The organism is Mameliella sp. LZ-28, assembly GCF_012274245.1.
In the GTDB taxonomy this organism is placed as follows: domain Bacteria; phylum Pseudomonadota; class Alphaproteobacteria; order Rhodobacterales; family Rhodobacteraceae; genus Antarctobacter; species Antarctobacter albus.
In genome coordinates, this window is sequence record NZ_JAANYX010000032.1 from 1 (window position 1) to 114,087 (window position 114,087).

Below are 114,087 nucleotides of genomic sequence, written 5' to 3' on the forward strand. Positions count from 1 at the left end.
AGCTGCCCAACGGGCACCGCATCATCCTGCTGTCCGAGGGCCGTCTGCTGAACCTCGGCAACGCCACGGGTCACCCGTCCTTCGTGATGTCGGCCTCCTTCACCAACCAGGTTCTGGCGCAGATCGAACTCTACAAGAACGGCGACCAGTACGAGAACAAGGTCTACATCCTGCCCAAGCACCTGGACGAAAAGGTCGCCCGGCTGCACCTGGAGCGGATCGGCGTCAAGCTGAGCGAACTGTCCAAGGAGCAGGCCGACTACATCGGCGTGGCGCCCGAAGGCCCGTTCAAGCCCGAGCACTACCGGTACTGAGGAAGCGCGCCATCTGGCGCCCCTGCAACCGCTGGCCGAAAGGCTGGCGGTTGTTTTGCTTCTGGCGCAAATCTGCACGGGCCGCCAAAAGTTTTGGTGAAACCCGAAAAACGGGTTTGAGGATCGCGCCGGTTTGCCGTTTTGATAGACAGTGTAATGGAACGGTACGCTGAACTCGGCCGTTGCCAATCTGCTACCCTCGCAAGAAAGCTGCTGTAATGTTTACCCGACGCCAGTTTGTTGCCACTGCCGCCGCGTTAGCCACGCCGGCAATCGTCCGCCCCGCCTTTGCCGCGCCAGGAGACTGGAGCCAGTGGGACGCCCAGGTGACTCCCCCTGAATTCGATCTGGAAACCTCGAATCCCTGGGGTCTGCATCCCCGCTTCCTGCCGCGGAGGGTCTCGGCCAACCCCGGCCTGAAACCGGGTGATATTCACGTCGATGCGGTTGCGCGCTACCTCTATCACATCCAGGGCGACGGAACCGCGATGCGCTATGGCGTGGCGATCGGGCGTGACGGTCTGTACGGACCGGGTGTCTACACGATCAAGCGCAAGGCGAAATGGCCGCGGTGGACGCCTACCGCAGCCATGATTGCCCGAGAGCCGGAGAAATACGCAGCCTGGGCGGACGGGCAGCCCCCCGGCCCGGACAATGCGCTGGGGTCGCGTGCCCTGTATCTTTATGTCGGCAACCGGGACAGCTATCTGCGCATTCACGGCACGCCCGCGCCGCGCTCTATCGGGACGCGGGCAAGTTCGGGCTGTGTGCGGATGGTGATGCCGCACATCAACTACCTGTACGACCAGGTGTCTACCGGCGTGACCGCCTACCTGTATCCCACCGACGGCAGCCCTCTGTAGGACTGTGTGGGCGGCCCCTGACAGGAGACTGCCTGAGGTCCGCGATCAGGGCCGGGGCCGCGTGCAGATCGGATTGCCTGCGCTGGTGCGCACTGGCAATTCGGTCGTCTCGACGGGGCCTTCATGGGTGTACCAATAACACCCGTCCTCGGACCGCCACCGAACCCTGCTCAGATCCTGGTAGGGGGCGGCGATGGCGGCCACGGCTTCGGGAGCAGTGGACGTGGGGCCAGAGGGTGCACCGCCTCCCGGAACGGGCTCGCAGGCGGCAAGCGCCAGAAGGATGAGAGGGCTGGCGATCAAAAGAGGGCGTGGCATGGCGTAACAATCCGGTACTGAGGTCAACCGGACAGTCGCATTCCGCCCCACCGGCTTCAAGCGGCCACGGACCGGGTCGCGGCTTACTCTGCCAAGCGTGACACGAATCCCTCTCGGATCACCGCCGGGTCATAGGCCTTGCGGGCAAAGACTTCTCGCACCAGCGGTTCGAAATGCTCCAGCGGCAGGGTGTCGTACGCCGGGTCGAAACTCGACTGGTCCCAGCGTTCGCAGAAGGCGGCGCAGCTGTCGTAGCAGGGATGATCCTTGAACCGGTCGCGGGCATTGCGGTCCCAGCCGTAGTGGTGGCCGTAGTAGAAGCTTTGAAAGATGCCGTGGTGTTCCACCACCCAGGCCACGTCCCAGCGGACGAAGGGCCGGATCACCTCGGCGGAAAACCGGTCATGGTTCTGCGGAGCCAGCCCGTCGCCCACATCGTGCAAGAGCGCGCCGACGATCCAGTCGAGGTCGGCGCCATCGCGTTCCGCGCGGGTGGCCGATTGCAGCCCGTGGGTCAGCCGGGTGATGCGATACCCTTCGAGGGTGACCTCTCCCTGGCGGCGCAATTCATCCAGCACCCGGTCGGGGGTCAGCGCCAGGTAGGGTTTCTCCAGCCGTTCGAGAAGCTCATAGTCTTCGCGGGTGCCATCCTTCATCTGGGTAAAGCTGACGGTGCCGGTCTCGGTCATGCGGTGCTTTCCTGTGGTGGGGCGCCGGAACGGCGCCCGCCTGTCCCGATCTGGGCCCAAATTGCCACAGAGCGCAAGGTGACTTCACGGAATGCCCGTCGCACCAGGAACAGGGGGGAAGAGAGGTGCCGCATTTCCCTTGCCAATAACGCGAATGTGCGGTCACCATGCGATGGCATGGCCGCTTTGGCCGCTAAACAGCACGGACAGCGCCCGCGGAACGCGGCGCATGACACGAGGGAGTGAACATGGGACGTCGCGACGAACTGATCGCCAAATACGCCGAGGACCTGAAGAACAAGTGCGGCATGGAACCGGACATGGACCTGCTGACCAAGGTCACCATCGGCTGTGGTCCGGCCATCTATGACGCGGATGCCTCTACCGTTGCCTCATCGCAGGAGAGCGAGCTGGAAACCGTCAAGGACAACTTCCTGGTCAAGAAGCTGGGCCTTGCGGACGGTCCCGAGCTGATGGACGCGATCGGCAAGGTGATCGAAACCTACGGCCAGTCCGAGCGCAACAAGTACCGTGCCGTGGTCTACTACATGCTGACCAAGCATTTCGGCAAGGAATCCGTCTACGGCTGAGCCGTGGCAGCAGGACCAACCTGTTACGGGGCCTCCGCAGCGCGGGGGCCCTTGTCGTATCCAGAGCGGTGATTCCCCGCAATTGATTGAAATTGCCGGTAGTTCCAGATTGCCGGACGGGCGTGGAAACCGTAGGGTCTAGAGGACTGGCCAGAAAGGCCGGAACCGTAGATTTCAAAACACATGTGGTGCGTAGGGAGCATGTGGGGTGGACGGAGGGTTCCGGGTTTTCCGGGGCCCTCCGTTTTTATACGAGCCCGTGTCGACCTCAGAAGAGCGTCAGCACCAGCCCCATCAGACCGCAGGCCAGCGTCGCATAGCCGCCGTCGATCAACGTCAGCGTCAGGGGGCGCATGGAGTTGGCATTGTTGATCGCGATCCAGGGCGCGATGAAGAACAACCCGATCCCAAGGCCCGACACCAGTCCGGCACCAGCCGTCTCGACGCCGCTGGCGGCAAAGACATGGCGCATCATCCCGGCCACGACCACCTGCATGACAAAGGTCAGGATCATGACACCCGCGCTCATGCCGCCCTGCGGATTGCCGTCCGCGTCCAGTTCCACGCCAGAGGCGGTTTTCCACGGTCCGGCCAGGGCCATGTACCAGACGGCGCCAGCCGCGAAGGCCAGGATTGCAGCGGCAAGACTGTTGACGAATTCAAGCATGGTCATTTCTCCGGCGTGACTTTTCCGCGCATAAAATTGCGGGTTTCGAAAAAAGGTTTATCCAGAACCCCTGTTTTCGCGTGGAATATGCTATAGTTTACATTGCGTGATATCTTGAGTCCCCGCAACTTTGACGAGCGCCCACCATACCCGTAGACCTGAAATACTTCCCCGATCTCGACCTGGTGTGGATTCGTCACAACGGACATGTCACGCGTGGAGAATTGCGCGAATTATTCGAACGTTTACATGGGGAAGACTCGCCAGAAGCCCCTGGAAAGAATTTCACTGACCTGGCCGAGGTCGCCGAGGTAGAGTTCGGGTTCCGCGAGCTGCACTGGCATTCCCTTCGCCTGCAGGATCGGCTGCGCTCCCGCAACCAAAGGTTGCTTGACTCGGTTCATGCTCCTGGCGGCGTTTCCTTTGGTCTCGCCCGCATTTACCAGCAGGTCGTCGACCCCGAGGGGCCTTTGCAGGTGCATGTCAACGACGAACGCCGACAGGCTCTTGCGGCGCTCGCCTTGCCGCATATCCCCGACGAACTGCTGTGACGCGGATCAGGCGCTCAGGCCCGCCAGGCCGCAGATGACCTGCCATTCCTCTTCCGAAACCGGCTGAACCGACAGGCGGGAGTTCTTGACCAGCACCATTTCCGCCAGCCGGGGATCCTCTTTGATCTGGTCCAGAGTGACCGGCGTCGCGGCGGATTCCAGCGCCATGATGTCCACGCATTCCCAGCGATCATCATCTGTGGTGCTGTCGGGATGTGCCTCGGCGATCACCTCGACGGTGCCGACAATCGCCTTTTCCTTTTGCGAATGGTAGAAAAAGCCCCGGTCGCCCTTTTCCATCTCCCGCATGAAATTGCGGGCCTGGTAATTCCGGACCCCGTCCCATTCTTCGCCGGCGTTGCCCTTGGCCTGCTGGTCCTGCCAGGACCAGGTCGAGGGTTCGGATTTGAAGAGCCAGTAGCGCATCAGATCACCTTTTTCCAAGCGGTCAGGGTCACGCTCTGGAACAGGCCGGCCCTGGCATAGGGATCGTTTGCCGCCCATTCTTCGGCCGCCGCCTTGTCGGCGACGTCCAGGATCACCAGAGAGCCGATCATGCCGCCCTCGTCGTCCAGCAGCGGCCCCGCCTGAGAGACGACCCCGGTCGATTTGAGGTAGTCCAGGTGGGCGTCGCGCGTGTCCTTGCGGATCTGCAGGGCGCCGGGTTTGTCATGGGCGATCAGGGCAATCAGCATGTCATTCATCCTTGAGTGGTCGGGAAAGCAGGGTGTCCATCGCCTGGCGCACGGTCAACCGCCCCTGGGACAGGTCGGCCACCACGGAACAGACGGGCAGGGGCAGGTCCAGCTGCGTGGACAGGCGGGCGGCGGCGCGGGCGGTGGCCGCGCCTTCGACGGTCACGGAGGGGTCGAAGGCCTCTCCTCGTCCCAGCGCCAGGCCAAAGCGATAGTTGCGCGACCCGTCAGAGGTGCAGGTCAGCGTCAGGTCGCCCAGGCCGGACAGGCCGGTGAGCGTTTCCGGGCGCGCGCCGAGCCGGGCGGACAGGCGCATCATCTCGGCAAAGCCCCGGGTCATCAGGGCCGCGCGGGCGCTGTCGCCCAGGCCGGCACCGATGCAGGCGCCGCAGGCGATGGCGATCACGTTCTTCAGCGCGCCGCCCAGTTCCGCGCCGATCATGTCATCGCTGCGATAGAGCCGAAGGACAGGTGTCGACAGTTGTTCCTGCAGCGCCCGCCCCCTGGGTTCATCACCACAGGCCAAAGTCAGCGCCGTCGGCAGGCCGCGCGCGATGTCGCCGGCAAAGCTGGGGCCGGTCAGAACGGCGGGCACCGCGCCGGGTTGGTGCCGGGCGATCAGGGCCGACGGCCCGACGCCTTCGGCCAAGTCGATCCCCTTGCAGCAGGCGACCAGCGCGTGCCCGTCCAACGGCGTGGCAATCCGGTCCAGCAGGGTCGAGAGCTGTTGCATCGGCACCGACAGCAACAGCGTGTCGCAGGTGGCGGCCTCGTTCAGGTCGCCGGTGACGGTGACGGCATCTGGCAGGGTCACACCGGGCAGGCGCGGGCTTTGCCGTGTGTCATGCAGGCCGGTCACATCCCGCGCCCAAAGCGTCACCGCGCGCTTGCGCCCCAGCGCGACCGCCAGCGCCGTGCCAAAGGCGCCACCCCCGAGGACCGCGATGCTCATGCCTTGGCGCCTTTCTTGCCGGAGCCGACCAGGGGTGCTGCGCTCTTGTCCAGTGGCCAGCGGGGGCGCGCGGACAGGCTCATGTCATGGGTGACACCCGCGGCCAGCAATTCGCCGCCCGCATAGGCGATCATCGCCGCGTTGTCCGTGCACAGCCGCAGCGGCGGGGCGGTGAACCGCACACCTGTCTCGGCGCAAAGCGCCTGCAGCGACCCGCGCAGAGACTGGTTCGCGGCAACCCCCCCGGCAACGGCCAGGGCCGGTTCCGACGGGGCCTCATCGAGGTAGAGCGCGATCGCGCGGCGGGCCTTTTCGGTCAGAACGTCCCGCACCGCCGCCTGGAACCCGGCGCAAAGGTCGGACACGTCCTGCGCATGCAGACCGCCCTGATCGGCGATCAACTGGTCCCGCTGGCGCAAGAGCGCGGTCTTCAGTCCGGAAAAGCTCATGTCGCAGCCGGGACGGTCCAGCAGCGGGCGGGGAAAGCGGAACCGGCGTTCATCGCCCGCGCGGGCCCGGGCCTCGACCGAGGGACCGCCGGGTTGCGACAGGCCCAAAAGGCGGGCGGTTTTGTCAAAGGCCTCTCCGGGCGCGTCGTCAATGGTGCCGCCCAACCGGGAGAAATCCTGCGCGCCGCGTACGATCAAGAACTGGCAATGCCCACCCGACACCAGCAGCATGAGGTATGGAAAGGCCAGCCCGTCGGTCAGCCGTGGCGTCAGCGCATGGCCTGCAAGGTGGTTCACCCCCACCAGTGGCACGCCCAGCCCGGTTGCCAGCCCCTTGGCCAGCATCACCCCCGAGAGGACCCCGCCGATCAATCCCGGTCCGGCGGTCACTGCCACGGCGTCGACCTGTTGCAGCGTCACGCCTGCCTCGGCCAGGGCTTCCTCGACACAGGTATCCAGCCGCTCGGCATGGGCGCGGGCGGCAATTTCCGGAACGACGCCGCCAAACGCCGCGTGCAGCTCGTTCTGGCCCTTCACGACAGAGGCCAGCAACTCGCGCCCGCGCAGCAATGCGGCGGCGCTGTCGTCACAGCTGCTTTCGAGGCCCAAGATCAGGGGAGAGGTCATCCGGCGTTCCCGTTGCGCTTTACGGCGTCTGCAAGTACCACCCGGAAAGGCGCCCCACAATCCCGGAGGCCCATGCCCGACGCCTTGCCCGTTCTCCTGCTGACCCGGCCACAGGCCGCGTCCGAGCGTTTTGCCGCGCGGCTGCGGCAGGACGGCCTGAAATTCCGTGCCGTCATCTCTCCGCTTTTTGCCGTCGAAGTCACCGGGCCGCTGCCGAACGTGTCGCAGGCGCGAGGGCTGATCTTTACCTCGGCCAATGGGGTCATGGCCTGGCAGGTGCTGGGCGGGCGCACCGATCTGCCGGTGTTTGCGGTGGGTCCGGCGACGGCGCGAGCCGCCGAAGCGGCGGGGATGCATGCGCAGGAGGGCGGGGGTTCGGCAGAGGAGCTTATCCGTCATATCATTGCGCAGCGGCCCCCGGCCCCCCTGGTGCATCTACATGGGACCCATGTGCGCGGCGACATCGCCGCCCGGTTGAGTGCGGCGGGCATCGCCTGCACGGGCGCCGCGATCTATGATCAACCGCCTTGCCCCTTGAATACAGAGGCCCGCGCCGCACTTGATGGGCAGGTTCCGGTGGTTGCCCCGGTGTTCTCGCCCCGGACGGGCGAATTGCTGGCGAAGGAATGCGCAAAGGCGCCTCTTCTTGTCGCGGCCATGAGTCAAGCTGTGGTCAACGCGCTCATGCCGCTGCATAAAAGGAACCTGAAAGTGGCTGAGCGGCCCGAGTCGGAGGCAATGAGGGAGGTTGTCTCGGACCTTCTGAACCGGGCGCTGGCCAGAGACTATTGACCCGGTCCATCTGCCTGGACCGACGTGCATTCGAGGGGAAACGATAAAGTGGCGAAGTCTAAGAAGGATACCCCGACGGACAAGGGTAACGCCGCAGACAGCCTGCCCGAGGCGGACACCCTGAAATCCGGCGCTGACGACGCGGCGGAGGACAGTCTTGCCGCCGACGCCGGCGAGGACAGCCTGGCCGGAACGGATCTGCCCGAGACCGAGGGTGATGACACCCTGGCACCGGAAGACGAGAGGCTGACCGCCGATGCGTTGGAAACCGGCGACCCCGCCGACACCGACCCGGATGCAGACCCTGCCCCCACCGAAGAGTCCGTGCCGCACGAAGGCGGGGATGTGGCCGCCGGGGCCTCTGACGATACGCTTTCCGACGACGCCGTGCCATTGGAGGACACGCTGGACACCGCCGCCGCGCCACCGGCGGAGCCGCAGGTTGTCCGCGAAACCGTGGTCGAGCGCAAGGGCGGCTTTGTTCCCATGCTGTTGGGCGGTGTCGTCGCCGCCGGGCTGGGCTATGCCGCCGGCGCCTATCCCGACCTGCCCTTCATCGGGTCGCAATCCGCCGAGGAAGATCCCTTTGTCACCCAGACGCTTGCTGCACTGCGCGACCAGGATGACCGGATCGCGGCGCTGACCAAGCGCGCCAATGCCACGGATGATGCCGTTGCAGGCATCGACCTTGGCCCGCTGGGCACCAGCGTGACCGCGCTGGAAACCGGGCTGGGCGCACTGAGGACCGAGCTGACAGAGACGCAGGATCAGCTGACCGGGCTGGGCACCCTGATCACTGATCTGGACCGCCGCGTGACCGCGCTGGAAAAGCAGCCGCTCAAGGATGCCGTCTCGCCCGAGACCGTGGCCGCCTACGAGCGTGAGCTGGAGGCGCTCAAGGCGCAGGTCACGGCACAACAGGCAGACCTACTGGCGGCGCAGAAGGAACAGCAGGCGGCGATGGATGCCGCGCGCAAGGAAGTCGAGGCGATGGCCGCCCGTGCCCGTGCCTCGGAAGAAAGCGCCGAGACCCGCGCGAAACTGGCTGCCAGCCGCGCCGCGCTGGCCGATCTGACGACCCGGGCCCGCGACGGCCAGCCCTACGCCGAACCGCTGGCGGTGCTGACCGGCAACGGCGTGGATGTGCCAGGGCCGCTTGTCGAAGGTGCCGAAGAGGGGCTGCCCACCGCCTCTGCCCTGATCTCGTCCTTCCCCGATGCCGCCCGCGATGCGCTGGCGGCGGCGCGGGCAGCGGGTGCCGACGGTGCCGAGGCGGGCAGCGTCGCAGGGTTCTTCCGCTCGCAATTGGGCGCGCGCTCGGTCACGCCACGAGAGGGGAACGACCCCGACGCGGTGCTGTCGCGGGCCGAGGCCGCGCTGCGCGGCGGCGACCTGGACACCACGCTTAGCGAAATCGAAAGCCTGCCCGAAACGGCACGCGCTGAAATGTCAGACTGGGTGGCCCAGGCCACGCTGCGGCGCGATGCTCTCGCCGCCGCGGCCGATCTCTCCCAGCAACTGAACCAGGAATAAGGGTCGGCATCATGCTTTGGTCACTCATCAAGATCGTTGTCTTCGTCGCGCTGGTCGGCGCGCTGGCCCTTGGCGCGGGCTACCTGCTCGAAAGCCAGGGCGGGGTGCAGGTTACCGTTGCCGGGATGGAATACACGCTTGGCCCGCTGCAATCGGTCATGGCGGCCATCGTGCTGGTCTTTGCCGTCTGGCTGTTCTTCAAGCTGGCGGGTCTGATTATCGCCACGCTGAAGTTCATCAACGGCGATGACACCGCGCTCAGCCGCTATTTCGACCGCAACCGCGAGCGCAAGGGATACGAGGCACTGTCCGAGGGACTGATGGCGCTGTCCTCCGGCGAGGGTCGTCTTGCCATTGCCAAGGCGAACAAGGCCGAGAAATACCTGCACAAGCCGGAACTGACCGATCTGATCACCGCGCAGGCGGCAGAGATGGTGGGCGACAACCGCAAGGCCGAAGAGGTCTACAAGCGCCTGCTGAAGAACGACACCACGCGTTTTGTCGGCATCCGCGGGATCATGAAGCAGAAGCTGGCCTCGGGCGACACGGACACGGCGCTGCAACTGGCCGAGCGCGCCTTCGCGATCAAGCCCAAGCACGTCGAGATCCAGGACACGCTGCTGCAATTGCAGGCCGAGAAACACGACTGGTCCGGCGCGCGCAAGACCCTGCAGGCCAAGCTGAAACACGGCGCCCTGCCGCGTGATGTCTACAAGCGGCGCGATGCCGTCCTGGCGCTGTCGGCGGCCACCGACATCGACGATGCCGAGGCCAGCGGCAAGGCTGCGGAAACGGCGATCGAGGCCAACCGCGCCTCGCCCGACCTGGTCCCGGCGGCCGCAATGGCCGCCCGCGCCTACATCTCGCAGGGCCGCAAACGCAATGCCATGAAGGTGCTCAAGAAGGCCTGGGAGGCGCATCCGCACCCCGACCTGGCCGCCGCCTTTGCCGAGATCGAACCGGAGGAGACCCCGGATCAGCGCGTGCAGCGCTTTGTCCAGCTGACCCGCATCCAGCCCGACCACCGGGAGACCAAGCTGCTCAAGGCCGAGCTGAACCTCGCCGCCGAACACTTCCCCGAGGCGCGCCGCGCGTTGGGCGATTTGCCGGACAAGGATCCGGATGCCCGGGTTCTGGCGATCATGGCCGCCGTCGAAAAGGGCGAGGGCGCGAAGGACGCGGTGGTGCGTGGCTACCTTGCCAAGGCCCTGACCGCACCCCGTGGTCCGCAGTGGGTCTGCGATAAGTGCAACACGATCCACGCGGAATGGACGCCGATCTGTTCCAACTGTTCGGCCTTCGACACGCTCAGCTGGACGACTCCGCCGCAGTCCGAAGTCGTGCTGCCCGCCGGCGCCGACATGCTGCCGCTGCTCATCGGCGGCGCGCTGGAAGACAAGGCCGAGGATGCCGGCGAAGAGGCCGGGCCCGATGTGATCGACCTGGGCCCCGAGGCCCCTGCCAGCGCCGCCCCGACGGATGCCAAGGCCCCCGATGCCGGACCCGAGGATGCCGAGGTCATCGAGCTCGAAGACCCCAAGAAGGAAGGCGCAAAATAGCCCTTCCCCTCGCGCGGCCCGTTTGCTAATAGGCCGCGCACTGACACCGATCAGTCCTGCTTTGGGCGGTTTTGATCTGTGCAGGGAAGATGGCCGGTGTAGCTCAGCTGGTAGAGCACGTCATTCGTAATGATGGGGTCGGGGGTTCGAGTCCCTTCACCGGCACCACCTTCCCCCGGATCCGGCGCAGGCCCGGTCCTTATCTTTCCGCGACAGAGACGAAGTCCAGACCGATGTCCAGCGTCGGTGCGCTATGCGTGATCCAGCCGAGCGAGATCAGGTCGACGCCGCTGGCCGCGACCGTGGCGGCGGTGTCGGGGGTGATGCCCCCAGAGGCCTCGGTGATCGCGTGACCCGCGACCATCTCCACCGCCTTGCGCAACGTGTCGGGGTCCATGTTGTCCAGCAGAACCGCGTCGGCGCCGATCTCCAGCACCTCGCGCAGCTGGTCCAGCGTGTCGACCTCGATCTCGATCTTGACCATGTGGCCGGTCGCGGCGCGCGCGGCCTCCAGCGCCGGACGGATGCCGCCCGCGATGGCGATGTGGTTGTCCTTGATCAGCACCGCATCGGCCAGCGAATAGCGGTGGTTCATGCCGCCGCCCGCGCGAACGGCGTATTTTTCCAGCGCGCGCAGGCCCGGCGTGGTCTTGCGGGTACAGACGATGTTGGCCTGCGTCCCGGCGACCGCCTGCACCAGGCCCGCGGTGACACTGGCGATTCCCGACAGGTGCCCCATGAAGTTGAGCGCCGTGCGTTCGGCGGTCAGCAGGCTGCGGGATGGGCCTTCGAAGGTGGCGATCCGGGCACCGGGGGTGACGGGGGCGCCGTCCTGCAGGTGGCGCGTGACCTCGATGGCCGGATCGACCAGGGCACAGGCCAGCTCGGCACAGTCCAGCCCGGCGATCACGCCGGGCTTGCGGGCGACGGCGGTGACGATGGAACGGTGCCCGTCCGGGATCACCACCGCCGAGGTGATGTCCCCGGCAAGGCCAAGATCCTCTTCCAGCGCGGTGCGCAGGGCGGGTTCGATCACCGGGCGGGGCAGGGGGACAAGCGTCATGTCAGGCACTCCGGGGCAGGGGATGGGTCGTCTGCTGTTCCGCGACGGCCATGATGTCATCAAGGGTCATCCGGCAGGATGTGCTGCCGGGGAGAGGATCGGGATAGTCGGTGCGCGCATGGGCACCGCGCGATTCCTCGCGCAGCAGGGCAAAGGTCGCGACGGCAAGGCCGATGATGGCCGGGTCGGCAGAGGCGCCGGTGCCTTGGGCGAGGCGCAGCAGAGCGGCCAAGGCCGCGCGCAGGCTTTTGTCGTCGCGGAGCAGACCGAGGTTCTCGGACACGGTCCGGCGCACCGCAGCACTGTCCGCCACCGGGGGCAGGGACACGGGCGACAGGCTGGCACCGCTCAGCCCGGCAGCAGGCTGGCCCGCGATATCCTGGGCGGCGCGTTGCCCCATGACCACCGCTTCCAGCAGAGAGTTGCTGGCCAGCCGGTTCGCCCCGTGCAGGCCGGTGGCGGCGCATTCGCCGATGGCCCAGAGGCCGGGCAGGCTGGTCCGGGCGTGAGTATCCGTATGGATGCCGCCCATGTGGTAATGCGCCGCCGGGCGCACGGGAATGGGTTGTTGCGCAGGGTCGATCCCGGCCGCCTGGCAGAGCCGCGCGATCCCGGGGAACCGCTTGGCAAACCCCGCGCCCAGTGCCGGGCGGGCGTCCAGGAAAACGCGGCTGCCGCGCGCGGTCTGGGCAGCGATGGCACGGGCCACGACATCACGCGGGGCAAGCTCGGCGCCGGGCGTGTCGGCCATGAACCGCGTGCCCTCGGCGTTGATCAGCACCGCGCCTTCGCCCCGGACGGCCTCCGAGACCAGGCCCAACGGCGTGCCCTGTGTATCCAGCGCGGTGGGGTGGAACTGTACGAACTCCATGTCCGACAGCTGGGCCCCGGCGCGGGCGGCGAGCATGACGCCCTGGCCGTAGTTGCCCACGGGGTTGGTGCTGGCATCGTACAGCCCACCCAGCCCGCCGGTTGCCATCACGACGCGGGACGTGGACAGCAGCCGGCCGTCATTCAGCAGGACACCGCGCATAGGCCCGTCGCGCCGGACCAGCCGCACCACCTCGGTCCCGGTCAGGACGGAAATCGACGGGCAGCGGCGGACAGCCTCGGACAGGGCACGGGTGATGCCCGCACCGGTGCCGTCGCCGTCGACGTGCAGGATGCGTTTGCGCGAATGCGCGGCCTCCAGCCCCCGGGCGAAATCGCCCTCCGGCGTGCGATCGAACCGGACGCCATGCGCCTCCAGCGCGGCGATGGCCCCGGGGGCGCCGCTCAGAACGGTTTCTGCCACCTCTGGATCGCAAAGGCCGGCCCCGGCAGCCAGGGTATCCGCCAGGTGCAGCGCCACGCTGTCATCGGTGCCGAGGCAGGCCGCGATGCCGCCCTGCGCCCACTGGCTGGAGCTTTCCTGCCCCAGCCCGGCACGTGTGATCAGCACCACCGGCTGCGGCGCCAGTTCCAACGCGCAGATCATCCCGGCGATGCCGCCGCCGACGACCGTGACCCGGTCGCCGTCCTGGCCAAGCCGGATCATTTTACGGCAAGCATCCGTTCGACAGCCCGCCGTGCGTCCTCGGCGATGGCGGCGTCCACCGTGACCTCGTGGTGGTTCTGTTCCAGCGCCTCGCGGATGTTGCCCAGGCTGATCCGCTTCATGTGCGGGCACAGGTTGCAGGGACGCACGAATTCCACATCCGGGTGATCCACTGCCACGTTGTCGCTCATCGAGCATTCGGTCAGCAGCACCACGCGGCCCGGCTTATTCTCACCGACGTAGCCCGACATGACGGCGGTCGAGCCGGAGAAATCCGCCTCTGCCACCACTTCGGGCGGGCATTCCGGGTGCGCCAGGATGGTGACGCCGGGATAGGCTTCGCGCATGCCGCGCACGTCGTCGGCGGTGAACAGTTCGTGCACTTCGCAATGGCCGTTCCAGGCGATGATCTCGACATCGGTTTCGCGGGCCACGTTCCGGGCCAGGTATTCGTCCGGGATCATCAGGACCTTGGGCACACCCAGCGATTCGACCACTTCCTTGGCATTGCCCGAGGTGCAGCAGATGTCCGAGGCGGCCTTCACCGCGGCGGAGGTGTTCACATAGGTGATGACCGGCACGCCGGGATGCGCCTGTCGCAGCAGGGCGATGTCCTCGGGGGTGATCGAATCGGCCAGCGAGCAACCGGCGCCCATGTCGGGGATCAGCACGGTCTTTTCCGGGTTCAAGAGCTTGGCCGTCTCGGCCATGAAATGCACGCCCGCCAGCACGATCACGTCGGCCTCGACCTCGATCGCCTTGCGCGCCAGCGCCAGGCTGTCGCCCACGATGTCGGCAACACCGTGAAAGATTTCCGGCGTCTGGTAGTTGTGCGCCAGGATCACCGCGTTCTTTTCCCGTTTCAGGTCAAGGATGGCGGCAATGTCGTCCTCGTAGCGGATCCAGTCCGGTTCCGGGACGATCTTGCTGACCCGGTCATAAAGTTCGGGAAGGCGAAGGTAGGTCATGACGGCTCCTTATACTCTGGATGAGTACATCTGGAGGCGCTTGATATTCTCAACTAGAGTTTATGTCAATGGCGTGACACGGGCAGTCTTGGGCCTGCCAGGGCCTGGGCCTGCAGGACCGTCGGTCGATAGCGGTACAGCTTGGCCGGACGGCCCCCCGTCCCGCTGGACATCTCGCCGGTTTCCTCGACCAGTTCCTGCTGGTCGATCTGGCGGCGAAAGTTCGGTTTGTGCAGGCGCAGGCCCGATAGCGCCTCGACCGTGCGTTGCAGGTGCAGCAGGGTAAAGCTGTCCGGCATCAGTTCGAAAACCACCGGGTGATACTTGATCTTGGCGCGCAGCCGCGCGATCCCGGTCGCCAGGATACGCCGGTGATCCCCTGTCATGGGCCGCCCGAAACCCTCGATCGCCGGGCGCGAGGGGCTTTCGGCCAGACCGGCCTCGTACATCAATTCATAGCGTTGCAGGGCCAGGTCCTCGTTCCAGGGCAAGCCATTCTGCCCGAACAGGAAATCGACACGCTCCCGGCGCAGGGAATCCGACCCCGCCCAACTGTCCAGCCGGTCCGCGATGCTGTCCAGGATAGCGGGACGGCTGTCGCGGTGGTCCTCCCAGGGGAAATATTCGTACCAGCCGTGCCACTGTGGCTGGCCGGTGCCCGGTGTCACCTGTTCCCGCACAAGCCCGAGGTAGCCGATAGAGATCCGCCGGGCCGCGCCTGCCTCGGAAGGGGCCTCTCTGTCACGGTCGGCAAAGGTGTAAAGCTGTTCGAGGTAGCCGACCGGGTGGCTCGTCTGGCTTTCGATCCAGTCGCGCAACCCGCTTTGCAGGCTGCGGTGCTGCGACTCGAAGGGGCCGGAGGGCAGCGCCTCGCCCGCGCGCAGGGTCATCACGCGCGGTTCGTTGTCCGTCACCGCCACGAGGACGGCGATCAGGTCAGCATTTGCCAGCCCCGCGCGCAGTTGGACGCCTGTCATGCTCTTGTCTTCCAGCCAGGATGAATGCCCAAGTACCTGTCAGAAGTCCCGGCGCGAGACAAGGCGCGAGGCCCGCAATGCGGACCTGGCGCGGTTCAGCCCCGGCGCAGCTGGCGCAACCGGGCGCGGTGCGCGGCGGCGATATGGGCCCGCATCGCCTGTTCCGCCGCATCCTGGTCCCTCGCTTGCAGACCTTCCAGGATCGCCGCGTGTTCACGCAGGGCATCCTCGGCGCGTTCTTCTTCACGCAGGGTCGTGGGGCCCAGGATCAGCAGCGTGGTGTGGATCGAGGCGACCGCCTTCATCAGGAAACGGTTGCGCGCGGCATCCAGAAGCGCCGCGTGAAATTGCCGGTTGAGCACAAAGGGATCGCCATCGCCGGCGGCCATCGCGGCGTGAATGTCGGCCAGTTCCGCAAGTTCCACCTCTGACGCCGCGCGCGCGGCAAAGCGCGCCGCGGTGCCTTCCAGAACCGTGCGCATGTCGTAGAGTTCAGAGATTTCCGCGTGGTCCAGCCTGCGGATCGCGGCGCCGACGCGTGGAACATGGGTCACGACGCCGTCGCTTTCCAGCTGGCGGATCGCCTCGCGCACGGGGGTCCGGGAAAAGCCCAGCCGCTTGGCCAGCTCGACTTCCATCAGCCGGTCGCCCGGCATCAGGTGCCCGGCGCGGATCTCGTCGAGGATCCGGCGATAAGCCTCCTGTCCCTGCGACAGCTCAAGCGGTTTCTCGTCGGTCATGCTGTGCTCCTTGCACATGTTGAATACCTGTGTATACACAAGGATGCAAGACAGGAGTGCATCATGCCCGACCGTCCCCGTACCGTCACCTCTCGCCGGATAGAGACCGCGCTGACCGCCGCCACCGGGGTCGCGCTGTTCACGTTGCTTGGCTTGCCGCTGCCGTTCCTCTTCGGTCCGCTGGCGGCCTGCCTGCTTGCGGCGCTGGCGCAGCGGCCCCTGCAGGGCTTCGGGCAGGTCTCGAAGGGGTTTCGCACGATCCTGGGCGTCGCGGTCGGGGCCTCGCTGACGCCGGACGTCGTGGCGGCCCTGCCCAGCATGGCGGCATCGCTGGCCTTCATCCCGCTTTACATCCTTGTCATCGGACTGATCGGGGTTCCCTATTTCCACCGGGTCCACGGGTTCGACCGTGTCACAGCCTGGTACGCGGCCATGCCCGGGGGCCTGCAGGACATGATCATCTTTGGCACCGAGGCAGGGGGCGATCCCCGGGCCCTGTCACTGATCCATGCGACGCGCGTGATGATCATCGTCACCGTCGCGCCGATGATCCTGACCTTCGGTTTCGGCTCTGCGCTGACCAACGACATTGGTGCGCCCGCCGCCGAGATCCCGCTGCACGAGCTGGCCCTGATGGCCGCCGCCGCGTTGATCGGCTGGAAGGGGGGCGAACGGATCGGCCTGTTCGGGGCCTCGATCCTGGGGCCGATGATCGTCACCGCCGTGCTCAGCCTGTCCGGTTTCATCCATGCGCGCCCCCCGGCCGAGGCGATCCTGGCGGCGCAGTTCTTCATCGGGGTCGGGATCGGCGTGGGCTATGTCGGCATCACCCTGGGCGAGTTGCGCCGGGTGGTTCTGGCGGGTGTGCTGTTCGTTCTGATCCTTGCCGTGCTGGCGGCGATCTTTTCGGAAATCGTAGTCTTGCTGGGTCTTGCGCCGCCGGTCGAGGGGTTCCTTGCCTTTGCCCCGGGCGGGCAGGCAGAGATGACGGTGCTGGCCATCGTAGCGGGGGCTGACCTCGGCTTTGTCATCGTGCATCATCTGACGCGCGTCTTCCTCGTGATCACCGGGGCGCCTCTGGCCGCCCGGTTCCTGATGAAACCCCGAAAGGACCGTCCATGAGTTTTACCACCCGCCCCGAATTGCAGGGCACCTTTGGTGTCTGCGCCTCGACCCACTGGATCGCCACGGCGGTCGGGATGCGTATGCTGGAGGCGGGCGGAAACGCCTTTGACGCCGGGGTGGCGATGGGCTTTGCCCTCAACGTGGTCGAGCCGCACCTGAACGGCCCCCTGGGCGACATGCCCGCGCTGGTCTGGCCCGCCGGGGCCGAGGCGCCGCAGGTGATCTGTGGGCAGGGCACGGCGCCCGCCGGGGCGACGCTGGACCATTACCGCGCCGAGGGGCTGGAGCTGATCCCCGGTTCGGGCCTCCTGGCGACGGTGATCCCGGGGGCCTTCGACGCCTGGATGGTCATGCTGCGCGACCACGGCACGATGACCCTGCGAGAGGTGCTGGAACCGGCGATCTTCTATGCCGAAGAGGGGCACCCGCTGCTGGCCAGCGTGTCCGCCATGATCGCCCAGAACGCCGATCTGTTCCGCGACCACTGGCCTACCTCCGCCGCGACCTGGCTACCGAACGGGGAAGCGCCTGCGCCGGGCAGCTTGTTTCGCAACCCGGAGCTTGCCGCGTTCTGGCGGCGCCTGCTGGACGAGGCCGAAACGGCCGAGGGCCGCGAGGCCCAGATCGAAGCGGCGCGCAACGCCTTTTACGAAGGCTTTGTTGCCGAGGCCATCGACGACTACCTGCGGGACGCCTGCGTGATCGACGGCACCGGCGTTGCGCGCAAGGGTGTCCTGACCGGGCAGGACATGGCGGGCTGGCGCGCCACGACGGAACAGGCCGTCTCGGTCGACTACCACGGCTGGCAGGTCTGGAAGGCCGGGCCCTGGTCGCAGGGGCCTTCTCTGCTGCAATCCCTGCGCCTGCTCGACGCGCTGGAGTTCGGCAAGGAAGACCCGTATTCCGACGCCGCCGTGCATCGCATCACCGAGGTGCTGAAACTGTCAATGGCTGACCGCGAGGCCTATTACGGCGATCCCGACCATAGCGCCGTGCCGCTGCAAACGCTTCTGTCCGCCGATTATGCCCGCGCCCGTGCCGGCCTGATCGGCAGTATGGCCAGCCTTGAGCAGCGTCCGGGGATGATCGACGGGCTGGAGGCGCAGGCAGAGGCCTTCATGGCTCGTGCGGCAAGGATGCGTGCGACCGATGCCGGGATTGGCGGTGGAGAGCCGACCTTCTCGCACCTGGCCCCCACGCCGGAGGCGCCCAAGGGCCCGGACGAAGGTGACACCGTGCATATCGACGTCATCGACCGCTGGGGCAATATGGTCTCGGCCACGCCGTCGGGCGGGTGGTTGCAGTCGAACCCGGTGGTGCCGGGGCTGGGCGTGCCGCTGAACAGCCGGGCGCAGATGTTCTGGCTGGAAGAGGGGCTGCCGACCTCGCTGGCACCGGGGCGCCGCCCGCGCACCACCCTGACCCCCTCGATGGCCCTGCGGCCCGACGGCACGCGGCTGGCCTTTGGCACGCCGGGCGGCGACCAGCAGGACCAGTGGCAGCTGATCTTCCTGCTGCGCCTTGTCCATCAACAGATGAACCTGCAGGAAGCGATCGACGGCCCGCTGTTCCACAGCCAGCATCTGCAAGCGAGCTTTTATCCGCGCGGCTGCAAACCCGGTGTCCTGATGATTGAACCGAACTTTCCGCAGGCCACGCTGGACGCGCTGCGCGCGCGGGGGCACCTGCTGGCGGAGGCTGCGCCGTGGTCCATCGGGCGCCTGACAGCGACCAGCCGCAGCCCCGAGGGCCTGCTGAAGGCGGCGGCCACGCCACGGTTGATGCAGGCCTACGCGGCGGGTCGCTGAACGGGCCGCATCTCAGGCCAGCCGGGGCAGGGTGAGGACGACGCCGAACCCTTCATCCGAGGGTTCCACGGTCAGAGTCCCGCCATGCCGCAGGGCGACCGCCTCGGCTATCGACAGGCCAAGGCCGCTGCCGGGGCCAGAGCGGGCCTGGCCGAACCGCGACAGGATCTTGGGCACGTCCCTGGCGGTCACGCCGCGTCCATCGTCCCGCACCGACAGGGTTATGTCCGGGTCCGCGCGCAGCGTCAGGGTGACGCGCGACAACCCCTCGCCGCCGTGAACCAGCGTATTGTCCAGCAGGTTGGCCAGCGCCTCGCCCAGCATCACCCGGTCCCCCAGCATCGGCACCGGACCCGGCGGCAGATCGGTGTCGAACCGCAGCCCCCGCGCCCGGGCACGGGGGGCAAAATCTGCGGCGGTGGTCGAGGCGATCTCTTGCAGGTCCAGCCGTTCGAACCCGCTGGTCCCGCTTTCGGCGCGGGCGCGTTCCAGCGTCAGCAGGCGGTTGGCCAGTTGCCCCGCGCCATCCGCTGCCTTGGCCATGTCGGCGGCCCGTTCATGCGCCGCCTCCAGCGTCGGCGCGGTGAGGATCGCCGCCGACAGCGCCTGTAGCCCGGCAATCGGGTTGCGCAGCTGATGCGCGGCGTCCGAGATGAAATTCGACTGCGCCTCCATCGTGGCGCCGAACTGGGTGAACAGGGTGTTGAGCCGCCCGACCAGGCCTTGCGTCTCGACCGGAACGGCGCGGCGGATCGGGCTGAGGTCTTCTGGTGAGCGGCGCGAGATCGCCTCTTCGAGATCGGTCAGCGGTTTCAGCCCGTGCCGGACCCCGAACCAGACCAGCAGGGCCACCGCAAGGATGAGCGAAGCGATGACCGTTGCCGCCCGTAGTGCCAGTTGCAGCGCAAAGCGGTTGCGGGCCTCCATGCTTTGCCAGACCGTCGTGGTGAAGGTGCCGGAAATCGCGCCGATGGTCGCCTCTGTCTTGAGCCGCAGAACCCGCACCGGCGTGCCCTTGTAAAGCGCGTCGGTGTACAGAAAGGCCACGTCCTGCGGCAGGCGTCGGGTGACGGGGATCGGCGGCACGGCATAGCCCACCACCAGCACCCCGTCCGGGGCATAGACGTGGTAGCGCACCGGGCCGCCGGCGGTTTCGCCCAGCAGTTTCTCGGTGTCCGGAGAGATCGCGTCACCGTCCAGCAGCGCCACGTCCCGCGACACGGCAAGGGCGGTGAACATCAGGTTGCGGTCAAAGAACTCTGCCGCCGTGCGCCGGGCCGCCTCGACCCGCCAGGTGCCGACGACGATCCCCAGCACCACCAGCGGCGTCAGGATGATGAGCAGCAGGCGAAGCCGGAGCGACCGCCTCACGCCCGTTCCTGCAGGCTGTAGCCAAGGCCACGGCTGACCCGGATGTCCAGCGCCGCCGGGACCAGTTTCTTGCGCAGCCGCGAGACATGCGCCTCGACCGAGGATTCACCGACGTCCGCCCCGGTGCCATAGACATGTTCCAGCAGGTCCGACTTGGACACCACCGCACCACGCGCGCGCAGCAGCGCCTCGAGCACCGAAACCTCGCGCCGGGGGAGGGGCAGCGGCGTTCCGTCGATCTCGACCTGCCGTGTTTCCAGAATGAAGCGCAGGGTGCCGATCGACAGTTCGGTCTGGGCGGTCTGTCCCAGGCGGCGTGAAAGGGCACGCACCCGCGCCTCCAGCTCTTCCATCTCGAAAGGTTTGACAAGGTAGTCGTCGGCGCCCGCGTCCAGTCCCTGCACCCGTTCCGCCGTGGTGTCACGCGCGGTCAGCAACAGGACAGGGCGATGATCGCCCCGGTTTCGCATCTCTCTCAGGATTTCTAACCCATTGATCCCGGGCAGGTTGATGTCGAGGATCACGATGTCATTGGCGTCGTCGCGCAGGAAATCGGCGGCGGCATTTCCATCATGCAGAAGGTCGGTGGCATGGCCCCGATCCTGCAGCCGCCAGGCGATTCCCTTGGCCAGTGCCTCGTTGTCGTCGACAATCGCGATCCGCATTTTTCCCGGTCCGTCAGCTTCACGCAAGCTTCGCAGCATAAATATTCATCATCAAGCGACGAATCATCGCTGGATGGAAAGGGCGCCCGGCCAAGGGCGCCGACATGGGAGGATACCAATATGACGATCAAGACCGCCATCGTCGCGGCCGGCTTTGCCGTGACTGCAACCCTGGGCGCCGCGCAGGATCTCGACCTGTCGGGCAAGACCGTGGACTACGTGATCCCGTTCTCGGAATCCGGTGGTTCGGCCAAATGGGCCAACTTCTACGCTCCGCTGCTCTCCGAGGCGCTGCCGGGAAATCCGACCGTCGTGGTGAAATACATGCCGGGCGCGGGGTCGACCAAGGGCGCCAACTGGTTCCAGGCGCAGACCTGGGAAGACACCGAAGGCACCGTGATCTTCGGCACCTCGGGGTCGACCCAGTTCCCCTACCTGCTGGGCGATCCGCGCGTGCGCTATGAATACAGCGACTGGAACGTCGTGCTGGCCTCGGGCACCGGCGGTGTCGCCTACCTGCCCCCCGCGATGGCCGAGAAACTGGACGGGCTGGACGCCTCCGGCCTGGCGGGCGAGGATTTCATCTGGGGCAGCCAGGGCGCCACGCGTCTTGACCTGGTGCCGCTGCTGGCATGGAAGATGCTGGGCATGAACGTCGAACCGGTCTTTGGCATCAAGGGACGCGGCGACGGTCGCCTGATGTTCGAGCGCGGCGAAGCCAACGTCGACTACCAGACCTCTTCGGCCTACCTGGCCAACGTCACGCCGCTGGTGGAAAACGGCAGCGCGGTGCCGTGGATGACCTGGGGTGCGCTGGACGAAAATGGCGACATCGTGCGTGACCCGACCTTCCCCGACATCCCGACCTTCAAGGAAGTCTGCGAGGCGACCGAGGGCTGCAACACCTCGGGCGAGGCATGGGACGCCTGGAAGGCCTTCATGATCGCGGGTTTCCCGGCGCAGAAGATGATCTTCCTGCCCAAGGGCTCGCCGGACTGGGCCGTGGACGCCTATACCGAGGCGCTGAACAAGGTGCTGGCGCGTGACGATTTCGCCGAAATTTCCGAGGCACGTCTGGGCGTCTACCCGCAGATGACCGGCAAGGGCGCCAAGAACACGCTCACGCTGGGCACGCAGGTGCCGGCAGAAGCCAAGGCTTTTGTCGTCGACTGGCTGCAGGAAGACTACGGCGTCTCGCTGAAGTAACCGACCGGACGGCGGCCGCCCTTCTATCCGCGGCCGCCGCCCCTTTTGAATTGACAGAGGCGCGCCCCTCTGGGCCTGCGCGTCCCGACCTCAACGGAGAACAAGATGGACCTTCTGGCCACGGCGCTTCCGGCGCTGGGAGAGGCTTTTGCGCTCATCCTTCAGCCTCAGCAGCTGCTTTACCTAACGTTCGGTGTCCTGCTGGGACTGTCCGTCGGGGTCTTCCCGGGCCTCGGCGGGATTGCCGGCCTCAGCCTGGTGCTGCCCTTCATTTTCGGCATGGACCCGGTCTCGGGTCTGGCGCTGATGGTTGGCTTGGTCGCGGTTGTGCCAACCTCGGATACCTTCGCCTCTGTCCTGATGGGGATACCCGGTTCCTCGGCCAGTCAGGCGACAGTGTTGGACGGCTTCCCGCTGGCCCGCAAGGGCGAGGCCGCGCGGGCGCTGGCCGCGGCCTTCATCTCGTCGCTGTTCGGCGGATTGCTGGGCGCGACGATCCTGACCTTCTTCATCCTGATTGCCCGGCCCCTGGTGCTTGCCTTTGCACTTCCGGAAATGCTGGCGGTGACGCTTTTGGGGCTGGCGATGGTGGCGATCCTCGCCGGGCGTATCGCGCTCAAGGGCGTGGCGGCGGCCTGCCTTGGGCTGCTGGTCGGCACCATCGGCGAGGCCGGGCACGGCGGTTCGCTGCGGATGGTTCCCGAATCCTGGATGTTCGCGGCCACCGGCTCGACCACCTTCGAAAGCTATCAATACCTCGCTGACGGCATCAAGCTGGTGATCGTGGGCCTGGGCATCTTTGCGATCCCCGAGATCATCAGCCTGCTGCGGCAGAACCAGTCCATTGCGCGTGGCGCGCAGCTGGGGTCCGGCTGGGCGCAGGGTCTGCGTGACTGGTGGGCCAACGTCTGGCTGTCGGTCCGCTGTTCCTCGATCGGGGTGATCGTGGGGGTCATTCCCGGCCTCGGCGGGTCCGTCGTCGACTGGATCGCCTACGGGCACACGGTGCAGACCGCCAAGGATCGGTCGCAGTTCGGCTCGGGCGACATCCGCGGCGTGATCGGGCCGGAAAGCTCGAACAACGCCAAGGAAGGCGGCGGCCTGGTGCCGACGCTGATCTTCGGCATTCCCGGCTCCGGCTCGATGGCCGTCTTCATCGGTGGCCTCGCGCTCCTCGGCTACGAGGCCGGGCCGCAACTGGTGCAGAACAACCTGGACATCACCTATACGGTGGTCTGGTCGCTGGCGCTGGCCAACGTGCTGGGCGCGGGCCTGTGCATCGGCCTGTCCGGCCCCATCGCGCGGCTGACCACGATCCGCTTTACCCTGCTGGCGCCGTTCCTCTTCATGATGATCGCCTTTGCGGCCTTTCAGTCGCGGCAGTCGCTGGGCGACCTGGTGGCTCTCTTTGCCATCGGCCTGCTGGGCATCTTCCTGCGCCGGTTCGACTGGTCGCGCCCGGCCTTCCTGATCGGCTTCGTCCTCTCGACGCAGGCCGAGAATTTCTCGGCCAACGCCAACCAGATCGCCGGGTTCAAGTTCAAGCAGGGCTGGGCCGAGGGGCTGGGCTATGTCGCAACGCCCATCGTGATCGTGATCGCGCTGCTGACCGTGGTGTCCGTCTACTTTGGCATCCGACAGTCCAAGCAGATCCGGTCCGAGGGTGACGTGGCCACCGGGTCCAAGCGCGCGCCGCTGATCTTCCTGCTGGCGCTTCTGGCCTATGTCGGGACGGCCTGGATCAACGCCTATTCCATCAACATGATCTCGGACAAAATCTTTCCGCTGGCGGTGGCAAGCGTCGGCCTTCTGGCGCTGGTTGCGCTGCTGGTGCGGATGATGATGGCCGGCGAAGGAGACGAGATCTTTGCCGACCGCGAGGCCTCGGGCGAGGATGCGGAGGCACCGCACTCGCTCTGGGGGACGCTGGCCTGGTTCGGGGCGCTGCTGCTGCTGACCTCGCTGCTGGGCTTCGTGCTGGCGCTGGCGCTGTTCATGGTGGCCTTCTTCCGGGTGCGCGCCGGGCTGAACTGGGTCTGGAGCCTTGGGCTGACGGCGGCGGGCATCGCCTTCATCTGCTTCCTCGCCGGGATGCTGAACCGGGACTTCCCGCCGGGCCTGCTGCAGAGCTACGTAAATCTGCCGTGGCCGCTGACATGACGTTGACCCTGCTGTGTCTTCCGGGTGACGGCATCGGCCCCGAGATCGTGGCATCGACGCAGGCTGTCGTCCGGGCGGCCTGCGCCCGGGCCGGCGTGGCGGTGGAGCTGCCGGAAGCGGAGATCGGCTTTGCCGCACTGGCCCATGAGGGGACGACCATCCCCGAGGCCGTGATCGACAGGGCCGGTGCCGCCGACGGCGTCATCCTTGGCCCGGTGTCGCACAATGCCTATCCGCCGGTGGCCGAGGGCGGGCGCAACCCCTCAGGCGTTCTGCGCCGCGCGCTGGAGCTTTATGCCAACATCCGGCCCGCGCGGTCGCATCCGGCGGTGCCGCGCCCCGTGACGGCCAAGGTCGACATGGTGGTGGTGCGTGAGAACCTCGAAGGCTTCTACGCCGATCGCAACATGCACATGGGGCCGGGCGAGTTCATGCCCACACCGGACGTTGCGCTGGCGATCCGGCGCATCACCCGAGAGAACTCTCGCCGGATCGCGCGCTCCGCGTTTGAGCTTGCCGCCCGGCGTGGGGGCAGGGTTGCCGTCATCCACAAGGCCAACGTGTTGCGGGTTTCGGATGGGCTGTTCCTGGAAGAGGCCCGTGCCGTTGCCGCCGATCATCCCGAGGTCGAGGTCGAGGAGATCCTGATCGATGCCGCCGCCGCGCATTTCGTGCGTGACCCGGCGCGGTTCGACGTTGTGCTGGCGACGAACATGTACGGCGACATCCTGAGCGATCTTGCCGCCGAACTGGCGGGCGGCCTGGGGCTGGGCGCCTCGCTGAACCACGGCGCCACCCATGCGGTGGCGCAGGCGCAGCACGGATCGGCCCCCGACATTGCCGGACAGGACCGCGCCAATCCCGGTGCATTGATCGGATCGGCGGCCATGCTGCTGGATCACCTGGGTCAGCCCCGCGCGGCTGCCCTGATCCGCGATGCGCTGGAAACTGCGCTGGCCGCGCCAGAGACGCGCACCGCCGACCTTGGCGGAGCGCTGGGCACTGCCGCCTTCACCCACACCCTGACCCGCCTGATCGAGGACGCCGCGACATGACTCAGACCGCCATTCCCTACCTTTTCCTTCGCGGCGGCACTTCGCGCGGGCCCTATTTCAATGCCGCCGACCTGCCGCAGGATCGTGACCGGTTGTCCCGTGTCCTTGTCTCTGTCGTCGGGGCGGGCAACCCGCGCAACATCGACGGCATCGGTGGCGGCAACGCGGTGACGACCAAGGTCGCAATGCTGTCGCCCTCCGACGATCCCAAGGCCGACGTGGACTATTTCTTTGCCCAGGTCGCGGTAGAGGAGGAACTGGTGGACTACGCGCCCACCTGCGGCAACATCCTGGTGGGTGTCGGCCCGGCCGCGATCGAGATGGGCATGATTCCGGCGCAGGACGGTGTAACGCGGGTGCGCATCCGTGCCGTCAACACCGGCGCCCTGGTCGAGGCAGAGGTCCAGACCCCCGGCGGCGTGGTCAGCTATGACGGAGACACCGCCATCGACGGCGTGCCGGGCACCGCGGCCCCTGTGGCCCTGAACTTTCTCGACGTGGTGGGTTCGCGGACCGGTGCCTTGTTCCCCACGGGCAAGGCTCGGGAAGAAATCGACGGGGTCGAGGTCAGCCTTGTTGATGTGGCGATGCCGATGATGATCGCCCGCGCCGCCGATTTCGGTATCACAGGCCACGAGACCCTGGACGAACTGGACGCCATGTCGGACCTGTTTGCGCGCATGGAGGCGGTCCGGCTGGAAGCAGGCCGGCGCATGGGCTTTGGCGACGTGTCCAAATCCGTGACCCCCAAGATCGGCCTCTTGGCCGCCCCGCAGGGCGAGGGGCATTTCTGCGCCCGCTACTTCATGCCCTGGACGACCCACCCGACGCTGGCGGTGACCGGCTCACAATGTCTGGCCGCCTGCGCGTTGGCGCCCGGCACCGTGGCCGAGGGTCTGACCCGCCCCTTTGCGGACAGCCCCGTGACCGTGCGGATCGAACACCCGATGGGCGTGATGGATGTGCGTGTGCGGTATGACCGGGACGGCGGCTTCAACTTCCGCTCTGCCGGGGTGACGCGCACCGCCCGGTTGATCGCACGCGGAGAGGTGCTGGTCCCGGAAACGGTCTGGTGTGGCGCATGATCCATACCTACGACATCCTGGCCCGCACCATCGCGCAAGAGAACCCCGGCACCTGTTTTGCCCTTCTGGGGGATGCCAACATGGCGTTGGCGACGCGCCTGGCCGAAGAAGGCTGCGGGTTCATCTACGTCCGGCACGAACATTGCGCCGTGGCCGCGGCAATGGCCCATGCGCGCAAGACCGGGGGCGTTGGTCTGGCTACCGTGACCTGCGGGCCGGGTGTCACGCAGCTGATGACGGCGCTGCCGGCCGCCGTGCGGGCGCATCTGCCCCTGGTGGTCCTTGCCGGAGAGGCGCCCTTGAAGGCGGGCTGGTACAACCAGGCCATCGACCAGGCGCCCTTTGTCACCGCCTGTGGCGCGGCCTATGTCGCGGCGCATTGGCCGGCGCGGATGCCCGTCGTGATCCGCGATGCCTTTGCCCAGGCGCGGCGCGAAAGGCGCCCGGTTGTCGTGGGGCTGCCGTTCGATTTGCAGGAGTTGCCCTGGGACGGTCCCGACGACCTGCCCGCCCCCTCGGCCAGCGTGATCCCTGCGGCAGGCCCGATCCCGCCCAACCCGGATGATCTTGCCCGCATCGCGCCCGCCGTGGCCAATGCCGAGAGGGTCATCGTCATGGCTGGCATGGGTGCGGTTGAGTCCGGGGCGGGTGAGGCCATCCATGCATTGGCCCGGCACCTGGACGCGCCCACGGCCACGACCCTTCCGGCCCGAGGACTGTTGCATGGGGATCCCTGCTGCCTCGGCGTGGCTGGGGGCTTTTCCCCGGCAATCGCGCGCGAGGTGATGGGCGAGGCCGACCTGATCATCGCGCTGGGCTGTTCCCTGGCGCGGCACAATGCCGATGCGGGCAAGCTGTGGCCCCGGGCGCGCGTCCTGCAGGTGGACGTCGACCCGGTCAGCCAGAGCCAGGGGCGCCTGGCCGCCGACCTGCACCTGCGCGCCGACGCGCGCCTTGGGGCCGAGGCGCTGATGGCGGCCGTGCCGCCTCGCCAGCCCCGCCGGAGGGGAGGGGATCTTGCCCGGCGCATCGCGTCCGAACCCGCCGACAGCGCGCGTTTCGACATCGCCCCCGGTCAGCACGATCCTCGTGACGTGGTGGCTGCGCTGGACTCGGCCCTGCCGCAAGGCTGGCAAATGGTCAATTCATCGGGGCACTGTTCCTATTTCTTCGCGCAGATGAACCGGCCCCACGACCAGTTCCTGACGATCCGCGAATACGGGGCCATCGGCAACGGCACCAGTTTCGCGATGGGGGTCGCGGCGGCCTGCAAGGAGGTGCCTGTTGTCCTGTTCGATGGAGACGGCAGCTTGTTGATGCATGTGCAAGAGCTGGAAACCTACGTTCGCCATCGTCTGCCGATCCTGACGGTGGTCCTGAACGACGGGGCCTATGGCTCGGAAATCCACAAGCTGCGGGCCGACGGCCTGTCGGATGCGGGGGCGGTCTTTGGCCGGACCGATCTGGCCGCCATCGCGCGTGGCTTTGGCGCGGCGGGCACGCGCGTCACGGACCTGGCCGATCTGCCGGGCCTGGTTAAGGCGTTCGCCGCCGATCCCCGACCGACGGTCCTGGACTTTCCCGTGAGCGACCAGGTGGTCTCTCCGGTGATCAGGCGCTCGCACGGGATCAAATGACTTGGCGGAGCGAGTCAGTCGGTATACCGTCGCATACATAATTGGAGGTTTCCATGTTGTCCCAGACCTTCCGGGTTGGCACCCGCACCGCCCCGATTGACCCGACACAGCATGCCGCTGACGCCGATCAAGGTGTGGCAAGCCGATGAAGGTCCATATCCTCGACGATTGGTTCGACACCTTGCGTACCTTGCCCAGCTATGCCCGGCTGCAGGGCCATGAGGTCACCGTCTGGACCGACCATACCGAAGACATCGACACCCTGGCCCGCCGCTTGCAAGAAGCCGAGGCGCTGGTCCTGTTCCGAGAGCGTACCCCGGTCACCGCCGCGTTGCTGGATCGGCTGCCGGGGCTGAAGCTGATCTCGCAGCGCAGCGTCTATCCGCATGTCGATGTACCGGCCTGTACAGCAAACGGCGTCCTGCTTTGTTCCAACATGCATTCAGACACGCCCTCGGTGGCGGCGTCAGAGCTGACGTTTGCGTTGATGCTGGCCTCGGCCCGACAGATCCCGCAGCAGATGGCCAGCCTGCGCGCGGGTCACTGGCAGATGGGGGTTGGTCAGACGCTCGCCGGGCGGCGGCTGGGCCTCTATGGCTATGGTCGGATCGCGAAACAGGTCGCTGTCTATGCTCAGGCCTTCGGGATGAAAGTCTGGTGGTGGGGGTCGGACGAGGGGCGCGCCCGCGCCCGGGCCGATGGCGCGGAACTGGCCCCCGACCGCGCCCGCTTTTTCGCCGACAGCGATTTTGTCAGCCTGCATGTCCGCCTGAAACCGGCGACGCGCGGGATCATCACCGCCGAGGACCTGCTGGGCATGAAGCCCTCGGCCAGCTTCATCAACACCTCGCGGTCCGGCCTTGTTGCGCCGGGTGCGCTGGACAAGGCGCTGGAGGCGGGACGCCCCGGGCGGCTGGCGCTGGATGTCTTTGACACGGAACCGCTGACCGATGCCAAGGATCCGCTGGTCAATCACCCTTCGGTCATCGCGACGCCGCATATCGGCTACGTCACCGAGGATGAGCTGGATATGCAGTTCGCCGACATCTACGACCAGATCAACGCCTATGCCGAGGGCGCGCCGATCCACATGATCAACCCAGAGGCCCGGGGCGGCCAGTGACAGAGCTTTTCTACGCCGGGCTGGAGCCGGCGACCTTCTGGATTCTGGTCGCGGTCAGCTTTGTCTCTTCCTTCATCACCGTCGCGCTGGGCATCGGCGGGGGCGCCCTGCTGTTGGCGGTCATGGCCAGCGTCATGCCCCCGGCGGCGCTGATCCCGGTGCACGGGGTGATCCAGGTGGGGTCAAACGCGCTGCGGCTGGCGGTACTCTTTCGCCATGTGCATTGGCCGCCGGTGCTGACCTTCCTGGTCGGCACGGTGATCGGTGTGGCGCTGGGCGGGTCGCTGGTGGTCAACCTGCCGCCGGGGGCCATCCTGATCGGTGTCGGCGGTTTCGTGATCTGGTCGGTGCTCAGCAAGCCGCCCGCATGGTTGTCGCGCCTGCCGGTCGTGACCGGGCTGATTTCCAGTTTCCTGACCATGTTCTTTGGCGCCACCGGGGTCTTTGTTGCCAATTTCACCAAGTCGCTGAACCTGCCGCGGCAGGCACATGTCGCCAGCCACGCCGCCTTCATGACGGCGCAGCATCTGGCCAAGGTGCTGGCCTTCGGCCTGCTGGGGTTTGCCTTCGGTCCCTGGCTGGGATTCCTGGCAGCGATGATCCTGGCCGGGTTCCTGGGCACGCTGGGGGGGCGCCTGATCCTGGACCGGCTCAGCGATCACGGATTTCGCCGGGTGTTGGACGTGGTGCTGATCCTGATCTCGATCCGGCTGATCTGGACGGGCCTGTCCTCGCTCCTGTGACGCCGCCCGCCGGGGCGTCGACGGATCGGAATCGCTTCGCTAGGCTCGGGGCAGGGTCGGCGTGTGCGGCCCGACTCGGGGCAACGGCAAGGGGACAGAGGTGATGAGAACAGCGGGACTGGCACTGGCGGGATTTCTGGCGGCGGCGCCGGCCTGGGCCGAGTTCACCACCGGCGATGCGCTGGTGATTGGAAACGCGCGCTATGGCGAGACGGTGACGGCCTTCGGCCCCGACGCGGTGCAGGCCGTGGCCAGGGCGCTGCGCTTGCGCGGGCAAGAGGTCGAACAGCTGGCCAATGGCGGGGCCGTGGCGATGCAGCAGGCGCTGGACGGTTTCATGGCCGCCATCGACGAGGGCGAGACGCCGCTGATCGTAGTGCTGTCGGGCCAGTTCGCCTCCGTCGACGGCGGCCCAGTCCTGCGCCCGGCGGGCCGGGAGACGTCCAAGGCTGCGGGCCTGTCGCTGGCGGCGGTGCTGGAGGTCCTGGCCCAGAGCCCGCGCCGGGCCTTCCTTGTGCTTGGCGAGGCCGGCGAGGCGACCGCCCTTGAGGCGCTGGAGATCCCCGAGGGCGTGACCGTCATCCGTGGTCCCGCCGCCAAGGTGGCAGAGTTCGCCGCCCGTGAAATGGCGCAACCGGCCTTGCCGCTTGAGAAGTCCACCGACTGGTACGGGCTGGCGCTGTCCGGTCACGCAAGCGATGGACTGGCGGTACTCACCCATACCGAGGTGCGCCCCCCGAGTGAGGCGGAACAGGCCGCCGCCCGGGACCGGATCGCCCTGTTGGACGAGACGGCCTGGCAGCGCGCCATCGAGAGCGGGGCGTTCCAGGCTTACCTGGACAGCTATCCGCAAGGCCTTCACGCCGAGGCGGCTCTGCAAATGCGTGACGGCGCACCTGCGATCAGCCCGGCAGAGGCAGAGGCGTCCCTGGCGTTGGATGCGACCGCGCGCCGCGAGATTCAGCGCAGCCTGACCCGGCTGGGGCACCGAACAGGCGGTATCGACGGGATATTTGGCCCCGGCACACGCGGTGCGATCACCGCCTGGCAACGGCAGAGCGGCACCGATCCGACCGGCTACCTGGATGCGGCACAGGTTGCGCGCTTGGCAAAAGAGGCGGCGCAGTCACCGGCGCCAAGCGCCCCACGACCCCGACGGGCGAGCAATCCTGTCTCGGCGCAGGAGGCTGCAACCTGGAACATGGCACGAGGTGAACGGGGTCTGCGCGCCTATCTTGGCCAATACCCCAACGGCGCCTTTGCGGCGCGTGCCCGGGTCAAGCTGAGCAACATGCAGCGCGGGTCGGGCCAGTAGTCGATCAGCGCGTCCGCGCCGCCTCGCGCGCACGTTTCGCCGCCAGCATTTCCTTCAGGACCTCAGGGCGCGGGCGCCAGTCATAGCGGTCGTCGGCACGGGTCTTTTGCCAGTGCAGCGCACCGCCGTTGCGCCAGGGGTCCAGCACCACGCCGTCATAGATCGTGCCGCCGCGCGGGCTGACAACTGCCGTGTGGTGGATGATCCGGAAGGGCGAGCGTGGAGAGATCGCGCGCAGGACCGAGAGTGTCCGGAAATTCTCCTGGCTGAGGCGGCGGTGCATGTCCTCGGCCCAGTGGTTGCACAGGCCCCGTTCGCGTTCGCCGCTGTGGACCTTGGCGTTATGGATCAGCGGCGGGTCGGTGATGCCGTACTCTTGCGTCAGCTGGCGGGAATAGGTGTAGGCGATCCGCGCCGCGCGGTCGGCCTCACGCGGGTCGACATTCGGGCCGAGGCCCCGGATTTCCGCCGCCAGCGCGTCGATGTCCCTTTGCCCGAATTCCGGGCTGACGGTGGTGCAGCCGCCGATCGCCAGCATGGCCAGGGCCATCAGCATCATTGCAAAACGCTTTGTCATCGTGATCCCACCTGAAAGTCAGCAGTCTTGGCCAGAGGCATAGCTCCGGACCACCGGAGGTGCCAGACCTTGGTCGGCATTTGCCCCCGCCTGATGCAGCGAGGGCGCGAGAGACTAGAGGGCAAAGGCCTTTTGCGCCGCGGGCCGTGCCTGCAGCCGGTCGACATAGGCCTTGAGATTGGGCATCCCCGAGACATCGACGCCGAATTTCTCGCACATGATGCAGGCATGGCCGGTGATCGTGTCGGCGGCGGTGAAATCCCCGGCAAGGTAGTCGCGATCCGCCATATGGGCATCCACGGTCTGCACCATGCGAGTCATCAGCTTCAGCGCGCGCTTGGCATGTTCCTCGGACCGGCGCTCGGGCTTGAGGATGATGGTTTCCACGACGTAGTTGTTCATCGGCCCCATGATCATGCCCTCGCCATAGTGCAGCCATTGCAGGTATTGCGGAAAGGCCGGGGACTCGACCGGCGGCACCAGTTTGCCCTGTCCGTGGCGCGCCACCAGGTACTCTGCAATGGCAGGCGATTCAAAGATCCGCACGTCGCCGTCCTCCAGCACGGGAATGCGGCCGTTCGGGCTGATTTCCAGGAACTCGGGCGCGCGCATGGCCGGATCGCCCAGTTTCTCGAAGCGGTGCAATTCGAAATCCAGCCCCAGTTCGTACATCAGCCAGGCGGTGCGCACGGCGCGGGTGTCGGGGGCGAAATAGAGTTTCATCAGCGTCTCCGGTTGGCGGGGCGCGCGGTCCCCATTGGCAATTTCCGGGCCGGACGGTCGTCTTGCCGGGTTGCGCGTTATTGGGTAGCGGTTGGGACAGGACAGTCAACCGGCAGGACAGCCCATGATCGATGCCCATTTCTGGCCCACGCCCAACGGGTGGAAAATCTCCATCGCGCTCGAGGAGATGGGGCTCGACTATCGCGTGGTGCCGGTCAACATCCTGCGCGGCGAACAGTTCGACCCGGAGTTCCTGAAGATCAGCCCGAACAACCGGATGCCCGCCATCGTGGACCATGCGCCCGAAGGCGGCGGGCCGCCGATATCGGTCTTCGAGGGGGCCGCGATCCTGATCTACCTGGCCGAGAAGACCGGCCAGTTCCTGCCCCGTGACCTGCGCGGGCGGACCGAGGTACTGGAATGGCTGATGTGGCAGGCCGCCGGGGTCGGGCCGATGTTCGGTCAGGCGGGCCATTTCAAGTTCTACGCCCCGGAACCGAACCCCTACGGCCTGGAACGCTACACGACCGAGGTGCTGCGGCTTTACGGTGTGCTGGATCGCCGGCTGGAGGGGCGCGACTACATCTGCGGCGCCTGTTCGATTGCCGATTTCGCGACCTGGCCCTGGGTCGTGACCTACCGCAAGCAGGAGATCGACCTGCACGAGTTCCCCAACGTGCGCCGTTGGTATGACCTGATGAAAACCCGCCCGGGCCTGCGTCGCGGCTATGACGTGGGCAAGGAACTGGGCAAGCCGCCGGGCACATGGGACGAGGAAGCACGCAGCCACCTGATGCCGCGCAGCACGCAGACCCCCGGGACCTAGGCCACAGCCGGAAACCGCTTGATCGGCGGACGCGATTCCACACACTCTGGTTCCGATTGATTTCCGAGTGACCGTTGGTGCGATGCCCCTGATTTCAGAGTTCACTCTTGACCTTGGCACCCCGACGTTTGCCAGCTTGCAATCCCGCACCGGCGACCTGGTCATCATCGAGGCCGGCAGCGAGTCCGACTATGCGCTGACGCCGCTGCCCGCAGAGGTGGACGTGCTGCAAGCACAGGGGCGCAGGGTGATCGCTTATCTGAACGTCGCGGTGACGAACCACTACCGGACCTACTGGAACGACAGCTGGGTGGGCTACGATGACCCGGACAACCGCGACGTGGGCCCCGTTCTTGACGGCGCATCGCCACCACCCTGGCTGAAGAACAACCGCGACTACACGACCTCCGAAATCGAGAACGAGGACGGTTCGACCTTCACGATCACCCAAGGTACATAGTCGATTGCAACGATCCGGCCTGGCAACAGCGGGTCATGGACGAGGCGGTCCGGATGGTATCGCCCGCGGCACAAGGCGGGTTGGGATACAGCGGGGTCTTTCTGGACGATGTGGGCCGCTATTACGAGGCGGCGTCACAGGATCTGGGCTACGACATGGCGGATGCCGCGGAGCGCGTGATGGCGTTTGTTACCGCCATCGTGGTTGCGGTTCGGGCGGTCTTGCCCAACGCCTATGTCGCGGTGAATTCCGGGCCCTACATCGACTGGAACAGCGGCCAACCGGTCGCCGCCGCGACGCTTGCCCATTTCGGCGCCATCGACCCCCCTGTTGATGGAAACCCAGTTCGGTGGCGCCTGGGGGATGTCCTGGCCAACGGAACGCATTGGGTGCCGGACCACGACTTTCTTGCCGTCGAACGGTCATGGGACAGCACTCTGGATCCGCAGGCCTTTGCCGACTGGGCGTGGGCCAACGGCGTCGTGCCGCATGTCGCGGAGAACTCCGACTATGCCTCGCCCGCCGTCACGCCTCCCCCGGGGACTGCGGGCCCGACCTGCCGACCGGCGGGAACGGGCCCAATGCGCTGGGCGGGCTGGGCGGCAATGACACGATCCTGGCCGGGGGCGGGGCCGGTGTTTCGTTTCCGTTGCGGTCAGAGGATGAAATCGTCGCTCGTCAATCCGCTCACGTCCGGCAGGCGGATCGCACTGTCGGCGGCCAGGTCGGCGTCGACATTGATCTCGACGATGCTCAGCCCGCCTGCGATCTCCTGCACCCGTACCTGGTTGGCCCCGGTGAAATTGGCGGTCCCGATAAAGGAGAAGGTCTCGGGGACCATGTCCGACAGGTTGATCGTGTCCACGCCCTGTTCGAAATCCAGGATTCGGTCGCTGGTGCCCTTCGTGGCGCCGCTGTCGTCGATGCTGTCGAAGACGAAGGTGTCGGCATCGGCCCCGCCACGCATGAAATCCCGGCCAAGCCCTCCGTCGATCGTATCCTCGCCAGCAAAGCCGCGAATATCGTCTTCGCCCTCGGTCCCGGCGAGGTTGTCGGCGTTCTCGGTGCCGTGGATGACGCTGACGAGCAATTCGCTTTCGTCGTCGAAGATCGTCGTCCGGCTGGTCACGCGCCCCTCGGCGTCAAAGCCGTATTCGATCGTATCCCAACGCTCGACGTCCTCGGCATCGGACATGACCCGCGACACCGGCAGGCCATCGGCCCGGTTCTCGATCTGCAGCTTTCCGTCGTCGTAGTCGATCACGCGCTGCAGGATCTTGCGGTTGCCGTCCAGCGACAGGGTGATGCTGTTCCAGGGGTTGCCGTCCATGCGGTCGGTGATCACCTTGGACACCGGCGCCCCGTCGGACAACAGGATCTTGACCTCCAGCCCGTTGTCCAGTTTGACCACGCGGCTCAGCTGCTGGCCGGTTTCGCTGAAACTCTTGGTGACGGAAGTCCAGGGCATGACGTCGCCGCCGTCCTGCATCACCTGGAGATATGGGGTGCCCTCGTGGAAGAATTATTCTAGGCTGCGCCCGTCGTCGAATATGACCTGCAGCTTTGTGCGGATACCTTCGGAGTTCCAATTCGAAGACCTGGACGACCAAGCGAATTGGTCCTCCGGATCGGAGTCCGTGGTCCTTGTAGACATGTTGTTCTCTGCTCTTGGTTGCCAGTGTTGCCTGATTGCGCCGGGGCGGTTTTTCCCGCTCTCGAAGGACGCGCGTTAACTGTTTATCAAGGCTTGGCTTTTCGCCAAAAAAAGCAAAACCGGCGTGACGCGCCTCGCGGCGCGTTGTGACGCAACCGACACATTCAATACCGTATAAGGAGAAATTCCTATCCTCTGGGGTAGGCCTCGAATTGGTGCTCTCACCCGCCTTCGAGATGGGCCAGCATTGTTTCGGCCCCGGAAACCTTCACGGGAACGCCGGGCGGATTATCTTTCATCCCCGGTTCGGCAAACAGCGCGGTGATCTCGCCGTCTTCGACAAGCATCGCGTAGCGCCAGCTGCGCAGGCCCATGCCTTGTGCCGACCGGTCGACCAGCATGCCCATCAGCCGGGTGAAATCGCCGTTGCCGTCTGGCAGCATCATGACCTTTTCGATCCCCTGCGCCCGCGCCCATTGATGCATGACAAAGGCGTCGTTGACCGACAGGCAGATCACGCGGTCGATCCCCCGGGCGCGGAACGCGTCGTAGTGGCGTTCGTAGCCCGGCAGGTGGGTTTCGGAACAGGCGGGCGTAAAGGCCCCGGGCAGCGCAAACAGCACCACGCGTTGACGGTCGAACAGTTCGGCGCTGGTGACGTCCTTCCATTCATAGGGGTTGTCGCCGCCCAGGGCCTCGTTGCGCTGGCGAGTGTGAAAGACGGTTTCGGGAACGCGCTGTGGTGTCATGTCCGGGCTCCTGTTGCAGGTCGGTGTGGCCTGTCCCAGAGTAGCCCCCTGGGGCTGACGGTAAAGCGCCCAAGTTGAAGAGAGAGAAGATGACCGACCTGCCGCCCGATCTTCCCGGCTATGGCGCGCTGCGCCCCTACAGGCCCGCGGGTGTCACGCGTGGTCCGCGCATGACCAAGCTGCTGGCGGATCTCGATGCGGCGATTTCCGCCTGTGATCTGCGCGACGGGGCCACGGTGTCGTTCCATCATCATCTGCGCAATGGCGATGCGGTGCTGAACATGGTGATGGCGGCGCTGGCCCGCCGGGGGCTGAAGGACCTGCATGTGGCGGCCAGTTCCCTCTTTCCGGTTCACGCGCCGCTGGTCGAGCATATCCGGAACGGCACCGTCTCCCGCATCTCGGCGGCCTTTATCTCAGGCCCGGTGGGAGAGGCGATCTCGACCGGGGTGCTGCTCCAACCGGCGGTCCTGATGACGCATGGTGGTCGGGCGCGGGCGCTGGATGCGGGGGACATCGTGATAGACGCGGCCTTTGTCGCCGCACCGGTCGCGGACGAGATGGGCAATGTCTCGGGCAGCATGGGCACCACCGCCTGCGGCACGTTGGGATACCCGATGACGGATGTCGCGGTCGCCCGCCGCACAGTGGCCATCACCGATACGCTGGTGCCTTACCCGGCGCCCGCTATCGACATCCCGCAGGGGCAGGTGGATCACGTCGTGCAGGTGCCGCGCATCGGTGATCCGTCGGGCATCGCCTCGGGCACCACGCGCCCGGCAGAGGACCCGGTCAGCCTGGCCATTGCTGACAGCGCAGCCCGCACCATCGCCGCCAGCGGTCTGTTGAACGACGGGTTTTCCTTCCAGACCGGCGCCGGGGGCGCCTCTCTGGCGACCGCTGCTGCGGTGGGCCGCCAGATGGCGAGCGCGGGTGTCACGGGCAGTTTTTGTTCCGGCGGGATCACCGGGTTTCACGTCGAGATGCTGCGCGCGGGGCTTTTTCGCGGGTTGCTGGACGTGCAGTGCTTTGACCTCGAGGCCGTGCGATCTTACCGGGACGATCCCCGGCACCAGGCGATGTCGGCGGCCACCTATGCCGCACCGCATATCGGCGGCGCGGTGGTCGACCGGGTCGACGCGGTGGTGCTGGGTGCGGCAGAGGTCGATCTGGAGTTCAACGTCAACGTGACCACCCGGGCGGGTGGTGTCCTGATCGGCGGGTCTGGCGGTCACGCGGACACGGCGGCGGGCGCGCAGTTGTCCATCGTGACCACGCGCCTGACAGCCGCCGGTTTTGCCAAGATCGTACCGCAGGTCGGTACGCTGACCACGCCGGGCCAGACGATCGACGTTGTGGTGACAGAGGCGGGGCTGGCGGTGAACCCGGCGCGGACAGAGCTGGCGGAACGGCTGCACAGCGCCGGCCTGCGCTTGCGCCCGATAGAGGACTTGGCCCGTGAGGCCGCCACTGCCGCGCGCCAGCCGGTGCCGCCCCGGGCCGGGGGACGGGTGGTTGCCATCAGCGAATACCGCGACGGCAGCGTGACCGACCTAGTCCGCCAAATCGGCACGGATTGACACTTTGCCGTGACAAGGCGCTGGTATTCCGTGCCGAAACCGCGACAATCGCGCCGGATGCGCTATGGTTTTCGCGGATCCGGGCCGCCGTTCGCAGGACAAAAGACGGACCGCGGCGTTCAACAGGGAAAAGAGGTTTCAGGATGATAACAGACATCCAGTTCAAGCGGTCCTGGCGTGCATTTGCAGGCGCCGGGGCGCTGGCGCTGATGATGCCGGTGGCCGGGTTTGCCCAGGACGCCACGCCGATCCAGGTCGACACGATGCGGCTGACATCGGAACAGCCGGTTACCACCGATACCTTCTTTGGCACGGTGCAGGCCAGCGACATGCTGGGCCTTTCCTACGAGGCAGGCGGCTGCGTGGTCGAGGTCTCGGACAAGGCCAAGCGCGCGCGCGTCGCCACCGCCGGGCAAGTGCTGGTGCGGCTGGATGACAAGCGGTCGATGCTTGCGCTGCGCACCGCCGAGTCGCGGGTTGCCGAACTGGCCGCCACGATCGAGGAACGCGAGCTGGACATCCAGTCCGCCATTGCCGACGACAAGCGCCGCCAGCAGGAGCTGGACCTGACCACCGCCGAGTACGAGCGCAACAGCACCATGCTGGGCCGGGGCCTGATCAACGAGACCACGATGGAAGGGGTCGAGCGCCGCTTCATGGAGGCGCAGTTCGCCGCCGACCGCGCGCAAGAGGCCATCGCCACCGCCCGCGCCGCCAAGCGCCGCGCCGAGATCGCGCATGAGATCGGGCAGCTGGACCTGCAAACCGCGCAGCTCAACCACGAACAGCTGGTGCTGACGGCACCCATCGACGGGGTGCTGGTGGGGTTCGAAACCAACGTGGGGGACTGTGTCTCGGCCGGGGAACGCGCCGCGCAGATCTATGCCCCCAGCGAGAAATCGGTGGATGTCTTCATCCTCATCAGCCGCCTGTCCGAAAGCGGTCCGACCGGGATCTCCGACGGCTCCGGTGTGCGCATCACCCGCGTGAACGGCCAGGTCTGCGCCGGGACGATCACCCGCTTCGACACCGAGGCGGACCTGGAAAACCAGTTCGTCAAGGCCACCATCGAGGTCGATGAGACCTGCGCCCCCGACCTGTTTCTGAACGAGGCGGTTGAGGTCGAGGCAATGCTGGACGCAAGCGACGACACCTTCGAGATTCCGACCGGCGCGCTGACCAATGGCGACACGGTCTTCCTTGTCGATGAAGAGGGCGCCACCCTGCAGGAGGTCACGGTCGAGATCCTCAGGACCGGCCCGCGTGAGACCATCGCGCGCATTCCCGGCGCGGCCGGACGGCTGATCGTCAGCGACGCCCTTGCCGGTCTGGGCGAAGGGCAGGCGGTGGCGCTGCGCTGATCGTCTTGCGGTGATCCTGCCGGGTCAGGGCGGGGTCAGCGTGCCCCGCATGGTCGCGGAGTACAGGAAATCCTCGAGATCCTCGGTGTTGATCGGCTTGGTCATCAGCACCGTCTGCGCTGCGTCGCACATCTGGCGCAGCTCGGTCGACCGGTTGGCCGACATCAGGCGCGCGGGCAGGGCCGGATCGCGCGCCCGCAGCTGCCGGACCAGCGCCAGCCCGTCCTGCCCCTCGCCAAGGTGGTAATCCGCCAGGAGCGCGTCAGGCAGAATGCCGATGTCGTGCAGCAGCGCGCGCGCCTCCTCGACACTTCCGGCGTCCAGCACGCTGCCGCCCCAGCGTTCGATCAAGAGGCCCAGCGCGCGGCGCAGCTCTTCGTCGTTTTCCACCAGCAGCACGATCAGCCCGCTGTCGCGCAGGCGTTGCCGCGCCGCGGGGCTTTTGCGCGGTGTGGGCATCTCGTTCGGGCCGTTCACCCGCTGCGCGCTGAAGAAGAACCGTGTGCCGCGTCCCAGTTCCGAACTCACGCCAAGCGGGTGGCGCAACTGCGCGCAGGCGCGTTCCACGATGGCCAGACCCAGGCCCAGCCCCTCGTTCACGCTGCTCTTGCTGTCCAGACGCTCGAACTCGCGAAAAATTCGTTCCTGGTCGTCTTCGGCAATCCCGGGCCCGGTGTCCCAGACCTCGAAACGGATGGTGTTGCCCTGCCGCCGCGCGCCAACAAGCACACGACCCGTTTCGGTATAGCGCACCGCGTTGGCGATCAGGTTCTGCAGGATGCGGCGCAGGAAGCCGGGGTCGCTGGCCACGCTGCCAGAGGCCGGAACCACGCGCAGGTCCAGCCCCTTGAGCGCGGCGAGCGGGGCGAATTCATCGTGCAGCCTCTGCAGGAGCTGGTTCACGGAGACGGCGGTGATGTCGAGGCTGGCGGCGCCGGAATCCAGTTTCGAGATGTCCAGCAGGGCGTCGATGATCTTTTCGACGCTGTCCATCGCGCTCAGCGCCTTGGTGGCGTGTTGCTGGGTGGTGTCATCGCCGCCACCCTCGGCGATCCCCGAGATATAGAGTTTGGCCGCCGACAGCGGTTGCAGCAAATCGTGGCTGGCCGCCGCGACGAAACGCGACTTGGAGGCGTTGGCCCGTTCCGCCGTGACCAGCGCATCTTCCAGTTCCAGCGTGCGTTCCATCACCCGCCGTTCCAGCAGTTCGTTGGCCTCTTCGAGTGCCCGCGCCGCCTGGCGTTCGACGGAAACATCGGTGAATGAGATCACGAAGCCCCGGTCGGGCATTTCCTGACCGAAGACGTCCAGCGTGATGCTGCTTTCGGCACGGATCTCGAACCGCAGGGGCAGGCGCCCGCGGTCCTGGTGGGCCCAGGCGCGCAGTTCCTCGGCGGTCATCACGTCGGCGTCGAAACGGGTTTCAAGCTGTTCGATCAGCCGGTCGAAATCCACGCCCAGCCGCAGCGTGGCGATGGGCAGGGACAGCATCTCGCCGATCTTGTCGTTCCAGCCCACCAGCCGCGCATCGCGGTCAAAGATGCAGACCCCCTGGTTGAGGTGGTCCAGCGTCGCCCGCAGCATCCGCGCCTGGCTGTCCAGCAGCTTGCCGCGTTCCTGCCGTTCCAGCCGCATGATGTCGGTTACGTCGGTCTGCAGGACGACGGTGCCGCCGTCCGGCGTGCGGTGTTCGCTGACCTGCAGCCAGCGATCCCAGATCAGGCGCACGTTGAAGATCGCGTGCCGGTCCTTGTGGCGCTTCAGCCGCTGTTCGGCCCATTGCGCGGGGCTGACGATGTCGGGCAGTTGCAGGAACCGGCTTTCGCTGACCGCCTCGACGTAGTCGGCAAAGGGCAGCCCCTCGGCCAGGCGCGGCTGAACGTCGTGCAGCGGCAGGCTGAACCGGCTGTTCCACATCACCAGCTTGTCGGCGCTGTCGAACAGGGCAAAGCCCTCCTGCACCGCCTCGATCGCGTTGGCCAGGTTCTTGCGGGCGTGTTCGGCCTCGTGCTTGGCGCGGGCGAGGGCGGCATTGGACTGGTTCAGCAGGTCAAGCGTGTATTCCAGGTCGCGGGTGCGCTGGCGCACCTGGTCCTCCAGCATGGCGGCGCGTTCGAACTGGGCATAGGCGGCGCCGGACTGGTCGGTGTCCTGTTCGACGCGGCGCATCAGCGCCTCGCTGATCCGGAGCAGCTTTTCGTTCTGGCGTTCAAGTGGATCGTTGGGATTGATCAGATAATGCGTCAGGTCTCCCTGCATGGAGCCTCCGGTGCATAGATCGCGACCCCGGTCATGGTCTGGTTGACATGCATCCCGTTGACCTGCTCGCCGTAGGTGGAAAACCCGGTGACCCTGTGCCGCGACAACACATCGTCAAGGGGCCGTTTCAACTGGCGTTTTTCGGCCTCGATCCGGCGCAGGACGCAATCGCAGGCAAGGATCGCCTCCGGCTGTTCGGTCCGTGACAGTTCGCTCAGCTGCTGGTCCAGGTGGTCGACGATATGGGCCGCATCGGCAAGGGTCAGCACCAGCCCCTCGTCGATGGCGGAAAAGAATTCCAGCGCGCCGTCCTCTGTCACGCGCTTGATGGCGCGGACGTGGTGGCTGCCACCCAGGCGGACCACCATCGGGCTGTCGGCAAAGGTGAAGGTGTCGATCTGGTGCGGGTCCTTGCCCAGCAGGCGCCCAAGCTCCAGTGCTGCGGGTTCGGCGTTGATTTCATGCACCAAACGGCGCGAGGGATCCGCGCGGGTCACCACCATGCGCAGGTCGGTGGGGGTGAAATGGTTGACGCTGAACACCCGTAGCCGGCAGGTGCTGCGCACCAGCGCCATGACAGCGGCCTTTTCGTGGCAGACGCCATTCAGGGCGACGAAGGTATGTTCGAACCGCACCCCGTCCCCGGCGGACCCCCCGAACAGCTGGGTCGGCCCCAGCCCGGCGGTCAGGGACGAGGCCAGCCGGTCCTCCTGCATCGACAGCCCGTCGACCATGAGAAAGGCGAATTCCTCGGTCATCTCGGGCGCGCGGGCGCCCAGCTCGGCGCGGGCGCGGATGGTGCGCTGGGTCATCTCGTGGCTGGGCAGGTTTTCCAGATCCTCGTACAGCAGGACCTCGGCCTCGAAACAGCGCTGCGGCAGGGCCATCGCCACCACCTGTTCCTCGACGTAGCCGGCGCCCATCGCGATCTCTCCGGCGGTGGTGCAGGCCATGACCGGGGCATCGCCCAGTCGGGACTGCAGGCCCGTTACCAGCGTCTGAAAGGGGGTTGCGGGGCTGCAAAAGATCATCACGACGGCAAAGGGGCCGTTGCCCAGCCCGTCGGCAAGCTGGTCGATCAGGTCGGGTGCGTCGCAATCGGCGCGGGCTGTCCGCAGAATGGCGTCGTTATCGACACCCCCCTCGGACGGAGAGGCTCCTCCGTCCATCGGTTCTCCTCCCCAGGTGTTCTGTCTTTATTCGGGACAGACTACGGAGTGTCCGGCTGTCTTGGCAAGAGGTTCGAAAAGCTGGCCTCGCCCGCGATCAGCACGGCCTGGGTGCGGCTCTGGACACCCAGCTTTCGCATGATGGCGGTGACATGTGCCTTAACGGTGGTTTCCGCGATGGACAGGTCATAGGCGATCTGCTTGTTCAGCTTGCCTTCGCAGATCAGTTGCAGGATGCGCGCCTGCTGGTTGGTCAGCGTCGATAGGCGCGACACCGCGTCGTCACCGGAATCCGCCGGCTGGCCGGCATCGCCCACGTCGACGAAACCCTCGGGGACAAAAACCTCGTCGCGGGCCAGCGCGTCGAAGGCCTGGCGGAAGACGCCGCGCTGGCTGTGCTTGGGGACGAATCCCTTGGCGCCCGCGCGCATCACCGACGTCACCATGCGGTTGTCCGCCATCGAAGAGACGACGACCACCGGGATCGCCCCGGCCGCGGTCTTGAGCCGGATCAGCCCGTCCAGCCCGTTCACGTCCGGCAGGTTGAGGTCCAGCACGATGACATCCGGTTCCGCGCCTTCGCTCAGGGCGTCCAGCGCATCTTCCAGCAGGCTGGCGGTCTCGATCTCCTCGATCCCGGCCACGGTCTTGAGCGTCATGGCAAGCGCGTCGCAAAACAGCGGATGATCGTCCACGATCAACGCCGAGGCGAAATGCCGTTGATGATCCGTATCGGGCAACGTTCTCCTCCCCATTGAACGCCGGTCTCTTGGTATACCTTATGATCCTAGCAAAGCGCCAGAGCCACGGCACCTGTGCTAAGGTCTTAGGAGGGGCCGAACAGGCGCCGAAGGCGTGGGGCAATGCGCTACGTTCGGAATCAACCTGCGCTGAGCACATGCAGATGGACGGGAGTCCTGGCCGCGAAGGCGAGAGCGACCTTTGCGATGGAAAGAGTTCTCTATCCCGGAAACGTATTGTTTCCGTATGAATCTAACAAAAAGTGGCTGAAAAATGGCAGAATTTTGTCGTTGTCACGATTCCGGCCCATCGTGGGTCCATTGGTTATTTCGAAAATCAAGAAAAATCTTGCCTTAACAGGCTGCGATTGGGGGACGATCTTATGCCCGACTACCTTAAGGTTTTCACGTACGAACTTGACGGCCTTTCCTACACCGTAAGTCTGTTCGAGGATAACGGAACCATCATGGCGGACATCACGGTTCTCGAAGGCGCGATGGATGTGAATGCGATCTACTTCGGCGACGACGACTATTCCGGAGAGAGCGCCTCTCTCGACGGACCGCTCAACATGAACGGTGCGCGGCTTGAAGACGGGGATATCCAGTGGGACATGGCCCAGGCGCTCAGTGATCCTGGCCTCGGCCCCGATGCGGCAGATAAGGAAACCTACCTTTCCGCAGGCGACACGCTCACGCTTGAACTGGATGCCGAAAGCATCGACGACATTGATGTCGTCGGCATCCGTGCGACCTCGACGACCACGGACGAGGGGTCGATCAAAGCCGTGTCAGACGACCCGGAAGAGCCTGAGGAACCGGAGGATCCCGAGGAGCCGACATTTGAAAAGGTGTATTTCGGCACCGGGACAAACGAGGAAACCGGCTTGCCGGATGGCGTTGCCATTTTTGGCGAACCTTTCGAAGGCAACCCGGCGCTGCCCGAAGACCAGGAGCCCACGTTCGAAAACTATCTGGCCTATTTCGAAAACGAAATCGAAGGCTACGATATCACCGATATCGTGGACATCAGGTTCTATACACTGCACGAGGAAGGCTATCCCGTCGAGTTGTTCCGGATCGAGGCCCCCGAAGGCGGCTTCGCGGATGCCGACGAGGTGCTGGAGGCTTATGATGCCGCCATCGAGGCTGGAGCTCTGGACCTTGAAAGCGGCGAGGAGCTGATGGCGGCTTTGAGTCTGCCGGAAGACTTCGAAGAGGTCCCCCTCGTAGAAGATCCGGATGTCGAAGACGATCTTGAAATGGCGTAACCGACCGGAGGCGTGATTGCGCGCTTTCGCGATCGGCGCCGGCCATCATGAGAACGGCGTGACCGGGGTCACGCCGTTCTCTGGTCTGTCGGTCCGGATCAGCCGGTCCAGTTGGTCGCCTGGGCGAAGACCAGGAAGGCGATGGCGATGCCGATCCAGGTCACGAAGAGCGGCAGGAAGAACCGGATCCAGCGATCCCAGCCCACACCGGCCAGCGCCAGGGTCGCCATGAAGTAACCGGAGGTCGGGTAGAAGATGTTTGAGAGTCCGTCACCCAGCTGGTAGGCCAGCACCGCGTTCTGCCGTGTCACCCCGATCAGGTCCGAAAGCGGTGCCATGATCGGCATGGTCACAAGCGCCTGGCCGCTGCCCGACGGAATGACGAAGTTGAAGCCGAGCTGCGACAGGAACATGCCCACCGCCGAAAGCGTGTCGGGAAAGCTGCCGACCAGTCCGCCAAGGCCGTGCACCAGAGTGTCCATGACCTGCCCCTGCTCGAACATCACCGCGACCGCCCGGGCCAGTCCGACGATGATCGCGCCCATCAGCACGTCGCGGAAACCCTCGTTGAAGGCATCGCAGATGCGTGTGGTGTTCAGCCCGGCGACAAGCCCCACGGCCACGCCCATCAGGACAAACAACCCCGCCATTTCCAGCATGAACCAGCCGCGGGTCAGCACGCCCCAGACGAGGATCGCGAAAAAGCCCAGCGTGACCAGCCCGGCCCAGGCCTGGCGCCGGGAAAACCGCATCGGCTCTGCCGAGAAATCGTGGCGGTAGGACCCGCGCTTTGCCTCTTCACGGGAATCCCCGGCCATCAGGCTGTCGTCGGGGTTGGCGCGGACACGGCGGGCATAGCGGATCGTGTGCAGAACGGCCACGACCAGCAGAACGACAAAGAGCGTGGCGCGCAGACCGGCACCCGAATACAGCGGCAGTTCGGCGATCGTCTGGCCCAGCCCGGTGTTGATCGGGTTCAGCACGCCGGCGGTAAACCCGGCGGTCGTCGCCAACAGAGCGGTGGCCGCGGCGGTGACCGAATCGTACCCCAGCGCGATCATCAGGGGCAGGATCACGGGCACGTAGACCAAGGCCAGCTCCTGCGTCCCGATCAACGAGGCCACGACGGCAAAGACAGTCATCAGCACGGGAAACATCAACAGGCTGCGCGAGGAAAAACGCCGGGCCAGCTTGTCCACCGCCACGTCGATCAAGCCGGTCCGGCGCACCACCATGAACGTACCGCCGATGATGAAGGTAAAGAAGACGACGGTCGCCGCATCCACCAGGCCGTTCGGGACGGCCAGCATGAACTGTTCCAGTCCCACGGGCGTGGCCGGAACCTCGCGGTAGCTGGTCGGGTCGATGGCGCTGCGGCCGTTCGCAAGCGTCACCCGGTCATAGAGACCTGCCGGAATGACATGGGTCAATGCGGCGGCAATGGCCGTGAAGACGAACAGAATGACGTAGATGTGTGGCATCCGGAATCCGGGCGCCTCTGTCTCGTCAACTTCGGTGTTCTCGGCGGTCATTGTCTGGTCCTCCCTCGACCCTGCGGCGCACCGCGGCGCAAAGATCGTCTGATGTTGCAATAACTGACATGTTAGTTAAAATATCTTCTGTGATGCCATAAATGCTTTCAGAAGGGTCTGTTTGCAAATTTTTGAAAGTGGCGGCAAATATACAGGAAAGCGGAGGAAAACATGACAGAGGCAGGCGGTGAAGCGCAGAGCAGACGTGCCTTTGGCGCCCTTGTCGATGCCCTGAGAGACGGAGAACTGCCGTCGAGCAGCTTTCATTCGATGCAGCAACTGGTGAGCGTTCTGGGGTTTCCGATCTCTTCGATTCGCGAGGCGGTCAAGCGGGCCGAGGCGCAGGGACTGATCGAGATCCTGCCCAAACGCGGCATCCAGGTGATGTCGGCGGACCTCGAGTCCACGCGGAACTGCATGGACATGCGCGCGACGCTGGACAAGGAAGGCGCGCGCCGCCTGCTGGCGCGCGACCAGGGGCGCGACTGGTCCGATCTGCGCGCGGCGCATGAGGCGCTTCTGTCGCGGGCGCGGGCCGGGATCGGCGCCGCAGAGGCGGTCGACGTCATCGACGTGGATCTCAGCCTGCACGACGCCCTTGCCGAAGAGCTCGACAATCCTCTGCTGCGGCGCTGCTACGAAGAGAACCGCACCCGCATCGCCATCATCCAGAACACGCGCCCCTTTCTCGCCGACCGTGTTGCCTCGGCGATGGAAGAGCACCTGGCCATCGTTTCTGCGATCGAGGCCGGGGACGAAGCGGCGGCGATGCAGGCGATCGACCTCCATTTCGTGCAGACCCTGCGCTGGTGGGGCATCCACGGCTGAACCGTCCCGCTGTATTCGGTGACGGGACCCCGACCGTGGTTCACCTGTCGCCGAACATGTCCCCCAACCCGCCCAGCACCGAGCCTTCGCCCTTGCTGCCGCCGGGACCCGCGGCGCGCAGCACGCGGTCCGCCAGCCGCGAGAAGGGCAGGCTTTGCAGGTACACGGTGCCCGGTCCGCGCAGGGTGGCCAGGAAGATCCCCTCGCCGCCGAAGACCATGCTCTTGAGGTTCCCGGCCCGTTCGATGTCATAGTGGACGCCGCTGGTCATCGCGGCCAGACAGCCGGTATCGACGCGCAGAACCTCACCGGCCTGCAGCTCGCGCCGGATGACGGTGCCGCCCACATGGATGAAGGCCATGCCGTCACCGTTCAGACGCTGCAGGATGAACCCTTCGCCGCCAAAGAACCCGGCCCCCAGCCGACGCTGAAAGGCGATGTCGGTCGTCGTGCCGAAGGCCGCGCAGAGAAAGGCGTCCTTCTGACAGATCAGTTCGCCGCCCATCTCGGCCATGTTCACCGGGATGATCTTGCCCGGGTAGGGCGCGGCAAAGGCGACGCGCTTCTTGCCCTGACCGTTGTTGGTGAAATGGGTCATGAAGATGGATTCGCCGGTCAGCACGCGTTTGCCGACGTTCAAAAGCGAATCCATGAACCCGGCGGACGGGCGCCCGCCATCGCCCAGGCGAGTTTCAAAGCCGATCCCGTCATCCATGTAGTTCATGGCCCCTGCCTCGGCGATCACGACCTCTGCCGGGTCGAGTTCCACTTCGACGATCTGCATGTCATCGCCGAAAATCTCGTAGTCAACTTCATGGCACCGCATTTCAAACTGCCTTTCGAATATGGACAAAGCGAATGGGCCGAAGGCTAGACCGGTCAGGCGGGCGAAGTCCAGAGAGGGCGCTGCGCCCCCATTGCTGCTGGCCCGGGTTTCGAGAGGCACAGCCACAAGGATTTCGCCGGATCAAGAAACATCTCAGGGTTGATCTTTGATTATGGTAAGATAGGGCAGTTACGAATTCAGCATTCTTGATCCGTTCCTTTGAAAAAGAAAGAAATCGTTATGGCTGTCGAAGACCCGACACTTACCAGGATACCCGTGCAAACCTTTGCCAAGGAGGTTGAAATCCAGGTCCATCACCCGGAATTCGAGGTATCGAGTTCCGTCCAGTTCCTTGATACCGAAAAGCTGTCTACCGGACGGCACAGGATCGAAATCGGCAAGTTCAAGGACGGTTGCTGTGGCCGTGCGGCCTTTGCGATCATCGACGACGGCCGGGTCGTCGAGATCGAGACGGAGGCCTGCGAAGACGCGAAAGGGACGGCGACCGAAGAGGAAGCCGCGCTGTTCCGGCTGGCAATGGACAAACTCGCCCCGACCGAGCAAGAGCCCCAGCCGGTGCAGACATTCCTTGCCAATCTGAACGTCGGCATGCCGCCGCCGATCGGTGTGTCCGGCTGTATCAAGATCTGTCTTCTTGGGTATTGCGTCACCTGTTGTTCGTCTCCGGCGGATGGGCTGTCGTGTTCGCTGACGCGGCCCAGCGGACCCTCGACCGGCACGGCATCGCCCCTGATGACCTTTCGGCAGGAGATTGAGTTCGAAGTTTACAAGCCGGACTTCGAGGCCCTTGCCTCGAACGCGTTTCTCGACGTCGAAAAGCTGTCCACGGGCCGTCACAGGGTCCCGGTCGGCAGGATGGAGGGGCCTTGCGGCGATGATACGGTCTTTGCCAACATCCGCGATGGCCAGGTCATCAATCTCGAGGCCGAAGGCTGCGACCGCAAGGGCGATCCCGTTCCCTCCGACGTGCTGGAGGTGTTTGCGCTTGCGCACAACACGATGGCGCTCAGCGCAAAACCCCCCGAACCGATAGCCGCTTTCCTGGGCGACCTCATCTCCATCGACGTGTGGGGCTGCTTCTGGATTTGCGGGTTCGGCTATTGCCTGTTCTGTTGCACGGGCGACGTCATCACCTCGGGGACGTCCAAGTGCTGGGTCGAAAAGCGCAAGAACTCCCTGTTCTGACCGCCGACAGGCGCGGGACCTGCGCCGCGCCACCTGCCACGACTCACGCAACAAAAAAAGGCGCCCCGCGGGACGCCCTTTTCCAGATGTCGTGTGCCGGCTTACTGCAGGCTGGCCAGTTCCTTGGGCAGCTTGAAGGTCCAGACGGTGCCACCCTGGTTGAGGTAGTTCACCTTCTTGGCAACCTCGCCACCCCAGAGCGGAACAGCGCCGCCCCAGCCGGAGACGATCGAGACATACTGCTCGCCGTCCATCTCCCAGGTTACGGGCTGACCCACGATGCCCGAGCCGGTCTGGAAGTCCCAGAGAACCTCGCCGGTCTCGTCGTCCAGCGCGATGAACTTGCCCTCGGGCGTGCCGGTGAAGACAAGGCCGCCGCCGGTGGTCATCACGCCACCCCAGAGCGGGGCGTCGTTCTTGTATTCCCAGACCAGGTCGCCGGTGTCGGGGTCAATCGCCTTGAGCGAGCCGATGTGATCCTCGTAGTTCGGCTTGATGGTGAACCCGGCACCCAGGTAAGCCGCGCCCTTCTTGTAGGTGATCGGCTCGTTCCAGATGTCCATGCCCCATTCGTTCGAGGGCACGTAGAAGTTGCCGGTCTTCTGGCTGAAGGCCATCGGCATCCAGTTCTTGCCGCCCAGGAAAGAAGGCGAGGCAAAGATCACTTCACCTTTCTTGCCGTCGGCGGCCGCGGTGGGATCGCCGGGACGGTTCTCCTCGTTGAAGATCGGGCGGCCGTTCTCGTCGATGCCGCTGGCCCAGGTGATGTCCTTGACGAAAGGCGTCGCCGAGATGAACCCGCCGTCTTCGGCGTCGAGAACGTAGAAAAAGCCGTTCCGGTCGGCGGTGGCCAGGCGCATGTTGCCGTCGCGGTCGTTGTAGGCGACCACTTCGTTCACGCCGTCATAGTCCCAGCCTTCGCGCGGGGTGGTCTGGAAGTGCCACTTGATCTCGCCGGTCTTGGGGTCGATGCCGATGCGGCTGGCGGCGTAGAGGTTGTCACCCTTGCCGGTGTTGTCCTGACCCGCGTCGCGCAGCCAGCTGTTCCAGGGCGCCGGGTTGCCCGCGCCAAAGATCAGCGTGTCGGTGCGCTCGTCGTAGGAGCCGCCCAGCCAGGTGGCGCCGCCGCCGGTCTTCCACATGTCGCCCGGCCAGGTCGCGTTAAGCTCGCCGGTCATGGTCGAGGGTTCGCCGTTCAGCATGCCCATGTGGCCTTCGATCACCGGGCGTTCCCAGACCAGGTCGCCGTTCTCGACGTTGCGGGCCTGCACGGTGCCGACGATGCCGAATTCACCGCCCGAGTTGCCGGTGATGACCAGCCCGTCGACGATCAGCGGTGCGGCGGTGTAGGAATAGCCGGCCTTGTAATCCGCGATCTTGTCGCGCCAGACGACATCACCGGTGTCCTTGTTCAGGGCCACGATGCGCGCGTCCAGCGTGCCGAAGATGATCATGTCGCCATAGATCGCGGCGCCACGGTTGACCACGTCGCAGCAGGGCAGGATGCCCTCGGGCAGGCGGGCGTCGTACTGCCACAGTTCCTTGCCGGTCTTGAGGTCGATGGCATAGAGCCGCGAATAGGAGCCGGTGATATACATCACACCGTCGTAGATGATCGGCTGGGCTTCCTGTCCGCGCTGCTTTTCGCCACCAAAGCTGAAGGCCCACGCTGCCTGGAGGTACTTGATGTTGTCCTTGTTCAGCGTGTCCAGCGGGCTGTACCGCTGCAGGTGGCGGCCCATGCCGTTGGTCACGACCTGCGTCGTGATGGTCTGGTCGTCGGCCAGATCGGCCTCGGTCACTTGTGCCGTGGCAGCTGTGCCGGTCAGCAGAATGCTGGCAGCGGCTGCCAGAATGAATCGGTTCATGAGATTTCCTCCCTTCATCGCCCAGGCGACGTGGATACACGCGCCCCTCTCCCGGGCGCTGCAGACAGTATTCAGGGAAGCCGCGCGGCGAGGTATTGCACAATGGTCGTAAGACTGTCGCGCGGTTGACAAGCCGGGTGAAGCATGACGCGCGCGTGACTCGATCCGGGTGGTGCGGCGCCGGTCCAGGACAGCAGAAAGGGCAGAGACCGTGACTGAACGCTCGATCCCGTTCCCGACCAGATCGGTCGGTAAGATCGCTTTCCCGTTCTGACCGGGTTTCTTCCCGAACTGCGGGGGTTGTCAGGCCAAGGTTCAGATCGTGACGCTCCACCTAGGCCAAGGCTCCCTGTGGCCAACAGGCCCTGTCACCGAGCCGCTCCGCTATTTGCCGTTGGGCCGGAGTCGCTGCGTCCTCCTGGATCTCCTGCAGGAAGCCGCACCAGGGGCGGCTGCGCACTATCGCGCGCCTGCCATGTAAGGGCCGGGCTGGCGGCGGTGATCACGTAGAACCATGCTTGAAGAAGGATAATTACTATACAAAATTTACACATGAATTTTGGGTATGACCCCGCCAAAAGTGGCTCGAATCTGTCGAAGAATGGCATCGACTTCGAACAGGCACAGGCTCTGTGGGACGACCGATGGATGCCTGAAGCGCCCGCCAAGACCGGGGATGAACCGCGCTTCATCTCGATTGGGAAGATCGAAGGCAAACATTGGACGGCCGTCTGGACGCCGCAAGGTGTTGCGGTGCGGATCATCTCGGTGCGCCGCGCTCGGAAAGAAGAGATCAGCTACTATTAAGGCAACTGAGTTCGACAAGAAATTTGACGCCGGTGAGGACGTGAACGATGCAATCGACTGGTCCCAGGCGCGCCGCCGAAACGATCAGCCCAAGCGCGTGAACGTGCATTTCCCGGCGTGGGTTGTGGAGGGCTTGGACAAGCAGGCTCGGCACCTGGGTGTGACGCGGGAATCGCTGATCAAGCTATGGATTGCTGAACGGCTCCAGTAGGCTCATCAACTTTGGCGTTTGGGACCTGCACGATGACTGCATTTGACTTCTTGATCTCGGTTGCAAAAGCCAAGAACCTTGGAGTTCTATTGGTAGTTCAACAGAACTTGAGGAATAAATGAAGTATTGCGCAATTGCCTTGCTCTTGACTGGCGCCCTCGCGCTTTCGGCTTGCAAGGAGGAGGGGGTCACATTGAGTTTTGTCAGTTCCGAGCGTGTGCAGGCGAAGGATATTTTTGGCTTCGAAACCAGAGAAAAGAGATGCAAAGCCATCTTTGAAATTAAGAATGAATTTTCTAAGCCAATTGACGAAATCACTGTGCGGATGGATTTCTTCAATGCAGCTGGCGAAGCTGAAGTTCGTTCCAGCGTTTTCACAGGAAAGAAAACACAATATTCACTGGCGAATCCGGTGTTTCGGAGAAACTGGAGCTGGACCTTGCGCAATCTGGAGCCTGGCATTAGTCAGTTTGAAACAGGCGAGCAATTTCCATCAAGAGCCTGTGGTGACGACATTCGCATCAGACTCCTTGAGATCACCTGCAAGCAAGGTGAAAAAGATTGTTCTTCAGGTATTGTAGTCGCGGAGAATCCGATGATCGTACCCTAGGACAGTTAGGTCGTAGCTTACGTCACTGTCCGATTTTTGGGGGGGGGGCAGCCTCGGGGGCTGCCCTTTGCGTTGCGGCCAGCCGGGCGATCAGTCGGAAATCGCGCCGTTGTCCTGGGTGGTGATGCTGCCCAGGTAGGACAGGATGAATTCCTGCACGGTGCGGTCCTCGATCCCGACGTGGCGCATCTTGGTGCCGGGCATGAAGCCATCGTTGTCTTCCATCCAGGCACGCAGGGCGGCGGGCGTCCAGACGATGCCAGAGGCTTCGAGCGCGATGGAATAATCGTAGTCGGGATAGCTGCCCGCCGCGCGGCCGATGACATTTTCCAGCGGCGGCCCGTAAGAGGCATGGTCGGCATCGACCGCGTGGCAACGGCGGCATTCACTGTCGAACAGGGCCTTTCCGGCGGAAATCTTGATCTCGTCGAATGTGTCTGCGCAGGCCGGACCGGCGATGAGCGCGGCGGCGAGAATGAGGGCGGTCTTCATGTCTGGTCTCCAGTGATGTGCGCGATTCCCTGGTCCTGGCGCGATCCTCTGCCGATCACGGGCAAAAGCCATCCGCTGCTTTGGTCGTATTCCTGTGTGTGCGCGGATTGATCATGATCAAGGACAAGACATCAGGCCTTCCCCGACCATGTGGGACCACGGCTTGTTGCCTTTCGGATTCCCGGCAAGGCGCCCGGACTCCCCAAGGGATCGTTGCCCGATGCGGCAAGGGTCCTCCCTTTATTCGGAGCTTTGCGGGATGGCCGACGCAGACCCTTGCTCTGCGTCGGTCCTTTCCCGAAAGGCAGATCTGTCCGCCGGTTCCGGCAGGTTCAGAAGAGCGGGGCGTATTTCCAGTTGTCGGCGTCGGGCGTGACCTCATCCAGGTCATAGCCCGCGCCCTGCAGCCGCCGGGCCACCGGCAGGCCCGCCTTGGCGGCGCGGTCCACCATCGCGCGGCCCGCGGCCTCGTCCCGGGCGACACCATGCCCCCGGATCAGCGCCAGCCCGTAGTTGAACTGGCCCACAGGATCGCCCGCCTCGGCGGCGCGCCGGTCCCATTCGGCGGCGGCATCGGGATCATAGTCGCCGCCCAGGCCGTTGTTCTGCAACTGGCCCATCCATGTCATCGCCGCCGTGTAGCCGCCCTTTTCGGCGCACAGGCGAAAGATCTCTCGCGCGTCGGCGTGATCGCCCTTCTTGGTGAAGTGATAGCCCGAGGCGCAGGTGGTCATGTCGGCCTGTCCGCGCCGGATGTTGTCGATCACCCGGTCCATGCCCATCTCGGGCGGGTTGAGGGTGCCCAGGTCTTCCTCGGCCCAGGCGGGGGTGGCGATCACGGTGCAGATCGCCAGGATGGTGATGCGCATCGCATCCTCCTTTCAAGGGATCGCGGCGGTCTGCTCCGCCGTGATGTGATTTGACCTAGCGTGTCGGAGCGGCGTGGCCATCACCCGCTCACATTCTGCGATCAGGGCCGCAGCGCCGCGCCCCAGGGGAAACGGCCCACCTTGATGGTCTTGATCGCCTCGCGCTTGGCCACGTCGATCACCGTCACGTCGCCGGAGACTCCGTTGGTGGTGAACAGCAGCGACTTGTCGCTGTTGAAGGCCATGTGCCAGACACGGCGCCCGACCAGGATGTATTGCTCGACCTCGAAGGTCTCGGCGTTGACCACGGCGACGTGGTTGGACGGCCCCAAGGCGACAAAGGCGGTCTTTTCCTCGCCGTCGAACTCGAATCCCACGGGCTGCACGCGGTCGGGGTGCACGCCCTTGACGGCAAAGTCGATCTTGGCCAGCTCTGCCTTGGTCTCGACATCGAAGACGCTGACCGTGCCGCCGATCTCGGCAGACACCCAGAGCTGCGTCCCCCCGGCGGCGAACTCGGCATGGCGGGGGCGCGAATCAACCAGCGTATTGGCGACCAGTTCGCGGGTCTCGGTGTCGATCCAGTGCGCCATGTTGGTGGTTTCCGACGTGGTGATTGCCAGCTTGCCATCGGGCGAGACGGCCATGCCCTCTGGCTCGATCCCCACGTCGATCTGGGCCACGACGGTGCGGCTGACCACGTCGACGACGGTGGTGATCGCGTCATCCTCGTTGGCGATGTAAAGGTGCCGGTTGTCCGGGTGCAGGACGAATTGCTCCGGGTCCTCGCCCGAGGGCAGGTCGAACAGGATCTCTCCGGTATCGGGGTCCATGACCTGCACCGTGTCGCTGTCCGAGGCGCAGATATAGACCACCTTGTGATCGTGGCTGAAGGTGATGCCGCGCGGGCGGTCGCCGGTGGGAATGGTGCGCACCACCTCGAGCGTGGCGACGTCGATCACGCTGATGGTGTCGTCCTTTTCGTTGGTGACCCAGATTTCCTCGGCGGTGACAGGCGCGCCCAGCAGGCAGGCGGCAAGGCAAGCGGTGAGGGTCTTGTGGGTATTTTTGCCAAGAAGAAACATCATGTCGGTCCTCAATTGCCGAATGCCGTGCAATCGGATTCGGGGGCGTCGCGGCCCAGCGTGTCGAGTTCGTTGACCTGGTGCAGGAAACCCTCAAGCGGGGCCTGTGCCACCACGGCGCGTTGCGTGACCAGCGGAATCGGCTGGCGCAGCTGGCCGTTCCAGTCGCGGAACGACAGCGGGCGGCCCTTGAAGCCGGCCAGTTCGAAGTCGGGGCCCAGCAGGTAAGCGCGCAGGGTCGCGGTGTCGGCGGCACCGGTGCGGGTGACGGCCTCGCCCACGGCGCGCACGGCGGCCCAGGCGGCGTAGTCGCGCGATTGCATCGGGCGCGCGGCCAGGTCGGTGAACCGCGATTGCAACTGTGCCGCACCCCATTGTTCCACGACCTGAGCCCAGGCCACGGGCACCAGCCCCTCCGAGCCGGCAACGGGGCGGGGTATCCAGGTGTTGTAGGCGATGTAGCGGCCGAAATCATGGATCTCGTCGGCGATCAGCAGGACGTCATGCGCCTTGAGCTCCTGGGTGAAGAGCGGCACCTCCTGGCTGGCATTGCGGCGCATGTCGGCGTCGAAGGCCCAGGTCTTTTCCGCGGTCAGGCGCATTCCGAACTTGGCCAGGCTGGCGCGCAGGGAGTCGGCGAAGGCGATGTCATCCGGGTGGGTGCCGGTGATCATGGCCAGGTCGTCCCAACGGCGGTTCAGCAGGAACTGCGCCAGGGCATCGGTGCGCATGGCATTGCTGGGCAGGGTGTGCAGGAGGTTTGCCCGGCAGTCCGCGCCGCGCAGGCGGTCATCGGGGGCGGCGCTGTTGAAGATCAGCGCACCCGCCGCCTCGGGCAGGTCCGCCATGGCCAGCGCCGCATCGGCGGGGGCGTCGAGCACGATCAGGTCGGTGGTCGCCAGAGCGGCGCGCGCCGCTGCGGCCAGATCGCCGCCGATGGGCACCTCCGTCACCTCCAGCGCCCAGATCTGGCCCATGAACCGGCCGGTCGTGGCATTGTCGGCAAGGCCCAGCTCGGCCCCCTTCAGGCCGAGGTCCTCGGGAATCGGATCGAGGTTGGACAGGACGGGGGGCTGTTCGACCTCTTGCCGGAGGTAGTGAATCGTAACGGACACGTCGGCAACAGCAGCCGACGTGCCAAGGCACAAGGCCAGAGCCAGGCGCAGCAACATCGTGAAATCCTCCCTTTGCCAAGAGAGTAGGCAGCGTATTTTCCAGCGGAATAGGACCTTGGTCGAGGTTCCGCGCGGCTTGGGACTTAGGTCCAATAGCTTCGGTGCGAGACGGCCCCCTAAGAAAAGGGCAATCGCACCGAGGAGGAAACACGCACATGACCCGCAAGACCACTGCACTGAGCCTGGCCTTGATGTTCGGCGCCACGATGGCGCTGTCGCATGGGGACGTTGCCCCCCAGCCCGTCAACACCGATGCCCTGCCCGAAGTGGGCGAGGAATGGCTGACCGAAAACCCCTACCGCGACCAGGGAGACGACGTTTACTGGACCGCCGTCGAGATCGGCGCATCCGGCTACAACCAGAACTGCGCGCGCTGCCACGGGCTCGAGGTGATCTCGGGCGGGTTGGCGCCCGACCTGCGCTTTCTCGAAGCCGAGGAATACGGCGACGAATGGTACATGGAACGGTTCATCCACGGCTATACCCAGAACGGCACCACCAAGATGCCGGCCTTTGGCGAACTTCTGGGCCAGAAGGCGGCCTGGGCAATCCGCACCTACATCGAGGCGCGGCCCGACGATGAACAGATGGCAGAGCTGACGCCCGAGCTGAAGGGCCTGCGCGACCAGCTGGCGGCCTGGTCCGAGGATGCCTCGGGTGCCGACCCGGACGGGATGAAGGCCAAGCTGGACGAGATCGCCGCCGGGATCGAGACGCTGAGCGGCGCGCCCGTTGCCGACAGCGCGGCCTACCGGGCCTCGGCGCTGATCGACGGCACGACCGATGGCTATCGGCTGGCTGCCGAGGCGCTGACCATCGGCCTGTCGGCGGCGCACTGACATGACTGCAGCGCGCCCCCTGCTGAAACTGTGCCTGGTGGCCGGCCTCTGGGCCGGCATCGCGGGCGCCGTCGAGGCGCGCTGCGAGGACTGGGTGCCGCAACCGAAACCCCAGAACGCCAGCCGCGACATCGTCGGTCAGGACATCGACCAGATCATGGAGCGCGGCTGGATCGAATTTGCCGTCTACGAGGATTACCCGCCTTATTCCTTCGAAGAAAACGGCAAGCCGCGCGGTGTCGACATCGAGATCGGGCGCCTGATCGCCGAGGATCTCGGTGTCGCGCCGCGCTTCAAGTTCGTGTCGGCGGGTGAAAACCTGGATGCCGACCTGCGTAACTATCTCTGGAAGGGGCCCGTGGTGGGCGGCGCCGTGTCCAACGTGATGTTGCGCGTGCCCTATGACAGCGCCTTTACCTGCCGGGTCGAACAGGTTGCCTTTACCGGCCAGTACCAGACGGAGGGGATCGCCATTGCCTATGACAAGGCGGCCTATCCCGAGGAAAAACCTGTTCCGGCCTATTTCCGCTTTGATACCGTGGCGGTAGAAAACGACTCGATTGCCGATTTCTACCTGACCTCGCTGGCGGGCGGGCAGTTGAACGCCAATATTCGGCGATTCCCGACCACCGCGCAGGCGATGGCGGCGCTGGCGGCGGGCGAGGTGAAGGCGGCGATGGGCCCGATGGCCCAGCTGGAATACGGCCTGACGGATGACCTGGCCGTGCACCAGCCGCCCTTGCCCGGCTTCGCGGTGGGCAAGTGGACCATCGGGCTGGGGGTTAATTTCCGTTATCGTCCGCTGGGTTACGCGGTGGACGATGCGATCTATGCGGCGCTCGACGATGGGCGTATCGCGGCGATTTTCGAAAGCTACGGGTTGAGTTTCACGCCACCTGAGCGTTGAGTGATCCATAGCGAGCACAGGAACGGGGCTGCCCCTGGGCGCCCGTCAGAAGGAAGAGGGTTGAGAGATGCAGATGAGTGACAGCCGCGAGATCGCGGCCCCGCGCGACGTGGTGTGGCAGGCGATCCTCGATCCAGAGGTGCTGAAGGCCTGCGTGCCCGGCTGCACCGAGATGACCGGATCGGCCGAAGAGGGTTTCGAGGCGACGGTGGTGCAGAAGGTCGGCCCGGTGAAGGCGACCTTCAAGGGCCAGGTCACGCTGGCCGACATGGACAAGCCGAACTCGGTCACGCTGAACGGCGAAGGCAAGGGCGGCGCCGCGGGGTTCGCCAAAGGCGGCGCCAAGGTCGACCTGGCAGAGACCGCCGACGGCGGCACCCTGCTCAGCTACGAGGTCGAGGCCAAGGTCGGTGGCAAGCTGGCGCAGCTGGGCAGCCGGATCATCGACGGATTCGCCAAGAAGATGGCCGACCAGTTCTTTCAGAACTTCCAGGACGCGGTCGAAGGCCCGACCGACCCTGACGCCGCCGAACCCGGCGCGGATGGCGACGAAACCCACAAGAAAGGCTGGTTCAAGCGGCTCGTGAAGGGCTGACCCGGCGACATCGAGATACCCAGACAAGACATTTTATCCAGGGAGGATAGCGATGGCAGAAGTAACGATGACGGTGAACGGGAAATCCGTCACCAAGTCGGTCAAGGGCAACACGCTGATGACCGAATTCCTGCGCGACGAACTGCGGCTGACCGGCACCCATGTGGGCTGTGACACCTCGCAGTGCGGCGCGTGCAACATCCACGTCAACGGCAACCTCGTGAAGGCCTGCACCATGTTCGCCGGCGAAGCCGACGGCGCCGAGGTTTCGACCATCGAGGGCCAGGCCAACGCGGACGGCTCGCTGAACGTGATCCAGCAGGCCTTCCAGGACCATCACGGCCTGCAGTGCGGATTCTGCACCCCGGGCATGGTCATGGCGGCGGCCTCGCTGCTCAAGCAGAATGCCAAGCCGACCGAGGCCGAGGTGCGCGACTATCTCGAAGGCAACATCTGCCGCTGCACCGGCTACCACAACATCGTCAAGGCGATCCTGGCAGCGTCCGGGCAGGATGTCTCGGGCATCGCCGCCGAGTGAATTGACCCCGTGGCAGGATGACCTGCCGCGCAACCGATTTCCGCAAGGTGGGTCATCGGCCCATCGACTTTAGGGAGGAATCCACATGCCCAAGGATCATGGCATTGGAGCAAGCCAGAAACGGCGCGAAGACGTCCGCTTTCTGACCGGCGCCGGCAATTACACCGACGACATCAACCTGCACGGACAGGCCTATGTCTACTTCCTGCGTTCCGACATGGCGCATGGCAAGATCAACAAGGTCGATACCGAAGAGGCATCGAAGATGCCCGGCGTCGTGCGCATCTTTACCGGCGCCGATTTCGAAGGCATCGGCGGTCTGCCCTGCGGCTGGCAGGTGACCGACAAGAACGGCGACCCGATGAAGGAACCGGCCCACCCGGTCCTGGCCCAGGGCAAGGTCCGTCACGTCGGCGACCCGATCGCCGCCGTTGTGGCCGAGAGCCTCGAAGAGGCGCGCACCGCCGCCGAGGCCATCGAGCTGGACATCGAGGAACTGCCCGCCGTCGTCGACATGAAGGCCGCGCTGGCCGATGGCGCCGCCAAGGTGCACGACGATCTGTCGGACAACCTCTGCTATGACTGGCAGTTCGGCACCGACACGGAAACCACCGACAAGGCCTTTGCCGAGGCGGCGCATGTGACCACGCTGGAGCTGGTCAACAACCGCCTGGTGGCCAACCCGATGGAGCCGCGCGTGGCCGTGGGCGACTATTCCCGCGCCAACGATGAATCCACGCTCTACACCACCTCGCAGAACCCGCATGTGATCCGCCTGCTGATGGGCGCCTTCGTCCTTGGCATCCCGGAACACAAGCTGCGCGTCGTGGCGCCCGACGTGGGCGGCGGCTTCGGCACCAAGATCTTCCACTACGCCGAAGAGGCCTTCTGCACCTTCGCGGCGCGGCAGGTGAACCGCCCGGTGAAGTGGACCTCGTCGCGCTCCGAGGCTTTCATGTCGGACGCGCATGGCCGCGACCACGTCACCAAGATCGAGCTGGCGCTGGATGCGGACAACAACTTTACCGCCGTGCGCACCGACACCTACGCCAACATGGGCGCCTACCTGTCGACCTTCTCGTCCTCCGTGCCGACCTGGCTGCACGGGACGCTGATGGCCGGCAACTACAAGACGCCCGCGGTTCAGGTGAACGTCAAGGCGGTCTTCACCACCACGGTTCCGGTCGATGCCTACCGCGGCGCCGGTCGCCCCGAGGCGACCTTCCAGCTGGAGCGTGTCATCGACAAGGCCGCGCGTGAGCTGGGCGTCGATCCCATCGCTCTGCGCCGCCAGAACTTCATCACCCAGTTCCCCTACGAGACCCCCGTTGCGGTGGCCTATGACACCGGGGACTACGAGGCCACGATGGCCAAGATGGAAGAGCTGATGGACATCCCCGGCTTCCCCGAGCGCCGCAAGGCATCGGAGGCCAAAGGCAAGTTGCGCGGCCTGGGCGTCAACTGCTTCATCGAGGCCTGCGGCATCGCGCCGTCGAACCTCGTGGGCCAGCTGGGCGCGCGTGCGGGTCTGTATGACGCGGCGACCGTGCGGGTGAATGCCACCGGTTCGATCAGCGTCATGGTCGGTGCACACAGCCACGGCCAGGGCCATGAAACCGCCTTCCCGCAGGTGGTCGCGGAAATGCTGGGCATCGACGAATCGATGATCGACATCGTGCATGGCGACACCAGCAAGATCCCCTTCGGCATGGGCACCTACGGGTCCCGTTCCATCGCGGTCTGCGGCTCGGCAATGGTCCGCGCCACGGAGAAGATCATCAACAAGGCCAAGAAGATCGCCGCCCACCTGCTCGAAGCCGCGGAAACGGACATCGAGCTGAAGGACGGCCAGTTCTCGGTCGCGGGCACGGACAAGTCCGTGGCCTGGGGGGATGTGACGCTCGCCGCCTACGTGCCGCACAACTACCCGCTCGAGGACATCGAACCGGGGTTGGAGGAAACCGCCTTCTACGATCCCTCGAACTTCACCTACCCGGCGGGCGCCTATGCCTGCGAGGTCGAGCTTGACCCCGAGACCGGCGAAGTGACCATCGAGAAGTTCGTGTCGGCGGATGACTTCGGCAATGTCATCAACCCGATGATCGTCGAAGGCCAGGTGCATGGCGGCATCGCCCAGGGCATCGGCCAGGCGCTGCTGGAAAACTGCGCCTACGACGAGAACGGCCAGCTGCTGAGCGCGTCCTACATGGACTACGCGATGCCGCGCGCCGACGACCTGCCGCACATGGCGAACTACACGGTGGACCACTCCTGCCAGACGCCTTGCACGCACAACCCGTTGGGTGTGAAGGGCTGCGGCGAGGCCGGGGCCATCGGCTCGCCGCCGACGGTCGTCAACGCGGTGATCGACGCGCTGCAGTCCGGCGGTCACAAGGTCGAGCACATCGACATGCCCGTGTCGCCCTCGCGCGTCTGGGCGGCGATGAACGGATAATCCCCGCCCCCGGCCCTGGATGCAGGGCCGGGGGAGATCAACAGGAGGATATGAGATGTATTCATTCGACATGGTACGGCCCACCAGCGTGGCCGATGCGGTTTCGGCCCTGGGCCAGGACGAGGCGCAGGCCCTCGGTGGCGGCCAGACCCTGATCCCGACCCTGAAACAGCGCCTGGCGATGCCGTCCGTGCTGGTCAGCCTGTCCGGCATCGAAGAGATGAAGGGCGTCTGCCGCGAGGACAACGGCGACCTGACCATCGGCGGCGGCACCACCCATGCCACCGTCGCGGCCGAGGCGGCGGCGCATTACCCGGGGCTGGCCAAGCTGGCCGGTGGTATCGGCGATCCCGCGGTCCGCAACCGCGGCACCATCGGCGGGTCGCTGGCCAACAACGACCCGTCCGCCTGCTACCCGGCGGCGGCTCTGGGGTCGGGCGCGACCATCGTGACCAACACCCGCGAGATCGCGGCAGACGACTATTTCCAGGGCATGTTCACCACCGCTCTCGAAGAAGGCGAGATCATCACCTCGGTCCGTTTCCCGGTGCCGGAGGCGGCGGGCTACGCCAAGTTCGAACAGCCCGCCTCGCGTTTTGCGCTGACGGCTGTCTACGTGGCCAAATACGCCGACGGCGTGCGCGTCGCGGTCACGGGGGCGTCGGAAAACGGCGTCTTCCGCTGGACTGAGGCGGAACAGGCGCTGTCGTCCAACTTCTCGCCCGACGCGGTGGCCGGCCTGTCGGTGCCCGCCGATGGCATGATCTCGGACCTGCACGGCACGGGGGCCTATCGTGCCCACCTGGTTGGCGTGATGACCAAGCGCGCGGTTGCCGCGGCCAGCTGATCCAGCTGCAAGAGCTTCGAACCCCCGGTCCCTGGCCGGGGGTTTTTTCATGCCAGATGTTTCTTTGGGCCAAAAATACCTCCGGGGGAGGCGACCGAAGGGAGACGGGGGCAGAGCCCCCTCTACACTGTCCGCAGGTTGCCCTCGGCATCGACCAGCAGCACGCGGATTTCCCCGGGCGTCTCTGCCTTGACCCGTCGCACTTCGTCCAGGTCGGCAAAGACCAGCGCCGTGGACAGCCCGTCAGCCAGCGCGGCAGAGCCTGCCTCGACGCTCACCGTCGACCAGTGCGGCGCGGCCTCTCCCAGCGGGTCCAGGATATGGCCCATGTCGCCCAGCATCAGCGCCGAGGGGCTGGAGGTTGCAATGGCGCGGTTCCTCAGGTCGCGTGTCGTGACGAGGCCCGCGTCCGGATCGGAAATGCCGACCCTCCACGGCCCGCCCAGCCCACGCATCTCTCCGACCTGCACCAGGGCGCGTTCAAAGCCATGCACTTCCAGCACCCCGGACACCAGGTCGGTGGCAAAGCCCTGCGCGATCCCGTTCAGGGTCAGGGCCTGGCCCGGCGCCAGTGCGATCCGGTCCACCGAGGCGCGAACGCGTTGCCAGCCGATGGCACGCCGCGCCGCCGTGACGTCACCGCCACCGGCCAGCGCCTGCCAGAGCGGTTGCACCGTCGGGTCGAACCGGCCCCGCGTCATCCGGTGCAACTCTCCCACCAGTCCCATGAGAAAATGCATCTTTGGCGAGGGCCAGGGCAGCTCGCCGTCGCGGTTCAGCCGCGACAGGGACGATGCGGGATCGTACAGGCTGAACTCCGCCTCGATCTCTTGCAGCAGGGCGGTGCAGGTGGTCAGCGCGGCCTCGGTCTGCGCAACCGGGCCAAACAGCGTGATCGACACCTCGGCGCCCAGCGCCTGCCCGGTCCAGCGGCGCTCTTCGGCGGCCACCCCCCGGGGAACAAGCGCCATCGCCGCGCTGATGGTTAGAAAACGCCGCCGTTTCATGCCGCCCTCTTTCTTTCGCGCGCCTTCAGCACCAGTGGCACACATTGCGCTGCATCGTCGTGGATCTTCACGCAATCGAGGCAGCCAAAGCATTCGGCATAGTCGATCTGGCCCGACCTGGGGATCGCCTGGTACTTGCATCGGACGGAACACAGCTGGCAGGGGCTGCCGCATTCCGCGCGGCGTGCGATCCAGTCGCGCCCCCGCAGCAGCCCGCCCAGCGCCATCAGCGCGCCCAGCGGACAAAGATAGCGGCAGAACCCCTTGAACAGAACCGCCGACAGCACCAGTAGCCCCACCGCATAGGCGACATAGTACCATTCGCGGATGAAATAGGTGGTCACGGCGGTCTTGAAGGGTTCCACCTCTGCCGCCGTGTCCAGTGCGTCCGGCGCCACGAAGATCAGCGCCACCAGCCCGGCCAGCACCAGGTATTTCACCCGTTTCAGCTGGCTGTCCCAGCGTGCGGACACCGTCACCTCGGGGAGGCGTAGCAAGCGGCCAAGGTGATGGGCAAATTCCTGCATCGCGCCAAAGGGACAGAGCCAGCCACAGAACAGCGCGCGCCCCCAGAGGACAAAGCCCAGGATCGCCGCCGCCCAGACCAGCAGCGAAAAGGGATCGTAGAGCAGGAAGGCATAACTGCCGCCCTCCCAGGCGGTGCGGATCACCCCGATCACCGTCACGATGGACAGTTGTCCCTGTCCCCACCAGCCGACAAAGCCGGTCATGACCGCAAGGATGCCCAGCCGGACCGGCGTGAACCCGGCCAGCCCCGCCAAAGCCGACTGACGCCAGAACAGCACCGGCATTAGCACCGCCAGCCCCAGCGCCAGGGCGATCAGGTCCGCCTGCCGCTCTCGCAGTGCCGCCCGCCAGGGGGGCAGCGACCGGGGCGCCTCGGCGCGGGCAAAAAAGCGGGCGTCTGTCGACTGGGTCGAGGACAGCGTCACGCTGCCCACCTGCGGCATGAAGGACCCGTGTGCGCGCACTGCCTCGACATGCAGGGTCCAGGGTTCTGTCGGATCAAAGCCCAGCCGCCGGTCGGTGCGCAGGATCATCGCGGTGCCCTCTTGCAGGGTGTCCGGCAGGTCGGCGCGCAGGGAAAACAACAGGTCGCTGTCGCGCAGGGCCACCGGCAGGCCGAACTGTTCCGCGCTGACGAGGTCGGGCGCGGTGTTGCGCACGAATTCTTCGGTGATCAGCCCGTGCCGCCCGGTTTCGACCAGCAGGATCGGTTCCGCATGGTCCGAGATCGTCAGGAAGGCCTGCAATTCGGCCAGAGACTCCGCGTCCAGAACCGCCCGTGCGATCGAGGGCGGGCCGATATCCACGATCCAGAGGTCCAGGTAGGCGCCCTCGGGGTCGTCCTGCGCCTCTGGATCGTCATCCTCCCAGAGTGTTCCGGCAAAGGCCGCGTTCACCTCGGCATTGCTCACGCGGTGGCGGGTCGCCAGCCCCTGCGCCACCAGGTCGTCCCATGTCAGGGCCTCGTCCACCGCGGGATCGGGGTAGGCGGGCGGGCCGCTGGACACGCCCTGCATCTTTTCCCGCGCCACCTGCAGGGTGGCGGCCAGGATGGATTCATGTGCGATCCGCACGCTGGCCGTCGCCTTTGTCACCCCGTCGAGGTAGACCAGCGCGCTGCTGCCCTGCGTTTCGCCGTAGGGGGTGCCGACGACCAACGGGGCAGAGATCGAATGCCCCCGGTACTGGGTAAAGAACTGTTCAAAGGCAGCCTGACCGAGGCCAGAGACGAAAATCGGCTCGTTATGGTCGATCAGCTGCACGTCGACGAACCGGCCTTCGAGGTCCAGCATCACAAGGACGTTGATCGCCGCCCCGGAAAAGCCGGGCAGGGGGGCCAGGGGCTCGGTCTCGAAGATGTAACCGGCGGTCTGCCCGCCCGCATTTTCCAGCGTCCAGACACCCTTGTCGTTGACGGGCGCGCCCAGCAGGAAGGGCGGTATGACCCGTTCCGCCAGCGCCTCGCGGCTCAGCATCTCTGCCCGGGCGGTGCCGGTGAGCAGGCAGAGACAGGCCAGGATGCAGAGGATCGCGCGCATGGGCGAGACCCTAGGCCCGGCCCGGGCGCGCCCCTATGCGACCTTGGTCCAATGGGGCGCGCCTGACGCAATGGTGATCCATCTACGACCTTAGGCGCAGTGATCCGCCCGCGCCCGTCATGCTAGCCTTTGTGTCATGGTACGACAGGGAGGGTCCGCCATGCTCATCCGAATCGCGCTTGCCGCGCTGATCGCCGTTGCGGGCGGTGCTGCCGCCGCTTTGGACGATCCGCAGACCGTGCTGCAGGATCCGATGGGATCGGGTATGTGGAACTACCACCAGAAAGGGCTGTTGGGCGATCCCGCCGACATCCGTTTCGACGACCGGGTGGTGCTGCGCGCGCCGGCCTCTGCCGAGGACAGCCTGAACGTCCCCCTTCTGGTCGATGCCACGGCGATCACCGACGTGAAACGTATCGTGGTCAGCGCTGACTATGGCCCCATCCCCCACATCCTGACCTATTACCCCGAACAGGCCGAAGCCAAGCTGGCCCTGCGGTTCAAGATCGACCAGGCCACGGCCATCCGCGCCAGCGTCGAGACTCATTCCGGCAGCTGGCACATCGGGTCGACCTACATCGACGCGGCGGGGGGCGGCTGCACCGCGCCCGCCCATGCCTATGCCAGCGACGACTGGGAGGAAAAGCTGGGAGAGGTGCACGGGCGGCTCTGGTCCGCCTCGGGGCGCGCCCGGCTGGTGGTGGATCACCCGATGGACACCGGGCTGGCCGATGGCATCCCCGTTTTCATCATCGAGGACCTGTCCCTGCAGGACGAGGACGGCACCCCGCTGGCGCGGCTGGAACTGCACGAGCCGGTGAACGAGGACCCTGCCTTTACCTTCTATTTCGACGCTGGTGCGTTGCCCGCCTCGGTCAAGGTCATGGGCCGCGACAACAACGGCAACCGCATTCGCGGTGTCCTGAGCGAGGGCGAACTGAACTGATGCTGACCCGCCGTTCCGCCCTTGGCCTGCTGGCAAGCCTGCCGCTGGCCCCGCGTGCCTTTGCCCAGTCCCGTCTCAGCTATGACCTGACCGCCAAGCCGCTGGCCGATGGAATATGGATGGTCGAAGGGGCGACCGATTACTTCTCGATGGAAAACGGCGGTGCCATCGTCAACATCACCCTGATGAAGGGCGATAGCGGGCTGATCCTTGTCGATACCGGGTCATCCCGCCGCTATGGCGAGGCGCTGAACACGCTGGCGCGCAGCCTGGATATTCGCGGTATTTCCACCGTGGTGAACACCCATCACCACCCGGACCATTTCTTTGGCAACCAGGTCTTTGCCGACAGGCCAATTCATGCGCTGGGCGGCACCCGGCAGGCGGCCCTGGACGAGGGCGACGCCTTTGCGGACAACATGTACCGGCTTCTGGGGGACTGGATGCGCGGGACCGAAGTGGTGCCGCCCAGCGACGTGATCGCGGGTGGCGATCTGACGCTGGACGGGCGCGATTTCCTGGCCCTGCCGCTGGGCGGGCACACCAGTGCGGATCTGGCCCTGATGGATCGCCGCAGCGGCACGCTGGTGGCCGGGGATCTTGTCTTTTTCAACCGCGCGCCCACGACACCCAGCGCCGACCTGCCGCGCTGGCAACAGGCGCTGGACGCGCTGCAGGCGGCAAAGCCCGCGCTGGTCATTCCCGGTCATGGCCCGGCGGACCCGACCGGGGACACGATCACCCAGACCCGCGACTACCTCTCTTGGCTGGACCGCACCCTGCGGGAAGGTGCCCGCGCGGGCCTGGACATGGTGGAGTTGATGGAAACGCGCCTGCCAGACCGCTTTGCCGGGATGGGCGCGCAGCCGCAGGAATACCAGCGGTCGGTCGCGCATCTCTTTCCCGGGATCGAGCGTGAGGAACTGCCGCGCGGCAACTGATCGGACGGTGTAGGATGGGTTTTCCAACCCCATTGCCGCCCTCAGTCGACATCCACAGGCACCGGGTCCACCGGCGCCAGGGCATCGCCGATATCCAGCCAGCCATCGGTTCCCAGCCGGAACCAGTAGACGCGGGTGTACCCCATCGCCGCGATCCGCTGCGCCGCGTTCCAGCTCATCCAGCAATCCGCCACGCAAAAAACCACCAGCGCCCGCGCCCGGTCGCCCGCCGTCATCCGTGTGAGGTTGTCCTCCAGGTAGCGCTGCATGATGTCGGACAGCCGCCCGCGCCCGACCTCTGGCAGCCAGACCGCGCCGGGCAGCGACAGCCGCTGTTCCGATACCAGCCAGGTCCCTTCCAGCTCGTCAAAGCGCGACTGCTGCGCGGCAAAGACATCCAGCGCCAGCGCACCCTCCGCCAGCAATGCCCGCGCCTCCTGAGGCGTGACCAGCACGGCGGGCGCGGGAATGTCATCCGGCGTCGGCGCCCGCTGGCGGCCGATGCGATAGCCGGTTTCCGGATCGAACAGCTCGGGCCGGCGGGCCTGATGTTCGGCGTAGGGGGCGGCGGCAAGGGGGGCTGCGCAGATCAGGACCAGCAGGAAAAAGAGGCGTTTCATGGTGACAGGATAGGCCGGTCGCCGCCGCTGCGAAACCCGCCCTTGCCATCCGCGTCCCGAGACGGGAAAACAGCCGCGCGCCCCGGCGTGCACAGGCATTTGACAAGGCAAGGATAGTGAAGATGGCCCCCAAATTCGGCACAAGCGGCCTGCGCGGCCTGGTGGTGGAGCTGACAGAGGAGCTGGTGCGCGATTACGTTACTGCCTTTCTCTGCGCCTGCCCCTACGGGGACGCCGTGCACGTCGGTCGTGACCTGCGCTCCTCCTCGCCGCAGATCGCGGAATGGGTCATCGCCGCCGTGCGCGATGCAGGCGTCGATGCGGTCGACTGCGGCGTGGTGCCGACGCCCGCGCTGGCGCTGTCCTCGCTGGAGGCAGGGGCCGGCGCCGTCATGGTCACCGGCAGCCACATCCCCGCCGACCGCAACGGGCTGAAGTTCTACGTCCCCACCGGAGAAATCTCGAAGGAGGACGAGGTCCGTATCAACGCGGCGCTGGGAGGAGCCCTATCCGGCGCTCCCGGTGCCCTGTCCACCGCCGATGCTGGTGCCGCCTATGTCGCCCGCTACACGCAGGCCTTTGGCCGCGAGGCGCTGGCGGGCCTGCGCGTCGGCGTCTACCAGCACAGTTCGGTCGCCCGCGACATCATGGTCGAGGTGGTCGAGGCGCTGGGCGCCACCGCGCTCCCCATCGCGCGCTCGGACACGTTCATCCCCGTCGACACCGAGGCGCTTGACCCGGAGACCAGGAAACTCTTCGCTGGCTGGTTCGCAGATCATCGTCTGGATGTCCTCATCTCCACCGATGGCGATGCCGACCGGCCGATGCTGGTGGATGACTCGCAACAGGTGGTGCCCGGTGACGTGCTGGGGGCCGTGACCGCCCGCGCGCTGGGCGCCCGGGTGATCTGCACGCCGGTCTCGTCGAACACGATGATCGAGGCGGAGGGCGGCTTTGCCTTCGACGCCATCCACCGCACGAAGATCGGCTCGCCCTTCGTCATCGCCGCGATGGAAGAGGCCTTGGCAGAGGACCCCGCCGCCCGTGTCGCGGGCTACGAGGCCAACGGCGGCTTCCTCCTGGGCTTCGACGCCGATGCCCCGGCGGGCAAGCTGGCGCCGCTGATGACCCGCGACTGCCTGCTGCCGATCCTCGCGCCCCTCTGCGCCGCCCGCGCCGCGGACAAACCGCTGTCCGCCCTGCTGGACGCCTTGCCGCCGCGCTTCACCGCGGCCGACCGTATCCAGGGGATCGAATCGGAAATCTCGAAGGCCTTTATCGCGTCGCTTTCAGGCGATGCCGCCGCGCGCGCCGCTTTCTTTGCGGACACAGGTGACATTGCGGAGGTGGACGAAACAGACGGGTTGCGTGTCAGTTTTGCCACCGGTGACGTGGTCCACCTGCGCCCCTCCGGCAACGCGCCCGAATTCCGCTGCTATGCCGAGGCGAGTACACGCGAGACTGCCTCGGCGCTGGTGGAGAGCTACCTGGCGAAACTGGGCGAGACGCTCTCTGCCTAAGCGACCGCCCGGACCGGACCGTCGCAGGGGTATTTTTGCCAAGAAGAAGCATGATCCGGTGTTTCTTCTTGGTCTCAAATACCCAATCCGACCCTTACGCCTTTGCGCGGCCGGGACGTCAGGCCCCCTTGGTCAAGGCATCCACGGCCGCGAGCCCCTTGAGAAGCCGGGCGAGGTCGTCGACCGGGACCATGTTCGGGCCGTCGCTGGGGGCACTGTCGGGGTCTTCATGCGTTTCGATGAAGACGGCCGCGCAACCCACGGCGACGGCGGCGCGGGCGAGGGGTTCGACGAACTGGCGTTGTCCGCCCGAAGAGGTGCCTTGCCCGCCCGGCAACTGCACGGAATGGGTGGCGTCGAAGACCACGGGGTAGCCGGTTTCGGCCATGATCGGCAGCGACCGCATGTCCGAGACCAGCATGTTGTAGCCAAAGCTGGCGCCGCGCTCGCAGAGCAGGATCTTCTCGTTCCCGGTCGAGGCGATCTTGGCCGCGACGTTCTCCATGTCCCAGGGGGCAAGGAACTGGCCCTTCTTGACGTTGATCGCGGCGCCGGTTTCGCCGGCGGCCAGCAGCAGGTCGGTCTGGCGCGACAGGAAGGCGGGGATCTGCAGCACGTCCACCGCCGAGGCCACGACCGAACATTGCTCCGGTCCGTGCACGTCGGTCAGCACTGGCACGCCGAATTCCTTGCGGATGGTGGACAGGACGCGCAGGCCCTCCTCCATGCCGATCCCGCGCTTGCCGGACAGGGACGAACGGTTGGCCTTGTCGTAGCTGGCCTTGAAGATCCAGTTCACGCCCGCCGCTTCTGCTGCCTTGGCGATGCACTCCGCCAGCATCCGGGCGTGGTCCAGGCTCTCGATCTGGCAGGGGCCCGCGATCACGGTGAAGGGGGCGGCGTTGGACACCGTGTAGGTGCCGATGGACACATCCGTCATGCGATGCCTTCCTTTTCAAGGACGCCCTCGATCCGGGCCACGTCCACGGGGTTGTTGAGTTCCCAGAACACCCGGCCCCGCGCCTCGACCGGCACGCAGGTTACTGGCACGCCGTTTTCGAGGAAGCGCAGCTGTTCCAGACCCTCTGCCTTTTCCAGCGGGCCCTCGTCCCAGCCCATATAGGCGTTCAGCGCCGCGGGCCGATAGGCGTAGACGCCGACATGGTGCCAGACCTCGGGCGGGCGCTCCAGCGAGGCCACGAAGGGCAGTACTTCTTTCGAGAAGTAGAGCGCGGTGCCATCGGCGCGCGTCACGGCGGTTGTGCCGCCGACGCGGCCATTCTGGCGGTCGGTGACAAAGTTGGCCAGTGTCTCGGCATCGCAGCGCAGGATCGGCGTTGCCATCTGCACGGCAGGGTCCTGCATGCGGTCGATCAGTGCCTCGACGAACCACGGCGGGGTGAGCGGTGCATCGCCCTGCAGGTTCACCACGCAGTCGGGGGTCTGAGACAGTTGCGCCACCCCTTCGGCGCAGCGTTCGGTGCCGTTGCGGGCGCTTTCCGAGGTCATCAGCACCTCGGCGCCGAACCCGCGCGCGGCCTCGGCGATGCGGGCGTCATCGGTCAGGACATAGACCGCATCGGCGCCTTTGACCGACTGCGCCGCTTCCCAGCTGCGCCGGATCAGCGATTTTGCTTCGCCCGTCGCGCCCTTTAGCTCGACCAACGGTTTGCCGGGGTAGCGGGTCGAGGCATAGCGGGCGGGGATGAAGATGACCGCGCTCATGCCACACCTGCCCGCAGCGCGTCATGGATGTGCAGGAGGCCGACCAGGGTTTCGCCCTCGGTGACCAGAAGCACGGTGCGTTTCGTCGTGTTCATGATGCCCAATGCCTCGATCAGGAGCGTGTCGGGGGCGGTGACCAGCGGTCCACGCGTGGCGACCTCGCCAGCACGGCGCTCCATCAGCCCCTCCATGTTGCGGCGCAGGTCGCCGTCGGTGATGATGCCGGTCAGGCGCCCGTTCTCGACCAGGGCCGCGACGCCGAATCCCTTCTGGCTCATGACCAGCAGCGTTTCGGACATCGGCGTATCGGCGCCAACGACGGGCAGCTCTTCGCCCCGGTGCATCACGGCGGAGACCCGCAGCAGTTGCGCCCCCAGCGTGCCGCCCGGGTGAAAGGCGGCAAAGCTGGCCCGGTCGAAGCCGCGGTGCTGCATCATCGCCACCGCAAGCGCATCGCCAAGGGCCATCGCCATCGTCGTGGACGTGGTGGGCGCCATGCCAATGGCGCAGGCCTCGGGCGCGTCGGGCATCAGCAGGACGTGATCGGCGGCGCGGGCCAGGGTGCTGTCCGCCCCCTTCGTCATGGCCACCAGCGGCACCGAGAAGCGCGCGCAATGGGCGATCATGTCGGCCAGTTCCTTTGTCTCGCCGGAATTGGAAATCAGGATCACCGCGTCGGCGGGCGTGATCATGCCAAGGTCGCCGTGGCTGGCCTCACCCGGATGGACGCCCTGCGCGGGCGTCCCGGTCGAGGCGAAGGTGGCGGCGATCTTGTTGGCGACATGACCGGACTTGCCCATGCCAGAGACGATCACGCGCCCCTGCACCTGCAACAGCCGCGCGACGACGGCATCGAAACTGTCCGGCAGTTCATCGCCCAGGCGCGCCAGCGCCGCGCTTTCGGTGGCAAGGACGGTGCGGGCGACCGCGGAGGGGCTGTCTGTCATGCGGCTCTGCTCGGGTAACATTCTGCCGCCTGCCTTAGCGGCTCTGCGAAAGCTTGTCCAATCGCGCAACAGTTTGCCGCTCTGCAAGGGGTCCGCGTTGACATTTCCCCGGACTCGCCCGCATGACGGCGGCATTGGATACCAGGCTAGGGATCGCCAAAATGAAGATTGCCATGATCGGAACGGGCTACGTCGGCCTCGTCTCCGGAGTTTGCTTTTCGGATTTCGGTCACGAAGTTGTTTGTGTCGACAAGGACCCCCGCAAGATCGAGATGCTGGAGCGCGGAGAGGTCCCGATTTACGAGCCGGGGCTGGACGTGCTGATGCACAAGAACGTCGAGGCCGGGCGGCTCAGCTTTACCCTGGACCTGGCCAGCGCAATTGATCGCGCTGACGCGGTTTTTATCGCCGTGGGCACCCCGACGCGCCGGGGCGATGGCCACGCCGATCTGACCTACGTCATGGCCGCGGCCGAGGAAATCGCGAAGGCTGCCAAGGACTACGTGGTGATCGTGACCAAGTCGACCGTGCCCGTGGGCACCAACCGCAAGGTCAAGGAAACGGTCGCCGCCGCCAACCCGGCGCTTGATTTCGACGTCGCCTCGAACCCCGAGTTCCTGCGTGAAGGCGCCGCGATCGACGATTTCATGAAGCCCGACCGCGTGGTCGTGGGCGTGGAAACCGACCGCGCCGCCGCCGTGATGGCCGAGATCTACCGCCCGCTCTACCTGCGTGATTTCCCCATCGTCACCACCGACCTGGAATCGGCGGAGATGATCAAATACGCGGCCAATGCCTTCCTCGCGACCAAGATCACCTTCATCAACGAGATCGCGGCACTGTGCGAAAAGGTCGGCGCTGACGTGAAATCGGTGTCCAAGGGCATGGGCATGGACGGCCGCATCGGCAACAAGTTCCTGCACGCCGGTCCGGGTTACGGCGGTAGCTGTTTCCCCAAGGATACCAAGGCACTGGCCCGCATCGGGCAGGAACACGCCTCGCCCATCTCGATCGTCGAGACGGTCATCAAGGTCAACGAGGACGTCAAGCGCCGCATGCTCGACAAGCTGAGCGACCTTTGCGATGGCCGGTTCAACGGCAAGACGGTCGCTGTGCTGGGCGTGACCTTCAAGCCCAACACCGACGACATGCGCGATGCGCCCTCGCTGACCATCGTGCCTGCCCTTGTGGGCGGCGGCGCCAAGGTCCGGGTGGTCGATCCGCAGGGCAAGCGCGAAGGCGAACAGCTGCTGCCCGGCGTCAGCTGGATGGATGACCCCTATGCCGCCGCCGAAGGCGCCGACCTGCTGGTGATCCTGACCGAGTGGAACGAGTTCCGCGCGCTGGACCTGTCGCGCATCGCAGGCGGCATGGCGCAGGCCCGCATGGCCGATCTGCGCAACATCTATGCCCCTGCCGACGCAGAGGCCGCCGGTTTCACCGGATATGAGAGCATCGGGCGCGCTGGCTACGCTGGCTGATCCTTTCGACTGATCCTGAAACGCCGCCCTGTCCCGGGGTGGCGTTTCTTTATGCACGTCGCGGTTGTTTGGCGCCTGGCACTTGTTGCTTGTCGGCCACAGGCGCGGCGCCAAGGCGGGCCGGGTAGAGATGCTCACACTGTGCATGGCTTTGCGCAACCCCGCCCGTCGATTACACTTTCCGAAAAAATGACAAGAGGCAGAGCAGGCATGGGAACGGGCTATCGCGGCACGTTCGTCATCTCCTGGGCGCAGACGGAAATCGACGGGGTGCGGGATGCGCCCGAACCGGCATTGCAGGTCGGGGCCGCATGGTCCTGGTCCGGAGAGCCGGTCCGGGTGGACGGTCCGGCGTCCCTCCTTCCGCTGGGCGAGAGGGCGGACCCGGGCGAAGACATCAGGCCACGCGCGGCGCGCATGGTGCGTCGGCTGGTGGGCGCTGCCCTGGCGGCGGAACGTTCCCGGGGGGCCGACCTGCGCGAGGCCGGGCAAGATGCGCCCGGTGGCGACTCGACCTTTGTCGTGACGGACGGGCGCAAGGGCTATACCGTGACGCTGATCCCGGTGGGGCCACATGTGCCGCCCTTGCTGATGTGTCTGGATGAACTGCCGCCCGCCGGTGTCGATCTCTGGGTGGTGCACCATGTCCGCTCAGCGCAGACACTGGCCGCCCGGTCGGACCCGGGCGGCGTGATCTGTTTCACGCCCAGGACACGCATCCTGACGCCGCGCGGGCCGGTGCCGGTCGGTCTGCTGTGCGAGGGCGACCTGGTGCAGACCAAGGACAGCGGTGCCCAGCCGATCTGCTGGATCGGCAGCCGCCGGATGTCCGGTGCCCGTCTCTTTGCCATGCCTGCGCTGCGCCCGATCCGGGTGCGGGCCGGCGCGCTGGGGCTGGGCCAGCCCAACAGCGATATCCTGGTCTCTCCGGATCACCGCATGGTGGTGCGAGGTGCGCCCGCGCAGGCGTTGTTCAACACGCCCGAGGTTCTGGTAACGGCGCGGGACTTGGTCGATGGCAAGGGTGTGGTGCAGGACAGCACCGTCAAGGAGGTGACCTATGTCCACCTTCTCTTGCCCCGGCACGAGGTGCTCTTTGCCGATGGGGTCGAGACCGAGAGCTTTCACCCGGCGAACACGGCGCTCACCTCGTTGGATGCCGAGGACCGCAAGCGCCTGTTGCAGACCCTGCCGGGCGTGGCCTCGAACCCGCAGGGCTATGGCGCCTATGCGCGGCGCAACCTCTCGGCCTCCGAGGCGGCGATCCTGTTGCACGAGGCGGCCTGAGACGGTCCGCGTGACCCCGTCCCGGGCTTGGCCCGGGACCTCGGGCCGCTAGGCTACGCCCGTTGCCCTGGCGCGCTCACTCGCGGATTTCTTCCAGTCCCACGCCCCAAAGCGCGGTCTTGTCGACCCAGCCGCGATAGCCGTCGGCGGTCAGACGGCACCAGTCCGGCCCGCAATCGCCCAGCCGCGCGATCACCCCCAGTTCCAGCCGGGCCACCACCACGCTGTCCGGGTCGGGACGGCGGTAGAGGCTCAGCATGTCCTGTTCCACGATCACCGTGCGGGCGCCCGACAGCAGAGAGTAATGCACCCAGCCGCCGGCGCCGTCCCGGTCGCGGACCCGGCGCCAGTGGCCGTGTTCGGCGGTGATTTCCAGCGGCATTCCGCGCCGCTTGTAGACCCAGTCGATCCGGTGCGTCAGCGAAGGCCCCCGACGGACATTGCCCTCGGACGCCTTGAGCGAGACGAAACGCGGCAGCGGCAGGTTCGTCACCGGCCCCCGGTCTTGCCCCGCCGTGCCGGGACCGGCCAGAATCAGCAGCGCCACCGCCGCGGCGATCGCTTGTTTGAACATGGTTTTCAGGTCCTGCTCAGTTTTTCCGGCGGGGTTCTTGTGCCCCGTCCTTTCCTGTCGCAGTCTACCGCCCGTGGGACCCGCAGGGGAAGTTTGGGGAGAGGCTGAATGCCATCAAAACGTCTGAGTGTTGTCGTGACGCGACGCTTGCCCGAAGTGGTCGAGACACGGCTCACCGAGTTGTTCAACGCGAAACTGCGTGCCGATGACACGCCGATGACCCGTGGCGAACTGATCGACGCGGTGCAGGAGGCCGACGTGCTGGTGCCCACGCTGACCGACCGGATCGACGCCGGGCTGATCGGACAGGCGGGCGAACGGCTGAAGCTGATCGCCAATTTCGGCGCGGGATTCGATCACATCGACGTTTCCACCGCGCGCTCGCGCGGCATCCTCGTGTCGAACACGCCGGGTGTGGTGACAGAGGACACCGCCGACATGGTCATGGCGCTGATGCTGGGTGTGACCCGGCGCATCCAGGAGGGTCTGACCGTCATGCAGGGCGGCGACTGGGCTGGCTGGGCGCCCACCGCTTTGCTGGGCCAGCGCCTGGGCGGGCGCCGCCTGGGCATCCTTGGCATGGGCCGCATCGGCCAGGCGGTCGCGCGGCGCGCCGCGGCCTTCGGGATGCAGGTGCATTACCACAACCGCCACCGCCTGCGCCCCGAGACCGAAGAGGCGCTGGAGGCCACCTATTGGGAAAGCCTCGACCAGATGGTGGCGCGGATGGACATGATCAGCGTGAACTGTCCGTCGACGCCCAGCACCTACCACTTGCTGAACGCCCGGCGCCTGCAACTGATGAAACCCAGCGCGGTGATCGTGAACACCTCGCGCGGGGAGGTCATCGACGAGAACGCGCTGACCCGGATGCTCAAGACCGGGCAACTGGCCGGTGCGGGGCTGGACGTCTACGAACATGGTATCCAGGGCAACCCCGAGCTGCGCAACATGCCCAACGTGATGATGCTGCCGCATATGGGATCGGCCACCGAAGAGGGGCGGATCGAGATGGGCGAAAAGGTCATCATCAACATCAAGACCTTCGACGATGGTCACCGTCCGCCGGACCAGGTCGTGCCCGCGATGCTGTAGGGCGCCCATCCGCCGCATGGACTTGGGGTGGCCCGCCGCGCATCAGGCGGGGGCGGATACCAATCGGAAAGGCCCCCGCCATGACCCAATGCGCGCTTTGCAAGGCCGAGGAGGCCACGCCCCTTGCGGTGGCCCCGCGACCCGATGAGGTGGCCCTTTGCGCGACCTGCCGCGCGGGTGTGGAAAACGGGCCCGAGGACGGCCCGCACTGGCAATGCCTGAACGAGGCGATCTGGAGCACGGAACCCGCCGAACAGGTCCTGGCCTGGCGGCTGCTGAACCGGCTGAACGCGGCCTGGGCGCGGGACCTGCTGGACATCGCCTACCTTGAACCCGATGTGCTGGACTGGGCGCAGGCCGAGGCCGCGCCTGCCGAGAGTGTCGTTCACCGCGACTGCAACGGTGCGGTCCTGTCGGACGGGGACACGGTGACGCTGATCAAGGCGCTGCCGGTCAAGGGGGCCGGGTTCACCGCCAAGCAGGGGACGGCGGTGCGCAAGATCTCGCTGGAGCCGGACAACGCAGACCATATCTCGGGCCGGGTCGAAGGACAGCGGATCGTGATCCTGACGAAGTACGTCAAGAAGGCCTAAGATCGCTCACCCGCACATCAGGCCTATCCCCGACTCGTTTCTGCTGATTGACTGCCGGTTAGTAGACGCAACCAGGGAGTGTGTATGATGAGGATTGCGCAGATAGCCACGCTGTTGATTCTGACGGCGGGTGCGGGGCTGGCACAGCAAAGCACGGATACCGTCGCCCCCGAGGCGGCCACGGTGGATGGCGGCGGCTTTGCCGCCTTGTCGCCAGAGGTCGCCGCAGCGCTGGAGGCCAAGGAGGCCGGTCAACCGGTCAAGGCGCAGACATGGATGGTGGCGGCGGCCAACCCGCATGCCGTGCAGGCCGGGGCCGAGGTGCTGCGCGCCGGCGGCACGGCGGCGGATGCCATGATCGCCGTGCAGACGGTGCTGGGGCTGGTCGAGCCGCAAAGCTCGGGCATCGGCGGCGGGGCCTTTCTGGTCTGGCACGACGGCGAAACGGGCGAGATCACCACGCTGGACGGGCGGGAAACCGCACCTTTCGCAGCCACGCCCACCCTGTTCCAGACGGCGGATGGCGAGCCGATGGGATTCTGGGACGCGGTGATCGGGGGCCGTTCTGTCGGCGTGCCGGGCACGCCCGCGCTGATGCAGGCCGCACATGAGAAATGGGGCAAGTCCGACTGGGCCGGGCTGTTCGATGCGGCCACGCGGCTGGCGGACGAGGGGTTCGAGGTCTCGCCCCGTCTCAGCCAGCTGGTGCTGGCCAATGTCCCCGCGCTGACCCGCTACGAGCCTTCCGCCAACTACTTCCTGCCGGACGGCATGCCGCCCGTGGCCGGGACCGTGCTGAAAAACCCGGACTATGCCAATGTCATGCGCCGCATGGCCAGTGAAGGCGCGCAGGTGATCTACCAGGGTGAAATCGCGCAGGACATCGTCGACACGGTGCGCGGGTTCGAGCCCAACCCCGGCGTCATGAGCCTGGCCGACCTCGCCGCCTACGAGGTCAAGGAACGCCCGGCGGTCTGTGCGCCGTTCCGGGGGCTGGAAGTCTGCGGTATGGGCCCGCCCTCGTCCGGTGCGCTGACCGTGGGGCAGATCCTGGGGATGCTGGATGCCTCCGATCCAGGTGCCGCGGATGATCCGCAGACCTGGCGCAAGATTGGCGATGCCTCGCGTCTCGCCTTTGCCGACCGGGGCCGCTACATGGCGGACAGCGATTTTGTCCCGATGCCGACCGACGGGCTGGTCGATCCGGCTTACCTGGGCGAACGCGCGCGCCTGTTGGAAGGCGACGATGCCCTTCCGGAAGTGGCGCCGGGGATGCCGGCCTGGGATCACGCGATGCTCTGGGCCGATGACGAGAGTATCGAGTTCCCCTCGACCTCGCATATCTCGATCGTCGATCAGTACGGCAACGCACTGTCGATGACGACAACCATCGAGAACGGCTTTGGCTCGCGCCTGATGACCAACGGCTTCCTGCTGAACAACGAGCTGACGGATTTCTCGTTCCGCTCGCACCAGGACGGGGTGCCCATCGCCAACGCAGTGGCGCCGGGCAAGCGGCCGCGGTCGTCGATGTCGCCCACCATCGTGCGCGAAGAGGGCAAGCCGGTGCTGGTGATCGGATCACCCGGCGGGTCGCGGATCATCGGCTATGTCGCGCAGGCGATCATCGCGCATGTGGACTGGGGCATGGACGTGCAGCAGGCGGTGGCCATGCCGCATGGCGTCAACCGTTTCGGCACCTTCGACTTGGAGGCCGGAACGCCGATTGCCGACATGGCGACCGCCCTGGCAGAGATGGGGTTCAACACCGATGTGCGTGATTTGAATTCCGGCCTGCATGCCATCGCCATCGGGGCGGAGGGTCTGCAGGGTGGCGCTGATCCGCGCCGCGAGGGCATCGCGCTGGGCGAGTGACATCGGCTCAGCCGGACAGGCGCAGGCAAGCCCCCCGGTGGCGGGACTTGTCTGCGTACATCCGCGCATCCGCCCTTTTCAGCAGCATGTCCACGTCGCTGCCGTCATGCGGGGCCGTGGCCCGGCCAAAGGCGGCGTCGATGCCGGGCAGGACGATATCCGTACCGCCCGGCCGTTCCAATGTCATCGGCCGGGCCAATGCCGCGCGCAGGTCGTTGACACAGGTCAGCATCGCCCGCTGGCTGGTGTCCGGGCGCCAGATGCCGAATTCATCGCCGCCCAGCCGGGCGGCGCTGGCGTCGTTGCGCAGGGTTTCGCGCAGCCGTCGGGCGACCCGGCTCAGGACCTCATCGCCGGCGCAATGGCCGTACTGGTCGTTGATCGGCTTGAATCCGTTGAGGTCGATGTAGATCAGCCCGACAGTGCCCTGAGGACTGGCAAGCAGCCGCTGTCCTTCTTCACGGAAACTGCGGGCGTTCATCAGGCCGGTCAGCGGATCGGTCATGGCAAGGCTGGACAGCCGCCGCGCCGTATGGCGCAGCCTGTCGCGTTCCTCTTCCGTCTGACTCAACCGGCGGCGCGTGCTGTCCTGCTGGCGTTCCAGCGAAGTGAGCCGTGCGGCAAAAAGGTTGGATGGGTCGGATTTCAGCATTACCAAGGGATTTTCCATGCCGGGCAGGGGATCGATCCGCCAGGCCTGGAATGTCATCGGTTCCTCGGTAAAGGTCAGACGCAGCGGAATCCCGCGCGAGGTGGAAATCGCCTGTTTCAGCCCCTTTGTCATGGTGTCGGCATCTTCGCGGGCCAGGCTGGCCAGTTGCAGGCCGACCTGCAGCCCGGGAAGGTCGCGCGCGTGGCGGTTGGCCAGAAGGACGGTCCACTGGTCATCCAGCAGCATCATCGCGCGGGGGGCGCGCTCGATTGCCTGGCCGATAGCACCCAGGGCCGCGTCCAGCACGGCGTCGGTCACGGTCATCCCGCTGCCCGGCTCCGGGACAGGGTGAAGCCCTGACCCCGGTCCTGGCTGTTTGCGCGCAAAAGACCCTTCATGCGAAAAACTCGTAGATGTCGCCATCCTCGCTCCGGACCAGGTGGACCGTGACATGGCAACGGGAATGTCCCATCGACAGTGCCTCGTCGATCTCGACCGAGGCATAGCCATTCGCTTCGGCAGCGATGCGGCCAAAAACGTTGGTGGTCATCATGCACAACGAGGGCCTGCCCTCGACCCGCTTGCCAAAGGGGCAACTGGAGGCGGTGAATACCAGTTTGTCCGGCCCTGCCTCGACCAGTTCGAAATGCCCGCCGATCTTTTGCTTGAGATCACACAGGATGCGACCGATTTCGACCGGTTCACCAGGCAGAGCGCCGTCATCATCACGGTAGCGGTCGGCAATGCTGCGGCCCATGTCGTCGCCGACACGCGCGACAAAGGCCGAAGCCTCATCCATGCCCACGACTTCCTGAAGGGTGCCGGACAAGGCCCCGACGATATCCGCGAAGAAACCCTTGGGATTCAGGTCGTCGATGTCGGACTTCGGGGGCGTCGGGGCCATCGGGGCCTCCAGCAAACGAATAAACTCGGTTAACAGAACATCAAAAAGGTTAAAATGCAGTAAATCTTTAACCTGGGTTTACGCGCTCACGGACTCGTCAACTCGCTCATTTGGGGGGGGGCTCCGCCGGCGAATGGGACGCCGACGGAGCAGGGGACCCGGGTCAGCCCATTTCCTTGTAGGAGATTTCGCGCGTGTCGGCGCCCGGTCCCATCTTGGAGCGGCGCACCATGAGCCGGTTCAGCGCCTGGATATAGGCACGCACGGAGGCGACGACCGTATCGGTGTCCGCCGACTGGCCGGTGGCGATGATGCCGTCCTCTTCAAGCCGCACGGAAACGGTGGCCTGGGCGTCGGTGCCCTCGGTCACGGCGTGCACCTGGTAGAGCTGCAGCCGCGCCTTGTTGGGGTGCAGTTCGCGCACGGCCTTGAAACAGGCATCCACGGGGCCGTCGCCGTGGCAGGTCGCGCTCTGGTCCTGGCCATCGACTTCCATTTCAAGCTGCGCCTCGGCCGGACCGCCGGTGCCGCAGACCACCCGCAGGTTCACCAGTTCAAGGCGGTTCGAATCGCCGTCGGTGGTTGCGGTGACAAGCGCCAGAATGTCGTCGTCAAAGACCTCTTTCTTGCGGTCGGCAAGATCCTTGAACCGCACGAAGATGTCCTTGAGCTGGTTGTCCCCGACCTCGACACCAAGGTCCTTGAGCTTGGCCCGCAGCGCGGCGCGGCCCGAATGCTTGCCCAGCGGCAAGGAGGTGCCCGCGATGCCCACATCCTCGGGCCGCATGATCTCGAAGGTCTCGGCGTTCTTCAGCATCCCGTCCTGGTGGATGCCGCTTTCGTGGGCAAAGGCGTTCTTGCCGACGATGGCCTTGTTGAACTGTACCGGGAAGCCCGACACCGTCGAGACGCGGCGCGAGATATGCATGATCTTCTTTGTGTCGATCTCGGTGTAGTAGGGCATGATGTCGCCCCGCACCTTGAGCGCCATGACCACCTCTTCGAGGGCCGTGTTGCCCGCTCTTTCGCCAAGGCCGTTGATGGTGCATTCGATCTGGCGTGCGCCACCCGCGACGGCGGCAAGGGCGTTCGCCGTCGCCATGCCAAGGTCGTTGTGGCAATGGGTGGCAAAGACCACCTCGTCACCGCCGGGCACGGTTTCGATCAGCTTGCGGATCAGGTCGGCGCTTTCGACCGGGGCGGTATAGCCCACCGTGTCGGGAATGTTGATCGTGGTGGCGCCCGCCTTGATGGCGATCTCGACCACGCGGCAGAGGTAATCCCATTCCGTCCGGGTCGCATCCATCGGCGACCATTGCACGTTGTCGCAGAGGTTGCGGGCGTGGGTCACGGTCTCGTGGATGCGCTCGGCCATCTCGTCCATCGTGAGGTTCGGAATGGCGCGGTGCAGCGGCGAGGTGCCGATGAAGGTGTGGATGCGCGGCCGTGCGGATTTCTTGACGGCCTCCCAGCAGCGGTCGATGTCGGGCAGCTGCGCGCGGGCAAGGCCGCAGATCACGGCCTGTTTGGACCGTTGGGCGATTTCGGAAACGGCGCGAAAGTCGCCTTCGGAGGCGATCGGAAAACCGGCCTCGATGATGTCGACGCCCATGTCATCGAGCAGCTCTGCGATCTCGAGCTTTTCGTCATGGGTCATGGTGGCGCCGGGCGATTGTTCGCCGTCGCGAAGGGTGGTGTCGAAGATGACGACGCGGTCTTTTTCGGTGCTCATGGTCTTTCCTCAGCTATGCGGGCGGGCCGCCGGGGCGGTCCGGACTGTCTTGAGGGGTGACCTGCGGGCACGCGCGCCGGGTCCGCGAAAGCGGAAGGATGACGGCCCCGGTTCTGGCCTGATGTGTCTGTCATCGGAAAGGTCCCAACTCGTGTGCGTGCAGGTCCCGGCGCGTCACACATCTCCTCTGAGCACGCGCGCCGAGGGGGCCACGCTCAGAGGCGAGTTAGCAGTAGACCGGCGCCAAGCGCAAAGACCGCCGAAAGGCGGGTCTGAGGGGCGTTATGGCGGGTCGTGATCATGACGGCCAATATACGGAGCAAATTCCAAATGAAAACCCGGTTTCGACGGGAAAATTCGACACTCTGCAAAACAACCTAAAGACGATTCGTCTATAAGTTTCGCTATTTAAAATAGAAGTCAAGAATTCACCTGAGGGGGATTTTCTTCAACACTGTACCCTCAAAAGTTGATTCCCCGGGTTTGGAGGCCCTCGTTATGAACAGAATTTTTCTATTGTTGTCAGCGCTATGCCTGTCGTCGCCAGCCGCGGCGCAACCGATCTACAGCGATGGCGTGACGCAATACGCCAGCGTTCAGTCCCAGCAATGGGTGAATTGCGCCAAGGAGGGCAAGGACTGCGAACCCGGGACCAGCGACCTGGTCATCACTCGTTACGGCATCAGCGAGGATTTCACCTTTTTCATCACCAAGGGTCTGGAAAAGGTTCCCTGCAAGAACTTCTGGGGCGACCCGTCGCGCGGGACAGACAAGGAATGCGCCTACATTCGCGAGAACCTGTTTGGTGTGCCGCCGGATGAAACCTTTGCCAAGGTTGCGGACGAAGGAAAGGATTTCAGCAATCCGAACGGCGAATACCGCTGGGTCCGCTACGGCACCGGGGGCAAGTGGGCCTACACGCTGATCGGCGGATCAAACAGCCAGAAGATCGCCTGCACCAATGATTATTTCGGGTTCGATCCGGTCAAGGGCAGCGACAAGGTCTGCCAGATGGGTGATGCCTATACCCTGGGCTACGGCGACGTGATCGAATGCGCCACCGAGGACCGCGAATGCCAGATGAACGTGGGTGACGTCGTCATGGTCCGTTACGGGGCCGAGGATCGCTATGACATCCGGTTCGTCCACCACACCGGAAATGCCTTCCCCTGCGAGAACAACTTTTTCGGGGTCGACCCGATCCACACCGGCAAGCGCTGCTACTACCAGGCGCAAAAGCCCTTGTCGGTGAACACCGTGGGGCGCTGGGAAAAGGTGATTTCCTGCGATGGCAAGAACTGCCCGATCAGCCATGAAATTTCGGTCGGGACAACCAAGACCAACAGCTGGACCACGACCCAGCAATGGGGGATCACGGTCACGGAATCGATGGAAGCGGGGCTGACCATCCTGGGCACCGGGGTCAAGGCCTCGGCCTCGATCTCGCAGTCCTACGCGGCCTCGTTCGCCTTCACCTCGGCGCTGTCGAAATCGGTGACGCAGAACTACACCGCGACCTGCGATCCCAGCGGGGAATATTCCAGCCGCGCGTTGTGGCAATTCTCGACCGGGACCGGCGAGACATGCCTGGAATCCGGAACCTGTGACGGGGCGACCTTCACGGCGGAATATCTCTGTGTCGGTGACGCGCCCGGGGACTACGTGGGTCCGGCCTGCATCCCCGGATATTGCGCGGACGAACTGTGCACGGTCTGCACCTACGAGGACGCCGCGGCAGAGTGATGCCACGCGTTCCCGCCTGAAACCACGGGGCGCCCTTGGGCGCCCCGTTCGCCTGCAATGCTGCGTTTGCCTTGTGGCACACATCAGGCATACTTGCCCCGAGGCAAGATAATCGGGGCAGAGCCATGATAAGAATTCTGGCGGCACTGCTGGTGCTGTATGCAGGGGCCGCATTGGCGCAGGGCCGGGACTCGGCGCGCGTCTACGTCTTTGGCAACTCGCTGGTCCATCACCAGAGCGAGACATCGGACCATACCAACGTTCCCCACTGGATGAACCAGATGGCGAGGGCGGATGGCCGATCGCTGGCTCTGGACGGGCAATGGGGGTTTCTCAGGAACTTTGCCGACAGTCTGCCGCCAACGGCGAACTGGTCCTTTCCGGGGGTGCAGGGCGCCTGGTCGCCGGGGCAGGGGCCGTTCCGCGACGGGCGCTACGACGCGGTAATCGCGACGCCCGCGAACTTCATCCAGTACCAGTTGCCCGACGTGCCCTATGACGGCGACAATCCGGAAGGGGAAAGCCCGCTGGGCGCCTTGCAGCGGATCTTTGACTGGGTCGAGGTCAACAGCCCGGGCACGCGGCTGTTTGTCTACGAGGGCTGGTCGGACATGGCCAGTTTCTCACGCAACTTCCCGCCCTCGAACCGGCAGTTGCGCCGGTATCACGATTTCAACGCGGGCGAATACCACCAGTGGTATCGCGACCTGCTGAACGTGATGTCCGTCACCCGTCCCGACACGCAGGTCGAGGTGATCCCGGTGGCCTCGATCCTGGCCGGGTTCTTTCAGCGGGGCGGCCTGCTGGAGGGGCTGCCGGCAGAGGCGCTTTATACCGATAACGCGCCGCACGGGACGCCGACGCTCTACATGCTGGCGGCGATGGTCACCTATGCCTGGATCTACGACGCGCCGCCGCCGGAGGGATTCTTGCCCCCCGCGACGCTGCATCCGGACGTGGTGGCCAACTATGCCCAACTGGCAGAGGCGATCTGGCAACAGGTGCCGCAGCGCGAGGCCACGGCCCCCGCGCCCGGCGATCCGCCGACAGAGGAGGCCCGCGCTCCGGACCTGCCCGAACGCCAGCCAATTTCGCTGCCGCCGCGTGGTGTCAGGCCCCAGGGTGCCCCGGCGCTGGGGATTGGCCTGAACGGCATTTCCGACTGGTCGACCCAGCATCCCTTTCTCGACCTGATGAAATCCTCGCGCGGCTGGGTCGGCAACATCGGTGACCGATGGGGCGCCGTCAGCACCGAGGAGTTGCGCGCCGGCGGTCACCTGGACGAGGACGACTGGCCCTTGCGGATGCCCGAAGGGGTCGACGCCATCGAAACCGTGATCCTGACGAACCAGCCCAGGGACGCGGCGTCCCTGCGCGGTGACTATGTCCTGACCTATGACGGCAAGGCCGAGTTCAAGCTGGTCGGCCGGGCCCGGCGCGTTCGGAACGAGCCGGGCCGCATGACCTTCAGTTATGAACCGGGCGAGGGGCTGGTGGCGCTGTCGATCACCGCGATCGACCCCGCCGACCCGATCCGCAACATCGTCATCCTGCGCGAAGAGCACGAGGCGCTGTACCGCGCCGGGGCGTTGTTCAACCCGGATTTCCTGGCCCGGATCGAGGACGTGCGCGTGTTGCGCTTCATGGACTGGATGATCACCAACGGCTCTCCGGTGACGGGATGGGACACGCGGCCGACGATGGCAACGGCCAGCTGGTCGGAATGGGGCGTGCCGGTCGAGGTCATGGTGCGGCTGGCCAATCTTGTGGGTGCGGATGCCTGGTTCAACATGCCCCACCTGGCCGATGACGATTACGTCCGCCGCTTTGCCGAGATCGTCGAACGTGACCTTGATCCCCGCCTGAGGGCTTATGTCGAACTGTCCAACGAGGTCTGGAACCCCGGTTTCCCGCAGGCGGCCTGGGCGCGCGGCCAGGCAGAGGCGCTCTGGGGCGCGACGGACCAAGGATGGGCGCAATTCTACGGGCTGCGGGCAGCGCAGGTCATGGACATCTGGACCGAGGTTTTCGGCGAAAAAACTGATCGCCTGGTGCGGGTGGTGGCGACGCATACCGGCTGGCCCGGGCTGGAACAGGAGATCCTGCAAGCGCCCCTGGCCTTTCTGCGGCTGGGGCACATGCCGGTCGACAGTTTCGACGCCTACGCGGTGACCGGCTATTTCGGCTACGAGATGGGCGGCGAGGAAATGGCGCAGCGCATGGACGGCTGGCTGGATGCGGCCGCCGATCTTGCCCAGGATGCGGGCGCGGCCGAGGGCCTGCAGCGGGTCGCCCTGCGGGAATTCGTCAAGGACCGCCAGTTCGAGGCCGCCATCGCCCCCGTGGCCGAGGCGCTGGAGAAAGGGTCGTTGCGGCAGCTGGTCGAGGAGATCTTTCCCTATCACGCCAGGGTGGCCCGCAAGCATGACCTGCGGCTGATCATGTATGAGGGCGGCACGCACCTGGTGGGACATGGCGCGCGGGTCAATGACGAAAGGCTGACCGCCTTCTTCGAGGTGTTCAGCTATACACCCGAAATGGCACGCCTGTACGAGATCCTCCTGGCCGGATGGGTCGATGCCGGCGGCGTGCTGTTCAACGCGTTCGTTGACGTGGCGCCCTCGTCCATGTGGGGCAGCTGGGGCGCCCTGCGGTATCTCGAGGACGAGAACCCGCGCTGGGACATGCTGATGGCCTACAACGCCTCTGGCCCCAACGGCTGGGAAGCGCGGGACAAGGCTGCTTTTCTGAACGGTGTCAGGCTGCTGGGCGCCGAGGGCCGTATCCAGGGCACCGCGCAGGAAGACTATCTGACCGGCGGGCCGGGGGACGATGTTCTGGTCTCTGGCGGGGGCGCGGACGTGCTGAACGGGGGGCCGGGGCAGGATCGCGTGATCTTGAGTGGAGAGCGTGCAGGCTATGAGTTCACACGGGAAAACGGCACTGTTCTTGCGCGTGCCGACAGCGGCCCCGTTCGCATGGCAGGGATCGAAGAGGTGGTCTTTGACGCCGTCCCCGACACCGTGATCCCGCTGGCAGACCTGCTCCGCTGAAAGCCATCGCCCGCGCCGCGATTGTCATTACGACTTTGAAGGGGCACACTCGGCCCGACGACATTTCGACAATCCGGCACAGGTTAAGGGGTAGATCACATGGCGGTTTCGACGGGGGCCATTCATTTCACGGGAAATTTCACGGGACCGAACGGCGACGGAACGAGCAATCCGCACGAGCTGATTTCCTTCATCGCGGTCCATCCGATCCCGGCAGGTGAGGTCATCGTGCTGCACGCGCCGGAGGCGGGATCGGATTCGACGATCACCTTTACCGTCGGCCCGGCCGGGCTGGCGCCGCTGGACCGGGTCACGATCGCCGAAGGGGTAGGAGGGGCCCAGGGGGCGACTGCGCTGCTGGAGGATCCATCCGGCGGATCCGTTACCCCGGCGGCGGGCGACCTGTGGTCGATCACGGGGGCGGACAATATCATCGCCTCTTCCAACGGTCAGGCGATTGCCGCGATTTCCAACCGTGGCGCCTGGGACGTGAACTTTGCCGAAACCGGGCTGAGCCGGACGAATATCGACATCGCCATTGCCAATGACGATCCCAGCCCGGTGATCGACAATATCACCGCCGACAGTGGGGATGACGAGAACGCGCTGTTTGCCGGTACGGACATCGCCGATATCGACGACCCTGCTTTCTGGGTCCACACGGACGTGAACCAGGACTATGCGGCGCCGAATATCAGCGGCACCACCTTTGCCACGCAGGACGCCGGCATCACCTGTTTCCTGGCCGGGACCGGGATGGCGACCCCCGATGGCGCGCGCGCGGTCGAGGACCTGGCACCGGGTGACCTGTTGCGAACCCTGGACGGGCGCGATGTGCCGGTGCGCTGGGTCGGCAGGACCACCGTTTCGACCGGTTTCGGACCGGCCGAGCGTCTGATGCCGGTGCGCATCCGGGCCGGTGCGCTGGGCGACGGCCTGCCGTTGCGCGACTTGCTGTTGACCGCGGATCACGCGCTTTATCTGGATGGAATGCTGGTGAACGCCGGGGCGCTGGTGGATGGCGCGGGTATCGCGCAGGTGCCCCTGTCTCGGATGGGAGAGCGGTACACCGTCTACCATGTCGAGACCGAGGCGCACGAGGTCCTGCTGGCAGAGGGGGCGCCTGCCGAGAGCTATGTCGATTACGCGGGGCGGCGAAGCTTTGACAACTTTGCCGATTACATGGCGCGCTACGGGACAGAGAGGGTGATCCCGGAAATGGCCTGCGCGCGGATCTCGTCGCGGCGGCAGGTGCCGGAGAGGCTGCGCAAGCGTCTTGTGGCCTGAACCGGGCAATCGGGCGGGTGGATGAAACCCGCCTTACGCCTCGGGGCCCGTGGCCGGGGTCCGCAGGCGCTCGATCTCTTCGACCAGAACCTCGGCACCTAGCGACGCGCGGAAATTCTCGACGATGTGCAGGCGACCGGCCTCTGACAGGCGCATCAGCGCGTCCGGATCGCCGACCAGGCTGCGGATCGTGCGGGCCAGCATCCCGGGGTTCTTCGGCTCCACCAGGTAGCCGGTGGAGCCGTCGGTGATCAGTTCGGGCACCCCGCCCGCGTCGGTGCCGATGGTCGGAACACCCATCGACATGGCCTCCATGTAGGCGACGCCCAGGGGTTCGTGCCAACTGGCCAGGACGAACAGGTGCGACTCTTCCAGCTTGTCCTTGACCTCGCCCGCGTCGATGGCCCCCAAAAGCTTGACGTGATCCTGCAGGCGCAGCCGCTTCAGCGTCTCTTCCAGCTCAATCCGGTAGCCGGTGCCGCCGTCGTCATCCTCTCCGGCGATCTCGACACGCACGTCGACGCCCTGATCCAGTAGCTGGCGAGTGGCGGCCATCAGGTCCTGGTGCCCCTTGACCACGTTCAGGCGCCCGCAGGCGAATATGCGGATCGGGCGGCCGTGTTCGGGTGGCTGGTAGGGCGTGCGGCGCTGCAGTTTCTCGGTGTCCACACCCATCGGACGGATGATCCGGCGCTCCGGCAGCGATCCGGCCAGGGTCTCTTCGATCTCGGCCAGGATCTTGCGGGTGATGATGGTGGCAAAGCTGGCGTGCCGCCATTTCACCCGCTGGCCGGGGCCGTAATCCGACAGCGGCCCGTGCAGGGTCAGTGAATAGCGAGGCCCGCCCATCAGGTGCGCGAAACAGGCGATCAGGGCGACACGCCCGCAGGAATGGGCATGGATGTGATCCAGCCCGCGCGCCGCCGCCTCGCGCCGCAGCCGTTCGGCGGCGGCCATCGTGATCAGCGCGTCCCGGGCGAATCCCGGTCCCTCGCGCAGCATCCACAGGGGCAGGCCCCTTGTGCTCAGCTTGGCCAGCGCCACGGCGGCGGGCAGGGGGTCGACATGGCCCAGGTAGGTGGTGCGCGCGATCGCCCGGTCGGACCAGTCGTGCGAAATCAGGCGGCGTGGCGGCTTGCGGGTCGAGAATACATGAACCTCATGGCCCATCGCCTCCAGCGCGCGGATTTCGCGCCAGAAAAAGATGTGCGTCTGTCCCGGGAATTGCGGGACGATGTACCCTATACGCAAGCCTTGCGTCACCTGATAATCCTATGGATGGCAGCCGCGCCTCTTGTGGGGCGTTCGTCGTTATCAAACCTAATCGATTCCATGCTTTGGCCACAGTTCCGCAGCAGTTTCCAGAGCAAGGCGAGGTGTATTTTTTTCATGTGTGGCCCCAGTGGTACGGGTGTGAGTGCGGGATATGGATACAACCATGCAGAGGCGGAACGCGGGCGTTTCGATCATTCTTCCGGCAAGCAACGAGGCAGCGCTGATCGGCGGCTGCCTCGAAGCATTGCTGGCCTCTGACGGGCCCGGCGATCACGGGGTCGAGGTTATCGTCGTGGCCAATGGCTGCCGCGACGACACGGCCGGACTCGCCCGGGCATTCGCCGCGCGCATGGCGGCGCGGGGCTGGAATCTGGAGGTGATCGAACGTCCGGCGGGCGGCAAGCCCGGTGCGCTGAATGCCGGGGACGCGGCGGCCAGCGGGGCGATCCGGATCTACCTGGACGCGGATGTGACCGTCACGCCGGACCTGTTGACCCAGTTGGTCAGGGCGCTGGACGTGGATGCCCCGCGTTATGCCAGCGGCCGGGTCGAAATCGCCGCAGAGGGCGCGATCAGCCGGGCCTATGCGCGGATCTGGCGGCGTGTCCCCTTCATGCGGGACGTGGTCCCGGGTTGCGGCCTCTTCGCGGTGAATGCGGCGGGCCGGGCCCGCTGGGGCGCCTTCCCCGAAATCATCTCGGACGACATCTATGTCCGGCTGCAATTCCGCCCGGGTGAACGCCAGGGCGTGCCGGCCCCCTATCGCTGGCCCATCGCCGAGGGTTGGCGCAACCTGGTCAAGGTGCGCAGGCGGCAGAACGCCGGCGTGGACGAGATTGCCGCGCTTTACCCGGGCTTGACCCGGAACGAGGACAAGCCAGGCTTTCCCCTGTCGGAAAAGCTGGGTCTCGCGCTGCGCGATCCGCTGGGCTTCGCGGTCTACGCGGGCGTCGCGCTGGCGGTAAGGTTGACTCCGCGTGCCAGGCAGGACTGGAGCCGTGGACGATGAGCGCGATGGACGCCTTCCGAAGCGGGTCCGTCACCGCGCGGGCGATGCGGTCGTCGCTGTTCACGCTGGGCAGTTTTGGCTTTGGCCAGGTGGTGCGGCTGGGATCGAACCTGATCCTGACCCGGTTGCTGTTCCCCGAGGCCTTTGGCCTGATGGCGCTGGTCATGGTCTTTCTCATGGGGCTGGGCCAGTTTTCGGACGTCGGCGTGACGCCGGCGATCATGCAGTCGAAACGCGGTGACGATCAGGACTTTCTGGATACCGCCTGGACGATACAGGTGGCACGGGGCATCGGCCTGTGGCTTGTGGCCTGCGGATTGGCCTGGCCGATGGCCTGGGTCTATGACCAGCCCTTGCTGACATACGTCCTGCCCGTTTCGGCGCTGACCCTGCTGATCACCGGGTTCAGGCCAACGCGGATGATCACCGCGAACCGACACCTTTTGATGGGCCGGGTCACTGTCCTGGACATGGCCACGCAACTGGCGGGCGTTGCCGTTGCCGTGGCCCTGGCCTGGTGGTGGGGCTCGGTCTGGGCCCTGGTGATCTCGGGCGTGATCGGCGCCCTGATCGAGGTGGTGCTGAACTGGCGCTACCTGCCCGGCCCGGCCAACCGCCTGCGCTGGGAAGGCACGGCTGCGCGCGAGCTGATTTCCTTCGGGAAATGGGTGTTCCTGGCCACGGTCTGCGGCTTTTTCTTTACCCAGGCCGACAAGATGCTGATCGGCAAGTTCATCGCGCTGGATGCCTTCGGTGTCTACAACATCGGGTTCTTCTGGGCCTCCTTCCCGCTGATGCTGGGAAATCTTCTGACTCACAAGATCCTGATCCCGGTCTACCGGGAAACCCCACCGACGGAAAGCCGCGAGAACTTCCTGAAACTGCGCAAGATGCGCTTTGCCGTGTCCATCGGCTTGATCGGCTTTGTCGGAATCTTTGCCCTGATGGGCGTTTGGCTGGTACAAACGTTGTATGATGCGCGTTACGCCGCCGCGGGGGCGGTGGCGGTGGTCCTGGCCTGTGCGCAGATCCCGATGCTGATCGTCATGACCTACGATCAGGCGGCGCTCGCGGCGGGGGACTCGCGCCGGTACTTCTACCTGGCGCTGGCCCGTGCGGTGCTGATGGTGGGCTGTATCCTGATCGGGCTGCAGGCGGCTGGGCTGATCGGGGCGCTTGTCGGGCAGGCGGCGGCCTTTACGCTGGCCTATCCGGTGGTGGTCTGGCTGGCGCGCCGCATGGGCGCCTGGGACGCGCTGCACGACGTCGTTTTTGCCTGTGCCGGGCTGTTTCTGGCAGGGCTCGCCATTTGGTTGAACTGGGGTCCGATTCTGCACCTGTCACAGCAGGGTGGATAAGGCCGGTGTCCCGAAAGGCGACAATTTCGAAAGGATTGGTTCATTGTCCAGACCCAGTTCAGGCTATCCGCCAGTCCGGCCCGGAATCGGGCGGACATGGGTGCGTTTTCCTAAAAATCGCCGCAATTCCCCGTCACCTGTGACACCGGGTGGCGGCGCATGTTTTTTCGAGGTCCGGCATGACGGGTGAGACGGCGCAGCAGTACGGTGAGACCGATATCGCCATCGTCGGCATGGCAGCCCACCTGCCGGGGGCCGCCGATATTTCCGAATACTGGCGCAACCTGCGTGACGGCGTCTCCTCGATCCGGCGCCTGTCCGAGGACGAGTTGCGCGAGGCGGGTGAAGACCCCGGGCTGATGCGGCACCGCGACTACGTCCCCTTTGCCGCCCCGCTGCAGGACTTTGCCCATTTCGACGCCGAGTTCTTTGGATTCAGTCCAAAGGAGGCGGCGATCATGGACCCCCAGCATCGCCAGTTCCTGGAGACCGCCTGGGAGGCGCTGGAAAACGCGGGCCATGTGCCGGACAGCTTTGACGGCCAGGTGGGTGTCTTTGCCGGCTGCGGGATGGGGTCGTATTTCTATTTCAACGTTTGTTCGAACCCGGACCTGGTGGACAACACCGGCATGTTCCTGTTGCGCCATACCGGGAACGACAAGGATTTCATGACCACGCGCCTCAGCCACGTGCTGGACCTGCACGGGCCGTCGATCAACCTGCAGACTGCCTGCAGCACCTCGCTGGTGGCGACGCATTACGCGGTGCAGGCGCTGCTCAACGACGAATGCGACATGGCCATCGCGGGCGGCGTGACCATCGAGCTGCCGCAGGGGCGCGGCTATCTCTACAAGGAAAACGAGATCCTCTCGCCCGACGGGCAGTGCCACGCCTTCGACCATCGTGCCAAGGGCACGGTCTTTGGCTCCGGTGCGGGCGTCGTGGTGCTGCGGCGGCTGGCGGATGCGGTGGCAGATGGCGATCACATCTACGCGGTCATCAAGGGGTCGGCCGTCAACAACGACGGCGCGCAAAAGGCCGGATACCTGGCCCCCAGTGTCGAGGGACAGGCGAGCGCCGTGGCCGAGGCGCAGGCCTTTGCCGGGATCAGCGCCGATACCGTGGACTATGTCGAATGCCACGGCACCGGCACCTACCTGGGCGATCCCATCGAGGTCGCCGCCCTGACCGAGGCCTTTTCCGAAACGTCGACTGCCGTGGGCCACTGCCGCATCGGGTCGGTCAAGACCAACATCGGCCACCTGGACACGGCTGCCGGCGTGGCGAGCCTCATCAAGGCCGCGCTGGCGCTGCACAATCGGCAGATGCCGCCCTCGCTGGGCTTCGAGGCGCCGAACCCTGCCATTGATTTCGAACACTCGCCGTTCCGCGTGAACGACCGGCTGACCGACTGGCCGCGCGCGGGGCATCCGCGCCGGGCGGGCGTGAACTCGCTGGGCGTGGGCGGCACCAACGCGCATGTGGTGCTGCAGGAGGCGCCGGAGCGCGCGCCGAGCGACGAAAGCGACTGGCCGTTCCAGATCCTGACTATCTCGGGGCGGAGCAAAACGGCGCTGGACGAGAATGCCGCGCGGCTGGCCGCGCATCTGCGCGCCCATCCCGAACAGGATCTGGCCGATGTGGCCTTTACCCTGAAGGAAGGGCGTCGCGCGTTCGAGAAGCGCCGCGTGGTGGTGGCCGAAAGCCACGAGGAGGCGGCGCGCCTGCTGGAGGGCGGTGATGCGCGCCGGGTCTTTACCCATGACGCGCTGGACCGGCCCGAGGTCGTCTTCATGTTCCCCGGAGGCGGCGCGCAATACGCGGGCATGGCGCGCGATCTCTACGAGACGGAGCCGGTCTTTGCCGAGTGGATGGACCGGGGGCTGGATCACCTCGAGCGAATTTCTGGCGGAGATGTCGATGGGGGTATTTCCGCCAAGAAGAAGCCAGGGGTGCGTGATCTGTGGCTGCCCGCGCGCGGGGCAGAGGCCGAGGCGGACCGGGCCCTGTTGCGGCCCTCGCTGCAACTGCCGCTGATCATGATCACCGAATATGCGCTGGCGCAGTTGTGGATGAGCTGGGGCGTGACGCCCGGCGCGCTGACTGGTCACTCAATGGGGGAAAACACGGCGGCTTGTGTCGCGGGTGTCATGGGCTTCGAGGATTGCATCGGGCTGGTGCACCTGCGCGGGCGGCTGTTCGATACGGTGCCTGCGGGGGGCATGTTGTCCGTCGGGTTGCCCGCCGAGGCGTTGCGGCCCCTGCTGGGCGAGGAGCTGGATCTTGGCGCGGTGAACGGGCCGGAGCTCTCGGTGGCCTCGGGGCCGCAGGCGGCGCTGGACGCATTGCAGGCGGAGCTGGAGCGGCGCGAGGTGCAATGCACCCGCATCGGCATCGACATCGCGGCGCACAGCCGGATGCTGGAGCCGATCCTTGCGGAGTTCGGCGCCTACCTCCGGGGGATCGAGTTGCGCGCGCCCGAGTTGCCGCTGACCTCGAACCGGACCGGCGCGCTGATGACGGCGGAGCAGGCCACCGATCCGGAGTATTGGGTCGCGCATCTGCGCGGTACGGTGCTGTTTGCCGATTGCATCGGCACGCTGGACGCGGACAACCGGGTTTTCCTTGAGGTCGGGCCGGGCAAGGCGCTGACCTCGCTGGCGCGGCAGCAGGTGGGGGGCAACCGGGTCCTGTCCTCTCTGCGGCACCCGGACGAGGCGATTGCCGACGACAAGCACATGTTCGAGGTGCTGGGACGGCTGGCGGCGCTGGGCGTCGGGATCGACTGGACCCAGGTCTGGGGCGAGGCGCGGCGCAATCGCGTGGTCCTGCCCAGCTATGCTTTCCAGCGCAGCCGGTATTTCATCGAGCCGGGGGAGGTGGCGGAGAAGGCGCCCAGTTATTTGATGCGCAATGACGAGATCGGGGAATGGGGATGGCAGCCGGTCTGGCGGCCACGCTCTGCCCCGGTCGAGGTGGACGTGGTCGATGGACTGTCCGATGCCGCGCCGCAGGTCTGGCTGATGTTCATGGACGAGGCCGGAGTGGCCGCGCGGTTGGCGGACCGGCTGCGCATGGCGGGGAATACCGTTGTCGAGGTGCGCCCCGGTGATGCCTTTGCCCGTGTGGGCGAGGGCTATGTGCTGGCGCCCGAGCGTGGGCGCGAGGGCTATGACCTGCTGGTGCAGGACCTGGCGGCGCGCGGCGTGGTGCCGACGCGCATCGGGCATTTCTGGCTGCTGACAGAGGGCGAGACCCACCGCCCCGGGTCGAGCTTTTTTCATAGGGTTCAGGAACAGGGCTTTTACGCGCTGATGTTCCTGGCGCAGGCGATCGAGGGCGAGGGCCTGCCGCGCCCCCGGCAAGTCACCATCGTGACCAATGGGGCCGCGCAACTGCGGGATGAGGCGCTGCCCTACCCAGAAAAGGCGACCATTGCCGGCCCTGCGCGGGTGATCCCGCGCGAATTGCCTGGCATGAGTGTTGCCACGCTGGACGTGACTTTGCCCGCCCTAGTCGAGGCGCCTTTCTGGGGCCGGGCCAGGGCCCAGGCGGCGCATGAGAGCGCGATGGAGGCGCTGACGGCCCGCGTGCTGGAGGAGTTGGTGAGCGAGCCGGGCGACCGGATTGCGGCGCTGCGCGGGGATCGCCGGTTCGAATGCGCGATGAAACCCGTCGCGCTGGGTGAGGCGCCCGAGGTGAAGGCGGGCGGCACCTACCTGATCACCGGCGGATTTGGCGGGATCGGCCTGACCCTGGCGCGGGATTTTGCATCGCGCGGGGCGAAACTGGCGCTGATGGCGCGCAAGCCCCTGCCCGACCGGGCGGAGTGGGACGATTACCTGCGCCGCCATGCGCCGCAGGACCGGGTGGCCCGGCGCATCCGCGCCGTCACCGCACTGGAAGAGGCGGGCGCCGAGGTCATGGTGGTGGCTGCGGATGTCTGCAACCTGGGCCAGGTTCAGGCGGCCCGGCGCGCGGTCGAGGAGTGCTTTGGCGCGATCACCGGGGTCATCCACGGTGCGGGCGTGATCGACGACGCGCCTTTGCTGGCCAAGTCGCCCTCCAGCGTCGAGGACGTGTTCACGCCGAAGATCCACGGCACGGAGGTGCTGGGAGAGGTCTTTCCGGACGGCAGCCTGGACTGGATGGTGCTGTTTTCGTCGTCTTCGACCGTCACGGCACCCGCCGGACAAGTGGACTATGTCGCGGCCAACGAGTTCCTCAATGCCTTTGCCCGTGCACGCAGCGGCAAGACGCGGGTGGTGGCGATCAACTGGGGCATCTGGAACGAGGTCGGCATGGCGGCAGAGGCAGTCGCGGCCCGGACCGGCGACCTGCCGAAACCGCCCGTCACGCCCGTCACGCAGGATATGTTGGCCGAGGCGACTTTCGACAGCCACGGCAACCGGTTGTTCACCGCGCAGTACGCGGAGACGGATTGGTTCATCGACCAGCACAGGACGCGGGCGGGAGACGCCCTGCTGCCCGGCACCGGCTACCTGTCGATGGCAGCGCAGGCGCTTCAGGCGCATGGCGAAAGCGGCAGGTTCGAAATCCGCGATCTGACCTTTTTGCGGCCCTTGCGGGTGGCCCCCGGGGGCGCGCGTGACATGCGCCTGCGCCTGACGCGCGCCGACGATGGCTATGGCTTTGACGTGCTGGCGGATGCCGCTCTGAATGGGCGGCAGGGTTTTGCGCTGACCGCGCAGGGCGCGCTGTCGCTGATGCCCCTGGCCCGGCCCGCCCCGCTGGACCTGGGCGCGATCCGGGTGCGCTGCCCGGCGCGCGTCGATGGCAATGGCGCCAAGCTGACCTCGGCGCAGGAGGTGCATCTGGCCTTCGGTCCAAGCTGGAAGGTTCTCGATGCCCGCGCGCTGGGCAAGGGGGAGGGAATCGCCGATCTGTCCCTGCCCGCGGATGCCGCGGCGCCCGACATGCCGCTGCATCCGGCGCTGATGGACATTGCCACCGGTTGGGCGATGGAACTGATCGCGGGCTATCAGCCGACGCACCTTTGGGTGCCGGTGCGCTATGGGCGGGTACGGGTCCATGCGCCGCTGGGGACACGGGTGGTCAGCTGGGTGCGCAACGCGGCCGACAACCGGGCCGATGGCGAAACGGCCAGCTTTGACGTCACGCTGTGTGATCCCACAGGCGCGGTGCTGGTGGAAATCTCGGGCTTTACCATCCGCAAGCTGGCCAGTGCCGACATGCTGAAAAGCGCGCCGCGCCTGACCGCGGCGGAACTGGAGGTCGAGGACGGCGACGCCACGCAGCCCCTATCTCCCGCCGAGGAACGGCTGGCGCACAACCTGAGCCAGGGCATCCTGCCCGCCGAGGGGGTCGAGGCCTTCCACCGGGCGCTGGCGCTGGGGGCAAAGCAGGTCGTGGTCTCGTCGATGGATCTGGATGCGCTGACCGCGCAGACGGCGGCCTCGGTCGCCGAGGCGACCTCTGGCCAGACCTTCGAACGCCCGCAGCTGGAAAGCGATTACGTTGCCCCCGAGGGCGAGATCGAGACCCGGCTGGCCGGCTTCTGGGAGGATCTGCTGGGCGTCACCGACGTGGGCGTCGAGGACAGTTTCTTTGATCTGGGCGGGCATTCCCTGATCGCCGTGCGCCTTTTCGCGATGGTCAAAAAGGCCTTCCGCGTCGATTTCCCGATTTCCATCCTGTTCGAGGCGCCGACGATCCGCGCCTGTGCCGCACTGATCGAGGCGCAGATCGGCCCGGTCGAAGGCGACGCCGAGGCCGCGCCGAAGGCGCCGCAGCGCCGGTTCACCCATCTTGTGCCCATGCATGACGGCGACGGCGGCGCACGGCAGCCCTTCTTCCTGATCGCGGGCATGTTCGGCAACGTGCTGAACCTGCGCCACCTCGCGCATCTCTTGGGCAGCGACCGGCCGTTCTATGGCGTGCAGGCGCGCGGGCTCTATGGTGGCGCGGCGCCGCATGACAGCATCGAGGAAGCCGCGCGCGACTACATCGCCGAGATGCGGCAGGTCCAGCCGCACGGCCCCTACATGGTTGGCGGGTTCTCGGGCGGGGGGATCAGCGCCTATGAAGTCGCCCGCCAGCTGGAGGTCGCTGGCGAAGAGGTGTCGCTGGTTGTGATGCTGGACACGCCCTTGCCGCAGCGGCGCCCCCTGTCGCGCCGGGATCGGATGATGATCCAGTGGCAGCAGGCCAGGGAAAAGGGTCCGCTCTATCCGTTCATCTGGGCCAGGAACCGCATCGCCTGGGAGTTTGCCAAGCGTCGCCAGACGCAGGACACCGGCGCCGAACACGCCTTCCACAACGCCGAGATCGAGGCGGCCTTCTACCGGGCCATCGCGGCCTACCAGGTCCGGCCCTGGGATGGACGCGTGGTGCTGTACCGTCCGCCGCTGTCGGGCAAGTGGACGGTTTCGGGCGGGGCGCTGGTCAACAGCGAACGCACCTATGTGACGCCTGACAACGACTGGGGCCTGATGGTGCCGGGGGTCGAGGTGCACGAGGTGCCGGGCGACCATGACAGCATGGTGCTGGAACCCAACGTGCGGGTGCTGGCCGGGCTGATGCGCGAGGCGATCGAGAGCGCCGAGGCGGAGAGCATTGGTCACGGCGAAGTGGTGGCCTTTCCCGGCCACGCGGCGGAGTGAACGGCATGGCACGGGTCCTGGTGGTATCGCTGAACTATCGCACGGCAGAGATGACCCTGCGCTCTGTCCGTGCGGCCCTGCAGGCCATGCAGGGGATGGATGCGGAACTGGTCGTCGTGGACAACGACTCCGGCGACGGATCGTTCGAACGGATCGAACAGGCGTTGGCGGCAGAGGACTGGGCGCAGGGTGCGCCGGTCCGGCTGCTGCAATCGGGTGTGAACGGCGGTTTCGGTGCGGGCAACAACCTGGGCATCCGTGCCGGGATGCGAGACGGCAGCACGCCGGATTACGTCTATCTGCTGAACTCCGACGCCTTTCCGGCGCCGGACGCGATCCGCCGCCTCTACGACCATCTCGAAGCCCATCCCGAGGCCGGTTTCGCGGGCAGCTATATCCACGGCGAGGACGGCGCGCCGCATGTGACCGCCTTCCGTTTTCCGTCGATCTGGTCGGAACTGGAAGGCGCGATGCGCTTTGGCCCGGTGTCCCGTGCCTTGCGGCAGAAATCCGTGCCCATCGGTGTGCCTGGGGCCACGCGGCGCGTGGACTGGCTGGCCGGGGCGTCGATCATGATGCGCCAAGGCGTGCTGGACGAGATCGGCCTCTTTGACGAGACGTTTTTCCTGTATTTCGAGGAAACCGACCTGTGCCTGCGCGCCGCCCGCGCCGGGTATGAAACGCATTACGTGCGCGACAGCGAGGTGGCGCATATCGGTTCTGTCTCGACCGGCATGAAGAAATGGCAGCGTATCCCCGGCTTCTGGCTGGACAGCCGCTGGCACTATTTCTCCAAGAACCACGGGCGTGGCTATGCGGCGCTGGCGACGCTGATGCACGCGCTGGGCGGCGCTTTCTGGCGGTTGCGGGTGCTGGTGCAAGGCAAACCGCCCGCCGATCCGGCGCATTTCCTGCGCGACCTGATCCTGCATGACACCAAGGCACTGGTCCGGCCCCTGCCGGAACGGCGCGAGGCCGTGCGGCCCCCGGTCGGGGTTGCGGCCAAAGCACAAGCGGAGTGACCGAGATGGCTATGACCTGCGTTCTTTGGGGCAATGAATCGCTCCTGGTGCAATGTGCCGAAATGGCGCTGGACCGGGGCAACACCATCGCGGCGGTCGTGACGGACAACGCGGACGTGCGGGGCTGGGCCGAAGGGCGTGGCCTGCGGGTCGAGGCGCCGGGCGCGGGTCTCGCGGCACGGCTGGGCGCTGGGTTCGACTGGCTGCTCTCCATCGCCAATCTCTCGATCATTCCCGATGATGTTCTGGCCCTGCCCGCCCGGGGCGCGGTCAATTTCCACGATGGCCCCCTGCCGCGCCATGCCGGGCTGAACGCGCCGGTCTGGGCGTTGATCGAGGGCGAGACCCGCCACGGTGTCACCTGGCACCTGATCGAGGGCGGCGTGGACGAGGGCGACATCCTGGTGCAGGCGGAATTCGACATCCGGCCCGGCGATACGGCGCTGACCCTGAACACCAAGGCCTACGAAGCGGCGATGGAGTCTTTCCCGGCGCTGCTGGACCAGCTTGAAAGCGGCGCGCTGACCCGCGTGCCGCAGGACCTGGCACAGCGCAGCTATCACGCCCTGGCGGACCGGCCCGAGGGCTACGGCGTGCTGGATTTCACCCGCCCGGCGGTCGAGCTGGAACGGCTAGTGCGGGCGCTGGATCACGGCCCCTACGGGAACCCGCTCTGCGCGGCCAAGATCCGGGCGCGCGGGGCGCTCTGGCTGGTGGGCCACGTGCGGCTGACAGAGGGGCACGGCGCGCCGGGCACGGTGCTGGACGTCTCGGACGAACGGCTGACCGTGGCCTGCGGGGAACATGCGCTGGTGCTCTCCGGGCTGACGCGCATCTGCGGCAGGCCGGTCGATGTGGCAGAGATCGCCGGTGTCGGTGAGGTGCTGGATACCGTGCCAGCGGTCGACATGACGCCAGTTGTGCGCGTTGACGGGATGATGCGCCGGGTGCTGGCCGACCTGCAACCGGCAGAGCTGGGCGGGCTGACCGAGGGCGAAAGCGGACTGGAAACCCGCGCCCTGACCTTGGCCCCGGACGCGGCAGTGGCGCAGGTCATGCGCTGGGCGCAGGTGCTTTGCGGGCGCGAGACCGTGGACCTGGCATGGGCCGATGGTGCGCTTGAGGCATTGGCCGCCAGCGGTCTGGTCGCTCCCTGGGCACCATTGCGCGCGGGATCGGTGTCCAAACCCACCCCTTGGGCGACGGACCTGCCCGCCCGCGCGCCGGACCTCAGCTGGCCCGATGTGCCGCAGATCGGCCTTGCGGTCGATGGCGCGGGCCATGTGCCGGGTACGGTGATGACCGTGATCCTGGGCGAGGCGCCGGTGCTGTCCTATGATTCCGGGCGTCTGCCGCCCGCACAGGCGGACCTGCTGGCGGCGCGGCTGGAATTCTCCGGCGTGGGCCTGCCCGGTGCGGAACGCGACCTGGTGCTGAACCAATGGAACGCCACGGCAACCGACCATGACCGCAACCTGACCATGCACCGCGCCTTCGAGGCTCAGGCCGCGAAAACGCCCGATGCCATCGCGCTGATCTTCGAGGACCAGAAACTCACCTATGCCGATCTGAACGCCCGCGCCAACCGGGCCGCGCACCTGCTGCGCGAGATGGGCGTGGTGCCGGGTCAGGTTGTCGGCCTGTGCTGCCGCCGCTCGATCGACCTGATGGTGGGCGCGCTGGCGATCCTCAAGGCCGGTGGCGCCTACCTGCCGATGGACCCGTCCTATCCCGCGGACCGCCTGCAACATTTCGTTGAGGACAGCGGCGCGCAGGTGATCGTCACGCAGGCCGCGGTGGACCCCAGCCTGCCGCGTCATGATGCGCAGCTTCTGGTACTGGACGCCGAGCCGCGCCTGCTCTCGCAGCCGGTCGAGGACCTGCCGGACACCAGCGGGCCAGAGGACCTTGCCTACCTGATCTACACCAGCGGATCGACGGGCAAGCCCAAGGGGGTGATGGTCGAGCATCGCAATGTATACAATTTTTATACAGGGATGGACGCCCATATCCCGCACGACCACGGGATTTGGCTTGCTGTCACTTCGCTGTCCTTCGACATATCCGTGCTGGAGCTGTTCTGGACCACCGCGCGCGGCCTGACCGTTGTGCTGACGGGCGACGAGGACCGGGCGCTGATTTCCAAGGGACCGATGCCGCGTGGCAAGGGCATGGAGTTCTCGCTGTACTACTGGGGCAACGACGATGGCGCCGGGCGGGACAAATATGCGCTCCTGCTCGACGGCGCGAAGTTTGCCGATGAGAACGGCTTTGTCGCCGTCTGGACGCCGGAACGGCATTTCCACGCCTTCGGTGGCCCCTACCCGAACCCATCCGTGACCGGCGCCGCCGTTGCCGGTGTGACCAGAAACATCGGCGTGCGCGCCGGATCGGTCGTGGCGCCCCTGCACCATCCCGCGCGGATCGCCGAGGAATGGGCGGTGATCGACAACCTCACCAACGGGCGCGCGGGGATGGCGATTGCCTCTGGCTGGCAGCCCGACGATTTTGTGCTGCGCCCCGAGAATACCCCGCCCGAAAACAAGCCCGCCATGATGCGCGACCTTGAGACCGTGCGAAAGCTGTGGCGCGGCGAGGCGGTGGGGTTTCCGCGCAAGGATGGTTCGATCCACGAGGTCGTGACCCAGCCGCGCCCGGTGTCGGAGGAACTGCCGGTCTGGGTGACGACCGCCGGCAATCCGAAAACCTGGCAAGAGGCCGGGGCGGCGGGCTGCAACGTGCTGACGCATCTTCTGGGCCAGTCGGTCGAAGAGGTCGGTGAAAAGATCAAGCTGTACCACGCGGCGCTGCGCGCGGCGGGGCACGATCCGGCGGACTTCAAGGTCACGCTGATGCTGCACAGCTTTCTCAGTGACAGCCGCGACCATGCCCGCGAGATCGCGCGCGAACCGATGAAGGATTACCTGCGCTCCGCCGCCGGTCTCATCAAGCAATACGCCTGGGCCTTCCCGGCCTTCAAGCGGCCCGAGGGCGTGTCGAACGCCTTTGACCTGCAACTGGACGGGTTGGAGCCCGAGGAACTGGACGCGATCCTGGACTTTGCCTTTGAGCGGTATTTCAACAACAGCGGGCTGTTTGGCACGGTCGAGGACGCCTTGAAGCGCACCGAGGAAGTGCAGGCCATCGGCGTCACGGAAATCGCCTGCCTGATCGATTATGGCATCGACCGTGAGACGGTGCTGGAAGGGCTGAAGCCGCTGGCGCAGGTCGTTGCGAAGTCCGGCGGTGCGACGGACCTGGCGTCGGACGATTTCTCGATCGCCGCGCAGATCGTGCGGCACGGGGTGACGCATCTGCAATGCACGCCTTCGATGGCCCGGATGATCGCGATGAACGACGAGGCGCGCTTTGCCCTCAAGAGTGTACAACATGTATACCTCGGCGGAGAGCCTCTGCCCGGTGCTCTTGTGCAGGAGTTTGCTGAGATCACGCAGGCGACGGTTACAAATATGTACGGGCCAACGGAAACGACGATCTGGTCCTCCTGCACGCGCGCCGAACCGGGGGAGACTGTGGTCAACATCGGCCTACCACTGGCCAATCAGCAGCTTTACGTCCTCGACGAAGACCGCGCCCCGGTGGGCGTCGGGCAGGAAGGCGAGCTGTGGATCGGTGGAGAGGGTGTGACGCGCGGCTATTGGAACCGTGCCGACCTGACGGCAGAGCGGTTTGTCGAGAACCCGTTTCACGGCGGGCGCATGTACCGCACCGGTGATCTGGTGCGGCGGCGTGCGAATGGGCGGATCGACTTTGTCGGTCGGGTGGATCACCAGGTCAAACTGCGCGGCCACCGGATCGAGCTGGGCGAGATCGAGGCCTGCCTCGAGGCCATCGCCGGGATCACGCAGGGCGCGGTCCTTGCGCGCGAGGATGTGCCGGGCGATGTGCGGCTGGTGGGGTACTACACCGGCGCGGCCAAGGACGAGGCGGCGCTCAAGGCCGCGATGGCGCGCGACCTGCCCGCCATCATGGTGCCGGGGCGCTTCGTGCATCTCGATGCCTTTCCGCTGACCCCCAACAAAAAGGTCGACCGCAAGGCGCTGCCCAAGCCGCAGGCCGTCGCGGCGAAACCAGCGCCCGCGCCGGTTGCCCCGGTGGTCCCCGCGACCGGAGGCGATGCCTCCCAGATCGAGGCGGCGATTGCCGCGATCTGGCAGCGCACGCTGGGGGTTGTGGCCTCTGGCCGGGACAATTTCTTTGACCTCGGCGGGCATTCATTGCTGGCAGTGCAGGCGCATCGGGCGATCCGCGAGGAACTGGGGGCGGCGAAACTGTCGATCACCGACATCTTCCGCTTTCCGGTTCTGGCGGACCTGGCCGCGCGGGTGGCCGGGTTGGCCGACGGTGTGGTGCGCGCGCCTGCGGCGCCTGTTGCGCCCAAACCTGACCCGGCACCCGCTGCCAACCCCGACCGGGCGCAATCCCGAAGCGAGGCGATGGCGCGGCGGCGTGAGATGCGCGCCCGGCGCCGGGCCTGAAAACCGTGCCGGCAGCCCATCTGGAAGACCTGGTTCGCCAGATCGGCTCTTTGCGGGGTGTGGGCTGGGGTGTGGCGGTCCCCGGAGAGGGGGAACTTTATCCGGCAGAGGCGGCGGCCATCGCCCGCGCCCGCCCGGAGCGGCGCGCAGAGTTTGCCGCCGGTCGCCTTGCCGCCCGCCGCGCGATGGCGCAGCTGGGTTTGGCAGATGCGGCGATCCCGATGGGCGCCGACCGCGCGCCGGTTTGGCCCAAGGGGCTGGTCGGCAGTATCAGCCATGCCGAGGGGGTTTGTCTGGGCGTGGTCGCGCGGGATGCAGACTATCGAAGCCTTGGCATCGACCTCGAAGGGGATGACCCGCTGGCCGAGGACCTGATCCCCGAGATCTGCCTGCCCGAAGAGCTTGGGCTTTTGCCCGCAGGGGCCCGGGCTGCCCGTGCCAAGCGCCTGTTTTCCGCCAAGGAGGCCGCCTACAAGGCACATTACCCGCTGTCGGGGAAGGTCTTTGGCTTTCACGGGCTTCGGGTTGACCTGGGGCAGGGCTGCGCCCGGTTTACCGATCATCCCGAAGTTGCCTCAATTCCGCCCGAATCGCGGTGGGATCTGCCCCTGCGCCAGGTGGTCGGGAACGGTTTGATCCTGTCTCTGAGCGCCGTCCCGGCGGGCATCTCCTGAACCCAGGACACAAAGTTGCCGCAATTGCCCGTTGTTTACCTGTGCCGAGCTGGAAATAAGGCGGAAACATGGCGCTGGTTCGCAGACGCGACACGCATTGTTTCCGGCTTTTCCTTAGCCAAGTCGTGGCGAAATTTGGGCAGATTTGCTAGATTGGGACCTGAAGATGGCACGTTCGGGGCGCGCCCGGTCCGTGTCGTCTCCGCACCGGGGGCGGTTTTGCGGGAGTGTTGAAATGAGTCAGTTCCAGTCCATCGGCGAAGTTTTTGCCGCCCTCAAACGTCGCGCCCTGTTGATCCTGGTGGTCACGTTCCTGGGCTGCCTTGCCTCGTTGTATTACGCGATGGGGCAGACCAAGGTGTTCGAGGCGACGGCGGTTGTCCAGATCGAGGATGCCCAGGTGCCCGATCAGCTGGCCGGGGCTTTGGCCGCGACCAATGACGCCGCTCGTCGGGTCCGCCTGATCGAACAGCGCCTGATGGCACGGGACAACCTGGTGCGGACCATGGAAAAACACGCCCTTTTCAGTGCCGACCCCACCATGACCATGAGCGAACGCGTTGGTCGACTGCGGGATTCGGTGCGTATTCAACAGCTTCTCGGCCAGGCGCAAAGTTTTGCGCCCGGTGGCAACGCGCCCTCGGGGCTGATGATTTCCGTCCAGATGGATGACGCGCAAAAGGCGGCGGACGTGGCGAACGAGCTGATGCAGTCGGTGATCGACCAGTCGCGCGACCGAAGCGCAAGCCGCGCCCGCGACACGCTGGATTTCTTCGTCGCCGAAGAGACGCGCGTGGGCGCCGAGATCGACGTGCTGGAAGCGGAGATCGCCGAGTTCAAGCGCCTGAATGCCGAGCAACTGCCCACGGGTGTTGTCGACCTGCGTTCGCAGTTGGGCAGCCTGCGGGACACGGACCTGGAACTGGATCAGCAGATCCTGACGTTGCAGACCTCCAGCGACCGGACCCGGGACGAGGTGCGTGAACGCCAGATCGCCGCCCTGCAGGAGCAGAAGGCCCTGATCGCGGCGCGGATCACCCAGATCGAGGCCCAGATCGAGGGCGCGCCCGAGGTCGAGCGCGAGCTGAACCGGTTGGACCGCGAGATGACCCGCCTGCAGGAACAATACGGCGTGATCACCCGGCGCAAGGCCGAGGCCGAGCTGGGGCAATTGCTGGAGGATCGCAAGGCCACGGACCGTTTCGAGGTCCTGGAAACGGCGCTTGTCCCGGAATACCCGGTGTCGCGCAGCCGCAAGAAGCTGGCCATGATGGGCGGTGTGGCCAGCCTGATGGCGGCGCTTGGCCTGGCCTTCCTGATCGAGACGATGAACCCGGTGATCCGCAGCGCGGCCCAGATGGAGCGGGCGCTGGGCATTCAGCCGGTGGTCGCGATCCCGGTGGTGACGACCCGGCAGGACCGGCGCAGCGGCGGGTTGAAACTGCTTGGCAAACTGCTGGCGATCTTCGCGATCCTCGGCCTGGGCCTGAAACTGCTCTGGGATCGGTCGCCGGTGCTGGCAGAGTTCACCGAACGGTTCCTGCCACGGGCGATCCGGGGCTAGTCGCGACACATATCAGAGGTACGGGTGCGCTTTCCTTGCAGCTGGAAAGCGCACTAGTGGGCCGGGCACGGGGGCGCCCGGCCTCAATAACTGTAACGGTCGAGTTCGGTGCCTTCGGCCTTGTTGAGGATCATCCCCAGGATCGGGGTGCCATCGCCCAGGCGCCGTTCGACCTCGGCGATTTCCTTTTCCGTCGTCATACCGCCGCCGATCACCAGCAGAACACCATCGAACAGGGGCCGCGCCGCGATCACGTCGTCGTAGGACAGGGCCGGGGGCAGGTCGATCAACACGACGTCGGGATCGAATTCGTCTTCGATCCGCTGCAGGCAGCTCTCGGCCCGCGGGTCCTGCAGCAGTTCCGAGGCATAGGCTTCGGGCCGGCCGTTGAGACCGAAGGCGATGTTGCGCCCGGCGTTGACCGGGTTGCGCCCCATCCGCAGCAGGTGATCGCCCGGCGCGGTCATGCCGCGCAGCATGTCACCCAGAGAGCCGGGGTCAGAGACGCCCAGGATCCTGTGCAGGCTGGGCCGGCGCATGTCGAGGTCCAGTAGCAAGGTCCGGCAGTTTTCCTGTCGTGACAGGCTGATGGCCAGGTTGGCGGCGGTGAAGGTCTTGCCGCATTCCTTGCCCGGAGAGGTGATCGCGACGCGGCGCCAGCCGTTCTCGTGCAGGGCCTGCAAAAGCCGGGTGCGCAGCACGTCAAAGGCCGCATGGGCGGGATCATCGCGGCTGGCGGTAATGATGCGGTTCCGGTCCAGATGCCCCTTGTCGACGGTCATTTCCCACAGTCCGGCCCAGGCACTGTCTACCGGGTCCGGTTCTTGTGGCGCCCGGGCGGAGGCGGGCGCGCTGGCCGGCTGCTCCGTCACCGGGACCATGCCCGTCAGTGCCAGCGGGGGTACGGCCTCGGTTGCTTCGGCGCGCTCCCGTGCAAGGCGCTCTTCCTCAGCGCGGCGCGCGGCGTCTTCGGCGGTCCTGGCCTCGGCCAGGCGCACCTGTTCGGCTCGTTTTTCCTCTTCGGCAAGGCGCGCGGCCTCGGCCTTTTCTTCCGCGGCTTTCCGCCGGGCCTCTGCGGCGCGTTCCTCGTCCGCGCGCTCGGCCTCGATGCGGCGTTCTTCGGCTTGCTTCTCGGCCTGCAATGCGGCCTCGGCCTCTGCGCGTTCGGCAGCTTTGTGGGCCTCGGCTTCGCGCCGGGCGCGGGCGGCCATGACGCGGCGCAGCGCCTCGGCGCGCGCAAGTTCTTCGAGTTCTGCGCGGCGGCGGAGTTTTTCCTGCGCCTTTTCGCGGGCATTCGCCTTGTCTGCGGCCTCGGCAATGCGGCGGGTCTCTGCCTCTGACCGGGCCTGTTCTGCGGCCGCTTCGCGTTTGCGGGCGGCCTCGCGCGCAGTCTCGTCCAGCGGGCGCACGGTGTCAGGCGGTTCGGACACGGGACGTGCCGATCCCGTGGCGGATGTGCGTTTGCGCCGGAATTTCGGGCTGTCCATCATGTTCATGCCCCTTGCTCCGCAGCCTTCCGGGCCGCGCGTGTCGCCCGTGCGGCCCATGATACCCTTGTGCCCCGCCAAACTGCAGGGCGCGATTCAGTTTTCCGTGTTCGGGATCGCCACAAGGACACCCGGTCGATTTTCGTTAAACCAGCCAAATCTGGCCAGAATAAGGTGGAAACGCCGGGATTGTTGACCAGCACAGCCAATCCAGCGGGGTCAAAAGCCAAAGAGGTTGGCCCGCGTGATCGCCTTTTCGACGAAACGGGCCTTGTCGGTCTCGGGCTGCCAGCCCAGCACGTCCTTTGGCCGCGTGTTCACGAAGGGTGAGAAATGCGCCCGGCTTTTCCAGTCGGCCAGAGAAGGGCGGATCACCCCGTGCCGGCGCAGCGCGTATTTCTTGAGTCCGTATTTCACTGCGTCCGCCGCGTAAAAGGCGTTCAGGTTGCCCGGCACCACGCGGATCTTTGCGCCCAGCGCTTCGTGGATGGCGTTGAAATAGCCTCGGGCCGAGAGCATCGGCTCTCCGATCAGGTTAAAACTCTGCCCTTCGACGGGCGCGTCGATCATTCGCACCAGCCCGTCGGCCACATCGTCGATCAGGACAAAGGGCAGGATGTTGCGCCCGTGACCCCAGATGCGCACCGCGCCCGCCCCGTGCCAGCGCCCGATGCCCCAATGTTGCAGCGGTCCGCCGTGGCCAACGACGATTCCGGGCCGCGCGATGACCAGCGGCAGACCCCGTTCCCGGTGCAGCTCCATCAACTTGCGTTCGCATTCCGCCTTGGACCGGGCATACAGGTTGCGATCTGTCATGTCCTCGGCAAAGCCCGTGTCCTCGGTGATCTGCACGTTCGGGTCGGACATGTCGTAGCTGGCGATGGTCCCGGTGTAGATCAGCCGTTTGACACCGGCCTTTTCGCTGGCCATCGCGATGCGCAGCGCCACGCCGACATCGTTTTTCAGGCAGTCGGCCCAAGTGTCGTCCAGCGACTTGGCGAGGTTGAAGACGACCTCGATCCCCTGCATTGCCTCGGTCAGCGCGTCGAGATCGTGCAGCGAGGCCGAGACGGTTTCGACCTGGTCGGGCAGGTCGGGGAAGGGGCCGGATGTCCCGCGCGACAGCACCCGCACGTCGCGGCCATCCGCCACAAGGCGCCGGGTCAGGGCGCGGCCGATGAACCCGGTGCCGCCGATGACCATCGCCGTCGGTTTCGGGTGCCGGGTCTGCACGGCGGGCGCGGCGGTCGTCAGGACCTCGGGCGGTAGTTTCGCGATCATCGCGTCGATGGTGCGCATGACCTTGACCGCGCTTTCGCCGGAAAAGCGTGCATCCTGCGGCTTGCCCTCGGCCAGCGCGCCATAGATCGCGGCGTTCATGCCCCGAAAGGACAGGCCATAGGGATTGCGGGTGTTCAGCGACCGGAGCTGTGTCCAGGCGTTCGACAGCCCTTTGCGCCGGTGTTGGCGGGACAGTTCCAACTGTTTCTTCAGCGGGTTGGCCACCAGGTCGGCGGCGTTTTCCCGCTCCACCACCAGCACGTCCTGCGCAAAGTCCAGCCGCGCCCGGGCGGATGAGCCGCGCAGGGTGACGGAACGGTCGTCGATGGTTTCCACCATCGCCAGCGTAAAGGTGATCTCGATCTGTCCGGCGCGGGCCAGGATGCGAAATCCCTGCGGGCGCGGGTCCTCTCCCGGCAGCTTCACGGGATGGGTCGCATGGGCGTGCAGGATTTCCATGTCACCAAAGAGATCCTGCGCAAAGGCCACCAGGTGCGGCCCCAGTTCCAGCAGCAGGTTTTTCGGCTGCCGCAAGAGCCACAGGTTGAACGGACCCGACCGCAGCGGCGCCAGCGGCAGTGCCCAGGTGATCTCTGCCGAAGAGACACGGCCATAGTCGCCCGCCGCCAGTGCCTCTTTCATGCGGACATAGGATGGCAGGCCAAGAAAGTTGTGCCCGGGGTGGAATTTGCGGTTCGCCTCCACCGCTGTCCTGTGGATGGAATCGGTCTCGTCGCCGGATTCAGCCACAGGTTTTTCCACAAGCACGTGCAGCCCGCCGGTGAGGCACTGAGTCGCGATATCCTTATGTATATTTGGCGGCGTCAAGATGTGGACGGCGTCGCAGGCCATCGAATCGATCAGCTCGGTGACAGTTGTGAACACCCTCGCGCCAAGCGGCTCGGCCAGCGCGCGAGCGGCGCTTTCGCGCATGTCGCAGACCGCCGTGACCTCGACGCCCGGGGTCGCGCGCAGGGCGTCGGCGTGCCAGTCTGCGATGTATCCGGCCCCGATCAGGCCGACGCGGATGGGGGTGGACATGGGTTAAATCCTCATTTGTATTCAATAATCCGCATTTCAACGCCAGAGAGCCGCCGCGCGTGAAACCGCGCCATGCCGATCAGGTTCGGGAATTTCGACAGGGTCAGCAACAGGGCCAGCCGGTGCGCCTGTCCGGGCGGCAGTCCGTCGGCGCGCAGTCCGCGGATCGAGCGGACATGGCTGTAGCCATAGAGCAACAGGACAAGTGCGCTGATCCAGGACGTGGTGAAAAACCCGGCCAGGAAGAGCAGCGGCAGGACCAGGGCAAAGGTCAGGACGCGGCGGCGTTCGGTCCGGAAATACTCCGGGTGCAGATGGCCCACCTGGGCAAACCCGTGGCCCGTGCGGACCGCACGGCGCCACCACTGGCCAAAGTTCAGCATGGCGGCGTCGTGGCGCGTCATCTCCAGCGGCAGGCGTTCCAGCTTCCAGCCGGCCTTGCGCAACCGGGTGCAGAACTCGTCGTCCTCCGCCGCGATCACCGAGGGGTTCATGCCGCCCACGCCCGCCCAGGCCTCTGCACGCACCATCATGTCGCCGCCACAGGCCTGGATCGGCCCGGCGGGGCGGTGCCATTCCCAGTCGCAGATCGCGTTGTAGATCGAAGCGTCCGGATGGATTTCCGACCGCCAGCCAGTGACGAGGCCAAGCTGCGGGCACGTCTCGAGATGCGTACGCGCGGCGTCGAGAAACCCGGGGTGCAAGGTGCAATCGCCGTCGATGAACATGACAATGCGCGGCGCGGTCAGCGCGTCGAACCCGGCGTTCCGGGCGCGGGCGGCGGTAAAGGGCGTGGACATGTCCAGTTCGACGACCTTTGCGCCGGCGGCGCGCGCCTCGGCAAGGCTGTCGTCGGTAGAGCCGGAATCGACATAGACGATCTCGCGCGCCTGCCCCTGGACAGAGGCCAGCGCAGCGACCAGCCGCGCGCCCTCGTTCCGGCCGATCAGGACGACATCGACGGGGGTCACGGACGTTTCCCCCGTGGCGGCGTTCCGGTGGCATAGCCGCTGAACAGCGTCGACAGCCAGCCCGCCTCGCGCGTGATGTTGAATTCGGTCTCGACCTTGGCGCGGCCTTCCAGACCCATCCGCCGGCGCCGCAGGGGGTCCTGGGTCAGGGCCTTGATGGCGTCCCGCAGGCCCTCGACGTCACCGGGTGCCACCAGCAGGCCAGAGGTGCCCTGCGACACCAATTCCGGCACCCCGGCGATGCGGGTGGTGATGACCGGAACGTGAGAGGCCATCGCCTCCATCAGGACCACGGGCACGCCTTCGGCGAAACTGGGCAGGACAAAGAGATCCGCCGTCGACAGTGCTTCCGAGACCTCGGATTGCGACTGGTAGCCGGTGAAAGTGACGGGCAGCCCCTGCGCCTGCGCTTCCAGCGCGGCGCGGTCGGGGCCGTCTCCGATGATCGTCACACGCAGTCCGGGCGTGTCGGGGGCAAGCCGGCGCAGCGCCTCGACCAGGATCGGAACGCCCTTGACCCCGGCCAGTCGGCCGACGAACAGCAGATGCGTGCCCTCGCCCGCGTGGGGTGCAGGGGAATACCGGTCGGGATCGACACCGCAATGCACAATGTGAAAGCGGTCCCAATGCGCCTGGTCGGCAAAGCACATCAGCTGTGACCGGCAGTATTCCGAGATGCAGGCGACAAAGGTGGCGCGGGCCGCCTTTTCGTCGATGCGCCAGTGGTACGGCTCGAAGAAGATGTCCGGCCCGTGGATGGTGAAACTGTAGGGAATGCCCGACATTTCCGAGGCGAGCATGGCCACCGTGCAGGAGGCCTTGGCGATATGGTTGTGCAGGTGGTCGACACCCTGATCGGTCAGGTGCGCGGCCAGCACCCCTGCCTCGAGGAAATAGATCAGGTTGTAGAGCCGGCCTTTCACCCCCTTGGGCGCCGTCCGCCAGGCCAGTTTCAGTGCGCCCAGGTAACGGCCCGGTTGGCGCATCCAGCGCAGATGGGCGCGCAACAGGGTCAGCGGGTTCTTTGCCGCGTCCAGCACCTTGTAGGTCCGGGCGTGTTCCGCGCGCTGTTCCGGGCCGACGAGGTGTTCGGCCCCGGTGGTGCGGATCGAACAGGTCTCGACCTCATGGCCTAGGGCGCGCAGGGCGGCGACCTCGCGCTGGATGAAGGTATCGGACGCGCGGGGGTATTCACCGGTCAGGTAGGCCAGTTTCGGCAGGCTCATCCACGATCCTCCGCCGCGCGGGTCATCAGGCCCTCGAAGGTGTCGGCGTCTTCGCCCGGAAAGGCGCTGCGCATCCGCGTGTTGGGATAGCGGAGCGGCATGAGCCGTGCTCGCAGGATGTTCTCGCGAAAGAGGCCGGGCAGGTTGCCTGAGATTGGTTTCAACAGGCGCACCAGTGCCAGCCAGGCCCCGTAGGGAACCGTCACGTTCAGGCGTGGCCAGCCGAAACAGCGCCTGTGCGCGCGCAGGAACCGCGCCCGGGTGGGCCGGTCGTCGTCAAAGACATTGACGATGCCGGGGCCGGGGGTGGACGTGCGCGCGGCCTCGATGGCGATTTGCGCGCAGAGATCAACATGGGCCAAAGGCAGCTCGCCATGCGACCCGATGGTGACAAAGAGCTTGGAGGCCCGGAACCCCTGCAGCGCGTGCCAGGTCCGCCCCGGTCCCCAAAGCGCGCCGGGCCGCAGGATCCAGCCGTCCTGAAGATCGTCAAGGAACAGTGCCTCTTGCAGGCGCTTGGAGCCGGCATAGGCGTCGCGGGCCTGTTCCGGCGTATCGGGCAGGGGGATCAGCGGGCTGGATTCGTCCAGCGCATCACCGGGCGACAGGCTGTCGGTATCATAAACGGCAAGGGATGAGATCAGCACCAGCCGTGCGTTACTGTCGCGCCATGCGTCGCGCAGGGTGCGGGTGGCGCTCAGCGTGTCGCGGGCGACTGCCGCCGGATTATCGCCCAGATGGGCCGCCGCGTGGATGATGGCGCAGTCCTCGGGCAGGGCTGCGCGCAGGTGGTCTGCGGCATCGGGGGCGGTCAGGTCCAGTTGCAGTGGTGTGATCCCCGCGTTCCCGGCCCAATCCCCGGGCAGGTTTCTGCGATAGCAGGCCAGGACGGGCAGGCCCCGGCGCCGGGCCTCGGCCACGCAGGCGCGGCCCAGAAAACCGCCCGCCCCGGTGATGGCAATCGTCATCTGGCCCAAGGCATCGGCTCCATCGCTGTGCAGGTGGTTGTCATGGACTGGGCGCCGGCTGTTTCTCCGGCGTTCTGGATCGCCAGCGTGACCTCTGTCAGGTGCAGGGCAAAATCGTTCGACATGCGGCAGGGGCGCCCCTGATGAAGTGCCTCCAGCGCCTCGGCCGGACCCAGCATGAAGTTCATCGCCGCGGCCCCCCATCGCTTGACCTTGGGATGGGTCGGCTGCGGCAGGCGCAGGGTGCGGGGAAAGGGATGTTCCATCAACCGCCGTCGCAGGGTCAGCCGACGCGCGAATGTCACCTTGGCCGCGTTGTCCCAGGCGGCGGCGCAGGACAGCACGCCCTTGTCGCCTACGATGCGGATGCGGTGATCGTGCGGCGCAGTGATGGAACAGGTCAACCGCGTGACGGGCCCCTTGTCAAAGAACAGCATCGCCACCGAGAGGTCCGGCGCGAAGGGGCCTGTGCCTTCCTTGTCAGGGATGGTCTCGGCAGAGGCGGCGACCACGGTGCGCACCGGCCCGAACCAGGAGATTAGCCAGGTCAGGTAATAACCTGCGTGTTCCATAGTGCAGCCGGTGCGGAATTCATCCTCATAGGGCCAGGGGGCGCCGGAGTCCGACAGCCACTTGCGATAGGCGGCTTGCGGGATGAACCCGTCGTCGAGTTCGGCGTAGATGGCACGGGGCGTGCCAGCGATGCCGGTGCGCAGGGCATGTCCCAGGGTCTGGGCCGCCTCTCCCAGCGCGGAACAGGGGGCAGAGGCCAGCATCAGCCCTT

At 66.0% G+C, this 114,087-nt stretch carries 96 protein-coding genes and 1 tRNA gene (1 of these 97 only partly in view); 52 read left to right on the forward strand and 45 right to left on the reverse strand.

The genetic code is table 11. The features are described 5' to 3' along the window. Both G9Q80_RS15295 and G9Q80_RS15300 read left to right on the forward strand, forming a co-directional pair. Window positions 1–314 (forward strand): adenosylhomocysteinase (locus tag G9Q80_RS15295; RefSeq protein WP_168246499.1); only part of this gene is annotated, 314 nt, incomplete at its 5' end. A gap of 218 nt (window positions 315–532) precedes the next feature. After that, on the forward strand, window positions 533–1,177 hold the full coding sequence (locus tag G9Q80_RS15300) for a L,D-transpeptidase (RefSeq protein WP_088671841.1): 645 nt from the start codon (window positions 533–535) through the stop codon (window positions 1,175–1,177). A gap of 45 nt (window positions 1,178–1,222) precedes the next feature. On the opposite strand, the gene G9Q80_RS15305 is transcribed toward G9Q80_RS15300, so the two are convergent. After that, a complete protein-coding gene (locus G9Q80_RS15305) occupies window positions 1,223–1,495 on the reverse strand; it encodes a hypothetical protein (protein ID WP_088714549.1) in 273 nt (90 codons plus the stop codon). Between the two features lie 83 nt (window positions 1,496–1,578). After that, entirely contained in the window at window positions 1,579–2,184 is a 606-nt protein-coding gene (locus G9Q80_RS15310) for an HD domain-containing protein (protein ID WP_232788167.1), read from the reverse strand. 248 nt (window positions 2,185–2,432) lie between these two features. On the opposite strand from G9Q80_RS15310, the gene G9Q80_RS15315 reads away from it, so the two are divergent. Beyond that, complete coding sequence (locus tag G9Q80_RS15315; protein ID WP_043140643.1) at window positions 2,433–2,774, forward strand: DUF2853 family protein; 342 nt, start codon at window positions 2,433–2,435, stop codon at window positions 2,772–2,774. 268 nt (window positions 2,775–3,042) lie between these two features. Here the strand turns inward: G9Q80_RS15315 and G9Q80_RS15320 are convergent, their stop codons facing one another. Beyond that, on the reverse strand, window positions 3,043–3,441 hold the full coding sequence (locus tag G9Q80_RS15320) for a DUF1761 domain-containing protein (RefSeq protein WP_043140645.1): 399 nt from the start codon (window positions 3,439–3,441) through the stop codon (window positions 3,043–3,045). A 224-nt stretch (window positions 3,442–3,665) separates the two neighbouring features. Between G9Q80_RS15320 and G9Q80_RS15325 the strand changes: the two genes are divergently transcribed. Further along, window positions 3,666–3,992 carry a hypothetical protein gene (locus tag G9Q80_RS15325; protein ID WP_133065740.1) on the forward strand — a complete coding sequence of 109 codons (327 nt, stop codon included), beginning with the start codon at window positions 3,666–3,668 and terminating at the stop codon, window positions 3,990–3,992. Between the two features lie 6 nt (window positions 3,993–3,998). On the opposite strand, the gene G9Q80_RS15330 is transcribed toward G9Q80_RS15325, so the two are convergent. The 4 genes from G9Q80_RS15330 to tsaD are packed head-to-tail and all read right to left on the reverse strand — an operon-like array spanning window position 3,999 to window position 6,715. Then, a complete protein-coding gene (locus tag G9Q80_RS15330) occupies window positions 3,999–4,418 on the reverse strand; it encodes an EVE domain-containing protein (protein ID WP_088714551.1) in 420 nt (139 codons plus the stop codon). Further along, window positions 4,418–4,687, reverse strand: coding sequence for a YciI family protein (locus tag G9Q80_RS15335; protein ID WP_088714552.1), 270 nt, complete (start codon window positions 4,685–4,687; stop codon window positions 4,418–4,420). The genes G9Q80_RS15330 and G9Q80_RS15335 overlap by 1 nt, the downstream gene beginning before the upstream one ends. 1 nt (window position 4,688) lies before the next feature. Continuing rightward, window positions 4,689–5,639 carry an NAD(P)H-dependent glycerol-3-phosphate dehydrogenase gene (locus G9Q80_RS15340; protein WP_088714553.1) on the reverse strand — a complete coding sequence of 317 codons (951 nt, stop codon included), beginning with the start codon at window positions 5,637–5,639 and terminating at the stop codon, window positions 4,689–4,691. After that, a complete protein-coding gene (gene tsaD, locus G9Q80_RS15345) occupies window positions 5,636–6,715 on the reverse strand; it encodes a tRNA (adenosine(37)-N6)-threonylcarbamoyltransferase complex transferase subunit TsaD (RefSeq protein ID WP_088714554.1) in 1,080 nt (359 codons plus the stop codon). Before tsaD ends, G9Q80_RS15340 begins: the two co-directional genes overlap by 4 nt. Before the next feature lie 72 nt (window positions 6,716–6,787). On the opposite strand from tsaD, the gene G9Q80_RS15350 reads away from it, so the two are divergent. From G9Q80_RS15350 to G9Q80_RS15365, 4 genes are all read left to right on the forward strand, one after another. Then, complete coding sequence (locus G9Q80_RS15350; protein ID WP_088714555.1) at window positions 6,788–7,507, forward strand: uroporphyrinogen-III synthase; 720 nt, start codon at window positions 6,788–6,790, stop codon at window positions 7,505–7,507. Between the two features lie 48 nt (window positions 7,508–7,555). Continuing rightward, window positions 7,556–9,040, forward strand: a complete 1,485-nt coding sequence (locus G9Q80_RS15355; protein ID WP_088714556.1) for a COG4223 family protein — start codon at window positions 7,556–7,558, stop codon at window positions 9,038–9,040. 11 nt (window positions 9,041–9,051) lie between these two features. Then, window positions 9,052–10,599: a heme biosynthesis protein HemY gene (locus G9Q80_RS15360; RefSeq protein WP_088714557.1), complete on the forward strand. Its 1,548-nt coding sequence runs from the start codon at window positions 9,052–9,054 to the stop codon at window positions 10,597–10,599. Window positions 10,600–10,691: 92 nt separating this feature from the next. Beyond that, window positions 10,692–10,767 (forward strand) — tRNA-Thr (locus G9Q80_RS15365). Between the two features lie 31 nt (window positions 10,768–10,798). On the opposite strand, the gene nadC is transcribed toward G9Q80_RS15365, so the two are convergent. The 5 genes from nadC to G9Q80_RS15390 all read right to left on the reverse strand — a co-directional run bounded on the left by nadC (window position 10,799) and on the right by G9Q80_RS15390 (window position 15,884). Continuing rightward, complete coding sequence (gene nadC / locus G9Q80_RS15370) at window positions 10,799–11,662, reverse strand: carboxylating nicotinate-nucleotide diphosphorylase (RefSeq protein ID WP_088714558.1); 864 nt, start codon at window positions 11,660–11,662, stop codon at window positions 10,799–10,801. Window position 11,663: 1 nt separating this feature from the next. Then, window positions 11,664–13,199 carry an L-aspartate oxidase gene (locus G9Q80_RS15375; protein WP_088714559.1) on the reverse strand — a complete coding sequence of 512 codons (1,536 nt, stop codon included), beginning with the start codon at window positions 13,197–13,199 and terminating at the stop codon, window positions 11,664–11,666. Beyond that, on the reverse strand, window positions 13,196–14,167 hold the full coding sequence (nadA, locus tag G9Q80_RS15380) for a quinolinate synthase NadA (protein ID WP_088714560.1): 972 nt from the start codon (window positions 14,165–14,167) through the stop codon (window positions 13,196–13,198). Before nadA ends, G9Q80_RS15375 begins: the two co-directional genes overlap by 4 nt. A gap of 65 nt (window positions 14,168–14,232) precedes the next feature. After that, the gene (locus G9Q80_RS15385; protein ID WP_198549969.1) at window positions 14,233–15,144 is read right to left on the reverse strand and encodes an NUDIX hydrolase; all 912 of its coding nucleotides are present in this window, start codon (window positions 15,142–15,144) and stop codon (window positions 14,233–14,235) included. A 95-nt stretch (window positions 15,145–15,239) separates the two neighbouring features. Beyond that, the gene (locus G9Q80_RS15390) at window positions 15,240–15,884 is read right to left on the reverse strand and encodes a GntR family transcriptional regulator (protein ID WP_043140184.1); all 645 of its coding nucleotides are present in this window, start codon (window positions 15,882–15,884) and stop codon (window positions 15,240–15,242) included. 63 nt (window positions 15,885–15,947) lie between these two features. Here G9Q80_RS15390 and G9Q80_RS15395 point away from each other — a divergent pair, with 63 nt between their 5' ends. Both G9Q80_RS15395 and G9Q80_RS15400 read left to right on the forward strand, forming a co-directional pair. Next, window positions 15,948–17,006: an AbrB family transcriptional regulator gene (locus G9Q80_RS15395; protein ID WP_088714561.1), complete on the forward strand. Its 1,059-nt coding sequence runs from the start codon at window positions 15,948–15,950 to the stop codon at window positions 17,004–17,006. Further along, a complete protein-coding gene (locus G9Q80_RS15400) occupies window positions 17,003–18,817 on the forward strand; it encodes a gamma-glutamyltransferase family protein (protein WP_088714562.1) in 1,815 nt (604 codons plus the stop codon). The genes G9Q80_RS15395 and G9Q80_RS15400 overlap by 4 nt, the downstream gene beginning before the upstream one ends. Window positions 18,818–18,829: 12 nt before the next feature. Here the strand turns inward: G9Q80_RS15400 and G9Q80_RS15405 are convergent, their stop codons facing one another. Both G9Q80_RS15405 and G9Q80_RS15410 read right to left on the reverse strand, forming a co-directional pair. Further along, window positions 18,830–20,188, reverse strand: coding sequence for a sensor histidine kinase (locus G9Q80_RS15405; protein ID WP_043140190.1), 1,359 nt, complete (start codon window positions 20,186–20,188; stop codon window positions 18,830–18,832). Continuing rightward, on the reverse strand, window positions 20,185–20,853 hold the full coding sequence (locus tag G9Q80_RS15410; RefSeq protein WP_069209738.1) for a response regulator transcription factor: 669 nt from the start codon (window positions 20,851–20,853) through the stop codon (window positions 20,185–20,187). Before G9Q80_RS15410 ends, G9Q80_RS15405 begins: the two co-directional genes overlap by 4 nt. A 120-nt stretch (window positions 20,854–20,973) precedes the next feature. On the opposite strand from G9Q80_RS15410, the gene G9Q80_RS15415 reads away from it, so the two are divergent. From G9Q80_RS15415 to G9Q80_RS15450, 8 genes are all read left to right on the forward strand, one after another. Next, on the forward strand, window positions 20,974–22,059 hold the full coding sequence (locus G9Q80_RS15415; RefSeq protein WP_043140195.1) for a tricarboxylate transporter: 1,086 nt from the start codon (window positions 20,974–20,976) through the stop codon (window positions 22,057–22,059). 105 nt (window positions 22,060–22,164) lie between these two features. Next, window positions 22,165–24,219 carry a tripartite tricarboxylate transporter permease gene (locus tag G9Q80_RS15420; RefSeq protein WP_074623574.1) on the forward strand — a complete coding sequence of 685 codons (2,055 nt, stop codon included), beginning with the start codon at window positions 22,165–22,167 and terminating at the stop codon, window positions 24,217–24,219. Beyond that, entirely contained in the window at window positions 24,216–25,274 is a 1,059-nt protein-coding gene (locus G9Q80_RS15425) for an isocitrate/isopropylmalate dehydrogenase family protein (protein ID WP_088714563.1), read from the forward strand. The genes G9Q80_RS15420 and G9Q80_RS15425 overlap by 4 nt, the downstream gene beginning before the upstream one ends. After that, window positions 25,271–26,359, forward strand: a complete 1,089-nt coding sequence (locus G9Q80_RS15430) for a 4-oxalomesaconate tautomerase (RefSeq protein ID WP_088714564.1) — start codon at window positions 25,271–25,273, stop codon at window positions 26,357–26,359. The genes G9Q80_RS15425 and G9Q80_RS15430 overlap by 4 nt, the downstream gene beginning before the upstream one ends. Beyond that, complete coding sequence (locus G9Q80_RS15435) at window positions 26,356–27,996, forward strand: thiamine pyrophosphate-binding protein (protein WP_088714817.1); 1,641 nt, start codon at window positions 26,356–26,358, stop codon at window positions 27,994–27,996. The genes G9Q80_RS15430 and G9Q80_RS15435 overlap by 4 nt, the downstream gene beginning before the upstream one ends. 145 nt (window positions 27,997–28,141) lie before the next feature. Then, on the forward strand, window positions 28,142–29,119 hold the full coding sequence (locus tag G9Q80_RS15440; protein WP_088714565.1) for a D-2-hydroxyacid dehydrogenase family protein: 978 nt from the start codon (window positions 28,142–28,144) through the stop codon (window positions 29,117–29,119). Continuing rightward, window positions 29,116–29,862 (forward strand): sulfite exporter TauE/SafE family protein, encoded by a 747-nt coding sequence (locus G9Q80_RS15445; protein ID WP_069209734.1) that lies wholly within the window; start codon window positions 29,116–29,118, stop codon window positions 29,860–29,862. The genes G9Q80_RS15440 and G9Q80_RS15445 overlap by 4 nt, the downstream gene beginning before the upstream one ends. A gap of 103 nt (window positions 29,863–29,965) precedes the next feature. Beyond that, window positions 29,966–31,177 carry a peptidoglycan-binding protein gene (locus G9Q80_RS15450; RefSeq protein WP_088714566.1) on the forward strand — a complete coding sequence of 404 codons (1,212 nt, stop codon included), beginning with the start codon at window positions 29,966–29,968 and terminating at the stop codon, window positions 31,175–31,177. A 4-nt stretch (window positions 31,178–31,181) separates the two neighbouring features. Here G9Q80_RS15450 and G9Q80_RS15455 read toward each other — a convergent pair whose 3' ends face one another. Both G9Q80_RS15455 and G9Q80_RS15460 read right to left on the reverse strand, forming a co-directional pair. Next, window positions 31,182–31,754, reverse strand: coding sequence for a hypothetical protein (locus G9Q80_RS15455; protein ID WP_088714567.1), 573 nt, complete (start codon window positions 31,752–31,754; stop codon window positions 31,182–31,184). 114 nt (window positions 31,755–31,868) lie between these two features. After that, a complete protein-coding gene (locus G9Q80_RS15460; RefSeq protein WP_088714568.1) occupies window positions 31,869–32,477 on the reverse strand; it encodes a glutathione S-transferase family protein in 609 nt (202 codons plus the stop codon). Between the two features lie 124 nt (window positions 32,478–32,601). On the opposite strand from G9Q80_RS15460, the gene G9Q80_RS15465 reads away from it, so the two are divergent. Next, the gene (locus G9Q80_RS15465) at window positions 32,602–33,303 is read left to right on the forward strand and encodes a glutathione S-transferase N-terminal domain-containing protein (RefSeq protein ID WP_088714569.1); all 702 of its coding nucleotides are present in this window, start codon (window positions 32,602–32,604) and stop codon (window positions 33,301–33,303) included. Between the two features lie 82 nt (window positions 33,304–33,385). Beyond that, the gene (locus tag G9Q80_RS15470) at window positions 33,386–33,763 is read left to right on the forward strand and encodes a putative glycoside hydrolase (protein WP_088714570.1); all 378 of its coding nucleotides are present in this window, start codon (window positions 33,386–33,388) and stop codon (window positions 33,761–33,763) included. 655 nt (window positions 33,764–34,418) lie between these two features. Here the strand turns inward: G9Q80_RS15470 and G9Q80_RS15475 are convergent. Continuing rightward, entirely contained in the window at window positions 34,419–35,231 is an 813-nt protein-coding gene (locus tag G9Q80_RS15475; RefSeq protein ID WP_157903800.1) for a M10 family metallopeptidase C-terminal domain-containing protein, read from the reverse strand. Window positions 35,232–35,638: 407 nt separating this feature from the next. Next, complete coding sequence (locus tag G9Q80_RS15480) at window positions 35,639–36,166, reverse strand: peroxiredoxin (RefSeq protein ID WP_088714574.1); 528 nt, start codon at window positions 36,164–36,166, stop codon at window positions 35,639–35,641. A gap of 89 nt (window positions 36,167–36,255) precedes the next feature. Between G9Q80_RS15480 and citF the strand changes: the two genes are divergently transcribed. Beyond that, complete coding sequence (gene citF, locus G9Q80_RS15485; protein WP_088714575.1) at window positions 36,256–37,746, forward strand: citrate lyase subunit alpha; 1,491 nt, start codon at window positions 36,256–36,258, stop codon at window positions 37,744–37,746. A 143-nt stretch (window positions 37,747–37,889) separates the two neighbouring features. After that, window positions 37,890–39,107 (forward strand): efflux RND transporter periplasmic adaptor subunit, encoded by a 1,218-nt coding sequence (locus G9Q80_RS15490; RefSeq protein WP_088714576.1) that lies wholly within the window; start codon window positions 37,890–37,892, stop codon window positions 39,105–39,107. A gap of 24 nt (window positions 39,108–39,131) precedes the next feature. On the opposite strand, the gene G9Q80_RS15495 is transcribed toward G9Q80_RS15490, so the two are convergent. From G9Q80_RS15495 to G9Q80_RS15505, 3 genes are read right to left on the reverse strand one after another with little or no spacing between them, the layout of a single operon-like run. Further along, entirely contained in the window at window positions 39,132–41,366 is a 2,235-nt protein-coding gene (locus G9Q80_RS15495; protein WP_168246500.1) for a hybrid sensor histidine kinase/response regulator, read from the reverse strand. Beyond that, window positions 41,351–42,535, reverse strand: coding sequence for an FIST N-terminal domain-containing protein (locus G9Q80_RS15500; protein ID WP_074623587.1), 1,185 nt, complete (start codon window positions 42,533–42,535; stop codon window positions 41,351–41,353). The genes G9Q80_RS15495 and G9Q80_RS15500 overlap by 16 nt, the downstream gene beginning before the upstream one ends. Window positions 42,536–42,576: 41 nt before the next feature. Further along, window positions 42,577–43,290 (reverse strand): response regulator, encoded by a 714-nt coding sequence (locus G9Q80_RS15505; RefSeq protein WP_052244410.1) that lies wholly within the window; start codon window positions 43,288–43,290, stop codon window positions 42,577–42,579. A gap of 248 nt (window positions 43,291–43,538) precedes the next feature. On the opposite strand from G9Q80_RS15505, the gene G9Q80_RS15510 reads away from it, so the two are divergent. Beyond that, window positions 43,539–44,546, forward strand: coding sequence for a hypothetical protein (locus tag G9Q80_RS15510; protein ID WP_232788168.1), 1,008 nt, complete (start codon window positions 43,539–43,541; stop codon window positions 44,544–44,546). A gap of 98 nt (window positions 44,547–44,644) precedes the next feature. Here the strand turns inward: G9Q80_RS15510 and G9Q80_RS15515 are convergent, their stop codons facing one another. Then, on the reverse strand, window positions 44,645–46,078 hold the full coding sequence (locus tag G9Q80_RS15515) for a YfcC family protein (RefSeq protein ID WP_121497598.1): 1,434 nt from the start codon (window positions 46,076–46,078) through the stop codon (window positions 44,645–44,647). Window positions 46,079–46,249: 171 nt separating this feature from the next. Here G9Q80_RS15515 and G9Q80_RS15520 point away from each other — a divergent pair, with 171 nt between their 5' ends. Then, on the forward strand, window positions 46,250–46,906 hold the full coding sequence (locus G9Q80_RS15520) for a GntR family transcriptional regulator (RefSeq protein WP_088714578.1): 657 nt from the start codon (window positions 46,250–46,252) through the stop codon (window positions 46,904–46,906). Window positions 46,907–46,946: 40 nt separating this feature from the next. On the opposite strand, the gene G9Q80_RS15525 is transcribed toward G9Q80_RS15520, so the two are convergent. After that, window positions 46,947–47,732, reverse strand: coding sequence for a TIGR00266 family protein (locus tag G9Q80_RS15525; RefSeq protein WP_088671872.1), 786 nt, complete (start codon window positions 47,730–47,732; stop codon window positions 46,947–46,949). Window positions 47,733–48,008: 276 nt separating this feature from the next. Between G9Q80_RS15525 and G9Q80_RS15530 the strand changes: the two genes are divergently transcribed. After that, window positions 48,009–48,938: a hypothetical protein gene (locus G9Q80_RS15530; RefSeq protein ID WP_133066379.1), complete on the forward strand. Its 930-nt coding sequence runs from the start codon at window positions 48,009–48,011 to the stop codon at window positions 48,936–48,938. A 101-nt stretch (window positions 48,939–49,039) separates the two neighbouring features. Here the strand turns inward: G9Q80_RS15530 and G9Q80_RS15535 are convergent, their stop codons facing one another. Beyond that, on the reverse strand, window positions 49,040–50,806 hold the full coding sequence (locus G9Q80_RS15535; protein WP_043140248.1) for a PQQ-dependent methanol/ethanol family dehydrogenase: 1,767 nt from the start codon (window positions 50,804–50,806) through the stop codon (window positions 49,040–49,042). 552 nt (window positions 50,807–51,358) lie between these two features. On the opposite strand from G9Q80_RS15535, the gene G9Q80_RS15540 reads away from it, so the two are divergent. The 3 genes from G9Q80_RS15540 (at window position 51,359) to G9Q80_RS15550 (ending at window position 52,434) form a co-directional block, all read left to right on the forward strand. Continuing rightward, complete coding sequence (locus G9Q80_RS15540) at window positions 51,359–51,613, forward strand: BrnT family toxin (protein WP_088714580.1); 255 nt, start codon at window positions 51,359–51,361, stop codon at window positions 51,611–51,613. A gap of 40 nt (window positions 51,614–51,653) precedes the next feature. Further along, entirely contained in the window at window positions 51,654–51,824 is a 171-nt protein-coding gene (brnA, locus tag G9Q80_RS15545) for a type II toxin-antitoxin system BrnA family antitoxin (protein ID WP_210426210.1), read from the forward strand. Between the two features lie 118 nt (window positions 51,825–51,942). Then, window positions 51,943–52,434: a hypothetical protein gene (locus G9Q80_RS15550; RefSeq protein ID WP_168246501.1), complete on the forward strand. Its 492-nt coding sequence runs from the start codon at window positions 51,943–51,945 to the stop codon at window positions 52,432–52,434. 90 nt (window positions 52,435–52,524) lie between these two features. Here G9Q80_RS15550 and G9Q80_RS15555 read toward each other — a convergent pair whose 3' ends face one another. From G9Q80_RS15555 to G9Q80_RS15570, 4 genes are all read right to left on the reverse strand, one after another. Continuing rightward, the gene (locus G9Q80_RS15555) at window positions 52,525–52,926 is read right to left on the reverse strand and encodes a c-type cytochrome (RefSeq protein ID WP_069210430.1); all 402 of its coding nucleotides are present in this window, start codon (window positions 52,924–52,926) and stop codon (window positions 52,525–52,527) included. Window positions 52,927–53,258: 332 nt separating this feature from the next. Next, window positions 53,259–53,795, reverse strand: coding sequence for a tetratricopeptide repeat protein (locus tag G9Q80_RS15560; RefSeq protein WP_043140254.1), 537 nt, complete (start codon window positions 53,793–53,795; stop codon window positions 53,259–53,261). A 101-nt stretch (window positions 53,796–53,896) separates the two neighbouring features. Continuing rightward, window positions 53,897–54,883, reverse strand: coding sequence for a YVTN family beta-propeller repeat protein (locus G9Q80_RS15565; RefSeq protein ID WP_232788169.1), 987 nt, complete (start codon window positions 54,881–54,883; stop codon window positions 53,897–53,899). 8 nt (window positions 54,884–54,891) lie between these two features. Next, window positions 54,892–56,052, reverse strand: coding sequence for an ABC transporter substrate-binding protein (locus tag G9Q80_RS15570; RefSeq protein ID WP_088714581.1), 1,161 nt, complete (start codon window positions 56,050–56,052; stop codon window positions 54,892–54,894). 158 nt (window positions 56,053–56,210) lie between these two features. Between G9Q80_RS15570 and pedF the strand changes: the two genes are divergently transcribed. From pedF to G9Q80_RS15600, 6 genes are all read left to right on the forward strand, one after another. Continuing rightward, window positions 56,211–56,894, forward strand: a complete 684-nt coding sequence (pedF, locus tag G9Q80_RS15575) for a cytochrome c-550 PedF (RefSeq protein ID WP_069210433.1) — start codon at window positions 56,211–56,213, stop codon at window positions 56,892–56,894. Window position 56,895: 1 nt separating this feature from the next. Then, entirely contained in the window at window positions 56,896–57,801 is a 906-nt protein-coding gene (locus G9Q80_RS15580) for a substrate-binding periplasmic protein (protein ID WP_088714582.1), read from the forward strand. Window positions 57,802–57,868: 67 nt separating this feature from the next. After that, the gene (locus tag G9Q80_RS15585; protein ID WP_088714583.1) at window positions 57,869–58,396 is read left to right on the forward strand and encodes an SRPBCC family protein; all 528 of its coding nucleotides are present in this window, start codon (window positions 57,869–57,871) and stop codon (window positions 58,394–58,396) included. 52 nt (window positions 58,397–58,448) lie between these two features. Then, window positions 58,449–58,934 carry a (2Fe-2S)-binding protein gene (locus G9Q80_RS15590; RefSeq protein ID WP_074622017.1) on the forward strand — a complete coding sequence of 162 codons (486 nt, stop codon included), beginning with the start codon at window positions 58,449–58,451 and terminating at the stop codon, window positions 58,932–58,934. 85 nt (window positions 58,935–59,019) lie between these two features. Then, window positions 59,020–61,389 carry a xanthine dehydrogenase family protein molybdopterin-binding subunit gene (locus G9Q80_RS15595; RefSeq protein WP_074622016.1) on the forward strand — a complete coding sequence of 790 codons (2,370 nt, stop codon included), beginning with the start codon at window positions 59,020–59,022 and terminating at the stop codon, window positions 61,387–61,389. A gap of 55 nt (window positions 61,390–61,444) precedes the next feature. Further along, a complete protein-coding gene (locus G9Q80_RS15600; RefSeq protein ID WP_069210436.1) occupies window positions 61,445–62,236 on the forward strand; it encodes an FAD binding domain-containing protein in 792 nt (263 codons plus the stop codon). Window positions 62,237–62,358: 122 nt separating this feature from the next. Here G9Q80_RS15600 and G9Q80_RS15605 read toward each other — a convergent pair whose 3' ends face one another. Both G9Q80_RS15605 and G9Q80_RS15610 read right to left on the reverse strand, forming a co-directional pair. Continuing rightward, on the reverse strand, window positions 62,359–63,243 hold the full coding sequence (locus G9Q80_RS15605) for an FAD:protein FMN transferase (RefSeq protein WP_088714584.1): 885 nt from the start codon (window positions 63,241–63,243) through the stop codon (window positions 62,359–62,361). After that, window positions 63,240–65,309 carry a 4Fe-4S binding protein gene (locus G9Q80_RS15610; protein WP_088714585.1) on the reverse strand — a complete coding sequence of 690 codons (2,070 nt, stop codon included), beginning with the start codon at window positions 65,307–65,309 and terminating at the stop codon, window positions 63,240–63,242. Before G9Q80_RS15610 ends, G9Q80_RS15605 begins: the two co-directional genes overlap by 4 nt. Window positions 65,310–65,469: 160 nt before the next feature. Between G9Q80_RS15610 and G9Q80_RS15615 the strand changes: the two genes are divergently transcribed. Next, complete coding sequence (locus G9Q80_RS15615) at window positions 65,470–66,255, forward strand: quinoprotein dehydrogenase-associated SoxYZ-like carrier (protein ID WP_088714586.1); 786 nt, start codon at window positions 65,470–65,472, stop codon at window positions 66,253–66,255. Beyond that, complete coding sequence (locus tag G9Q80_RS15620) at window positions 66,255–67,196, forward strand: quinoprotein relay system zinc metallohydrolase 1 (protein WP_088714587.1); 942 nt, start codon at window positions 66,255–66,257, stop codon at window positions 67,194–67,196. Before G9Q80_RS15615 ends, G9Q80_RS15620 begins: the two co-directional genes overlap by 1 nt. A 41-nt stretch (window positions 67,197–67,237) precedes the next feature. On the opposite strand, the gene G9Q80_RS15625 is transcribed toward G9Q80_RS15620, so the two are convergent. Further along, window positions 67,238–67,816, reverse strand: a complete 579-nt coding sequence (locus G9Q80_RS15625) for a rhodanese-like domain-containing protein (RefSeq protein ID WP_088714588.1) — start codon at window positions 67,814–67,816, stop codon at window positions 67,238–67,240. A gap of 122 nt (window positions 67,817–67,938) precedes the next feature. On the opposite strand from G9Q80_RS15625, the gene G9Q80_RS15630 reads away from it, so the two are divergent. After that, window positions 67,939–69,336: a phosphomannomutase gene (locus G9Q80_RS15630; protein WP_088714589.1), complete on the forward strand. Its 1,398-nt coding sequence runs from the start codon at window positions 67,939–67,941 to the stop codon at window positions 69,334–69,336. A 118-nt stretch (window positions 69,337–69,454) separates the two neighbouring features. Here the strand turns inward: G9Q80_RS15630 and kdsA are convergent, their stop codons facing one another. From kdsA to G9Q80_RS15645, 3 genes are read right to left on the reverse strand one after another with little or no spacing between them, the layout of a single operon-like run. After that, window positions 69,455–70,276, reverse strand: a complete 822-nt coding sequence (gene kdsA, locus G9Q80_RS15635) for a 3-deoxy-8-phosphooctulonate synthase (RefSeq protein WP_088714590.1) — start codon at window positions 70,274–70,276, stop codon at window positions 69,455–69,457. Beyond that, window positions 70,273–71,061, reverse strand: coding sequence for a 3-deoxy-manno-octulosonate cytidylyltransferase (locus tag G9Q80_RS15640; RefSeq protein WP_088714591.1), 789 nt, complete (start codon window positions 71,059–71,061; stop codon window positions 70,273–70,275). Before G9Q80_RS15640 ends, kdsA begins: the two co-directional genes overlap by 4 nt. Further along, window positions 71,058–72,008, reverse strand: a complete 951-nt coding sequence (locus G9Q80_RS15645; RefSeq protein WP_088714592.1) for a KpsF/GutQ family sugar-phosphate isomerase — start codon at window positions 72,006–72,008, stop codon at window positions 71,058–71,060. The genes G9Q80_RS15640 and G9Q80_RS15645 overlap by 4 nt, the downstream gene beginning before the upstream one ends. Window positions 72,009–72,169: 161 nt before the next feature. Here G9Q80_RS15645 and G9Q80_RS15650 point away from each other — a divergent pair, with 161 nt between their 5' ends. Next, window positions 72,170–73,489: a UDP-glucose dehydrogenase family protein gene (locus tag G9Q80_RS15650; RefSeq protein WP_088714593.1), complete on the forward strand. Its 1,320-nt coding sequence runs from the start codon at window positions 72,170–72,172 to the stop codon at window positions 73,487–73,489. A 210-nt stretch (window positions 73,490–73,699) separates the two neighbouring features. Continuing rightward, on the forward strand, window positions 73,700–74,776 hold the full coding sequence (locus G9Q80_RS15655; RefSeq protein WP_088714594.1) for a Hint domain-containing protein: 1,077 nt from the start codon (window positions 73,700–73,702) through the stop codon (window positions 74,774–74,776). Between the two features lie 76 nt (window positions 74,777–74,852). On the opposite strand, the gene G9Q80_RS15660 is transcribed toward G9Q80_RS15655, so the two are convergent. Beyond that, a complete protein-coding gene (locus tag G9Q80_RS15660) occupies window positions 74,853–75,350 on the reverse strand; it encodes an SH3 domain-containing protein (RefSeq protein ID WP_043140290.1) in 498 nt (165 codons plus the stop codon). 108 nt (window positions 75,351–75,458) lie between these two features. Between G9Q80_RS15660 and G9Q80_RS15665 the strand changes: the two genes are divergently transcribed. The 3 genes from G9Q80_RS15665 (at window position 75,459) to ggt (ending at window position 78,913) form a co-directional block, all read left to right on the forward strand. Further along, window positions 75,459–76,445, forward strand: a complete 987-nt coding sequence (locus G9Q80_RS15665) for a 2-hydroxyacid dehydrogenase (RefSeq protein ID WP_043140292.1) — start codon at window positions 75,459–75,461, stop codon at window positions 76,443–76,445. An 80-nt stretch (window positions 76,446–76,525) separates the two neighbouring features. Then, window positions 76,526–77,038 carry an alkylphosphonate utilization protein gene (locus G9Q80_RS15670; RefSeq protein ID WP_088714595.1) on the forward strand — a complete coding sequence of 171 codons (513 nt, stop codon included), beginning with the start codon at window positions 76,526–76,528 and terminating at the stop codon, window positions 77,036–77,038. 84 nt (window positions 77,039–77,122) lie between these two features. Then, on the forward strand, window positions 77,123–78,913 hold the full coding sequence (gene ggt, locus G9Q80_RS15675; protein WP_447257677.1) for a gamma-glutamyltransferase: 1,791 nt from the start codon (window positions 77,123–77,125) through the stop codon (window positions 78,911–78,913). Window positions 78,914–78,920: 7 nt separating this feature from the next. On the opposite strand, the gene G9Q80_RS15680 is transcribed toward ggt, so the two are convergent. The 3 genes from G9Q80_RS15680 to G9Q80_RS15690 all read right to left on the reverse strand — a co-directional run bounded on the left by G9Q80_RS15680 (window position 78,921) and on the right by G9Q80_RS15690 (window position 82,201). Continuing rightward, a complete protein-coding gene (locus tag G9Q80_RS15680) occupies window positions 78,921–79,889 on the reverse strand; it encodes a GGDEF domain-containing protein (RefSeq protein ID WP_157903801.1) in 969 nt (322 codons plus the stop codon). Window positions 79,890–79,959: 70 nt separating this feature from the next. Beyond that, window positions 79,960–80,469 (reverse strand): methanogen output domain 1-containing protein, encoded by a 510-nt coding sequence (locus G9Q80_RS15685; RefSeq protein ID WP_043140295.1) that lies wholly within the window; start codon window positions 80,467–80,469, stop codon window positions 79,960–79,962. Window positions 80,470–80,632: 163 nt separating this feature from the next. Continuing rightward, window positions 80,633–82,201, reverse strand: coding sequence for a 2-isopropylmalate synthase (locus G9Q80_RS15690; protein WP_069210451.1), 1,569 nt, complete (start codon window positions 82,199–82,201; stop codon window positions 80,633–80,635). A 498-nt stretch (window positions 82,202–82,699) separates the two neighbouring features. Here G9Q80_RS15690 and G9Q80_RS15695 point away from each other — a divergent pair, with 498 nt between their 5' ends. The 3 genes from G9Q80_RS15695 (at window position 82,700) to G9Q80_RS15705 (ending at window position 88,284) form a co-directional block, all read left to right on the forward strand. Next, window positions 82,700–83,944 carry a hypothetical protein gene (locus tag G9Q80_RS15695; protein WP_133065698.1) on the forward strand — a complete coding sequence of 415 codons (1,245 nt, stop codon included), beginning with the start codon at window positions 82,700–82,702 and terminating at the stop codon, window positions 83,942–83,944. Between the two features lie 125 nt (window positions 83,945–84,069). Beyond that, window positions 84,070–86,997 carry a calcium-binding protein gene (locus G9Q80_RS15700; RefSeq protein WP_088714597.1) on the forward strand — a complete coding sequence of 976 codons (2,928 nt, stop codon included), beginning with the start codon at window positions 84,070–84,072 and terminating at the stop codon, window positions 86,995–86,997. 99 nt (window positions 86,998–87,096) lie between these two features. Then, complete coding sequence (locus G9Q80_RS15705; RefSeq protein WP_088714598.1) at window positions 87,097–88,284, forward strand: Hint domain-containing protein; 1,188 nt, start codon at window positions 87,097–87,099, stop codon at window positions 88,282–88,284. Between the two features lie 33 nt (window positions 88,285–88,317). On the opposite strand, the gene epsE is transcribed toward G9Q80_RS15705, so the two are convergent. Further along, the gene (gene epsE / locus G9Q80_RS15710) at window positions 88,318–89,535 is read right to left on the reverse strand and encodes an exopolysaccharide biosynthesis GT4 family glycosyltransferase EpsE (protein WP_052244435.1); all 1,218 of its coding nucleotides are present in this window, start codon (window positions 89,533–89,535) and stop codon (window positions 88,318–88,320) included. Window positions 89,536–89,722: 187 nt separating this feature from the next. Here epsE and G9Q80_RS15715 point away from each other — a divergent pair, with 187 nt between their 5' ends. The 7 genes from G9Q80_RS15715 (at window position 89,723) to G9Q80_RS15745 (ending at window position 106,329) form a co-directional block, all read left to right on the forward strand. Then, window positions 89,723–90,568: a glycosyltransferase family 2 protein gene (locus tag G9Q80_RS15715; protein ID WP_088714820.1), complete on the forward strand. Its 846-nt coding sequence runs from the start codon at window positions 89,723–89,725 to the stop codon at window positions 90,566–90,568. Continuing rightward, window positions 90,565–91,926, forward strand: coding sequence for an oligosaccharide flippase family protein (locus G9Q80_RS15720; protein ID WP_043140304.1), 1,362 nt, complete (start codon window positions 90,565–90,567; stop codon window positions 91,924–91,926). The genes G9Q80_RS15715 and G9Q80_RS15720 overlap by 4 nt, the downstream gene beginning before the upstream one ends. A 179-nt stretch (window positions 91,927–92,105) precedes the next feature. Continuing rightward, on the forward strand, window positions 92,106–98,570 hold the full coding sequence (locus G9Q80_RS15725) for a type I polyketide synthase (RefSeq protein ID WP_088714599.1): 6,465 nt from the start codon (window positions 92,106–92,108) through the stop codon (window positions 98,568–98,570). A 5-nt stretch (window positions 98,571–98,575) separates the two neighbouring features. Further along, window positions 98,576–99,592 carry a glycosyltransferase family 2 protein gene (locus G9Q80_RS15730; protein WP_088714600.1) on the forward strand — a complete coding sequence of 339 codons (1,017 nt, stop codon included), beginning with the start codon at window positions 98,576–98,578 and terminating at the stop codon, window positions 99,590–99,592. 5 nt (window positions 99,593–99,597) lie between these two features. Then, window positions 99,598–104,091, forward strand: a complete 4,494-nt coding sequence (locus G9Q80_RS15735; RefSeq protein ID WP_168246502.1) for a MupA/Atu3671 family FMN-dependent luciferase-like monooxygenase — start codon at window positions 99,598–99,600, stop codon at window positions 104,089–104,091. A gap of 5 nt (window positions 104,092–104,096) precedes the next feature. Beyond that, a complete protein-coding gene (locus G9Q80_RS15740; RefSeq protein ID WP_088714602.1) occupies window positions 104,097–104,765 on the forward strand; it encodes a 4'-phosphopantetheinyl transferase family protein in 669 nt (222 codons plus the stop codon). 235 nt (window positions 104,766–105,000) lie between these two features. Further along, window positions 105,001–106,329, forward strand: coding sequence for a GumC family protein (locus G9Q80_RS15745; RefSeq protein ID WP_088714603.1), 1,329 nt, complete (start codon window positions 105,001–105,003; stop codon window positions 106,327–106,329). Between the two features lie 83 nt (window positions 106,330–106,412). On the opposite strand, the gene G9Q80_RS15750 is transcribed toward G9Q80_RS15745, so the two are convergent. From G9Q80_RS15750 to G9Q80_RS15775, 6 genes are all read right to left on the reverse strand, one after another. Further along, window positions 106,413–107,825, reverse strand: a complete 1,413-nt coding sequence (locus G9Q80_RS15750) for a CpsD/CapB family tyrosine-protein kinase (protein ID WP_232788170.1) — start codon at window positions 107,823–107,825, stop codon at window positions 106,413–106,415. Window positions 107,826–108,035: 210 nt separating this feature from the next. Then, window positions 108,036–110,138, reverse strand: a complete 2,103-nt coding sequence (locus G9Q80_RS15755; protein WP_088714604.1) for an NAD-dependent epimerase/dehydratase family protein — start codon at window positions 110,136–110,138, stop codon at window positions 108,036–108,038. Window positions 110,139–110,149: 11 nt separating this feature from the next. After that, the gene (locus G9Q80_RS15760; protein ID WP_088714605.1) at window positions 110,150–111,109 is read right to left on the reverse strand and encodes a glycosyltransferase family 2 protein; all 960 of its coding nucleotides are present in this window, start codon (window positions 111,107–111,109) and stop codon (window positions 110,150–110,152) included. After that, window positions 111,106–112,335: a glycosyltransferase family 4 protein gene (locus G9Q80_RS15765; RefSeq protein ID WP_088714606.1), complete on the reverse strand. Its 1,230-nt coding sequence runs from the start codon at window positions 112,333–112,335 to the stop codon at window positions 111,106–111,108. Before G9Q80_RS15765 ends, G9Q80_RS15760 begins: the two co-directional genes overlap by 4 nt. Continuing rightward, window positions 112,332–113,303 (reverse strand): NAD-dependent epimerase/dehydratase family protein, encoded by a 972-nt coding sequence (locus G9Q80_RS15770; protein ID WP_232788184.1) that lies wholly within the window; start codon window positions 113,301–113,303, stop codon window positions 112,332–112,334. Before G9Q80_RS15770 ends, G9Q80_RS15765 begins: the two co-directional genes overlap by 4 nt. Next, window positions 113,300–114,087: the 3' portion of a Gfo/Idh/MocA family protein gene (locus G9Q80_RS15775; RefSeq protein WP_269799297.1), read on the reverse strand. It continues 379 nt past the right edge of the window; only the last 788 of its 1,167 coding nucleotides appear in the window; the start codon falls outside the window, past its right edge — the gene reads right to left on this strand; it ends in the stop codon at window positions 113,300–113,302. The genes G9Q80_RS15770 and G9Q80_RS15775 overlap by 4 nt, the downstream gene beginning before the upstream one ends.

What these genes read in the sequence shown, in the direction of transcription:
- G9Q80_RS15300 (WP_088671841.1), top strand. Translation starts at nt 533, where the DNA reads ATGTTTACCCGACGCCAGTTTGTTGCCACTGCCGCCGCGTTAGCCACG.
- G9Q80_RS15305 (WP_088714549.1), bottom strand. Translation starts at nt 1,495, where the DNA reads ATGCCACGCCCTCTTTTGATCGCCAGCCCTCTCATCCTTCTGGCGCTT.
- G9Q80_RS15310 (WP_232788167.1), bottom strand. Translation starts at nt 2,184, where the DNA reads ATGACCGAGACCGGCACCGTCAGCTTTACCCAGATGAAGGATGGCACC.
- G9Q80_RS15315 (WP_043140643.1), top strand. Translation starts at nt 2,433, where the DNA reads ATGGGACGTCGCGACGAACTGATCGCCAAATACGCCGAGGACCTGAAG.
- G9Q80_RS15320 (WP_043140645.1), bottom strand. Translation starts at nt 3,441, where the DNA reads ATGCTTGAATTCGTCAACAGTCTTGCCGCTGCAATCCTGGCCTTCGCG.
- G9Q80_RS15330 (WP_088714551.1), bottom strand. Translation starts at nt 4,418, where the DNA reads ATGCGCTACTGGCTCTTCAAATCCGAACCCTCGACCTGGTCCTGGCAG.
- G9Q80_RS15335 (WP_088714552.1), bottom strand. Translation starts at nt 4,687, where the DNA reads ATGCTGATTGCCCTGATCGCCCATGACAAACCCGGCGCCCTGCAGATC.
- G9Q80_RS15340 (WP_088714553.1), bottom strand. Translation starts at nt 5,639, where the DNA reads ATGAGCATCGCGGTCCTCGGGGGTGGCGCCTTTGGCACGGCGCTGGCG.
- tsaD (WP_088714554.1), bottom strand. Translation starts at nt 6,715, where the DNA reads ATGACCTCTCCCCTGATCTTGGGCCTCGAAAGCAGCTGTGACGACAGC.
- G9Q80_RS15350 (WP_088714555.1), top strand. Translation starts at nt 6,788, where the DNA reads ATGCCCGACGCCTTGCCCGTTCTCCTGCTGACCCGGCCACAGGCCGCG.
- G9Q80_RS15360 (WP_088714557.1), top strand. Translation starts at nt 9,052, where the DNA reads ATGCTTTGGTCACTCATCAAGATCGTTGTCTTCGTCGCGCTGGTCGGC.
- nadC (WP_088714558.1), bottom strand. Translation starts at nt 11,662, where the DNA reads ATGACGCTTGTCCCCCTGCCCCGCCCGGTGATCGAACCCGCCCTGCGC.
- G9Q80_RS15375 (WP_088714559.1), bottom strand. Translation starts at nt 13,199, where the DNA reads ATGATCCGGCTTGGCCAGGACGGCGACCGGGTCACGGTCGTCGGCGGC.
- nadA (WP_088714560.1), bottom strand. Translation starts at nt 14,167, where the DNA reads ATGACCTACCTTCGCCTTCCCGAACTTTATGACCGGGTCAGCAAGATC.
- G9Q80_RS15385 (WP_198549969.1), bottom strand. Translation starts at nt 15,144, where the DNA reads ATGACAGGCGTCCAACTGCGCGCGGGGCTGGCAAATGCTGACCTGATC.
- G9Q80_RS15390 (WP_043140184.1), bottom strand. Translation starts at nt 15,884, where the DNA reads ATGACCGACGAGAAACCGCTTGAGCTGTCGCAGGGACAGGAGGCTTAT.
- G9Q80_RS15395 (WP_088714561.1), top strand. Translation starts at nt 15,948, where the DNA reads ATGCCCGACCGTCCCCGTACCGTCACCTCTCGCCGGATAGAGACCGCG.
- G9Q80_RS15400 (WP_088714562.1), top strand. Translation starts at nt 17,003, where the DNA reads ATGAGTTTTACCACCCGCCCCGAATTGCAGGGCACCTTTGGTGTCTGC.
- G9Q80_RS15410 (WP_069209738.1), bottom strand. Translation starts at nt 20,853, where the DNA reads ATGCGGATCGCGATTGTCGACGACAACGAGGCACTGGCCAAGGGAATC.
- G9Q80_RS15415 (WP_043140195.1), top strand. Translation starts at nt 20,974, where the DNA reads ATGACGATCAAGACCGCCATCGTCGCGGCCGGCTTTGCCGTGACTGCA.
- G9Q80_RS15420 (WP_074623574.1), top strand. Translation starts at nt 22,165, where the DNA reads ATGGACCTTCTGGCCACGGCGCTTCCGGCGCTGGGAGAGGCTTTTGCG.
- G9Q80_RS15425 (WP_088714563.1), top strand. Translation starts at nt 24,216, where the DNA reads ATGACGTTGACCCTGCTGTGTCTTCCGGGTGACGGCATCGGCCCCGAG.
- G9Q80_RS15430 (WP_088714564.1), top strand. Translation starts at nt 25,271, where the DNA reads ATGACTCAGACCGCCATTCCCTACCTTTTCCTTCGCGGCGGCACTTCG.
- G9Q80_RS15435 (WP_088714817.1), top strand. Translation starts at nt 26,356, where the DNA reads ATGATCCATACCTACGACATCCTGGCCCGCACCATCGCGCAAGAGAAC.
- G9Q80_RS15440 (WP_088714565.1), top strand. Translation starts at nt 28,142, where the DNA reads ATGAAGGTCCATATCCTCGACGATTGGTTCGACACCTTGCGTACCTTG.
- G9Q80_RS15450 (WP_088714566.1), top strand. Translation starts at nt 29,966, where the DNA reads ATGAGAACAGCGGGACTGGCACTGGCGGGATTTCTGGCGGCGGCGCCG.
- G9Q80_RS15455 (WP_088714567.1), bottom strand. Translation starts at nt 31,754, where the DNA reads ATGACAAAGCGTTTTGCAATGATGCTGATGGCCCTGGCCATGCTGGCG.
- G9Q80_RS15460 (WP_088714568.1), bottom strand. Translation starts at nt 32,477, where the DNA reads ATGAAACTCTATTTCGCCCCCGACACCCGCGCCGTGCGCACCGCCTGG.
- G9Q80_RS15465 (WP_088714569.1), top strand. Translation starts at nt 32,602, where the DNA reads ATGATCGATGCCCATTTCTGGCCCACGCCCAACGGGTGGAAAATCTCC.
- G9Q80_RS15470 (WP_088714570.1), top strand. Translation starts at nt 33,386, where the DNA reads ATGCCCCTGATTTCAGAGTTCACTCTTGACCTTGGCACCCCGACGTTT.
- G9Q80_RS15475 (WP_157903800.1), bottom strand. Translation starts at nt 35,231, where the DNA reads ATGCCCTGGACTTCCGTCACCAAGAGTTTCAGCGAAACCGGCCAGCAG.
- G9Q80_RS15480 (WP_088714574.1), bottom strand. Translation starts at nt 36,166, where the DNA reads ATGACACCACAGCGCGTTCCCGAAACCGTCTTTCACACTCGCCAGCGC.
- citF (WP_088714575.1), top strand. Translation starts at nt 36,256, where the DNA reads ATGACCGACCTGCCGCCCGATCTTCCCGGCTATGGCGCGCTGCGCCCC.
- G9Q80_RS15490 (WP_088714576.1), top strand. Translation starts at nt 37,890, where the DNA reads ATGATAACAGACATCCAGTTCAAGCGGTCCTGGCGTGCATTTGCAGGC.
- G9Q80_RS15495 (WP_168246500.1), bottom strand. Translation starts at nt 41,366, where the DNA reads ATGCAGGGAGACCTGACGCATTATCTGATCAATCCCAACGATCCACTT.
- G9Q80_RS15500 (WP_074623587.1), bottom strand. Translation starts at nt 42,535, where the DNA reads ATGGACGGAGGAGCCTCTCCGTCCGAGGGGGGTGTCGATAACGACGCC.
- G9Q80_RS15505 (WP_052244410.1), bottom strand. Translation starts at nt 43,290, where the DNA reads ATGGGGAGGAGAACGTTGCCCGATACGGATCATCAACGGCATTTCGCC.
- G9Q80_RS15515 (WP_121497598.1), bottom strand. Translation starts at nt 46,078, where the DNA reads ATGACCGCCGAGAACACCGAAGTTGACGAGACAGAGGCGCCCGGATTC.
- G9Q80_RS15520 (WP_088714578.1), top strand. Translation starts at nt 46,250, where the DNA reads ATGACAGAGGCAGGCGGTGAAGCGCAGAGCAGACGTGCCTTTGGCGCC.
- G9Q80_RS15525 (WP_088671872.1), bottom strand. Translation starts at nt 47,732, where the DNA reads ATGCGGTGCCATGAAGTTGACTACGAGATTTTCGGCGATGACATGCAG.
- G9Q80_RS15535 (WP_043140248.1), bottom strand. Translation starts at nt 50,806, where the DNA reads ATGAACCGATTCATTCTGGCAGCCGCTGCCAGCATTCTGCTGACCGGC.
- G9Q80_RS15540 (WP_088714580.1), top strand. Translation starts at nt 51,359, where the DNA reads ATGAATTTTGGGTATGACCCCGCCAAAAGTGGCTCGAATCTGTCGAAG.
- G9Q80_RS15550 (WP_168246501.1), top strand. Translation starts at nt 51,943, where the DNA reads ATGAAGTATTGCGCAATTGCCTTGCTCTTGACTGGCGCCCTCGCGCTT.
- G9Q80_RS15555 (WP_069210430.1), bottom strand. Translation starts at nt 52,926, where the DNA reads ATGAAGACCGCCCTCATTCTCGCCGCCGCGCTCATCGCCGGTCCGGCC.
- G9Q80_RS15560 (WP_043140254.1), bottom strand. Translation starts at nt 53,795, where the DNA reads ATGCGCATCACCATCCTGGCGATCTGCACCGTGATCGCCACCCCCGCC.
- G9Q80_RS15565 (WP_232788169.1), bottom strand. Translation starts at nt 54,883, where the DNA reads ATGATGTTTCTTCTTGGCAAAAATACCCACAAGACCCTCACCGCTTGC.
- G9Q80_RS15570 (WP_088714581.1), bottom strand. Translation starts at nt 56,052, where the DNA reads ATGTTGCTGCGCCTGGCTCTGGCCTTGTGCCTTGGCACGTCGGCTGCT.
- pedF (WP_069210433.1), top strand. Translation starts at nt 56,211, where the DNA reads ATGACCCGCAAGACCACTGCACTGAGCCTGGCCTTGATGTTCGGCGCC.
- G9Q80_RS15580 (WP_088714582.1), top strand. Translation starts at nt 56,896, where the DNA reads ATGACTGCAGCGCGCCCCCTGCTGAAACTGTGCCTGGTGGCCGGCCTC.
- G9Q80_RS15585 (WP_088714583.1), top strand. Translation starts at nt 57,869, where the DNA reads ATGCAGATGAGTGACAGCCGCGAGATCGCGGCCCCGCGCGACGTGGTG.
- G9Q80_RS15590 (WP_074622017.1), top strand. Translation starts at nt 58,449, where the DNA reads ATGGCAGAAGTAACGATGACGGTGAACGGGAAATCCGTCACCAAGTCG.
- G9Q80_RS15595 (WP_074622016.1), top strand. Translation starts at nt 59,020, where the DNA reads ATGCCCAAGGATCATGGCATTGGAGCAAGCCAGAAACGGCGCGAAGAC.
- G9Q80_RS15600 (WP_069210436.1), top strand. Translation starts at nt 61,445, where the DNA reads ATGTATTCATTCGACATGGTACGGCCCACCAGCGTGGCCGATGCGGTT.
- G9Q80_RS15605 (WP_088714584.1), bottom strand. Translation starts at nt 63,243, where the DNA reads ATGAAACGGCGGCGTTTTCTAACCATCAGCGCGGCGATGGCGCTTGTT.
- G9Q80_RS15610 (WP_088714585.1), bottom strand. Translation starts at nt 65,309, where the DNA reads ATGCGCGCGATCCTCTGCATCCTGGCCTGTCTCTGCCTGCTCACCGGC.
- G9Q80_RS15615 (WP_088714586.1), top strand. Translation starts at nt 65,470, where the DNA reads ATGCTCATCCGAATCGCGCTTGCCGCGCTGATCGCCGTTGCGGGCGGT.
- G9Q80_RS15620 (WP_088714587.1), top strand. Translation starts at nt 66,255, where the DNA reads ATGCTGACCCGCCGTTCCGCCCTTGGCCTGCTGGCAAGCCTGCCGCTG.
- G9Q80_RS15625 (WP_088714588.1), bottom strand. Translation starts at nt 67,816, where the DNA reads ATGAAACGCCTCTTTTTCCTGCTGGTCCTGATCTGCGCAGCCCCCCTT.
- G9Q80_RS15630 (WP_088714589.1), top strand. Translation starts at nt 67,939, where the DNA reads ATGGCCCCCAAATTCGGCACAAGCGGCCTGCGCGGCCTGGTGGTGGAG.
- kdsA (WP_088714590.1), bottom strand. Translation starts at nt 70,276, where the DNA reads ATGACGGATGTGTCCATCGGCACCTACACGGTGTCCAACGCCGCCCCC.
- G9Q80_RS15640 (WP_088714591.1), bottom strand. Translation starts at nt 71,061, where the DNA reads ATGAGCGCGGTCATCTTCATCCCCGCCCGCTATGCCTCGACCCGCTAC.
- G9Q80_RS15645 (WP_088714592.1), bottom strand. Translation starts at nt 72,008, where the DNA reads ATGACAGACAGCCCCTCCGCGGTCGCCCGCACCGTCCTTGCCACCGAA.
- G9Q80_RS15650 (WP_088714593.1), top strand. Translation starts at nt 72,170, where the DNA reads ATGAAGATTGCCATGATCGGAACGGGCTACGTCGGCCTCGTCTCCGGA.
- G9Q80_RS15655 (WP_088714594.1), top strand. Translation starts at nt 73,700, where the DNA reads ATGGGAACGGGCTATCGCGGCACGTTCGTCATCTCCTGGGCGCAGACG.
- G9Q80_RS15660 (WP_043140290.1), bottom strand. Translation starts at nt 75,350, where the DNA reads ATGTTCAAACAAGCGATCGCCGCGGCGGTGGCGCTGCTGATTCTGGCC.
- G9Q80_RS15665 (WP_043140292.1), top strand. Translation starts at nt 75,459, where the DNA reads ATGCCATCAAAACGTCTGAGTGTTGTCGTGACGCGACGCTTGCCCGAA.
- G9Q80_RS15670 (WP_088714595.1), top strand. Translation starts at nt 76,526, where the DNA reads ATGACCCAATGCGCGCTTTGCAAGGCCGAGGAGGCCACGCCCCTTGCG.
- ggt (WP_447257677.1), top strand. Translation starts at nt 77,123, where the DNA reads ATGATGAGGATTGCGCAGATAGCCACGCTGTTGATTCTGACGGCGGGT.
- G9Q80_RS15680 (WP_157903801.1), bottom strand. Translation starts at nt 79,889, where the DNA reads ATGACCGTGACCGACGCCGTGCTGGACGCGGCCCTGGGTGCTATCGGC.
- G9Q80_RS15685 (WP_043140295.1), bottom strand. Translation starts at nt 80,469, where the DNA reads ATGGCCCCGACGCCCCCGAAGTCCGACATCGACGACCTGAATCCCAAG.
- G9Q80_RS15690 (WP_069210451.1), bottom strand. Translation starts at nt 82,201, where the DNA reads ATGAGCACCGAAAAAGACCGCGTCGTCATCTTCGACACCACCCTTCGC.
- G9Q80_RS15695 (WP_133065698.1), top strand. Translation starts at nt 82,700, where the DNA reads ATGAACAGAATTTTTCTATTGTTGTCAGCGCTATGCCTGTCGTCGCCA.
- G9Q80_RS15700 (WP_088714597.1), top strand. Translation starts at nt 84,070, where the DNA reads ATGATAAGAATTCTGGCGGCACTGCTGGTGCTGTATGCAGGGGCCGCA.
- G9Q80_RS15705 (WP_088714598.1), top strand. Translation starts at nt 87,097, where the DNA reads ATGGCGGTTTCGACGGGGGCCATTCATTTCACGGGAAATTTCACGGGA.
- G9Q80_RS15715 (WP_088714820.1), top strand. Translation starts at nt 89,723, where the DNA reads ATGCAGAGGCGGAACGCGGGCGTTTCGATCATTCTTCCGGCAAGCAAC.
- G9Q80_RS15720 (WP_043140304.1), top strand. Translation starts at nt 90,565, where the DNA reads ATGAGCGCGATGGACGCCTTCCGAAGCGGGTCCGTCACCGCGCGGGCG.
- G9Q80_RS15725 (WP_088714599.1), top strand. Translation starts at nt 92,106, where the DNA reads ATGACGGGTGAGACGGCGCAGCAGTACGGTGAGACCGATATCGCCATC.
- G9Q80_RS15730 (WP_088714600.1), top strand. Translation starts at nt 98,576, where the DNA reads ATGGCACGGGTCCTGGTGGTATCGCTGAACTATCGCACGGCAGAGATG.
- G9Q80_RS15735 (WP_168246502.1), top strand. Translation starts at nt 99,598, where the DNA reads ATGGCTATGACCTGCGTTCTTTGGGGCAATGAATCGCTCCTGGTGCAA.
- G9Q80_RS15745 (WP_088714603.1), top strand. Translation starts at nt 105,001, where the DNA reads ATGAGTCAGTTCCAGTCCATCGGCGAAGTTTTTGCCGCCCTCAAACGT.
- G9Q80_RS15750 (WP_232788170.1), bottom strand. Translation starts at nt 107,825, where the DNA reads ATGAACATGATGGACAGCCCGAAATTCCGGCGCAAACGCACATCCGCC.
- G9Q80_RS15755 (WP_088714604.1), bottom strand. Translation starts at nt 110,138, where the DNA reads ATGTCCACCCCCATCCGCGTCGGCCTGATCGGGGCCGGATACATCGCA.
- G9Q80_RS15765 (WP_088714606.1), bottom strand. Translation starts at nt 112,335, where the DNA reads ATGAGCCTGCCGAAACTGGCCTACCTGACCGGTGAATACCCCCGCGCG.
- G9Q80_RS15770 (WP_232788184.1), bottom strand. Translation starts at nt 113,303, where the DNA reads ATGACGATTGCCATCACCGGGGCGGGCGGTTTTCTGGGCCGCGCCTGC.